This is a genomic window from Mycobacterium sp. E2327 (genome assembly GCF_001672675.1).
GTDB lineage: Bacteria > Actinomycetota > Actinomycetes > Mycobacteriales > Mycobacteriaceae > Mycobacterium.
Window position 1 is genome coordinate 1 of sequence record NZ_LZKE01000105.1, and the last position, 107,174, is coordinate 107,174.

97 protein-coding genes, 3 tRNA genes and 2 pseudogenes are annotated in these 107,174 nt (G+C 68.8%); 33 read left to right on the forward strand and 69 right to left on the reverse strand.

Annotated elements, in window-relative coordinates; all coding sequences use genetic code 11:
• The 7 genes from mftG to mftA all read right to left on the reverse strand — a co-directional run.
• Positions 1-1,078 (reverse strand): mycofactocin system GMC family oxidoreductase MftG (gene mftG / locus A5712_RS11455; protein ID WP_068104720.1); only part of this gene is annotated, 1,078 nt, incomplete at its 3' end.
• A gap of 15 nt (positions 1,079-1,093) precedes the next feature.
• Complete coding sequence (gene mftF / locus A5712_RS11460; protein ID WP_068104549.1) at positions 1,094-2,506, reverse strand: mycofactocin biosynthesis glycosyltransferase MftF; 1,413 nt, start codon at positions 2,504-2,506, stop codon at positions 1,094-1,096.
• Positions 2,503-3,234, reverse strand: coding sequence for a mycofactocin biosynthesis peptidyl-dipeptidase MftE (gene mftE, locus A5712_RS11465; RefSeq protein WP_068104552.1), 732 nt, complete (start codon positions 3,232-3,234; stop codon positions 2,503-2,505). Before mftE ends, mftF begins: the two co-directional genes overlap by 4 nt.
• Positions 3,235-3,452: 218 nt before the next feature.
• Complete coding sequence (mftD, locus tag A5712_RS11470) at positions 3,453-4,634, reverse strand: pre-mycofactocin synthase MftD (RefSeq protein ID WP_068104554.1); 1,182 nt, start codon at positions 4,632-4,634, stop codon at positions 3,453-3,455.
• 2 nt (positions 4,635-4,636) lie between these two features.
• The gene (mftC, locus tag A5712_RS11475) at positions 4,637-5,803 is read right to left on the reverse strand and encodes a mycofactocin radical SAM maturase (RefSeq protein WP_068104556.1); all 1,167 of its coding nucleotides are present in this window, start codon (positions 5,801-5,803) and stop codon (positions 4,637-4,639) included.
• On the reverse strand, positions 5,800-6,072 hold the full coding sequence (mftB, locus tag A5712_RS11480; RefSeq protein WP_231982107.1) for a mycofactocin biosynthesis chaperone MftB: 273 nt from the start codon (positions 6,070-6,072) through the stop codon (positions 5,800-5,802). The genes mftC and mftB overlap by 4 nt, the downstream gene beginning before the upstream one ends.
• A gap of 5 nt (positions 6,073-6,077) precedes the next feature.
• Positions 6,078-6,167 carry a mycofactocin precursor MftA gene (gene mftA, locus A5712_RS11485; protein ID WP_067158700.1) on the reverse strand — a complete coding sequence of 30 codons (90 nt, stop codon included), beginning with the start codon at positions 6,165-6,167 and terminating at the stop codon, positions 6,078-6,080.
• A gap of 90 nt (positions 6,168-6,257) precedes the next feature.
• Between mftA and mftR the strand changes: the two genes are divergently transcribed.
• Genes mftR through A5712_RS11505 form a run of 4 tightly spaced genes read left to right on the forward strand, consistent with a single transcriptional unit; the run spans position 6,258 to position 9,720 of the window.
• Positions 6,258-6,851, forward strand: a complete 594-nt coding sequence (gene mftR / locus A5712_RS11490) for a mycofactocin system transcriptional regulator (RefSeq protein ID WP_068104560.1) — start codon at positions 6,258-6,260, stop codon at positions 6,849-6,851.
• On the forward strand, positions 6,848-7,912 hold the full coding sequence (locus A5712_RS11495; protein ID WP_068104562.1) for a DUF2332 domain-containing protein: 1,065 nt from the start codon (positions 6,848-6,850) through the stop codon (positions 7,910-7,912). Before mftR ends, A5712_RS11495 begins: the two co-directional genes overlap by 4 nt.
• Positions 7,913-7,966: 54 nt before the next feature.
• Entirely contained in the window at positions 7,967-8,488 is a 522-nt protein-coding gene (locus A5712_RS11500) for an RNA polymerase sigma factor (RefSeq protein WP_068104564.1), read from the forward strand.
• Positions 8,485-9,720 carry a VOC family protein gene (locus A5712_RS11505; RefSeq protein WP_068104566.1) on the forward strand — a complete coding sequence of 412 codons (1,236 nt, stop codon included), beginning with the start codon at positions 8,485-8,487 and terminating at the stop codon, positions 9,718-9,720. Before A5712_RS11500 ends, A5712_RS11505 begins: the two co-directional genes overlap by 4 nt.
• Here the strand turns inward: A5712_RS11505 and A5712_RS11510 are convergent.
• From A5712_RS11510 to A5712_RS11560, 11 genes are all read right to left on the reverse strand, one after another.
• Positions 9,702-10,700: a D-2-hydroxyacid dehydrogenase family protein gene (locus A5712_RS11510; RefSeq protein ID WP_068104722.1), complete on the reverse strand. Its 999-nt coding sequence runs from the start codon at positions 10,698-10,700 to the stop codon at positions 9,702-9,704. The genes A5712_RS11505 and A5712_RS11510 overlap by 19 nt on opposite strands.
• On the reverse strand, positions 10,697-11,869 hold the full coding sequence (locus A5712_RS11515) for an NAD(P)/FAD-dependent oxidoreductase (protein WP_068104568.1): 1,173 nt from the start codon (positions 11,867-11,869) through the stop codon (positions 10,697-10,699). Before A5712_RS11515 ends, A5712_RS11510 begins: the two co-directional genes overlap by 4 nt.
• Before the next feature lie 25 nt (positions 11,870-11,894).
• Positions 11,895-12,722, reverse strand: coding sequence for a mycofactocin-coupled SDR family oxidoreductase (locus tag A5712_RS11520; RefSeq protein WP_068104571.1), 828 nt, complete (start codon positions 12,720-12,722; stop codon positions 11,895-11,897).
• A 50-nt stretch (positions 12,723-12,772) separates the two neighbouring features.
• Positions 12,773-13,603 carry an SHOCT domain-containing protein gene (locus A5712_RS11525; protein WP_068104573.1) on the reverse strand — a complete coding sequence of 277 codons (831 nt, stop codon included), beginning with the start codon at positions 13,601-13,603 and terminating at the stop codon, positions 12,773-12,775.
• An 85-nt stretch (positions 13,604-13,688) separates the two neighbouring features.
• Positions 13,689-14,489: a PE family protein gene (locus A5712_RS32470; protein WP_068104576.1), complete on the reverse strand. Its 801-nt coding sequence runs from the start codon at positions 14,487-14,489 to the stop codon at positions 13,689-13,691.
• Between the two features lie 133 nt (positions 14,490-14,622).
• The gene (locus tag A5712_RS32340) at positions 14,623-16,197 is read right to left on the reverse strand and encodes a PE family protein (RefSeq protein ID WP_068104578.1); all 1,575 of its coding nucleotides are present in this window, start codon (positions 16,195-16,197) and stop codon (positions 14,623-14,625) included.
• A gap of 157 nt (positions 16,198-16,354) precedes the next feature.
• Complete coding sequence (tuf, locus tag A5712_RS11540) at positions 16,355-17,545, reverse strand: elongation factor Tu (protein ID WP_066934798.1); 1,191 nt, start codon at positions 17,543-17,545, stop codon at positions 16,355-16,357.
• A gap of 155 nt (positions 17,546-17,700) precedes the next feature.
• Positions 17,701-19,806 (reverse strand): elongation factor G, encoded by a 2,106-nt coding sequence (fusA, locus tag A5712_RS11545; RefSeq protein ID WP_068104580.1) that lies wholly within the window; start codon positions 19,804-19,806, stop codon positions 17,701-17,703.
• A gap of 70 nt (positions 19,807-19,876) precedes the next feature.
• A complete protein-coding gene (gene rpsG / locus A5712_RS11550; protein WP_067012878.1) occupies positions 19,877-20,347 on the reverse strand; it encodes a 30S ribosomal protein S7 in 471 nt (156 codons plus the stop codon).
• Positions 20,347-20,721: a 30S ribosomal protein S12 gene (rpsL, locus tag A5712_RS11555; protein WP_003879423.1), complete on the reverse strand. Its 375-nt coding sequence runs from the start codon at positions 20,719-20,721 to the stop codon at positions 20,347-20,349. Before rpsL ends, rpsG begins: the two co-directional genes overlap by 1 nt.
• A 364-nt stretch (positions 20,722-21,085) precedes the next feature.
• Complete coding sequence (locus A5712_RS11560) at positions 21,086-21,739, reverse strand: TetR/AcrR family transcriptional regulator (RefSeq protein ID WP_068104583.1); 654 nt, start codon at positions 21,737-21,739, stop codon at positions 21,086-21,088.
• Between the two features lie 114 nt (positions 21,740-21,853).
• Between A5712_RS11560 and A5712_RS11565 the strand changes: the two genes are divergently transcribed.
• Positions 21,854-22,222, forward strand: a complete 369-nt coding sequence (locus A5712_RS11565) for a DUF3060 domain-containing protein (protein ID WP_068104585.1) — start codon at positions 21,854-21,856, stop codon at positions 22,220-22,222.
• A gap of 34 nt (positions 22,223-22,256) precedes the next feature.
• Entirely contained in the window at positions 22,257-22,739 is a 483-nt protein-coding gene (locus tag A5712_RS11570; RefSeq protein WP_068104588.1) for a DUF3060 domain-containing protein, read from the forward strand.
• Between the two features lie 10 nt (positions 22,740-22,749).
• On the opposite strand, the gene A5712_RS11575 is transcribed toward A5712_RS11570, so the two are convergent.
• The 10 genes from A5712_RS11575 to A5712_RS11620 all read right to left on the reverse strand — a co-directional run bounded on the left by A5712_RS11575 (position 22,750) and on the right by A5712_RS11620 (position 39,176).
• Positions 22,750-23,517 carry a crotonase/enoyl-CoA hydratase family protein gene (locus A5712_RS11575; RefSeq protein ID WP_068104590.1) on the reverse strand — a complete coding sequence of 256 codons (768 nt, stop codon included), beginning with the start codon at positions 23,515-23,517 and terminating at the stop codon, positions 22,750-22,752.
• A complete protein-coding gene (locus tag A5712_RS11580; protein ID WP_068104592.1) occupies positions 23,514-24,236 on the reverse strand; it encodes a PaaX family transcriptional regulator C-terminal domain-containing protein in 723 nt (240 codons plus the stop codon). Before A5712_RS11580 ends, A5712_RS11575 begins: the two co-directional genes overlap by 4 nt.
• A 3-nt stretch (positions 24,237-24,239) precedes the next feature.
• The gene (locus A5712_RS11585) at positions 24,240-25,178 is read right to left on the reverse strand and encodes a crotonase/enoyl-CoA hydratase family protein (RefSeq protein ID WP_068104595.1); all 939 of its coding nucleotides are present in this window, start codon (positions 25,176-25,178) and stop codon (positions 24,240-24,242) included.
• Positions 25,179-25,186: 8 nt separating this feature from the next.
• Positions 25,187-26,815 (reverse strand): acyl-CoA dehydrogenase family protein, encoded by a 1,629-nt coding sequence (locus tag A5712_RS11590; RefSeq protein ID WP_068104600.1) that lies wholly within the window; start codon positions 26,813-26,815, stop codon positions 25,187-25,189.
• A gap of 46 nt (positions 26,816-26,861) precedes the next feature.
• Entirely contained in the window at positions 26,862-27,698 is an 837-nt protein-coding gene (locus A5712_RS11595; RefSeq protein ID WP_068104602.1) for a PHB depolymerase family esterase, read from the reverse strand.
• A gap of 11 nt (positions 27,699-27,709) precedes the next feature.
• Entirely contained in the window at positions 27,710-28,465 is a 756-nt protein-coding gene (locus tag A5712_RS11600; RefSeq protein ID WP_068104604.1) for a deoxyribonuclease IV, read from the reverse strand.
• A gap of 139 nt (positions 28,466-28,604) precedes the next feature.
• Positions 28,605-32,552 (reverse strand): DNA-directed RNA polymerase subunit beta', encoded by a 3,948-nt coding sequence (locus A5712_RS11605; RefSeq protein ID WP_068104606.1) that lies wholly within the window; start codon positions 32,550-32,552, stop codon positions 28,605-28,607.
• A gap of 42 nt (positions 32,553-32,594) precedes the next feature.
• Positions 32,595-36,119, reverse strand: a complete 3,525-nt coding sequence (locus A5712_RS11610; protein WP_156766521.1) for a DNA-directed RNA polymerase subunit beta — start codon at positions 36,117-36,119, stop codon at positions 32,595-32,597.
• 401 nt (positions 36,120-36,520) lie between these two features.
• Positions 36,521-37,534 carry an ABC transporter ATP-binding protein gene (locus A5712_RS11615; protein WP_068104611.1) on the reverse strand — a complete coding sequence of 338 codons (1,014 nt, stop codon included), beginning with the start codon at positions 37,532-37,534 and terminating at the stop codon, positions 36,521-36,523.
• 160 nt (positions 37,535-37,694) lie between these two features.
• A complete protein-coding gene (locus A5712_RS11620) occupies positions 37,695-39,176 on the reverse strand; it encodes a carotenoid oxygenase family protein (RefSeq protein WP_068104613.1) in 1,482 nt (493 codons plus the stop codon).
• Positions 39,177-39,247: 71 nt separating this feature from the next.
• Here A5712_RS11620 and A5712_RS11625 point away from each other — a divergent pair, with 71 nt between their 5' ends.
• Entirely contained in the window at positions 39,248-39,934 is a 687-nt protein-coding gene (locus A5712_RS11625) for a TetR/AcrR family transcriptional regulator (protein WP_068104615.1), read from the forward strand.
• A gap of 50 nt (positions 39,935-39,984) precedes the next feature.
• On the opposite strand, the gene rplL is transcribed toward A5712_RS11625, so the two are convergent.
• The 5 genes from rplL to A5712_RS11650 form a co-directional block, all read right to left on the reverse strand.
• Positions 39,985-40,380, reverse strand: coding sequence for a 50S ribosomal protein L7/L12 (gene rplL, locus A5712_RS11630; RefSeq protein WP_067158746.1), 396 nt, complete (start codon positions 40,378-40,380; stop codon positions 39,985-39,987).
• Positions 40,381-40,422: 42 nt separating this feature from the next.
• Positions 40,423-41,046 carry a 50S ribosomal protein L10 gene (rplJ, locus tag A5712_RS11635; protein WP_068104617.1) on the reverse strand — a complete coding sequence of 208 codons (624 nt, stop codon included), beginning with the start codon at positions 41,044-41,046 and terminating at the stop codon, positions 40,423-40,425.
• 241 nt (positions 41,047-41,287) lie between these two features.
• Complete coding sequence (locus A5712_RS11640; RefSeq protein WP_068104619.1) at positions 41,288-42,202, reverse strand: ROK family protein; 915 nt, start codon at positions 42,200-42,202, stop codon at positions 41,288-41,290.
• A complete protein-coding gene (locus tag A5712_RS11645) occupies positions 42,202-42,819 on the reverse strand; it encodes a malonyl CoA-ACP transacylase (RefSeq protein ID WP_068104622.1) in 618 nt (205 codons plus the stop codon). The genes A5712_RS11640 and A5712_RS11645 overlap by 1 nt, the downstream gene beginning before the upstream one ends.
• On the reverse strand, positions 42,816-46,979 hold the full coding sequence (locus tag A5712_RS11650; RefSeq protein WP_068104624.1) for an NEW3 domain-containing protein: 4,164 nt from the start codon (positions 46,977-46,979) through the stop codon (positions 42,816-42,818). The genes A5712_RS11645 and A5712_RS11650 overlap by 4 nt, the downstream gene beginning before the upstream one ends.
• 58 nt (positions 46,980-47,037) lie before the next feature.
• On the opposite strand from A5712_RS11650, the gene A5712_RS11655 reads away from it, so the two are divergent.
• The 10 genes from A5712_RS11655 to A5712_RS11700 all read left to right on the forward strand — a co-directional run bounded on the left by A5712_RS11655 (position 47,038) and on the right by A5712_RS11700 (position 56,778).
• Complete coding sequence (locus tag A5712_RS11655) at positions 47,038-47,628, forward strand: DinB family protein (RefSeq protein WP_068104626.1); 591 nt, start codon at positions 47,038-47,040, stop codon at positions 47,626-47,628.
• Positions 47,604-48,605: an alpha/beta fold hydrolase gene (locus A5712_RS11660; protein WP_082973400.1), complete on the forward strand. Its 1,002-nt coding sequence runs from the start codon at positions 47,604-47,606 to the stop codon at positions 48,603-48,605. The genes A5712_RS11655 and A5712_RS11660 overlap by 25 nt, the downstream gene beginning before the upstream one ends.
• A gap of 52 nt (positions 48,606-48,657) precedes the next feature.
• Positions 48,658-50,004 (forward strand): AarF/ABC1/UbiB kinase family protein, encoded by a 1,347-nt coding sequence (locus A5712_RS11665; protein ID WP_197519367.1) that lies wholly within the window; start codon positions 48,658-48,660, stop codon positions 50,002-50,004.
• 10 nt (positions 50,005-50,014) lie between these two features.
• Positions 50,015-50,920: an alpha/beta fold hydrolase gene (locus A5712_RS11670; protein WP_068104627.1), complete on the forward strand. Its 906-nt coding sequence runs from the start codon at positions 50,015-50,017 to the stop codon at positions 50,918-50,920.
• 92 nt (positions 50,921-51,012) lie between these two features.
• On the forward strand, positions 51,013-51,873 hold the full coding sequence (locus tag A5712_RS11675) for a cyclopropane mycolic acid synthase family methyltransferase (protein WP_068104629.1): 861 nt from the start codon (positions 51,013-51,015) through the stop codon (positions 51,871-51,873).
• Positions 51,874-51,909: 36 nt separating this feature from the next.
• Positions 51,910-52,773 (forward strand): cyclopropane mycolic acid synthase MmaA2, encoded by an 864-nt coding sequence (gene mmaA2 / locus A5712_RS11680; protein ID WP_068104630.1) that lies wholly within the window; start codon positions 51,910-51,912, stop codon positions 52,771-52,773.
• A 115-nt stretch (positions 52,774-52,888) separates the two neighbouring features.
• Positions 52,889-53,770, forward strand: coding sequence for a cyclopropane mycolic acid synthase family methyltransferase (locus A5712_RS11685; protein ID WP_068104632.1), 882 nt, complete (start codon positions 52,889-52,891; stop codon positions 53,768-53,770).
• 87 nt (positions 53,771-53,857) lie between these two features.
• The gene (gene mmaA4 / locus A5712_RS11690) at positions 53,858-54,757 is read left to right on the forward strand and encodes a hydroxymycolate synthase MmaA4 (protein ID WP_068104634.1); all 900 of its coding nucleotides are present in this window, start codon (positions 53,858-53,860) and stop codon (positions 54,755-54,757) included.
• A gap of 96 nt (positions 54,758-54,853) precedes the next feature.
• Complete coding sequence (locus tag A5712_RS11695; RefSeq protein WP_068104726.1) at positions 54,854-55,552, forward strand: YciI family protein; 699 nt, start codon at positions 54,854-54,856, stop codon at positions 55,550-55,552.
• A gap of 8 nt (positions 55,553-55,560) precedes the next feature.
• Positions 55,561-56,778: an RNA polymerase sigma factor gene (locus tag A5712_RS11700; RefSeq protein ID WP_068104636.1), complete on the forward strand. Its 1,218-nt coding sequence runs from the start codon at positions 55,561-55,563 to the stop codon at positions 56,776-56,778.
• A gap of 68 nt (positions 56,779-56,846) precedes the next feature.
• Here A5712_RS11700 and rplA read toward each other — a convergent pair whose 3' ends face one another.
• The 12 genes from rplA to A5712_RS11760 all read right to left on the reverse strand — a co-directional run bounded on the left by rplA (position 56,847) and on the right by A5712_RS11760 (position 61,867).
• Positions 56,847-57,554 carry a 50S ribosomal protein L1 gene (gene rplA, locus A5712_RS11705; protein ID WP_068104638.1) on the reverse strand — a complete coding sequence of 236 codons (708 nt, stop codon included), beginning with the start codon at positions 57,552-57,554 and terminating at the stop codon, positions 56,847-56,849.
• Positions 57,555-57,629: 75 nt separating this feature from the next.
• Entirely contained in the window at positions 57,630-58,058 is a 429-nt protein-coding gene (gene rplK / locus A5712_RS11710; protein WP_066907205.1) for a 50S ribosomal protein L11, read from the reverse strand.
• A 23-nt stretch (positions 58,059-58,081) separates the two neighbouring features.
• Positions 58,082-58,867 (reverse strand): transcription termination/antitermination protein NusG, encoded by a 786-nt coding sequence (gene nusG, locus A5712_RS11715; RefSeq protein ID WP_068104641.1) that lies wholly within the window; start codon positions 58,865-58,867, stop codon positions 58,082-58,084.
• Between the two features lie 28 nt (positions 58,868-58,895).
• Entirely contained in the window at positions 58,896-59,360 is a 465-nt protein-coding gene (gene secE, locus A5712_RS11720; protein WP_068104642.1) for a preprotein translocase subunit SecE, read from the reverse strand.
• A gap of 98 nt (positions 59,361-59,458) precedes the next feature.
• A tRNA-Trp gene (locus A5712_RS11725) sits at positions 59,459-59,531 on the reverse strand.
• Positions 59,532-59,675: 144 nt separating this feature from the next.
• Positions 59,676-60,176: a (3R)-hydroxyacyl-ACP dehydratase subunit HadC gene (hadC, locus tag A5712_RS11730; RefSeq protein WP_068104644.1), complete on the reverse strand. Its 501-nt coding sequence runs from the start codon at positions 60,174-60,176 to the stop codon at positions 59,676-59,678.
• Between the two features lie 3 nt (positions 60,177-60,179).
• Complete coding sequence (hadB, locus tag A5712_RS11735) at positions 60,180-60,608, reverse strand: (3R)-hydroxyacyl-ACP dehydratase subunit HadB (protein WP_068104646.1); 429 nt, start codon at positions 60,606-60,608, stop codon at positions 60,180-60,182.
• Positions 60,595-61,074 (reverse strand): (3R)-hydroxyacyl-ACP dehydratase subunit HadA, encoded by a 480-nt coding sequence (hadA, locus tag A5712_RS11740; protein WP_068104648.1) that lies wholly within the window; start codon positions 61,072-61,074, stop codon positions 60,595-60,597. Before hadA ends, hadB begins: the two co-directional genes overlap by 14 nt.
• Before the next feature lie 43 nt (positions 61,075-61,117).
• Positions 61,118-61,285, reverse strand: coding sequence for a 50S ribosomal protein L33 (gene rpmG / locus A5712_RS11745; RefSeq protein WP_066907182.1), 168 nt, complete (start codon positions 61,283-61,285; stop codon positions 61,118-61,120).
• A gap of 50 nt (positions 61,286-61,335) precedes the next feature.
• Positions 61,336-61,409, reverse strand: a tRNA-Met gene (locus tag A5712_RS11750).
• A gap of 53 nt (positions 61,410-61,462) precedes the next feature.
• Positions 61,463-61,535: transfer RNA gene (locus A5712_RS11755), tRNA-Thr, on the reverse strand.
• A gap of 128 nt (positions 61,536-61,663) precedes the next feature.
• Positions 61,664-61,867, reverse strand: a complete 204-nt coding sequence (locus A5712_RS11760; protein ID WP_068104650.1) for a type II toxin-antitoxin system VapB family antitoxin — start codon at positions 61,865-61,867, stop codon at positions 61,664-61,666.
• 71 nt (positions 61,868-61,938) lie between these two features.
• Here A5712_RS11760 and A5712_RS11765 point away from each other — a divergent pair, with 71 nt between their 5' ends.
• From A5712_RS11765 to A5712_RS11775, 3 genes are all read left to right on the forward strand, one after another.
• Positions 61,939-62,652 (forward strand): MBL fold metallo-hydrolase, encoded by a 714-nt coding sequence (locus tag A5712_RS11765; protein ID WP_068104652.1) that lies wholly within the window; start codon positions 61,939-61,941, stop codon positions 62,650-62,652.
• A gap of 95 nt (positions 62,653-62,747) precedes the next feature.
• Positions 62,748-63,581 carry a hypothetical protein gene (locus tag A5712_RS11770; protein WP_068104654.1) on the forward strand — a complete coding sequence of 278 codons (834 nt, stop codon included), beginning with the start codon at positions 62,748-62,750 and terminating at the stop codon, positions 63,579-63,581.
• 22 nt (positions 63,582-63,603) lie between these two features.
• Positions 63,604-64,299, forward strand: a complete 696-nt coding sequence (locus A5712_RS11775) for a crotonase/enoyl-CoA hydratase family protein (RefSeq protein ID WP_068104656.1) — start codon at positions 63,604-63,606, stop codon at positions 64,297-64,299.
• Positions 64,300-64,425: 126 nt separating this feature from the next.
• Here the strand turns inward: A5712_RS11775 and cynS are convergent, their stop codons facing one another.
• From cynS to A5712_RS11790, 3 genes are all read right to left on the reverse strand, one after another.
• The gene (gene cynS / locus A5712_RS11780) at positions 64,426-64,893 is read right to left on the reverse strand and encodes a cyanase (RefSeq protein ID WP_068104729.1); all 468 of its coding nucleotides are present in this window, start codon (positions 64,891-64,893) and stop codon (positions 64,426-64,428) included.
• Positions 64,894-65,002: 109 nt separating this feature from the next.
• On the reverse strand, positions 65,003-65,752 hold the full coding sequence (locus A5712_RS11785; RefSeq protein WP_068104731.1) for a class I SAM-dependent methyltransferase: 750 nt from the start codon (positions 65,750-65,752) through the stop codon (positions 65,003-65,005).
• 28 nt (positions 65,753-65,780) lie between these two features.
• On the reverse strand, positions 65,781-66,296 hold the full coding sequence (locus tag A5712_RS11790; RefSeq protein ID WP_068104658.1) for a nitroreductase family protein: 516 nt from the start codon (positions 66,294-66,296) through the stop codon (positions 65,781-65,783).
• 72 nt (positions 66,297-66,368) lie between these two features.
• On the opposite strand from A5712_RS11790, the gene recC reads away from it, so the two are divergent.
• From recC to recD, 3 genes are read left to right on the forward strand one after another with little or no spacing between them, the layout of a single operon-like run.
• A complete protein-coding gene (gene recC, locus A5712_RS11795) occupies positions 66,369-69,656 on the forward strand; it encodes an exodeoxyribonuclease V subunit gamma (protein ID WP_068104660.1) in 3,288 nt (1,095 codons plus the stop codon).
• Positions 69,657-72,968 (forward strand): exodeoxyribonuclease V subunit beta, encoded by a 3,312-nt coding sequence (gene recB, locus A5712_RS11800; RefSeq protein ID WP_068104662.1) that lies wholly within the window; start codon positions 69,657-69,659, stop codon positions 72,966-72,968.
• The gene (gene recD / locus A5712_RS11805) at positions 72,965-74,677 is read left to right on the forward strand and encodes an exodeoxyribonuclease V subunit alpha (RefSeq protein ID WP_068104664.1); all 1,713 of its coding nucleotides are present in this window, start codon (positions 72,965-72,967) and stop codon (positions 74,675-74,677) included. The genes recB and recD overlap by 4 nt, the downstream gene beginning before the upstream one ends.
• A gap of 20 nt (positions 74,678-74,697) precedes the next feature.
• On the opposite strand, the pseudogene A5712_RS31925 reads toward recD, so the two are convergent.
• The 3 genes and pseudogenes from A5712_RS31925 to A5712_RS31930 form a co-directional block, all read right to left on the reverse strand.
• Positions 74,698-75,096, reverse strand: a pseudogene (locus A5712_RS31925) (TA system VapC family ribonuclease toxin); the annotation flags it as partial.
• The gene (locus A5712_RS11810; RefSeq protein ID WP_068104666.1) at positions 75,093-75,320 is read right to left on the reverse strand and encodes an antitoxin; all 228 of its coding nucleotides are present in this window, start codon (positions 75,318-75,320) and stop codon (positions 75,093-75,095) included. The pseudogene A5712_RS31925 and the gene A5712_RS11810, both read right to left, overlap by 4 nt.
• A 46-nt stretch (positions 75,321-75,366) precedes the next feature.
• A complete protein-coding gene (locus A5712_RS31930) occupies positions 75,367-76,356 on the reverse strand; it encodes a hypothetical protein (protein ID WP_231982108.1) in 990 nt (329 codons plus the stop codon).
• A 123-nt stretch (positions 76,357-76,479) separates the two neighbouring features.
• On the opposite strand from A5712_RS31930, the gene A5712_RS11820 reads away from it, so the two are divergent.
• The gene (locus A5712_RS11820; protein WP_068104668.1) at positions 76,480-77,187 is read left to right on the forward strand and encodes a TVP38/TMEM64 family protein; all 708 of its coding nucleotides are present in this window, start codon (positions 76,480-76,482) and stop codon (positions 77,185-77,187) included.
• A 5-nt stretch (positions 77,188-77,192) separates the two neighbouring features.
• Here A5712_RS11820 and A5712_RS11825 read toward each other — a convergent pair whose 3' ends face one another.
• The 11 genes from A5712_RS11825 to A5712_RS11875 form a co-directional block, all read right to left on the reverse strand.
• Positions 77,193-78,743 carry an MCE family protein gene (locus A5712_RS11825; protein WP_068104670.1) on the reverse strand — a complete coding sequence of 517 codons (1,551 nt, stop codon included), beginning with the start codon at positions 78,741-78,743 and terminating at the stop codon, positions 77,193-77,195.
• 3 nt (positions 78,744-78,746) lie between these two features.
• A complete protein-coding gene (locus tag A5712_RS11830) occupies positions 78,747-79,889 on the reverse strand; it encodes a virulence factor Mce family protein (RefSeq protein ID WP_082973401.1) in 1,143 nt (380 codons plus the stop codon).
• An 8-nt stretch (positions 79,890-79,897) separates the two neighbouring features.
• Positions 79,898-81,355: a virulence factor Mce family protein gene (locus A5712_RS11835; RefSeq protein WP_068104674.1), complete on the reverse strand. Its 1,458-nt coding sequence runs from the start codon at positions 81,353-81,355 to the stop codon at positions 79,898-79,900.
• Complete coding sequence (locus A5712_RS11840; RefSeq protein WP_068104676.1) at positions 81,352-82,776, reverse strand: virulence factor Mce family protein; 1,425 nt, start codon at positions 82,774-82,776, stop codon at positions 81,352-81,354. The genes A5712_RS11835 and A5712_RS11840 overlap by 4 nt, the downstream gene beginning before the upstream one ends.
• Positions 82,773-83,804, reverse strand: coding sequence for an MCE family protein (locus tag A5712_RS11845; protein ID WP_068104678.1), 1,032 nt, complete (start codon positions 83,802-83,804; stop codon positions 82,773-82,775). The genes A5712_RS11840 and A5712_RS11845 overlap by 4 nt, the downstream gene beginning before the upstream one ends.
• Positions 83,801-85,015 (reverse strand): MCE family protein, encoded by a 1,215-nt coding sequence (locus A5712_RS11850; RefSeq protein ID WP_068104680.1) that lies wholly within the window; start codon positions 85,013-85,015, stop codon positions 83,801-83,803. The genes A5712_RS11845 and A5712_RS11850 overlap by 4 nt, the downstream gene beginning before the upstream one ends.
• Before the next feature lie 5 nt (positions 85,016-85,020).
• Positions 85,021-85,890: an ABC transporter permease gene (locus A5712_RS11855; protein ID WP_068104683.1), complete on the reverse strand. Its 870-nt coding sequence runs from the start codon at positions 85,888-85,890 to the stop codon at positions 85,021-85,023.
• A 1-nt stretch (position 85,891) separates the two neighbouring features.
• Entirely contained in the window at positions 85,892-86,689 is a 798-nt protein-coding gene (locus A5712_RS11860) for an ABC transporter permease (protein WP_068104685.1), read from the reverse strand.
• Positions 86,686-87,408, reverse strand: coding sequence for a FadR/GntR family transcriptional regulator (locus A5712_RS11865; protein ID WP_068104687.1), 723 nt, complete (start codon positions 87,406-87,408; stop codon positions 86,686-86,688). The genes A5712_RS11860 and A5712_RS11865 overlap by 4 nt, the downstream gene beginning before the upstream one ends.
• A 91-nt stretch (positions 87,409-87,499) precedes the next feature.
• The gene (locus A5712_RS11870; protein WP_068104736.1) at positions 87,500-88,441 is read right to left on the reverse strand and encodes a class I SAM-dependent methyltransferase; all 942 of its coding nucleotides are present in this window, start codon (positions 88,439-88,441) and stop codon (positions 87,500-87,502) included.
• A 2-nt stretch (positions 88,442-88,443) separates the two neighbouring features.
• On the reverse strand, positions 88,444-89,394 hold the full coding sequence (locus A5712_RS11875; protein WP_068104689.1) for a class I SAM-dependent methyltransferase: 951 nt from the start codon (positions 89,392-89,394) through the stop codon (positions 88,444-88,446).
• Positions 89,395-89,524: 130 nt separating this feature from the next.
• On the opposite strand from A5712_RS11875, the gene A5712_RS11880 reads away from it, so the two are divergent.
• Complete coding sequence (locus A5712_RS11880) at positions 89,525-91,912, forward strand: lysylphosphatidylglycerol synthase transmembrane domain-containing protein (protein ID WP_068104691.1); 2,388 nt, start codon at positions 89,525-89,527, stop codon at positions 91,910-91,912.
• Positions 91,913-91,917: 5 nt separating this feature from the next.
• Here A5712_RS11880 and A5712_RS11885 read toward each other — a convergent pair whose 3' ends face one another.
• On the reverse strand, positions 91,918-94,548 hold the full coding sequence (locus A5712_RS11885; RefSeq protein ID WP_068104693.1) for a GH92 family glycosyl hydrolase: 2,631 nt from the start codon (positions 94,546-94,548) through the stop codon (positions 91,918-91,920).
• Between the two features lie 155 nt (positions 94,549-94,703).
• Between A5712_RS11885 and A5712_RS11890 the strand changes: the two genes are divergently transcribed.
• Both A5712_RS11890 and A5712_RS11895 read left to right on the forward strand, forming a co-directional pair.
• On the forward strand, positions 94,704-95,378 hold the full coding sequence (locus tag A5712_RS11890) for an LpqN/LpqT family lipoprotein (RefSeq protein ID WP_068104695.1): 675 nt from the start codon (positions 94,704-94,706) through the stop codon (positions 95,376-95,378).
• Between the two features lie 77 nt (positions 95,379-95,455).
• The gene (locus A5712_RS11895) at positions 95,456-95,941 is read left to right on the forward strand and encodes a hypothetical protein (protein WP_068104697.1); all 486 of its coding nucleotides are present in this window, start codon (positions 95,456-95,458) and stop codon (positions 95,939-95,941) included.
• Here the strand turns inward: A5712_RS11895 and A5712_RS11900 are convergent.
• The 4 genes from A5712_RS11900 to galT form a co-directional block, all read right to left on the reverse strand.
• The gene (locus A5712_RS11900) at positions 95,925-96,605 is read right to left on the reverse strand and encodes a PAS and ANTAR domain-containing protein (RefSeq protein ID WP_068104699.1); all 681 of its coding nucleotides are present in this window, start codon (positions 96,603-96,605) and stop codon (positions 95,925-95,927) included. The genes A5712_RS11895 and A5712_RS11900 overlap by 17 nt on opposite strands.
• 351 nt (positions 96,606-96,956) lie before the next feature.
• Complete coding sequence (locus tag A5712_RS11905) at positions 96,957-97,718, reverse strand: enoyl-CoA hydratase (RefSeq protein ID WP_068104701.1); 762 nt, start codon at positions 97,716-97,718, stop codon at positions 96,957-96,959.
• Positions 97,715-98,812 (reverse strand): galactokinase, encoded by a 1,098-nt coding sequence (locus tag A5712_RS11910; protein ID WP_068104704.1) that lies wholly within the window; start codon positions 98,810-98,812, stop codon positions 97,715-97,717. The genes A5712_RS11905 and A5712_RS11910 overlap by 4 nt, the downstream gene beginning before the upstream one ends.
• Positions 98,809-99,891, reverse strand: a complete 1,083-nt coding sequence (gene galT, locus A5712_RS11915; protein WP_369830387.1) for a galactose-1-phosphate uridylyltransferase — start codon at positions 99,889-99,891, stop codon at positions 98,809-98,811. Before galT ends, A5712_RS11910 begins: the two co-directional genes overlap by 4 nt.
• Positions 99,892-100,036: 145 nt before the next feature.
• On the opposite strand from galT, the gene A5712_RS11920 reads away from it, so the two are divergent.
• Positions 100,037-102,157 (forward strand): FUSC family protein, encoded by a 2,121-nt coding sequence (locus tag A5712_RS11920; RefSeq protein ID WP_068104708.1) that lies wholly within the window; start codon positions 100,037-100,039, stop codon positions 102,155-102,157.
• Positions 102,158-102,160: 3 nt separating this feature from the next.
• On the opposite strand, the gene A5712_RS11925 is transcribed toward A5712_RS11920, so the two are convergent.
• On the reverse strand, positions 102,161-102,514 hold the full coding sequence (locus tag A5712_RS11925; RefSeq protein WP_156766524.1) for a hypothetical protein: 354 nt from the start codon (positions 102,512-102,514) through the stop codon (positions 102,161-102,163).
• 45 nt (positions 102,515-102,559) lie between these two features.
• Entirely contained in the window at positions 102,560-102,940 is a 381-nt protein-coding gene (locus A5712_RS11930) for a hypothetical protein (protein ID WP_068104712.1), read from the reverse strand.
• An 84-nt stretch (positions 102,941-103,024) separates the two neighbouring features.
• On the opposite strand from A5712_RS11930, the gene A5712_RS11935 reads away from it, so the two are divergent.
• The 5 genes and pseudogenes from A5712_RS11935 to A5712_RS30785 all read left to right on the forward strand — a co-directional run.
• A complete protein-coding gene (locus A5712_RS11935; protein WP_068104714.1) occupies positions 103,025-104,275 on the forward strand; it encodes a cytochrome P450 in 1,251 nt (416 codons plus the stop codon).
• Positions 104,272-105,168: an NYN domain-containing protein gene (locus tag A5712_RS11940; protein ID WP_068104716.1), complete on the forward strand. Its 897-nt coding sequence runs from the start codon at positions 104,272-104,274 to the stop codon at positions 105,166-105,168. The genes A5712_RS11935 and A5712_RS11940 overlap by 4 nt, the downstream gene beginning before the upstream one ends.
• 23 nt (positions 105,169-105,191) lie before the next feature.
• The gene (locus A5712_RS11945) at positions 105,192-106,394 is read left to right on the forward strand and encodes an MFS transporter (RefSeq protein WP_231982109.1); all 1,203 of its coding nucleotides are present in this window, start codon (positions 105,192-105,194) and stop codon (positions 106,392-106,394) included.
• Between the two features lie 45 nt (positions 106,395-106,439).
• Complete coding sequence (locus tag A5712_RS11950; RefSeq protein ID WP_068104718.1) at positions 106,440-106,874, forward strand: nuclear transport factor 2 family protein; 435 nt, start codon at positions 106,440-106,442, stop codon at positions 106,872-106,874.
• A 147-nt stretch (positions 106,875-107,021) separates the two neighbouring features.
• Positions 107,022-107,174 (forward strand): annotated as a pseudogene (locus A5712_RS30785) (cytochrome P450); the annotation flags it as partial.

Genomic DNA, 107,174 nt, shown 5'->3' on the forward strand with positions numbered 1-107,174 from the left:
CCCGCGGCCGCATCAGCGCCACCCCGATGTGCGGCCAGTCGGGGTGTCCGGCGGTGCCGTCGCCGGTCATCGCGACGAATCCGCCCGTGTACGGCCGGATCTCGATCCCGTCGTCGGTGCTGAGCACGACCTCCACCACGGGCCGGCCGGGAGCCACGGCCCAGTTCGTCGGCAACACCCATTCGGGGTGATCGCTGCACGACGTCGCGACCGGCAGCGGCGCCACCACCGGGACGCCCGCGGCGCGCAGCATTGCTTCGTCGCCGATGCCGGAAAGCATCAGCAGGTGCGCCGACTCAATCGCCCCGGCGCACAACACTATTCGATCGGCGGAAACCGTCGCCCCGCCCTGCGGGCCGATCACCTCGACACCCACCGCCGTGGCGCCCGCGAAACGCAGTCGCACCGCGCGGGTCCGCTCCAGCAATGTCAGGTTGGGCCGCCCGAGCGCCGGCAGCAGGTACGCGGCACCCGATCCGGTGCGCACGCCATCGACGATATTGAGCGGGACCGCCCCCAGCCCCGAAACCAGTTCCGGCCCAGCATCGTTGAGATCGTCGATCCACCCAAACCCGGCGCGTTCCGCCTCCGCGATGAAAGCTTCCGTGGTACCGGTCATTTCGCGGGTTCGGCGCACCGGGATCGGCCCGGCCCGGCCGTGGGCGGGGCCGTCGAAATCGAGGTCGGTCTCGATGGCGCGGAAGTGCTCGAGCACGTCCGACCATGCCCAGCTGGGCACCCCGGCGCGGTCGAAGTCGCGCGGTAGCGCGCGGCAGAAGTAGCCGCCGTTGATCGCGCCCGAACCGCCGACGGTGGCGCCGCGCACGATCGGCAGCTTCAGGGCGTGCCGATCGGTCAGCGTGGTCAGGTAGCGCCGGGCCAGCGGGCTGCCGACCCCGATCGGCAGTTGCAACCCGTTGGCGGTCAGGGCCAGCAACTCCGGGTCGGCCAGCGCGGGGCCGGCCTCCAGCACGGTGACGGTGCGGGCGGGATCGGCGGAAAGGCGTTCGGCGACAACCGAACCAGCGCTGCCGGCGCCGACGATCAGCACATCGCTGTGCGGGGCGGCTGCGGTCAAGGGGCGTCGAAACCGCTATGTGCGAATCTGCGGCTTGAGCGCCCGCACGTTGCGTTCGCGGGCCACACCCCACCAGAGCCCGAGGCCGTAGGCCAGGTCGTCGACGCGCTTGAGCAACACGTAGGTCAGCAGGCCGATGGGTTCGGCCTCGTCGCCGGTGGCGTCCCGGCGGCGCAGCCAGTCCACCACGCCGTCCATGACGGCGGCCACCAGCACGACGCGTCTGCAGTGGCGCGACAGGATCGCAGCTACCAAGGCCAGCGGCCAGTAGTGCCGGCACAGGGCCGACGCCAGCTGCAGCGCCGCCGACCACAGGCCGCGGGTCGCGATCGTGAGGACGTCCACGAGCGAAGTCTCGGCGCCGCGCATCGCCTTGGCGATCCGCCGGCCGGTCACCAGGGCGACGACGATCGAGGCGAGCTGGCTGAGGCTCGTCCCCAGCGCCACCAGGATCCAGGCCATCAGCGCCCAGCCGGAGATCACCACCGGGGCCGTCTTGTCCGGGTGACGCACGGACAGCGGGGCCGCCGAGCCGCCGTAAAAAGCCTTGCGCGCGAGCCAATCCCGTAATTCGGTGCGGTGATCGTGGGCGACCTGGGCGATCGGCTCGTAGCGAAGCCGCGCGCCCGCCTCGATCAGCCGCCAGCACAGGTCGACGTCCTCGCCGGACTGCATCGTCTCGTCGAAGCCCCCGACGTCACGGATGGCCGAGCGGCGGCAGATGATCGCCGCGCTGGGAACGTAGGACACCGTGCTGTGGGGCAGCACCGGGGCCTCGCGCTCCCCGAGGTCCAGCGACGAGTGCACCGCCTCGTAGCGGGCGACCACGTTCTCGCTGTGCGACAGGCCGACGATGCGCGGCGCGACCAGCGCAACCGTCGGATCGCAGAAGTGGCCGAGCAGGGCCTCGAGCCAGCCGCGGCGCGGCGTGACGTCGGAGTCGAGAAACGCGACGAAGTCGGTCGTGCAGGCGGCCAGCCCGGTGTTGCGCGCCGCGGCCGGACCCCGGCTGCGGGGGTGGCGCAGCACCTGGACGTCGCAGTGCGCGCCGATGAAGTCTTCCGGCTCGATCGGCGGGAACGAACCGTCGTCGACCACGATGACGCGCAATCCGCGCAGACAGCTGACCAGGTGGCGCACCCCGGAAACGTTGTCCCGGACCGGAATTACCACGGTGACGTCGCGGTGCGACGGGCCGCCCGCGGGGCGCGGGTGCGCCACGGTGGCGTCGAGCAGGGTGCGGGCCAGCTGGGCGCTGACGTCGTCGCGGACCTTCAGCCGGCCGTCGGACAGCATGCTCTGGGCGGCGGGGGCCAACTTCAGCAGGCGCGTCGGTGAGCCACCCAGCAAGGCGGAACCGTCGCCGAGCACCCGCACGCGGCGGTCGACCTGAACGGCGAACCCGTCCGGCAATCGCGTTGCCGTCATGTCAGCTTCCCGTCGTGCCCGGGCGACCACCGGGCGACCCGACGGACACACTCGTCGACCATCTCGGCGAAAATGCGCTTGCCCTCGGCGGCCGTCGCGGTGGTGGGGTCCCCCAGCACCCCGACCCGGCTGACCGCCGCGACTCCCCCGCGGCGCATCGACGGGAGCAACTCCGCCAACGGCGCCCGGTTGCCGCTGAGCCACCGGTCGGTCAGCACGTCGGCCGGCGAGATATGGAGCAACACCGATGTTTCGGTATGGCCGGCGTGGGCGTCGCCGCCGGCGGCGACGCAGGGGCACCAGGCGGCGTCCCGGCCCTCGGCCCGCAGCGCGCTCACCGCGCCGCGCAAGGCGCCGACATTGCCGCCGTGCCCGTTGACGAACACGAACCGCGGGGCCCAGCAAGCCGCTGACCTGCCGTACTCCACCAGCAGCGTCGTCAGGGCCGCGGTGCCGATCGAGATCGTCCCGGCGAAGTCTTGGTGCTCGCCGCTGGCGCCGTAGGCGATGGCCGGCGCGACCAGCCAGTCCTGTTCCAGGCGGGCCCTGGCCCCCCGCGCGACCGCCGTCGCGATCTGGGTGTCGGTATCCAGCGGGAGGTGCGGACCGTGTTGTTCGGTCGATCCCACCGGGACCATTAATGACGGCGAGGTGCCGAATAGCTGGCTCGACGCCATCGTTGCTAATTCGCCGAGTACGGGCACTGGCTGATGGTAGGACGAATTCACCTGGCGTGCACCAATTGTTGACCCTACAAAATTATTTTTTTCCGGGCTGTTCACCAAGCGGTCGAATTTGATGGCTCGTTCGTCACGGTTGCCTCGCAAGTACCACAATTTTCGCCGCCGTCGATTCACGCTAGAGGGCCATTTCGCGGTGTTGGTGAAAACGGCCCATGCTCAAATCCTGGGAAAGGCACCCGACATACCCAGATTTAGGCCCAGATTTATGCGGGCGGCACCCCGAGCGCCCGCGCAAAGCCGTCCGGCACCAACAGGTCGTCCGGGGTGAGGTCGTGAACCGAGGAGCACCCCAGGCCCATCAAGGCCGAGTCGATGCCGCCGCGCAAGATGTCCAGGACGTTCTCCACCCCGGCCTGCCCGCCGGCCGCGAGGCCCCACAGGTACGCGCGGCCGATCATCACCGCCCGCGCCCCGAGCGCCACCGCCTTGACGACGTCGCTGCCGCGGCGGATGCCGCCGTCGAGCAGCACCTCGACCTGGTCCCCGACCGCCGCGACCACCGCGGGCAGGGCGCGGATCGAGGCCGGGGTGCCGTCCAGGTTGTTGCCACCGTGATTCGACACCGAGATCGCCGAAACACCCGCGTCCACAGCTCTTTTCGCGTCGTCGACACGCATCACGCCCTTGAGCATGAACGGTCCGCCCCACAGCTCGCGCAGCCAGGCGATGTCGTCCCAGGTCGGCGGCGGCGTGCCCATCCATTCGCCGTACGCGGCGAAGAAGGGCGGGCCGGGCTCGCCGCGGCGCGCCTGGTTCGGCACCCGCAGGTTCGGCGGGCGCAGGGTCTTGCCGTACTTCCACAACCAGCGGGGCTTGAAGACCGCCTCCGGAGACTGGCGCAGGATGGTGCGCAGGTTCATCTGTTCGGGGATCTTCGGGCTGCCCCAGTCGCGCCCGTGCGAGAACGACCAGTCGGTGGTGACGATCAGGCCGACCGCACCGGCCTGGCGCGCGCGTTCCACGCGCTCGGCGATGGCGTCGCGGCCGCCGAGCCAGTACACCTGGAAGAACAATTTGGGGTTGGCGGCGATGACCTCTTCGATCGGTTTACTGGCGAACGAGGAAAGCCCCATCGCCGTTCCCCGCGCCGCCGCCGCCCGTGCGACGGCCACCTCGCCGTCCGGGTCGACCGCCTGGACGCCGGTTGGCGAAATGACCACCGGCAACGAAATATCCTGCCCCATAACGGTAGTCGATTGGTCGCGCTTTTCCGGGGCGCCGACGACGTGGGGCGCGAATCCGAGTTCGCTGAACGCTTCGACGTTGCCCGCGACGGTGATGCCTTTTTCGCTGCCCGCAAGCAGCGCCGAATAAACGGATTTCGGTAACCGCCGCTTCGCGCGCTGCTGGGCGATGGCGACCGTTTCGAACCATTGGTCGGCCATGGCTAGACGGGGCTTTCGTTGCACAGCCGCGCCGGGGGGCGCGAGAGTTTCAGGAGCACCGGCCCGCTCGTCTTCCGGGAATGGTCGGCGCGGGGCCGCGGGGTGGTGCGGTCGCGCGCCAGGGCCTGCTCGCTATGGCCTTGCACGCATTCGGGATCGGGCCCGTCCATCGGCAGGCCGGTGAAGAACTTGGCCGCCATGCATCCGCCCCGGCAGCTGTCGTAGTGCCCGCAGCTGCTGCAGGCCCCGGCCGACTGCGGTTCGCGCAGCTCGCGAAACAGCGGTGCGTTCTTCCAGACGTTGTCAAATCCCCCGTCGGACAGGATGTTTCCGGCCAGGAAGCGGTCGTGGATGGCGAACGGGCAGGCGTAGACGTCGCCCACCGGGTCGATCAGGCACACGACCCGGCCGGCGCCGCACATGTTCAATCCGGCCAGGGCGCCGGAGGAGCCGAGCGGCGCGAGGTGGAAGAAGGAGTCGCCGGTGAGCACCCGCTCCCCCTTGGCGACCAGCCAGTCGTAGAGCTGGACCTGCTGCGCGGCGGTGGGGTGCAGCTCTTCCCACACGTCCGCGCCCCGACCGGAGGGCCGCAGCCGGGTGATCCGCAGGGTGGCGCCGTAACGGCTTGCCAGCGCGGCGAATTCGTCGAGTTGGTCGACGTTGTGCCGGGTCACGACGACCGAGATCTTCGCGTCTTTGAAGCCTGCACTGGCCAGGTTCTCCAGCGCGCGCACCGCCATCGCGAACGAGCCGGCGCCGCGCACGGCGTCGTTGACCTCCGCGGTGGCGCCGTCGAGCGAGATCTGGACGTCGACGTAGTCGCTGGCGGCCAGGCGGGCGGCGACCTGCGGGGTGATGCGGACGCCGTTGGTGGAGAACTTCACGCCGACGTGGTGCGCGGTCGCGTAGTCGACCAGCTCCCAGAAGTCGGGCCGCACGGTGGGTTCGCCGCCGCCGATGTTGACGTAGAACACCTGCATGCGTTCCAGCTCGTCGATGATGTCCATGCACTGGCGCGTGGACAACTCCCGCGGATCCCGTTTGCCCGACGAGGACAGGCAGTGCACGCACGCCAGGTTGCACGCGTAGGTCAGCTCCCACGTCAGGCAGATCGGGGCGTCCAGGCCGCGCTCGAACTGTTCGATGAGCCGCGGAACAGCGACAGTCATTCGGTCTCCTTGGCTACCAACATGTTTGACTCCGCCAGCACACCCAGCGCGTGCAGGTACGGTCCCTGCCCCGGGTCGTCCACGCCGGCGGCACGGCAGGCCGACCGGACGTCGGGATGGTCGGCCAGCGACCGCACCACCGTGAGGATGGTGCGGTTCTTCAGGAAGGACAGCTTGCGGGTCCCGAAGTGGTACAGCAGCGCGCCGAACGGCTCCGGCCGAACCGCCACCTGCGGGTGCAACCGCCAGCCGCGGTCGGGATCGAACACGCGGATCAGTAGACCCCGCACATCCCGTCGATGGACACCTCTTCCACGAGGGTCTCGGTGACGAGCTCGGTCTCGGTCTCGTTTTCGTGCTCCATGGAACTTTTCCTCCCGTTGGGACTCGACAAGGATGGATCGTTCTGGACACAATATGGCATCGAGTGCCGCAATGGAAGGGCGGGTCTGACATGCCGCAGCCGCGGGTGGGCCGACGCCGCTCGACGACGCCGGGGCAGATCACCGACGTGGCCCTCGAGTTGTTCGCGGCCCGGGGATTCGACGAGGTGAGCGTCGACGACGTCGCGCACGCGGCCGGCATCGCCCGCCGCACGCTGTTTCGCTATTACGCCTCCAAGAACGCGATCCTCTGGGGTGATTTCGACGCCCACCTCGCGCACCTGCGAGAGCTGCTCGACAACGTCGACGCGCGGGTGCCCCTCGACGAGGCGTTGCGCGGGGCGCTGTTGGCGTTCAACACCTTCGACGAGTGCGAGACGGTCCGGCACCGCCAGCGCATGCGGGTCATCCTGGAAACCGCGGAGCTGCAAGCGTATTCGATGACGATGTACGCCGGCTGGCGTGAGGTGATGGCGGGCTTCGTGGCCCACCGGTTGGGCGTCAAGACCACCGACCCACTGCCGCAGACCGTCGCCTGGACCATGCTCGGGGTCGCGCTGAGCGCCTACGAGCACTGGCTCTCCGACGAATCCGTCCCGCTGCCCACCGCGCTCGGCAACGCGTTCGACGTCGTCGGCGCCGGGCTGGAACGGCTGGACCGATGAGCGGGGGCACCGAGCACCTGCTGCACATGCTGCGCTCGCAGGGCCGATTCTGCGCGGGCTCCGGCTCCCCGATGTACGGGGAGCTCTTCGAGCTGGTGGCCGGCGATGTCGAGGCGGGCGGAGTCTTCGCGACCGTGCTGGCCGGCCACGAGGACGCGCCCTCGCGCCACGCGGTGCCGTTGCGGCTGCTCGGCGGGCTGCACCGGTTGGTGCTCGACGGCCGGGCGCCGCAATTGCGCCGCTGGTATCCCAGCACCGGCGGCGCCTGGGACGCGGCGAACGCGTGGCCCGAAATCCTGCGCACCGCGGCGGAGAACACCGACGCGTTGCGCGCCGCGCTGCAGCAGCCGCCGCAGACCAACGAGGTGGGCCGGTCCGCCGCGCTGATCGGTGGACTGCTGCGGCTCAATTGCGGATTCGATTTGCCGATAAGGCTTTTCGAGATCGGATCGAGTGCGGGCCTGAACATGCGCGCCGACCACTACCACTACCGCTACGGGTCCGGCCTCAGGGGCGGCCGATGGGGGCCGCCCGACTCGCCGGTCACCATCGACGACGCCTGGCGCGGCGCCCCGCCGCCCGACGGCGCCCTGCGCATCGTCGAGCGAAACGGCTACGACATCGCGCCCATCGACGTCACCGGCGCCGAGGGGGAAGTGACCGCGTTGAGCTACGTCTGGCCCGACCAGGACGCCCGGTTGCGCCGGCTGCGCGGCGCCATCGCCGTCGCCCGGACCGTCCCGGCGGCCCTCGAGCGCCGGACGGCGGCCGAGGCGGTGGCCGGCATTACCCTCGCCGCCGGCGCGCTGACGGTGCTGTGGCATTCGATCACCTGGCAGTACCTGTCCGACGACGAGCGCGCTGCGGTCCGCGCCGGGATCGAGGCGCTCGGGGGGCGGGCCGACGCCCGGTCGCCGTTCGCGCACCTGACGCTGGAGCCGGCGCGCGACGGGCCGGGCACGCCGATCCGGTTTTTGGTGCGGGCCCGCAGCTGGCCCGGCGGTGCGGCGGCCGTCCTCGCCGAATGCCATCCGCACGGCCCGCCGGTGAATTGGCAGTAAGTTTTTTTCCTCCGCCCCCGTCGGAGTTCGGCAGGCCGCGGCGACTATATAGGTGTGAGCGCCGAAGCGGATCCGAGGTCCGACGCTCGATGCGCGTTGCTCGAGCTGTACGACGAGGCGTTGCCCGTGGTGTACGGGTACTTCGTCCGCCGCTGCGGTGATCGCGTGACGGCGGAGGACCTGACGTCGGAGACGTTTCTCGCGGCCATGGACGCGGCGAGGAAGAGCGATCCGCCGCCGGTGTCGATTCCGTGGCTGCTCGGGGTGGCACGCCACAAGCTGGCCGACCACTATCGGCGCGGCGCGCACCGGCTGACCGTGCCGGTCGCCGAACCGCCAGAGCCGGCGGACGCGGTCGACGACTGGGACGCCGAGTTGGACCGCATGGTCGCCGAGGCGGTGCTGGCCCGGCTGGCCGAGCCGCACCGCGCCGTGCTGGTGCTGCGCTACATGGACGACTGCTCGGTCGGCGAGTGCGCCGAGCTGATTGGGCGCACCGTGCACGCCACCGAGGCGCTCCTGGTGCGGGCCCGCCGGGCCTTCAAAGAACAGTATCCGGAAGGAGGCACGCTATGAGTCGGCACGACGATCCGCTGGACGTGCTGCGCGCCGACGACCTTCCGGTGCAACCAGATCCGGGTTTCGCCGCGCGGCTGCGCCGGCGGCTGGAATCCGCGATGTCCCTACCGGAAGGAGTTGTCATGAGCGGCATTGCGACTCAGATCGCCCCGCACCCGGCGGCGCTGCCCTACCTGAGCGTCGCGAACGCGCGGGCGGCGATCGCCTGGTACGCCGACGCGTTCGGCGCCGTCGTCGTCGGTGAACCGATCGTGATGGACGACGGCCGAATCGGCCACGCGGAGATCGCGATCGGAGGCGGGGTACTCTACCTGGCCGACGAGTATCCCGAGCTCGGGCTGAAGGCCCCTGCGCCCGAAGCGGTTTCGGTGAGCCTGATGCTGCACGTCGCCGACACCGACGCCGCCCTGGCCAAGGCGCGCGAATACGGCGCCAGCGTCCAGCGCGAGAGCTACGAAAGCCACGGTAGCCGCAACGCGACCGTCATCGACCCGTTCGGCCACCGCTGGATGCTGTCCGGACCCGCTATGGCCCCCGTGGGCATCCGGCACGGCGACATCGGATACGTCTCGGTGTGCAGCCCCGACACCGATCGGGCGGCCGCCTTCTACGGCCACGTCCTGGGCTGGACGTACGACCCGGCATCCCACCGGGTCACCAATACCGATCTGCCGACCGGCATTTCGGCGCAACCCCGGAAGCCCACCCTGTTCTGCTGCTACGCCGTCACCGACGTGCGGGCCGCCCGCGCGGCGATAACCGGGGCGGGCGGGGTCGCGGGCGAAGTGCGCCAGACCGACTACGGCGTGGTCCTCGAGGCCACCGACCCGCAGGGGGCGACGTTCGCGGTGTTCGAACCGGCGGCCGGGCGAAAGCGCCCGGAGCTCAACGGGTCCGGGCCGGGCGAGCTGTCCTACGTCACCTACGAGGTGCCGGATTCCGCGGGCTTCCGCGACTTCTACGGCCGGGTGCTGGGCTGGAGCTTCGAGCCCGGCCGGGTGGCCGACGGCTGGCAGGTGGTGGGCACCCACCCGATGGCCGGCGCGGCCGGGGGCAGCGCCGTCCCGACGACCGTGCCGATGTGGACGGTGTCGGACATCGACGCGGCCGTCGCCCGGGTGCGCGAGGCCGGCGGCACGGTGCTCGCCGAGCCGGCCCGCCAGCCGTACGGCGTGACCGCCGAATGCGCCGACGATCAGGGGGCCCGGTTCTACCTCGGCGAGTTCTGAGCCTCGGGGTTGGCGATCCGGACGGGCGCCCCGTCCAGCCAGGCGACGACGGCCTCGATGGTGTCCGCATAGAAGGCGCCGAGCATTTCGCGGGTGACGTACCCCAGGTGCGGTGACAGCGTCACGTTCGGCAGCGCCCGCAGCGGATGGTCGGGCGGCGGCGGTTCGGTGTCGTAGACGTCGAGCCCGGCCCCGGCGATGCGTCCGGTTCGCAGCGCGTCGATCAGCGCGGCCTCGTCGACGATCGGGGCGCGCGACGTGTTGATCAGGTAGGCATGCGGCTGCATCAGGGCCAGCTCTGGTTGGCCGACCAGCCCGCGGGTGCGTTCGGAGAGCACCAGGTGGATCGAGACCACGTCGGCCTCGGCGAACAGGGCCGCCTTCTCGACCCGGCGGGCGCCGGCCGCCGCGGCCGTCTCCTCGGTGAGGTTCTGGCTCCACGCAATCACCTGCAGGCCAAACACTTTCGCGTATTCGGCCATGCGCTTGCCGGTTCGGCCCAGGCCGAGCAGCCCAACCGTCTTGCCGGACAACGTCATACCGGTGGTCGACTGCCATCCCCCATCGCGCATTCGCCGATGCTCCTCGGCCAGATTGCGCACCGTCGCGATCAACAGCCCCCAGGCTAGTTCGGGAGTCGCGTCGCGAACCGCGGCGAACCGCGGGTTGGCGAAGTCCGAGTGGGCGACCAGCACGCCGCGCTCGGTGGCCGCGGCCATATCCAGGTTGGGCAGGCTCCTGCCCACGATGGTGATCAGCTTGAGGTTCGGCAGCCGCTCGATGAGCGTGCGCGGCAACGCCATCCGTTCGCGCATGGTGCAGATCACGTCGAAGGGCCGCAACGCGTCGGCGGCCTCGGCCTCGGACAGGTGCCGGTCGAAAACCGTTACGTCCGAACGGGTCCGCACCGGCGACCAGTCGGCGAGGTCGAAGGCCACGCCGGCGTAATCGTCGAGTATCGCGACCTTGGGAAGCGTCAGCCCAGCACCTCGGCGATGGGCACCGCGGCGGCGATCTTCGCGCGGACCTTCATGACCTTGCCCGGCATCCCGCCGCCGACCACCCCGACCAGCACCCCGTCCCGCTCGTAATACGCCAGGAACTTGCGCCCGTCGTCCTCGACGAGGTGCACGGTGTCGGTGGCATCGGGCTCCCCCAGGCACTGGATCTTGACGTCGTACTGGTCGCTCCAGAAATACGGCACCACAACGGCCGACGGCACGTCCTGTCCGAGCATCGCGGGCACCACCACCCGGGCCTGGTCGGCGACGTTGCTCCAATGTTCCACGCGCGCTTGGTGTCCCGTCGTATCGCGCCAGGAGGCGACGTCGCCGAGCGCCCACACGTTCGGCGCGCTGGTGCGTCCGGCCTCGTCGCAGATGACGCCGTTATCGACGTCGACGCCGCTGCCCTCGAGCCACTCGGTCGCCGGTCGCGAGCCGATGCCGACCACGACGAGGTCGGCGGCGAGCTCCGTGCCGTCGGTCAGCACCACGGTGTCCACATGCCCCTCGCCGCGCACCTCCGCCACCCCGAGGCCGAGCCGGACATCGACGCCCTCGTCGCGATGCAGCCGCGCCACCAGGTGGCCGATCTGCTCGCCGAGTATCGCGGCCAGCGGCGTCGGCTGGGGCTCGACCAGCACCACGTCCACGCCCAGGCTGCGCAGGCTGGCCGCCACCTCGCAGCCGATGAAACCGGCGCCCACGACGACGGCGCGCTGCGCCTCGGACGCGTGCTCGCGCAATGCCATACTCTCGTCGAACGAGCGCAGCACCCGAATGCCGTCCAGGTCGGGAAACGCCGGGATGCGCCGCGGCACCAGCCCCGTTGCGATGACGAGCTCGTCGTAGCCGAGCGCCGTCCCGTCGGCCAGCGTCACCGTCTGCTTGGCCGTGTCCAGCGCGGTGGCCGCCGACCCCAGCCGCAGCGTGATGTCCTTTTCGTCGTACCACTCGCGCGGCTTGAGGGCCACGTCGTCGACCTCTTTGCGCAGCACCTCCTTGGACAGGGGCGGGCGGTCGTAGGGCAGGTGCACCTCGTCGCTGACGATCGTGATCCGGCCGGCGTATTCGGACCGGCGCAGTTGCTCGGCCGTGCGGGCGGCGGCCAATCCGCCACCGACGATCACGATGCCTTTTTCAGTCACGTGGAGTTCATACCACGATCGCCGGTCAGTACTTCAACGCGCCCTTGTCGACGGGGACCTGTGTGCCCGACAGTGTGCCCGACCCGTCGCCGGCCAACCAGACGACGACGTCGGACACCTCGTCGGGCGTCATGAATCCCTTGTACTGCATCGGCATTGGCGGGAAGCTGTGCACGTAACGGGGGTGCTTGGCAAAGATTTCCATCATCGCCTCGGGCTCGATCATCGGGGTTTCGACCGAGTAGGGGTGGATGGAGTTGACCCGGATGCCGTATTCGCCGAGTTCGATCGCCAGGGTGTTGGTCAGGCCCGTGAGGCCGAATTTGCTGGCGGCGTAGTGGCCGTTGCCGGGCGTGGCCTTCAGACCCGCCGCCGAGCTGACGACGACGATGGAACCGCCGTTGCCGGCCTCGATCATCGCCGGGATCGCCGCGCGCAGGGTGCGCCAGGTGCCGGTCAGGTTGATCCCGATCACGGTGTCCCACTGCTCGTCGGTGAGCTCCCACACCCGGCCCCAGCCCAGCACCCCGGCGTTGGCGACCAGGACGTCGAGCCGGCCGAATTGTTCGACGCCGTCGGCGACGAGTTGCCGCAGCGCCGCGTCGTCCCGGATGTCGACCTCCCGGGCCAGCACCTTGCGGCCCTCGGCTTCGACCAGCCGGACGGTCTCGCTGAGGTCCTCGGGCGTAGCCGGCGGGTAACTCAGGGTGTCCGAGGCCCGCGCGCAGATGTCGAGCGCGATGATGTCCGCGCCTTCCCGGGCGAGCCGCACTGCGTGCGACCGTCCCTGCGCCCGGGCGGCCCCGGTAACGAACGCCACCCGTCCTTGCAGTGATCCAACCTGTGCAGCCACGAGGACAGGCTAGCAGCGGAACTGAAACGTGTTCTAGTGCGGCTCGGAGTTCAGATTTCCGAGATGATCTGGGCCCGCCGGCTGTTGTACTCCTGGTCGGTCAGCGCGCCGCTGGCGCGCAGCGTCTCCAGCTCTTGGAGCCGCTGGGCGATCGACGGTTGCGCGGGCGTCCCGGCCGGCGCCGGACCGCCGGCCGCCGCGGGCTGCGGTGCCGGCGCCTGTTGTGCGGCCGCGCGGCGCACCACGGCCTGGATCTGCTGGCGCACCACCGGATTCGACCGGAGGTCGCCCGCCTGGTTCAGCGGGATGTTGTTGGCCTTCAGGATCTGCAGGATCTCCATCAGCGGGCCGGCCTGCCCGCTGAGGTCGTAGGTCCGGTTGTCTTCGGTCAGGGTGAACTGCGCGGGCACCAGCCCGTTGACCAAAGCGCTTCGCTCCCAGTCGATGCGGTATTCCTGGGTGGTGGGGTTGACCAGCACCACCACCTTGCGGGCGTTGAGGTTGCCGAGCCGGGTGAGGTGGGCGATGACCCGGTCCTCGCTGTCGAACGGCAGGAACCCGGGCCCGGAGATGTGCAGGTGCACCTTCACCACCTGCTGATTGTTGATCCACGTCCCGGTCTCGGTGAGCCCGGTGATCTGGGCGAGCGCCAGCACGCCGCTCTGCTCGAGCTCCGCGTTCTTGGCGGACGACTTCGCCCCGAAGTTGGCCAGCGCGATCGCGATCACCACGTCGGCGACGGTGATCAGCAGGCCGACGTAGAGCATCCACTGCAGCAGGTCGCCGAACCCCATGGTGAAGTAGACGACCAAAAAGATCGGCCCGACCAGGCCGCCGCACAGCAAAACGATCAGCTGTGCTTTCAGGTAGCGCGCCAACACGTGTCTCTCCTCGCCTCGCTGGGAAGTCCGTGTCAGATTAACGCCGTCGCCTGCGGGGCGCTCGCAAAGCGCGATCGAGCGCCGGTCACTCCTCGGCGGGTTCGGACGCCCCGGCCGGCGCGGGAGAGTACGCCGGTGTGCCGGGTCGGGCGGCCGCCGCGGGGGCGGCGGCTCCCGGCGTCGGCAGGCCCGCCAGGGGGGTGACCGCCGGGGCGGACGCCACCGGGGTCTCGCCGATGCCGAGGTCTTCGGCGGCGGCGGTCTCGACGGCACCGCCGGACTCGGCCAACGCGCCGCTGCCACCGGCCGCGGGAGCGGCGCCGAAGTTCTGGCCGGCGACCAGGCTGCCCGTGAGGCCGGCCCCGCCGGGGCTGAAGGTTCCGCCGGCTCCGGCGGCCGCCGCGGCGGGGTCGGCGCCGACGCTGCTGATCAGCTGGCCGGCCGCGCCACTACCGCCGGCACCGAACGCGCCGGGTCCGACACCGGCGGCGGCCGCCGGGGACCCGCCGGCGCCGGTGGCGGCCTGGATGGCCACCCCCGCCGCCTGGGCGGGCGCACTGAGCGCGCTCGTCGCCCCTTGCTCGAGGGTCTGCAGCGGCGACGCGTTGGTGGCCTCGGCGAGCGCATATTGCGCCCCGCCGCTGCTCATGAGGTCGACGAACTGCTGGTGGAACAGCGCCGCCTGGGCGCTGAGCGCCTGATAGACCTCCGCATGGGCGCCGAACAACGCGGCTATGCTCGCCGACACCTCGTCGGCGCCGGCGGCCAGGACCCCCGACGTGGGGCCTGACGCGGCGACGTTGGCGGAGCTGATGGTCGAACCGATGTTCGCCAGGTCGGATGCCGCCGCGGCCAGGTATTCGGGCGTCGCGAAGACGAACGACATCCGAACCTCCAGGGCAGGCCGCTCAATAAGGGCAATCGCCGGTCGTTAGACACGGACGCAATAGGCTGAATCTATAGTAACTCGCGCGACCCGCCTCCAGTTTCGGCAATCGAGGGAGCCGGATGCGCGGGATTTACGGCAGTACGGCGCCGGTCGGACCGTGCGCACCTAACAGCTTGCCGCCGGCGCCCCCGAAGCCGGCCGTCCCGGTGAATTGGGTGCCGTTGCCGCCCGCGCCGCCGTTGCCGATGTAGCCGGCGTTGCCGCCGTCTCCGCCGTTGCCGTCGAGGCCGGTCCCGGACCCGCCGTCGCCGCCGCTACCGATGACTCCGCCGCCACCACCGTTGCCGCCCACGCCATGGGCGCCGGTGGCCGCGCCGGCGGCACCGCCGTTGCCGATCAGAAAGCCACCGTTGCCGCCATATCCGCCGGAACCGAACGTGCCCGTGGCCACGCCGCCGTGGCCCCCGTTGCCGAAGATCCAGGCATTGCCGCCGTTGCCGCCGAATCCCGTCCCGGACGATCCGCCTTGGCCGCCGGTGCCGAACAGCAGCCCGCCGTTCCCGCCGTAACCGCCCAGCCCGTCGAGCCCGCCGCCGCCACCCAGGTAGGCGCCGGCCGCCCCGCCTGCGCCGCCATCGCCGAACAGCCCGGCGTAACCACCGAAGCCACCGAAGCCGCCGTCGAGTTGGTTCGCCACGTTCAATCCCTGGCTGATGCCGCCGTTTCCGCCGGCCCCGCCGACTCCGTACAACAGCCCACCGAAGCCGCCCTGCCCGCCGTCGCCGCCGGACCCGCCGTTGGCCCCGCCGAATTGCCCCGGGTTACCCGTGTTGTTCAGCCCGCCGTTTCCGCCGTTCCCGCCGTGCCCGCCGGCGCCAATCAGCCCCGCGATCCCACCGAGGCCGCCGTCGCCGCCGTCACCGCCGCCCGCCTGATGCGTCGCGTCGAAGAATCCGCTGCCGCCGCGCCCGGCATCTCCGCCGGCCCCGGCGACGCCGCCGAACAACCCCGCACGGCCCCCGTTGCCGCCGTTGCCGCCGTCACCGCCATGCTGCCCCAAGGCCTGTCCGTTTCCACCGACCCCGCCGGGCGCGCCGGCGCCCCCGTTGCCGTACAGCCACCCGCCGTGCCCCCCGGCTCCGCCATTTGTGCCGGCAGCATTGCCGAAAAGCTGCGCGAAGCCGGCGCCACCGGCCCCGCCATTGCCGATCAGCCCGGCCGGGCCGCCGTTACCGCCGTTCATTCCGGGGACGGTGCCGGCGCCGCCGTCACCGCCGTTGCCGAGGATCCACCCACCGGGCCCGCCGTTCTGGCCCGGGGCGCCGTTGGCGCCGTCACCGATGAGCGGGCGATTCGTCAGCGCCTCGCTTGGGGCGTTGATGATGTCCAGCACATCCTGCTCCAGCGTCTGCAGGGGCGAGGCGTTGGCCGCCTCCGCAAGGGCGTATTGCGTCGCGCCGCCCGTCATCAGCTGCACGAACTGCTGATGGAAGAACGCCGCTTGGGCGCTGATGGCCTGATAGGCCTGGGCGTGCGCGCCGAAGAGGGCGGCGATTTCCGCCGAGACCGCGTCGGCACCGGCCGCCAGCACCTGCGACGTCGGCGCCCAGGCGGTGGCGTTGGCCGCGCCGATCGTCGAGCCGATGTTCGCCAGATCTTTCGCCGCCGCCGCAACGTACTCGGGCGCCGCAACCACGAACGACACTTTCAACCTCCACGAACGGCGACTGCGGTCACAATCGACCGGTTATTCGACACGGACACAACAGACGCCGATGGTAACGCGATCCGAGGCGTTGCCGTGACCCGAATGCACGAAACCCGGACTCCCACATGGGAGCCCGGGCTTCGCTGAGCGAGATTTACTTGATGATCTTGACGACCCGGCCGGCGCCGACGGTGCGGCCGCCCTCGCGGATCGCGAACCGCAGGCCCTCGTCCATGGCGACGGGCTGGATCAGCTTCACCGAGATGTTGGTGTTGTCACCGGGCATCACCATCTCGGTGCCCTCCGGCAGCGTCACCACACCGGTCACGTCGGTGGTGCGGAAGTAGAACTGCGGACGGTAGTTGTTGAAGAACGGCGTGTGCCGGCCGCCCTCGTCCTTGGACAGGATGTAGACCTGGCCCTCGAACTCGGTGTGCGGCGTCGTGGTGCCGGGCTTGGTCACGACCTGGCCGCGCTCGACGTCCTCACGCTTGATGCCACGCAGCAGCAGCCCGACGTTGTCGCCGGCCTGGCCCTGGTCGAGCAGCTTGCGGAACATCTCCACACCGGTGACGGTCGTCTTGGTGCTGGTCGGGCGGATGCCGACGATCTCGACTTCCTCGTTCACGTTGATGACGCCGCGCTCCACACGACCGGTGACCACGGTGCCACGGCCGGTGATGGTGAAGACGTCCTCGACGGGCATCAGGAACGGCTTGTCGGTCTCGCGGACCGGGTCCGGAATCGACTCGTCGACCGCGTCCATGAGCTCCTCGACGGACGAAACCCACTTCGCGTCACCCTCGAGCGCCTTGAGCGCGGAAACCCGCACGACGGGGGCGTCCTCGTCGAACTCCTGGGCGGCCAGCAGTTCGCGGACCTCCAGCTCGACGAGCTCGAGCAGCTCCTCGTCGTCGACGGCGTCGGCCTTGTTCAGCGCGACCAGGATGTAGGGCACGCCGACCTGACGGGCGAGCAGCACGTGCTCACGCGTCTGCGGCATCGGGCCGTCGGTCGCGGCGACCACCAGGATCGCGCCGTCCATCTGGGCGGCGCCGGTGATCATGTTCTTGATGTAGTCGGCGTGGCCCGGGGCGTCGACGTGCGCGTAGTGGCGCTTGTCGGTCTGGTACTCGACGTGCGCGATGTTGATGGTGATACCGCGCTGACGCTCCTCGGGGGCGTTGTCGATCTGGTCGAACGCCTTCGACTCGTTCAGGTCCGGGTACTTGTCGTGCAGGACCTTGGTGATAGCCGCGGTCAGGGTCGTCTTGCCGTGGTCAACGTGACCAATGGTCCCGATGTTGACGTGGGGCTTGGTCCGCTGGAACTTCGCCTTCGCCACTGTTATGTCCTCCGACTTGTTGGTGCTTTGTTAAGCAGTGTTGATTTTCTGGGTTTCGGCCGCGGTGTTAACCGGGCCAGCTTACTCGTGCGCGCTAAAGCTGATTGCTCGGCTCCTCACTCGTGAGCTTCGCTCACTCGCCGTCGCCTTCGAACTCACTGGCCCGTCGCCTTCGCGATGATCTCCTTCGACACGTTCGCCGGAACCTCGGCGTACGAGTCGAACACCATGGAGTAGTTCGCCCGGCCTTGAGTCTTGGACCGCAGATCGCCGACGTAGCCGAACATCTCCGACAGCGGCACGTGCGCCTTCACGACGCGCGCACCCGCCCGCTCCTCCATGGCCTGGATCTGGCCACGGCGGGAGTTCAGGTCGCCGATCACGTCGCCCATGTAGTCCTCGGGCGTGGTGACCTCGACGGCCATGATCGGTTCCAGAATCACCGGCTGCGCTTGCGCGGCAGCCTTTTTCAGCACCTGCGAGCCGGCGATCTTGAACGCCATTTCCGACGAGTCGACCTCGTGGAAGGCGCCGTCAAGCAGGGTGACCTTGAGGTTCACCAGCGGGTAGCCGGCCAGCACGCCGTACTGCATGGCGTCCTGCGCGCCGGCGTCCACCGACGGGATGTACTCGCGCGGGATGCGCCCACCGGTGACCTTGTTCTCGAACTCGTAGGTGGCGCCGTCTTCGCCGTGGAACGGCTCGAGGTTGATCAGCACCTTCGCGAACTGGCCCGAGCCACCGGTCTGCTTCTTGTGGGTGTACTCGACCTTCTCCGCCACGCGGCGGATGGTCTCCTTGTACGCCACCTGCGGCTTGCCGACGTTGGCCTCGACCTTGAACTCGCGGCGCATGCGGTCCACGAGGATGTCCAGGTGCAGCTCGCCCATGCCGCCGATCACGGTCTGGCCGGTCTCGACGTCCTGATGCACCTTGAAGGTCGGGTCCTCCTCGGCGAGCTTCTGGATCGACAGGGAGAGCTTCTCCTGGTCGCTCTTGGTCTTGGGCTCGATGGCCACCTCGATCACCGGGTCGGGGAAGGTCATCGACTCCAGCACGATCTGGTGGTTCGGGTCGCTCAGGGTGTCGCCGGTGGTGGTGTCCTTCAGCCCGATCACGGCATAGATGTGGCCGGCCGAGGCCGTCTCCACCGGGTTCTCCTTGTTGGAGTGCATCTGGAACAGCTTGCCCAGCCGCTCCTTCTTGCCCTTGGTGGCGTTGATGACCTGGCTGCCGGAATCGACCTTGCCCGAGTAGACCCGGACGTAGGTCAGCTTGCCGAAGAACGGGTGCGTGGCGACCTTGAACGCCAGCGCCGAGAAGGGCTCGTCGGTCGACGGGTTGCGCACGACCTCCTCGTCCTCGTTGCCCGGCGCGTGCCCGACGGCCGGCGGCACGTCCAGGGGCGAGGGCAGGTAGTCGATCACGGCGTCGAGCATGGGCTGCACGCCCTTGTTCTTGAACGCGCTGCCGCACAGCACCAGGTAGGCCTCGGAGCTGATCGTCAGCTTGCGCAGCGCGGCCTTGATCTCCGCGACCGACAGCTCCTCGCCGCCGAGGTACTTCTCCAGCAGCGCCTCGTCGGTCTCGGCGACCGCCTCGAGCAGCTTGGTGCGGTACTCGTCGGCCTTCTCCGCCAGCTCGGCCGGGATGTCGATGGTGTCGTAGGTCTCGCCGAGCTTGGTCTCGCCGCGCCACACCTTGGCCTTCATCTCGACCAGGTCGACGACGCCCTCGAAGTCACCCTCCGAGCCGACGGGCAGCTGGATCGGGATGACGTTGGCGCCGAGGCGCTCCTCCATGGTGCGCACGGAGAAGTAGAAGTCGGCGCCGATCTTGTCCATCTTGTTGACGAAGCAGATGCGGGGGACGTCGTACTTGTCGGCCTGCCGCCAGACCTGCTCGGACTGCGGCTCGACGCCCTCCTTGCCGTCGAAGACGGCGACGGCGCCGTCGAGCACGCGCAGGCTGCGCTCGACCTCGACGGTGAAATCGACGTGGCCGGGCGTGTCGATGATGTTGATCTGGTTGCCGTTCCAGAAGCAGGTGGTGGCCGCGGAGGTGATGGTGATCCCCCGCTCCTGCTCCTGCTCCATCCAGTCCATGGTGGCGGCGCCGTCGTGCACCTCACCGATCTTGTAGCTGATGCCGGTGTAGTAGAGGATGCGCTCGGTCGTCGTCGTCTTGCCGGCGTCGATGTGCGCCATGATGCCGATGTTGCGGACCTTGGTGAGGTCGGTCAGCACGTCCTTCTGTGCCACAGAAGTCTTCCCACTCTTTCGATTGCTTGGTTGCTGTCTTTCTGGCCTCCCGCATCATCGCGGGCGGCGATCACCAGCGATAGTGCGCGAAGGCGCGGTTGGCCTCGGCCATCTTGTGGGTGTCCTCACGCCGCTTGACGGAGGCCCCGAGGCCGTTGCTGGCATCCAGGAGTTCGTTTGCCAGCCGCTCGATCATGGTCTTCTCCCGGCGTTGCCGCGAGAAGCTGACAAGCCAGCGCAGCGCCAGCGTGGTGGACCGGTCGGGACGCACCTCGACGGGCACCTGGTAGGTCGCACCACCGACGCGGCGGCTGCGCACCTCCAGGGCGGGCTTGACGTTGTCGAGAGCGCGCTTGAGCGTGATCACGGGGTCGGTGCCTGTCTTTTCCCGCGCTTGCTCGAGCGCTCCATAAACAATGCGCTCGGCGAGCGATTTCTTCCCCTTGAGCAGAACTTTGTTGACCAGCTGGGTGACCAGCTGCGACCCGTAGACCGGGTCGTTGACCAGCGGACGCTTGGGCGCGGGCCCCTTGCGCGGCATCAGCTCTTCTCCTTCTTGGCGCCGTAGCGGCTACGAGCCTGCTTGCGGTTCTTGACGCCCTGGGTGTCGAGCGAACCGCGGATTATCTTGTACCGAACACCGGGCAGGTCCTTAACCCGGCCACCACGCACCAGCACCATGGAGTGCTCCTGCAGGTTGTGCCCCTCGCCGGGGATGTACGCCGTGACCTCGACCTGACTCGTCAGCTTGACACGCGCGACCTTCCGAAGCGCCGAGTTCGGCTTCTTCGGGGTGGTGGTGTACACGCGGGTGCATACGCCACGGCGCTGCGGGCTGCCCTTCAGAGCCGCGGTCTTGACCTTTCCGATCTTGTCCCGACGACCCTTGCGGACCAGCTGCTGAATGGTTGGCATCTAGGAGGCTTTCTGTGTCGAAGTTTGCGTTCTGGCTCAGCTATTAAGTCTGTGTACTGCAGTTTTGCCCCGCCTCGGACTAACTCGTGTACCCCGCGGCCGGGTGTGTCGCAAGCGCTCAGCACGGAGTTTCGATCCGATGCGTCGTGGACATGCGAATTAGCCCGGCATCCGCTTCCTTACGTCAGGCGCCGTAAGCCGCCAGGCACGAGCTACCACGATACCCGCCGCCGGTCTCGCAGGTCAAAGCGGCCGTGGCGATCGCAAGCGCGGCGGAGCCGGGCGCCGCGGGTCGCCACCATCGGGGCCGTGGCGATCGCAAGCGCGGCGAAGCCGGGCGCCGCGGGTCGCCGCCGTCGGGGGCTCAGTCCGGTGCGGCCCGCTGGTGCGCGGAGCGCCTTTCCAGCCCCTCCAAACCACGAGCCAGCCGCAACACCATGTCGGAGAACAGGGCGTCGGTGTCGATGTCGTCCATGACGCCGGTCATTTCCAGCAACACGAAGCCGTGCATCGCGGACCAGAACTCCAGCGCGGCGTGGAACGCCTCGACGCCGTCCAGACCGTAGGACGCCAGCACGGCGATCACCGGCGCGGCCGCGCCCCTGGTGGCGGCCGCGTACTCGGGGTCGTCGCCGCCCAACGGCATCCGGGTGAAGGCCGAGTACCGACCGGGGTGGTGATGGGCGTAGCTGCGGTAGGCGGCGGCCATGACGAGCACCGCGTCGTCGCGGGCGCGCCCCTCCCCGACCCGGTTCAGCATCGTGATGATGTCGTCGATGACCCGGATCCGCACCGCCCGGCGCAGGTCCTCCAGGCTGTCCACGTGGTTGTACAGCGACGGCCCCTTGGTGCCCAGCTGGGTGGCCAGCGCGTTGATGGTCAGCGAGTCCCAGCCCTCCCGGTCCAGGAAGGTCAGCGCGCCGTCGACGATGCCGTCGCGGCTCAGTTTGGCCGGGCGGGACCCCGACTTCCCGGCGCGCTGGCGCCCAGCCGCCGACGGCGGTTCCGGAGCTGCCATGCGATCGCCCTTCGATTGATCCCGGGTGGGTTAACTAATGACTCTAGTTGACGGCGGCCGGGAAACTCGTAGGCTCATTCGAGCGGATTCACCCGTGTTAAGAGGGGGCGTGCAGTGAACTGGACAACCGTCGCCGGGCCGCTGGTCACCTGCGCCATCATCGTCGTCGCCGTCCCCGCGCCGGCCGCGGACGCCAAGAACGGCGACACGCACGTCACCGGGCAGGGCGTCGACCAGACGCTGGACTGCAACGACGCCACCCTGATCGTCAACGGCACCGGGAACACCGTCAACGCCAAGGGAAACTGCTGGGCCGTCACGGTGATGGGGTCGGGCAACACCGTCATCGCGGACTCGGTCACCCACGACATCACCGTGTACGGATACGACGAGACCGTCTTCTACCACGGCGGCTCGCCGATCCTGTGGGATCGCGGACGCGAACTGGGCATGACCAACCGGCTCCAGCAGGTGCCGGGCTGAGGCACGGCACCTTCAACTCCGGAATCGAGGATCCATGCGTGACCACATCACCGACCGCTCGGCCAGGCTGGCCGCGCTGGCTCTCGCGCCGGCCGCCGCGGCCTTAGTGCTGGCGGGCTGCAGCTCGACGGCCAATCCGCCCGGCGGCACCACGGCGACCACGACGAAGAGCACCGCCACCACGACGAGCGGCGCCGCGGCGCCGACGAGCTCGGGTGGGGCGAGCACGACCGCCTCTGTCGAGATCGGGAACTCGTTGAACTACGGGTCGATGGGGACCACGGCCACGCTTGATTGCGCGAACGGCAAGTCGCTCAACGTCGGTGGCTCTAACAACACGCTGACCGTCACCGGCACCTGTGTGACGGTGACCATCGGCGGTGCCAACAACAAGATCACGATCGATAAGGTCGACACGCGCATCAGCGTGGTGGGGCTGAACAACACCGTCACCTACAAGGACGGCGAGCCGAAGGTCGACAACCTCGGCTCGGGCAACACGATCAGCAAGGGCTAGGGCTGGCAGGCTAATTCGCTGCCGCCCCGTGGCGCCCGGCCCCCGCGGCGAACCTCCCGGCCCCTTCCGCCGCCTCCGCGGCGACGCGCGCGATGCTGGCGAATTCGAAATCGATCGCCTCCGACTCCGGCCTGCCCCACTGCGCCAGCGCCGAGAGCCGATCCGAGCGCAGGCACTGCTGCGGCAGGGCCGAGAGCTCTGCCGCCAGTTCTTCGGCCGCTTGGCGCGCTTGGCCTTTGGGCACGACGCGGTTGGCCAGCCCCATGGCCAGCGCCTCGTCGGCCTGGACGGCGCGGCCGGTGAGGATCATGTCCATGGCGCGGCTCTGCCCGATGAGCCGGGGCAGCCGCACGGTGCCGCCGTCGATCAGCGGGACTCCCCAGCGGCGGCAGAACACGCCGAACACGGCGTCCTCCTCGGCGACCCGCAGGTCGCACCACAGGGCCAGCTCCAGGCCGCCGGCGACCGCGTAGCCGCTCACCGCGGCGATCACGGGCTTGGACAGCACCATCCGCGTCGGCCCCATCGGCCCGGGGCCGGTGCGGTGCACGGCGTTGGCGTCGGGCGTGCCGAAGGACTTCAAATCGGCTCCGGCGCAAAAGGTTCCGCCGTCGCCCCACAGCACGGCCACCGATGCGGCGTCATCGCGGTCGAACTCGTCGAACGCCGCGAACAGCGCGGCCGCGGTGGGGCCGTTGACGGCGTTGCGCGCCGCCGGCCGATCGAGGATGACCGTGGTCACCGGACCGTTTCGCTCGATACGCACCGGGTCGCTCATTTTGCCTCCGCTAGTCGGGGTAGGTTGCGTCGCTGCGCCAGCTCGGTGGCGAAGTCGTGGTAAGCGTCGCGCAGCCGGTCGCCGGGCCAACCGGCGGGCAGCAGTTCGGCCGGCAACATCGGATCGGTGAGCAGGTGGCGCACGATCGCCGCGGCCGCCAGGAACCGGCCCGGAATGTCCGTCGCGGTCGCCATCTCACCGAGCAACCGATGGCCGGTTTCGGCCCACCCGGGCAGGTCCCACAGCTCGCCGGCCAGTTCGGCGGGTGCGTCGTCGCGGGCCCGGAGCGTCCGCACCCGGGCCGCGACATCCGGGTCCAGCTCCGAGGCCAGGTTGTCGGGCCGCATCCAGACGCCTTCGCGGAGTTCGCCGAAGCGGTTGTCGTGCATGGCAGTTCGCAACGCCGCCCGGGTGCGGGCGTCGCCGCCCACGCTGGTCACGATCAGCACCAGCCATTCCCCGCGCCACGGCCGGGTCTGGGGGCGCATGGCATCGTCCTGCCGGCGCTGGCGCGCCAGCAATCGATCCGAGAGCCGGTAGCCGTCGGCGGATCGGATCAGGTCGCCTGCGCCGACCATCCGGGTGAGCGCCACCCGAAGCGCGGTCTCCTTGATGCCGAAATCGGCAGTGAGACCGATTAATTCGCCGGCCGTGGCGCACGCGGGGTGGGCGCCGAGCAGCACGCTGAGCACCACCGAGCGGGCCGTCATGTCCGGCATGGCTTACACCTGTGACGCTTTCCGGCCGTGGTCGCCGAAAGGCTCGTCGCGATGCCGGACGGCCTCCCGGAAGCCGTGCTCGACGGCATCGGCCACGAAGGCGTGCCCCTCGGGGGTGTGCCGCGCGACGCCGTCGAACACCGTGCTGACCATCCTGCTGGTGGCCACTCCCTGTTGCAGCAGAGCAGAATTGAGCGCGAGCTTGACCATGATCAACTGGTTGACCGGCACGGCGGCGATCCTTTCGACCAGCCGCTCGGTCCGCTCGTCGAGGTCCTCGGGGGCCGGGGCCTCCACCGCCAGGCCCCACTCGGCGGCCTGCGCGCCGGTGATGCAATCGCCGGTGAGCAGCAGGCGTTTCGCGCGCTGGTCGCCGAGCCGGTGGGCCCACAGGCCGGCCGCCGGGACGCCCCACACCCGGGTCGGCGGGTAACCGATCTTGGCGTCGGCGGCGGCGATCACCTGGTCGGCGTGCAGCGCGATGTCGGTGCCGCCGGCCACGCAGTACCCGTGAATCTTGACCACCGTCGGCTTGTCGGCGTGCATCAGGCTGGAGAACCCGCGCACGAAGCGGCTCATCATCTGGTAGTCGATCATCGGGTCCCACGGCTGATTCGGCAGGTGGTTGACGGCCTGGGTCTTGCCGTCCAGCACGGTGCCCTGATAAGCGCCGGTCCCCCCGGCCGACCCGGTGCGATCGGCGTAGGCGGACAGGTCGAAGCCCGCGCAGAAGCCCTCGCCGCGCCCCGACACGAGGATGACGTGCACGCTCGGGTCGAGGTCGGCGCGCTCCACCAACGCCGAGAGCTCGAGCGGGGTGTCCGCGACGATCGCGTTGCCCTTTTCCGGCCGGTTGAAGGTGATGCGCGCAACCCGATCGGTGACCTCGTAGGTCATCGTCTTCAGGTTGTCGAAGTCGACCGGCCTGATCGCGTGAGTCACGTTGGGGCTCAGCCCTTTACGAGAGCACGCTCGAGAATCGGTGCGAGGTCGAGGCCCGTGGGCATCGTGCCGAACGCGCCGCCCCACCGGCCGTCGAGCCGGGTGGCCAGGAACGCCTCGGCGACGGCGGGGTGGCCGTGGCGCACCAGCAGCGAGCCCTGCAGCGCCAGGCAGATGTCCTCGGCGACCTTGCGGGCGCGGTAGGCGATGTTGTCCAGGTCGGCCAGGTGCTGCCGCAGCCTTTCGACGTGGCCGTCCAGCCGGCGATCCTGGCCCGCGGTTTTGCCCAGCTCGCCGAACAGCACCTCGACGCACTCGGGGCGAGTTGCCATGGCGCGCAACGTATCCAGCGCACTGACGTTGCCCGAGCCCTCCCAGATGCCCATCAACGGCGCCTCGCGGAACAGTCGCGGCATGCCGGAGTCCTCGACGTAGCCGTTGCCGCCCAGGCATTCCAGCGCCTCGGCGGCGTGCGGGGTGGCGCGCTTGCACACCCAGTACTTGCTGGCGGCCAGGCCGATGCGGCGCAGCAGGGCCTCGGTCGCATCGCCCCGGATCGCGTTGTCGGTGGCGCCGGCCATCCGCATCGCGACGATCGTGGCGGCCTCGGCCTCGACGGCCAGGTCGGCCAGGACGTTGCGCATCAGCGGCTGGTCGATCAGGTAGGCGCCGAACGCCTTTCGGTGCTGGGCGTGGTGGATGGCGCGGGTCAGGCCGGTGCGCATGCTGGTGGCAGAGCCGAGCGTGCAGTCCAGCCGGGTGAGGTTGACCATCTCGATGATGGTGGGGACGCCGCGGCCCTCCTCACCCACCAGCCACGCCACGGCGCCGTCGTACTCCACCTCGCTGGATGCGTTGGCATGGTTGCCGAGCTTGTCCTTGAGCCGCTGCAGGAACATGCGGTTGCGGGTGCCGTCGGGGAGGATCCGCGGCAGCAGGAAGCAGGACAGGCCGCCCGGCGCCTGCGCCAGCACCAGGAAGATGTCGCACATGGGCGCCGAGGTGAACCACTTGTGGCCGGTCAGGCTGTAGCTGCCGTCACCGTTCGGAGTCGCCTGGGTGGTGCCCGCGCGCACGTCGGAGCCGCCCTGCTTCTCGGTCATCGACATGCCCGCGGTGATGCCGGCCTTCGTGGTGGCCAGTTTCAGCTCGGGGTCGTACTCGCGACTGGTCAGCAACGGCTCGTACACGGCCGCCAGTTCGGGGTTGTAGCGCAGGGCCGGGACGACGGCGTACGTCATCGAGACGGGGCAGGTGTGTCCGGGCTCGACGTTCCAGACCGACATCTTGGCGGCCCGCACCACGTGCGCGCCCGGGCGCGCGTCCGCCCACGGCGCCGCGTGGATGCCGTGGCCGATCGCCGCGCGCATCAGCTCGTGATAGGCCGGGTCGTACTCGATCTCGTCGATGCGGTGCCCGTACTGATCGTGGGTGTGCAGCGCCGGCCGATTGCGGTCGGCGAGCTCGCCCCACCGCTGCGCCTCGCGGCTGCCGGCGAGCGCCCCGAGCTCGTGCACCTCTTCGGCACCCCACTGCCCGCCCTCGCGGATCAAGGCCTCGACGAGAACGGCGGACGTGGCCGGGTTGTAGTTCTCCAGGCGCGGAACCTGGTTGGTCACGACATGGGTATCAGGCATGCAATCATGTTACATTTTTCCGACAGTCGCACAAGAGCTGTAATGATCAGCGTGGGTGCGCCGCGAAGAATTGCCAAAGCGTCTGGGTCGCGAACGGCGGCCACTCGTGGCCGCCGCCGTCGACGGTGACGAGGACGACGCCACGGTTGTCCGCGCACGACGCCGCCGAGGTGGTGACGGGGCCGCTGGTGGTCGCGGTCGCGGCGCCGCATTGGTCGAGGTTGCGCCAGAACGCATTGACTTCGGGCACCGACGGGCCGTTGATGACGCTGAAGCCCTGCCCGCCCGCGTACGGGACGAGCCGATCGGCGGTGCCGTGAATGTGGAAGACCGATGTCGGGCGCGGGCTGCGGCACGCGTTCAGCTGGGTGCCGGCGACCGGGCCGATCGCCGCGAAGATGTCGGTGGTGCACGCCAGCGTGAAGGACATGATGGCGCCGTTGCTCATGCCGGTGGCGTAGACCTTGGCGTGGTCGATGCCGACGTTGCGGGCGATGTCGGCGACGACCGCGCTGATGAAGGCGACGTCGTCGACGCCTTCCCGCCCCGGCCGCCCGCAGCAACCCTCCCCGTCGACGTTCCAGGCCCTGTCGAACCCATCCGGATACGCGACGACGAACTTGGCCGAATCGGCCAAACCGTCCCAGTCGTAACCCCTTTCGGCTTGCGCGGCGCTGCCGGAATAGCCGTGCATGACGACGACCAGCGCGGCCGACGCGGGCGCTCCCGCTGGCTTGTAGAGCCGATAGTCGCGATCGTGGCCGCCGACGTTGAGGTGGTGCAGGCTGGTGCCGGTGACGAAGCCCGACGGGAGCTCGCGCCACGGCGCGCAACCGGCGACCAGCAGGACCACGCCGAGAAGCGCCGTGAGCCGACCGCGCATGGGCCCGGGGATCAGCCGCCGGTGTTTTCCCGCAGGAACGCGATGTCGTCCTTGCGGCCCTCGTCGGCGGTCTCGCAGATCACCGGCGCGTCGGCGGCCTTGACCACCGCGACCAGCAGGTCGGGGTCGATCTGACCGGTGCCGAAGTTGGCGTGCCGGTCGGCGCCCGAGCCCGCGGCGTCGCGCGAGTCGTTGCAGTGCACCAGGTCGATGCGGCCCGTCAGCGCCTTGATCCGGTCGACCGCGTCAATCAGCTCCTCACCCGCGGCCCACGCGTGGCAGGTGTCCAGGCAGAAGCCGATGCCCTTGTCCCCGATGTGATCCCAGAGCCTGCCGATGGTGTCGAAATAGCGAGCCATGGCGTGGTCGCCGCCCGCGGTGTTCTCCAGGTACACCTGCACATCGGATTCGAGGTAGTCCAGCGCCTTGACCCAGCGCTCGAACCCGGCCTCCATGTCGTCGTCGTCGGCGTGGCCGCCGTGCACGATCACCGCCGTCGCGCCGATCTCCGCCGCCGCGTCGCAGGTGTCTTGCAGGATCTTGCGCGAGGGGATGCGGATGCGGTTGTTGGCCGAGGCCACGTTGATTAGGTATGGAGCGTGGACGTACAGCGGGATGGTCGACGCCTTCAGCGCCTCGGCGTCGTCACGCGGCTTGGGCTTCTTCCAGCTCTGCGGGTTGCCGAGGAAGAACTGCACCGCGTCGGCGCCGTCGGCCTGCGCGGCGGCCAGGGGGTCGTCGGAGTGAACGTGCGAACCGATGAGCACGAGGGCCAGTGTAGTAAGCGCGGCCGACGCGAGCGTCACGCCAGCGTGACATTGGGACGCCAGAGCCACGCTGGCGTGACACTCGGCGGGTACGAAAAAGCCCCGGGCCGAAACCCGGGGCTTTTTCTTGAGTGAGTGACTAGCGGTAGTCGGAATACCCGTAGTCGTCCAGCGGGACCGCGGCTCCGGTGGCCTGGCCGAAGTCCGGGCTGTAGTAGTGATCCTCGTAGGACGGGATCGTGTACGCCGCGGCGCGGGCCTCCTCGGTGGGCTGCACCTGGATGTTGCGGTAGCGGTTGATGCCGGTACCGGCCGGGATCAGCTTGCCGATGATCACGTTTTCCTTCAGACCGTTGAGCTTGTCGCTGCGGCAGTTGATCGCCGCATCGGTCAGCACTCGCGTGGTCTCCTGGAACGACGCCGCGGACAGCCACGAGTCGGTGGCCAGCGACGCCTTCGTGATGCCCATCAGCACCGGACGGCCGGCGGCGGGCTCGCCGCCCTCGGCCACCACCCGGCGGTTCTCCGCCTCGAACTCCGCGCGGTCGATCAGCGAGCCGGGCAGGAACTCCGTCGAGCCCGAGTCGATGATGGTGACGCGGCGCAGCATCTGGCGAACGATCACCTCGATGTGCTTGTCGTGGATCGACACACCCTGGGCGCGGTAGACCTCCTGGACCTCGCGGACCAGGTGGATCTGCACCTCGCGCGGGCCCTGCACGCGCAGCACCTCGTGCGGGTCGGCCGAGCCCTCCATCAGCTGCTGGCCCACCTCGACGTGGTCGCCGTCGGACAGCACTCCCTCGGACCCGTCCTCGTGCTTGTACACACGCAGCCGCTGCCGCTTGGAGAGCTTGTCGTAGACGACTTCCTCGCCGCCGTCGTCGGGAACGATGGTGATCTTGTAGAACCGCTCACCGTCCTCGAGACGCACCCGGCCGGTGACGTCGGCGATCGGCGCCTTGCCGCGCGGCACGCGGGCCTCGAACAGCTCCTGAACCCGGGGCAGACCGCCGGTGATGTCCTCACCGACACCACCCTGGTGGAAGGTCCGCATCGTCAGCTGGGTGCCGGGCTCACCGATGGACTGCGCCGCGACGATGCCGACGGCCTCGCCGATGTCGACCAGCTTGCCGGTGGCCATCGAGCGTCCGTAGCACGTCGCGCAGACGCCGGTGCCGGTGGTGCAGGTAAGCACCGAGCGCACCTTGACCTGCGTGATGCCGGCCGCCAGCAGCGCGTCGATCTCCGGGTCACCCAGGTCCTCGCCGCGCGCGACGACGACGTTGCCCTTCTCGTCGACCGCGTCGGTGCCCAAAGTCCGCGCGTACGCCGAGGTTTCGATGTACGGGTCGCGGATCAGCGTGCCGTCGGGCTGGCGCTCGGCCAGCTCGACGACGATGCCGCGCTCGGTCTCGCAGTCGTGCTCGCGGACGATGACGTCCTGGCTCACGTCCACCAGACGACGGGTCAGGTACCCCGAGTCGGCGGTACGCAACGCGGTGTCCGCCAAGCCCTTTCGAGCGCCGTGGGTGTTGATGAAGTACTCCAACACCGTCAGGCCCTCACGGAACGAGGACTTGACCGGACGCGGTATGAACTCACCCTTCGGGTTGGTCACCAGGCCCTTCATGCCGGCCAGCGTTCGGGTCTGGGTGAAGTTACCCGTGGCACCCGAGTCGACGATCGTGATGATCGGGTTGTCGGCCGGGTAGTGCTCGCGCAGCGCCTGACCGACCTCGTCGGTGGCTTCCTTCCAGATCTCCACCAGCGCCTCGTTGCGCTCGTCGTGGTTCAAAGCGCCACGCTGGAACTGCTTTTCGACCTTGTCGGCGCGCTCCTCGTACTGGTCGAGGATCTCCTTCTTGCGCGGCGGCACCAGCACGTCGGCCATCGAGACCGTGACACCGCTGCGGGTCGCCCAGTAGAACCCGGCGTCCTTGAGCTTGTCCACGGTCTGCGCGACCACGATCATCGGGTAGCGCTCGGCCAGGTCGTTGATGATCGCGGCCTGCACCTTCTTGTGCATCTGCTTGTTCACGAACGGGTAGGCCACCGGCAGCAGCTCGTTGAACAGCACCCGGCCCAGCGTGGTCTCGGCCATCCAGGAGTCGCCCGGCTGCCAGCCGTTGGGGAACAGCTCCGCCTCGATCTCGGCGGGCGGACGCAGCTGGGTCAGCCGCACCTTGATCTTGGCCCGCACCGACAGCACACCGCGGTCCGACGCCATGATCGCCTCCGCCGGCGAGGAGTACACCCCGACCTCCGGCTGGTCCTTGGCGGCGGGCCGGTATTCGCCGGTGTCGCCGTCGACCTCGGTGGTCAGGTAGTACAGGCCGGTCACCATGTCCAGTCGGGGCATGGCCAACGGGCGGCCGGATGCCGGCGACAGGATGTTGTTGGAGGACAGCATCAGGATGCGGGCCTCGGCCTGCGCCTCGGCGCTCAAAGGCAGGTGCACCGCCATCTGGTCACCGTCGAAGTCGGCGTTGAACGCCTCACACACCAGCGGGTGCAGCTGAATCGCCTTGCCCTCCACCAGCATCGGCTCGAAGGCCTGGATGCCCAGCCGGTGCAGGGTGGGCGCGCGGTTCAGCAGCACCGGGTGCTCGGCGATGACCTCTTCGAGCACGTCCCAGACCTGGGGACGCTGCCGCTCGACCATCCGCTTGGCGCTCTTGATGTTCTGCGCGTGGTTGAGGTCGACGAGCCGCTTCATCACGAACGGCTTGAAGAGCTCCAGCGCCATCAGCTTGGGCAGGCCGCACTGGTGCAGCTTGAGCTGCGGGCCGACCACGATGACCGAACGGCCGGAGTAGTCGACACGCTTACCGAGCAGGTTCTGGCGGAACCGGCCCTGCTTGCCCTTCAGCAGATCCGACAGCGACTTCAGCGGACGGTTGCCCGGCCCGGTGACCGGGCGGCCGCGACGGCCGTTGTCGAACAGCGCGTCCACGGACTCCTGCAGCATCCGCTTCTCGTTGTTGACGATGATCTCGGGCGCGCCGAGGTCGATCAGCCTCTTGAGGCGGTTGTTGCGGTTGATCACGCGGCGGTACAGGTCGTTGAGGTCGCTGGTGGCGAACCGGCCACCGTCGAGCTGGACCATGGGGCGCAGCTCCGGCGGGATCACCGGCACCGCGTCGAGCACCATGCCCATCGGCGAGTTGCCCGACTGCTGGAAGGCGGCGACCACCTTGAGGCGCTTCAGGGCGCGAAGCTTCTTCTGCCCCTTGCCGTTTCGGATGACGTCACGCAGCGAGTCGGCTTCGGCGTCGATGTCGAAGTTCTCGATCAGCTTCTGGATCGACTCCGCGCCCATCGCACCGGTGAAGTACTCGCCGTAACGGTCGACGAGCTCGCGGTAGAGGTTCTCGTCGACGATCAGCTGCTTGGGGGCCAGCTTGGTGAAGGTGCTCCAGATGTCCTCCAGCCGGTCCAGCTCGCGCTGGGCGCGGTCGCGGATCTGGCGCATCTCGCGCTCGCCGCCGTCGCGAACCTTGCGCCGCGCGTCGGCCTTGGCGCCCTCGGCCTCCAGCTCGGCCAGGTCCGCCTCGAGCTTTTGCGCACGCGCCTCGAGTTCGGCGTCACGCTGGTCCTCAACTCCCTTGCGCTCCACCATCATTTCGGCCTCGAGCGTGGACAGCTCGTTGTGGCGCATCTCGTCGTCGACGGACGTGATCACGTACGCGGCGAAGTAGATGATCTTCTCGAGGTCCTTCGGCGCCAGGTCGAGCAGGTAGCCCAGGCGCGACGGCACACCCTTGAAGTACCAGATGTGCGTGACGGGCGCCGCCAGCTCGATGTGGCCCATCCGCTCGCGGCGCACCTTGGCGCGGGTCACCTCGACGCCGCAGCGCTCACAGATGATGCCCTTGAAGCGGACGCGCTTGTACTTGCCGCAGTAGCACTCCCAGTCCCGAGTCGGTCCGAAGATCTTCTCGCAGAACAGGCCGTCCTTCTCCGGCTTCAGCGTGCGGTAGTTGATCGTCTCCGGCTTCTTGACCTCGCCGTAAGACCATTGCCTGATGTCCTCCGCGGTGGCCAGGCCGATACGGAGTTCATCGAAGAAGTTGACGTCGAGCACGTAACTCCCTTTCCCCTTGCGGGTTTAGATACCTAAAAGTGATTAAGCCAGGTCCTCGACGGACGCGGATTCGTTGCGAGACAAGTTGATTCCCAGGTTGGCGGCGGCCCGCTCAAGGTCCTCGTCCTCGCCCTCGCGCAGCTCGATGGCCGCGCCGTCGGAGGACAGCACCTCGACGTTGAGGCACAGCGACTGCAGCTCCTTGAGCAGCACCTTGAACGACTCGGGGATGCCCGGCTCGGGAATGTTCTCGCCCTTGACGATCGCCTCGTACACCTTGACCCGGCCGACGGTGTCGTCGGACTTGATGGTCAACAGCTCCTGCAGCGTGTACGCGGCTCCGTAGGCCTGCATGGCCCAGCACTCCATCTCACCGAACCGCTGGCCACCGAACTGCGCCTTACCGCCCAGCGGCTGCTGGGTGATCATCGAGTACGGGCCGGTGGAGCGGGCGTGGATCTTGTCGTCCACCAGGTGGTGCAGCTTCATGATGTACATGAAGCCGACGGTCACCGGGTACGGGAACGGCTCGCCGCTGCGGCCGTCGAACAGCACCGCCTTGCCGTCAGCGTTGACGAGCACCTCACCGTCGCGGTTGGGCAGCGTGGCCGACAGCAGCCCCTGCAGCTCGGCCTCCTGCGCGCCGTCGAACACCGGCGTGGACACGATAGCGTTCGGCTCGGCGTGCAACAGGTCCTCGGGCAGGTTGGCGGCCCAGTCGGGAACGCCCTTGCCGGTGTCGACCTTCCAGCCGCTGTGCGCGCACCAGCCGAGGTGCGTTTCCAGGATCTGGCCGATGTTCATCCGTCGCGGCACACCGTGTGTGTTCAGGATGATGTCCACCGGGGTGCCGTCCGGGAGGAACGGCATGTCCTCGACCGGCAGGATCTTGCCGATCACGCCCTTGTTGCCGTGCCGGCCGGCGAGCTTGTCGCCATCGGAGATCTTGCGCTTCTGGGCCACGTACACGCGGACCAGCTCGTTGACCCCGGCCGGCAACTCGTCGTCGTCCTCGCGGGAGAACACCCGGATGCCGATGACCTTGCCGGACTCGCCGTGCGGCACCTTCAGCGAGGTGTCGCGGACCTCGCGGGCCTTCTCACCGAAGATCGCCCGCAGCAGCCGCTCCTCCGGGGTCAGCTCGGTCTCACCCTTCGGGGTGACCTTGCCGACCAGGATGTCGCCGTCGCGCACCTCGGCCCCGATCCGCACGATGCCGCGCTCGTCCAGGTCGGCGAGGACCTCGTCGGAGACATTGGGGATGTCCCGGGTGATCTCCTCGGCGCCCAGCTTGGTGTCGCGGGCATCGATCTCGTGCTCCTCGATGTGGATCGAGGTCAGCACGTCCTCTTCGACCAGGCGGTTGGAGAGGATGATCGCGTCCTCGTAGTTGTGGCCCTCCCACGGCATGATCGCCACCAGCAGGTTCTTGCCCAGCGCCATCTCACCGTTTTCGGTGCAGGGGCCGTCGGCGATCACCTGGCCGGCCTCGACGCGGTCGCCCGCGTCGACGATCGGCGACTGGTTGGCGCACGTGCCGTGGTTGGAACGGGCGAACTTGCGCATCCGGTAGGTGTGCCGGGTGCCGTCGTCGGCCATCACGGTGATGTAGTCCGCGGAGACCTCCTCGATCACCCCGGCCTTCTCCGCGACGACGACGTCGCCGGCGTCGATCGCGGCACGCAACTCCATGCCGGTGCCCACCAGCGGCGCCTCGCTGCGCACCAGCGGAACCGCCTGGCGCTGCATGTTGGCACCCATCAGGGCGCGGTTGGCGTCGTCGTGCTCGAGGAACGGGATCATGGCGGTGGCCACCGACACCATCTGGCGCGGCGACACGTCCATGTAGTCGACCTCGGACGACGGCACGTACTCGACCTCGCCCGCCTTGCGGCGGACCAGGACGCGCGGCTCGACGAACCGGCCGCTCGCGTCGATCGGCGAGTTGGCCTGCGCCACCACGTGGCGGTCCTCCTCGTCGGCGGTCAGGTACACGATCTCGTCGGTAACGACCCCGTCCACGACCTTCCGATAAGGCGTCTCGATGAACCCGAACGGGTTGACCCGCGCGTACACCGAAAGCGAGCCGATTAGACCGATGTTCGGACCCTCCGGGGTCTCGATCGGGCACATGCGGCCGTAGTGCGACGGGTGCACGTCACGGACCTCCAGACCGGCGCGCTCACGGGACAGACCGCCGGGGCCCAGCGCCGACAGGCGGCGCTTGTGGGTCAGACCGGACAGCGGGTTGTTCTGGTCCATGAACTGCGACAGCTGGCTGGTGCCGAAGAACTCCTTGATCGCGGCGACCACCGGCCGGATGTTGATCAGCGTCTGCGGCGTGATGGCCTCGACGTCCTGGGTGGTCATCCGCTCGCGGACGACGCGCTCCATCCGGGACATGCCGACCCGGATCTGGTTCTGGATGAGCTCGCCGACCGTGCGCAGCCGCCGGTTGCCGAAGTGGTCGATGTCGTCGGTCTCCACCGGCACCTCGACGCCGCCGGGGACGGTCATCACCGACTGCCCCTCGTGCAGGCGAACCAGGTACTCGATGGTCGCGACAACGTCCTCTTCGGTCAGCGTGGTCGTCGTGATCGGGTGCTCGGTGTTCAGGCCGAGCTTCTTGTTGACCTTGTAGCGGCCCACGCGGGCCAGGTCGTAGCGCTTCTCCTTGAAGAACAGGTTCTCCAGCAGGGTCTGCGCGGACTCCTTGGTCGGCGGCTCGCCCGGGCGCAGCTTGCGGTAGATGTCCAGCAGCGCCTCGTCGGTGCCGGCGGTGTTGTCCTTCTCCAGCGTCGACATCATGATCTCGGAGAAGCCGAACCGCTCGGTGATCCGCTCGGTGGTCCAGCCCAGCGCCTTGAGCAGCACGGTGACCGGCTGGCGGCGCTTGCGGTCGATGCGCACGCCGACGGTGTCGCGCTTGTCGACGTCGAACTCGAGCCAGGCCCCGCGGCTGGGGATCACCTTGACGCTGTGCAGCGTCTTCTCCGTGGACTTGTCGATGGTCTCGTCGAAGTAGACGCCGGGCGAGCGCACCAGCTGGCTGACGACGACGCGCTCGGTCCCGTTGATGATGAAGGTGCCCTTCTCGGTCATCATCGGGAAGTCGCCCATGAACACCGTCTGGCTCTTGATCTCGCCGGTGTTGTTGTTGATGAACTCGGCCGTGACGAACAGCGGGGCCGCGTAGGTCATGTCCTTGTCTTTGCACTCGTCGACCGGCGCCTTGACCTCGTCAAAGCGGGGGTCGGAGAAAGACAGCGACATCGAGCCCGAGAAGTCCTCGATCGGCGAGAGCTCGTAGAGCACCTCTTCGAGGCCGCCCACCGGGTTGGCCCCTGCCGTGCTTCCCGCGCGGGCCATTGCGCTCTCGCGCCAGCGCGGCGACCCGATCAGCCACTCAAAGGAGTCCGTCTGCACGTCGAGTAGCCCCGGAACCTCAAGCGGTTCGCGGAGCTTGGCGAAGGAAACTCGGTTGGGTGCTCCGGGCACGGAGCCGTTGGTGGAATTTGAGTTTTTGGAACTCTGGTGGCGACCTTTGCTCTGGCGGGAATCTGCCAAGATGCGTCCTTCCAGCACCTCGTGCGACTCACGGCCCCGGGGAAACCGGCTGCCTTCGCCGCATCAATTTGTCGGTACGGCTGGCGAACGATCTGCCCGGATCTCACGCGCGCAACTAAATAGCTAAGCCGCGGGAGGGGGCTCAGGCTAAGACCACAGTGTCGTTAGCGGTCAAGTGGCGATTGTGAGGTGGGCAGGAGGTAGCCAGCGCAACGTCCAACAATAGCGCAGGACCGCGCATTCCTCAACTACCCACAACAATCAGCCCAGGGACATCGGCGCTGGCTCGCGATCTCGACTTCCCGTGGGTACATGCTGCCCAACAGACTGACCCGTTTAGGCCCGGTCGTCAAGAGGGCGGGGCGGCAAGTTGCACCGTGTTATCGCGTTATTCCAAATTTTTACGACCCGCCGAACTCGTTGGCCTTGAACCGGTGGGTGCCTTCGAGGTCGTCGAGGATCGCTGCCTGGGCATTCTTGGGCAGAGTGTGCAGGATCTCGCGCACCCGGGCCTGGCGCCGCGCGACGGCCTTGCGCTCCGGCATGCCCGGCGTCGCGGTGATCTGCGGCGGCACCCCCTCGATCTCCTCGACGCCGCCGGCGTGGTGGCCGGCATCGAGCAGGGCCTGCTCCTCGGCCATGGTGGCCTCGTCCTTCTCCTCGGACATGCCGATCGGCCCGATGCGCCGGCCGTTGAGGAACTGGCGCACGACGGGCTCGTCGCTGGTCAGCAGCACCTCCCGCGGCCCGAACATGACCAGCTTGCGGCGGAACAGCATGCCCATGTTGTCCGGCACGGTCCGGGCGATGTTGATGTTGTGCGTCACGATCAGGACGGTGGCGTCGATCTGGGCGTTGATGTCGAGGATCAGCTGGCTTAGGTAGGCGGTACGAACCGGGTCCAGACCGGAGTCGGGCTCGTCGCACAGGATGATCTGCGGGTCCATCACCAGCGCCCGGGCCAGGCTGGCGCGCTTGCGCATACCGCCGGAGATCTCACCGGGGAACTTCTTCTCATCCCCGCCGAGGCCCACCAGGGTCAGCTTCTCCATGACGATGTCACGGATCTCGCTTTCCTTCTTCTTAGTGTGCTCGCGCAACGGGAACGCCGCGTTGTCGAACAGGTTCATCGAACCGAACAGCGCGCCGTCCTGGAACATGACACCGAACAGCGTGCGGATCTCGTAGAGCTCCTTGGCCGAGCACTCGAGGATGTCGGTGCCGTCGATCATGATCGAGCCGCGCTCCGGGCGCAGCAGACCGATCAGCGACTTCAGGAACACCGATTTGCCGGTACCCGACGGCCCGAGCAAGACGCTGACCTCCCCGGCGGGGATATCCAGCGTCACGTCTTCCCAAATTCTCGAGGGACCGAACGACTTCGTGAGTCCCCTCACCTCAATTGCGACGCCCATGGGGAATCCTTCCGTCGACGCTCGTGCCCGCCACCTGCCCTTTTGTGTGGCATCAGTCACTGTAGCGCACGTCAGGCACCCCGCATCAGGCTTGGATCGGACCGCTGACAAAAATTGCCCGACCTGAGACTCGGCGGCTCGCCCCTATTCGACGCGAGTGTTAGCCGGAGGGCGCCCAGTTGCCGTGGAAGCCCATCGGGACCCGCTGCGGCAGGTGCACGGTAGCCACCGATTCGAGGGTCTGCGCATCCAGCAGCACCAGCTGCCCTTCGTCGCGGCCGCGGTGGTAGCCGTAGCCCATCAGGATGCCGTCGTCCTCCGTGGCCGCCGCGGGGTTCGGCACGAATGACATCTCGCCGAGCAAAAGCTCGGGATCGAGTGGGGCCACCGTGGCCGACCCCGTGACGTAGTCGTGCTTGTACAGCGGTGCCTCGGCGCCCTGGAAGGACGCGCCGACGGTGTAGCCGTAGCGGTGCCGCCCGCCGAGGCGGGTCTCGTTGATCCGCGGGAATTCCTGGGGCCGGTCGTCGCGGCATTCGGTGGCCACCGCGCCGGTCGCCAGGTTGATGGTCCAGCGGTCCAGCCTTGGCGCGGTGTCGCCGGGGCCGCGCCGGTCGCGGTCGAACATCCGCGCGTAGCGCACCACGTCGAGCACCAAAACCTCTGCGCCGTCGCGCATTTCGGAGTAGGCGTTGAGCGGGTGGTAGACGTAGCAGGGTTCGATGTCGAACCAGCGGACGTCGGAGTTGGTGCCCTCGCGGGGCATTACGCCGACGCGCGCCGGGTAGCCGGGGTTCCAGGCGTACGGCATCCGGTCGTCGTGCTTCGGGTTGCGGTTCATCATCGCGGTGATCGGGCCCGGCACCCGGACCCGCCCGATCAGCGACTGCAGCGCCAGCCGGGCCGGCACGCCCAGCCAGCGCGGGACGCTGGCGGGCAGCACCTGCACCGGGTCGAACGTCACCGGCAGGTCATAGAGCACGACGAAGTTGTCGGTCAGCGAGAAGTCGTGCATCATCGGCGACCCGGACACCTCGATGTCGACCGTGCGGCGGGCCCGCCCGCGGTTGTCGATCACCGAGTACTGCACGGTGCGACCGCGCGCGAAAGAGTAAGACACGGCGTGCAATTCGCCGGTGTGCGGGTCGCGGTGCGGATGGGCGGCGTACCCGCCCTCCAGGGTGCCGTCGAAGTCGCACGTTCCGACGGTGTCGAGCTCGTCGGTCAGCTCGTAGTTGGCGGCCCCGCCCTCGACCAGCGCCAGGGTGCGGCCGGCGTGTGTCAGCACGTTGGTGTTGGCGCCGAAGGACAGCATGCCCGCCCGCGGGTTGAGGCGGTCCGGCGCCGGCTCGCCGAGGGTGGCGCACACCGAGAGGCTGCGCACCCAGCGGTTGCGGTACCACTGGGCCTTGCCGTCGCGCAGCGCGACCCCGTGCACCATGCCGTCGCCACTGAACCAGTGATAGGTGGCCGGGTCGACCTCTTCGGCCGGGTTCGGCCCGTTGCGCAGGTAGCGCCCGTCGAGGTGCTCCGGGATGTGCCCGGTGACCTCCAGGTCGGTCGCGGTCACCTCGGCGCCCACCGGCGCCAACAGGCCCTCCAGATAGGGATTCGCGGACGTGACGGTTTCGGTCGTCGTCATTGCTGAGCTCCTATAACATTGTTATTTCAGCGTTATTGTCACCGTACGCGCCCGATGAGAAGATGGCAAGGATGACTTCAGAGCTTGAGCCGGCCGTACGCGGCGTTCGCGACGAGTTGCTCGACGCCGCCGTCAGGCTGCTCGACGAAAACGGGCCCGACGCGCTGCAGACCCGCAGGGTGGCCGGCGCGGCGGGGACCTCGACGATGGCGGTCTACACCCATTTCGGCGGGATGCGCGGGCTGATTGCCGCGGTCGCCGAGGAGAGCCTGCGCCAGTTCGACGCCGCGCTGGCGGTGCCCGAGACCGACGACCCGGTCGCCGATCTGTTCGCCCTGCAAGCCGCGTACCGGCGCTACGCCATCGAGCGGCCGCACATGTATCGGCTGATGTTCGGCAGCACCAGCGCGCATGGAATCAACGCGCCGGCGGGCAACATGTTGACGCTGACGGTCGCCGAAATCGAACGGGACATTCCCAGCTTCGCGCATTTGGTGCGCGTGGTTCAGCGGTCCGTGGGCGGTGGGCGGATCACCGTTGGTTCCACAGCCGACGACGCGGTCATCATTGCCACGGCCGCCCAGTTCTGGGCGTTGGTACACGGGTTCGTGATGCTCGAGTTGGGCGGTTTCTACGGCGACGACGGCGCGGCCGTCGCGGCGGTGCTTCGCTCGATGACGTCGAAATTGTTTGTCGCGCTGGGGGATTCACCCGAGCGAGTGGCCCAGTCACAACGCGCGGCGTTCGGCGCGGGGTGAGCGCACGAAACCCCCGGGACCGCAGTCCCGGGGGTTGTCGCGACGCAGAACTACTTGACGGTGACGGTGGCGCCGGCGGCCTCGAGCTTGGTCTTGGCCTCGTCGGCGGCCTCCTTGGCCACCTTCTCGAGCAGCGGCTTGGGCGCGCCGTCGACGAGGTCCTTGGCCTCCTTGAGGCCCAGCCCGGAGACGATCTCGCGGACCACCTTGATGACGCCGATCTTCTTGTCACCGGCGGCCTCGAGGATGACGTCGAACTCCGACTGCTCCTCGGCGGCCTCGGCGGGCGCGCCACCCGCGGCCGGACCACCGGCGGCGGCGACGGCGACCGGGGCGGCCGCGGTGACCTCGAAGGTTTCCTCGAACTTCTTCACGAAGTCCGAGAGCTCCAGCAGGGTCATTTCCTTGAAGGCGTCGAGCAGGTCGTCGCTAGAGATTTTGGCCATGGTGTGGGTCCTTCCTTGTTTTCCTAAGTTGCGGGTTGGTTGTTATTCGGCTTCGGCCGGTGCTTCGGGGGTTTCCTCGGCGGGTGCCGCGGCTTCCGCGGGTTCCGCGGGAGCCTCGGCGGCCGCTGCGGCAGGCTCCGGCGCAGCGGCTTCGGCGGGCTTCTTCTCCTGCAGGGCGGCCAGCAGCCGGGCCATCTGGGAGGCCGGGGCGGCGAACAGGCCGGCCGCCTTGGCCAGGTTGCCCTTCATCGCGCCGGCCAGCTTGGCCAGCAGCACCTCGCGGGACTCCAGGTCCGCGATGCGCTCGACTTCGGAGACGCTCAGCGGGTGGCCATCCATGTAGCCGCCCTTGATGACCAGCGCCTTGTTCTCCTTGGCGAAGGTCTTGATCGCCTTGGCGGCGTCGACCGGCTCGCCGCTGACGAACGCGATGGCCGTCGGGCCGGCGAACAGCTCGTCGAGGCCCTCGATCCCGGCGTCGGCGGCGGCCCGCTTGATCAGCGTGTTCTTGGCCACGGTGTAGGTGGCCGATCCCGCCAGCGAGCGGCGCAGCTCGGCCAGGTTGGCCACCGTCAAACCGCGGTACTCGGTGATCAGGGTGGCCGTCGAGTCCTTGAACTGCTCCGCGATGTCTGCAACGGCGGTGGCCTTGTCAGCCCGGGCCATGCATGCCTCCTGAGGTCAAAGTTGTCGGTGATTCACCGGCGAACGCCGCAAAACGAAGTACGCCCCGGCGCAGGAAGCGGCCGGGGCGTGAATATGCACCGGCGTGCGCCGGTGTGCTGCCTCGTCCTCCTGCGTGGGCCGCCGGGATGTACCCGGACCTTCAACCGATTGCTCGGTGACCGACGGTCTTCGGTGGATCGGCAACCAGGATAGCCCGACGCCCCGCGGTCAGCCAAAACGGCTACCCGAGCCCGGCCAGCCGGGCGGCGCCGATCAGGCCGGCCTCGCCGCCCAGCGCCGCGGGCACCACCCGCAGGCTTGCCAGGAACTGCAGCCCGGCGTACTCGGTCAGCGCGGCCCGCAGCGGGCCGAAGAGCAGGTTCCCGGACTTGGCGACACCGCCGCCGATGACGACGAGGTCGAGGTCGCAGACGGCTCCCACGGACGCGATCATCGCCGCGAGCGCGGTGGTGCCCCGGCGAAACGCCCGCTGCGCCACCGGGTCCCCGGCCGCTGCCGCGGCGGCCAGGTCCCGGGCGCCGGCGCCGGGCGGCGCGGCCCACCCGTTTTCCCGCGCCCAGCGCACCATCCACGGTCCGGACGCGACGGTCTCGACGCAGCCGCGCCCGCCGCACGCGCACGGTTGGCCGTCATCCTCGACCACCACGTGACCGACGTGGCCGGCGTTGCCGGTGCGCCCGGTGTACGGAACGCCGTCGAGCACCAGTCCCCCGCCCACGCCGGTGGACACCACCATGCCGAGCATGAAGCGGGCGCCGCGGCCCGCCCCGAGCCAGTGCTCGCCGAGCGCCATGCACACGCCGTCGCCGCCGAGGCGCACGGGCACGCCGGGGACCTCGGCCGCGACGCGGTCGCGCAGCGGGAAGCCGCGCCAGGCCCGGATGTTCACCGGGCTGACGGTTCCGGCGGGCAGGTCGATGGGGCCCGCCGAGGCGATGCCCACCGCGGTGACGGCGCCGCCGGCGACGCGCAGCGTGTCGGCGACGCTCGCGGCGACCTCGGCCCACACCTCCTCCGCGGAGCCGCCGGGCGGGGTGGGCCGGATGGCGGTGTGCACCAGCGCGCCGCCCGGATCGACCAGGCCGGCGGCGATCTTGGTGCCGCCGATGTCGAGGCAGAGCGTGAGGGCGGCCATCAGTGGCGGTGGGTGTTGTCGGGTTGGCGTGGGTCGCCCGGGTGCTCGTAGCCGGGGGCGAGGCGGACCAGCTCGGCGCGTCGCGCGTCCAGCCACACCCGGAAGGCGCGCCGGCGCGCGGCGCCCCGCAGGTGCTCGGCGATCGCCGAGCGCACCTCCGCCAGCGGCGGCGCGGCCTGCGCGGGGGCCCGCCAACCGTGGGGTCCGGGGCGTGGCGCGGCGAAGCGCAGCGGGTGGCGGGCGTGGTAGCCGGCCACCTCGTCGTCGCCGACCCCGACCGCGGCGGTGACGTCGGCGAACAGCGCACGCGCCAACGGGTTCGCCAGCGCGGCGGCGGCCACGCTGCCGAGCTCCAGCCGCGCGGTCGCGTCGGGCAGCAGCTCGGCCTCGGCGGGCGCGCCGGCGGCGGTGAGGCCGCGGGCGGCGGCCTCGGCGGCGACCACCCGCTCGGTCACGATCAGTTGGGTGAGCCAGCGCCGCAGCTGTCTGCCCTCCGCGGTGCCTCTCGCGGGCAGCGCGTCCGCCCCGCGCCCGCGGCGCAGCCGTGCCTCGGCCGCGTCGACCTCGTCGACGGGCACCGGGTCGCCGGCCACGGTCGCCACCGGACCGGTGCTCATGTCACCGTCACCCGCACCGCCGGCGAGTACACCAGCCGGCCCGCGGAGCCCACCCGGACCAGCGCCCACCACTGGCCGGGATCCGTCCACGGCGGCGGGCTCAGCTCGAAGCCGAGCTCGACCGCGCCGCGGGCGGGCAGCACCGCGCCGCGCGCGGCGGGGCCCGTCCATTCCCAGGTGCCCCAGGGGCTGATCAGGTGCGCCTCCAGCGCCAGCGCGGCGCGGGCGTGCGTGCCGACGGTCACGGTCAGCCGGGCGGTCGTGCCCGCCGCGAGCTCGACGTCGCGCGGCCCGTCGACGAGGTACACCAGCTCGCGCCCATGGGTGTCGGCGTGCGCGCCGACCTGCACCACGCACACGTCCTCGACCTCCTGTCGCCACGCCGCCGGGACGTCCCCGGTCAGGCACAGCCGGGCGCGCAGCGGGTAGAGCCCGGGCTGCGCGCGCGCCGGGATCCGCACCGCCACGTCGGCCTCGCGGTGATCGCCCGCGTGCAGCGTGAACGGCAGCTCCGCCGGGGTGGCCGACCAGCCGTCCGGGCACAGCACCGTCACCTCGCCGTCCAGCGTGGCGTCGGTGCAGTCGCCGGCCACCGTGAGCCGCAACGCCACCTCGCCGCCCGGTTCGGCGGTAACGCGCTGCGGGTGCAGGTGCGCGACGGCCGGCAGCCCACCGAGCGGCGCGGGTCCGCGGTTGTGCAGCCAGTAGCGCGCATAAAGCGGCTGCGCGGCCTCGGCGTCCGGCGCCAGCCGCGCGAAACCAGTTGCTGCGCTTCGCGTTTGGAGCTGGGCCAGCACGGTGGCCACCTGATAGCCGTGCAGGTCGACCGGTTCCGCGCGTCGGTGTCGCTCCTCCAGCAGGTCGGCGTGGGCGAGCCCGCGCACCGCGGCCACCTCGGAGGTCAGTTCGACGCGGGTGCGCTGCCCGGTCGTCTGCACCAACCTCAGGGCCACCGCGCTCGGGTCGACGGGCCGGCCACTGCCTGCGGCCAGCGGGTTGCCTGCCGCCTTGAGGGCGGCCAGCTGGACCGAGCCGGCGGGCTCAACGCTCAGCAGCGACCCGGTCGACGGCAGCACACCCTCCCCTTCGCCGGGGACGACGGCGAGCAGCGGATGGCCGAATTCCGCACTGCGCGCCGGGATCTCGGCTTCGCGCCAGTCGCCGTCGCCGCAGGCCAGCGCGTAGTCGAAGACGTGGGTCCAATGCTGGAGCTGGAAGTTCGAGCCGTCGGGCGCGGTGCGGCGCGGATCGTCGATCCAGGTGCCCGACGGCCAGCCGGTGCAGGACCGCATCAGCGCGGTGTGCAGCGTGCCGTCGGTCTCGACGGCGAAGCTGGGCACCCCGCGGTTGAGCAGCGCGACGGTACGGGATTCGAAGGGTTCCACGCCCGACGGCGGGCGCTGGTTGACCGCGATCTCGGCATCCTCGAGGTCGTCGACCAGCGCCGCGATCGCGGCGGCCAAGCCGTCCTCGTCAGCCGCGTCGACCACCAGGACCGGCAGCGCGCGGGGCGCGCGCAGGTCCGCACCGGGCACCCAGGCCGCGGCCAACGGCGTGGCGGCTGGCACCCAGACCCTGCCCCGCCCCGTCGCCGCCAGCTGGCGCTCGAGTTCGGCCGAGTATTCCGGGTCCGCTTGCGCCAGAACGGCTTTGGCAAAAGCGTTGCGGTCCGGCCCGCCCAGCGCGATCCGGACGTCGGGCAGGTTCGAGTCGACGTCGAGGCAGCCGTAGCGCGGCTTGTCGGCGCCGCTGCAGGTGGCCGTGACGCCGGCGCGCACCAGCGCCACCATCAGCTCGCGCGCCAGCGGCCCGGACACCGCCTCCGCCGGCGACACCACCTCGGCCACCGACACCGCCCGAATCTCGGCGCCGACCCGAATCCGGATCGCCGACGACAGGCCGAACCAGCCGTAGGCCGGGTTGTCCAGCGTCCACAGGTGCCGCGCGGTGTCCACCGAGCGCGCCCCGTCATGCAGCAGCGCGAAGCCCCGCCCGACGACGGCGTCGCCCACCTCGCTGACCGGCATGGCGCCCGGCACCGGGCACGGCCAGCGCAGCCGCAACAAGCGGTCCTCGCCGGTGAATTCGTCGATGGCCGTGCGGCAGTCGAGCCGCGCCAGCCCGTTCCACAGCGTCAGGGTTTGCGTGTAGCGCAGCTGATCACCGATGCGGCCGCGCACCACCAGGCGCTGACCGAGCGGGCCCCAGTAGGCCCGCACCCGCGCCGGCGACTCCGACGAGCACAACACCGGCCCCTTGGGCAGCAGGTGCCAAGGACCCTCCCCCTGCCTGGGATGCGACGGGTATTCCTCGTAGAGGGCCAGCTCGTTGCCCAGGCGGCCCGCCGCGATCAGCTGCCGGTCGCCGGAAATCAGTGACACGATCCCGCCACCGCGCGCCGGGTCGGCCCGAAGCCGCGAGTGCTCGTTGCCGATCTCGTAGCCGGGCATCGGTTCCCAGCCGGCGGCTTCGCCCACCGGCACCAGTCGATAGGCCCGCCAGCCCAGCGACGGCACGTCGCGCGCCAACCAGGTGACCGATCGCCCGTCGTCCTCCACGTGCGCCGGCAGCTCGGTGCCGTCGGAATCGAGCACGCGCATCCCGGGGCCGAGCGGCGCGCCGAGCCGGGCGGTGACGATGTCGGTACGCTTGTGCGCCAACGGGTTCCACACGACCACATCTCTCCCGGCCCGACCGTCCACCAAGGCCGACAGCAGCGCCAGCGAGTTGTCGCGGGCGGTGCGGCCCAGCTCCCACGCGTCGCGCCAGCCGGTCAGCAGGTCGAGGTAGACCTGGTCGGACTCCGAACCGGTGATGGCGTCGTGGTGCGCGCCGTAGGCCAGCTGCACCCACGCCTTGGCCAGCGCGGCCTGCGGGTACTCGGCGCCCGTCAGCAGCGCGGCGAACACGGCGAAACGCTCGGCGGCAAGCACGGCGTTCTCGGCGGCCCGATTGGCCTGTTTGGTGTCGATGTAGGACACGTCCTTGCCGGTGTAGATCGGGTTCATGTCCCGGGTTTGCGGCGACGGCTCGCAACCGCGCTGCGCGAGTTCGGTGCGCACCGCCGCGAAAAAGTCCCGCGGGATCGCGCACACGAACCGCGGCCAGGTGTAGCGGGCCGCCCAATCGCGATGGATTGCGGTGACCCACTTGTTGGGCGGCGTGTAGTCCGTCCCGACGGGAAGCAGCACGTTGCGCGTCAGGGCGACCTTCTTGAGCCGACGAAACAGCGCGAGCGTGGCGCCCTCCGCCTCGGCGAGCGAGGCCGACTCGTCCATCCCCCAGCCCGCCCCGTAGTGCGCGGGCATGTAGTGCGTGAGCAGCCCGCGGCCCGACGGCGCGATCCACTCGAACTCGCTGCAGAACTGCATGGCTTCGACGTCGCCGCCCGGGCCCCATTGGTGGTGTGGTCCGCGCGCCCACGAACTGGACGTCAGCCCGGCGTCGGCGGCCAGCCCGGGGAATTGCGGATCGTGGCCGAACACGTCGAGCTGCCACGCGGTGGCCGGGTCGGCGCCGAGGACACCGCGCTGAAAACCCATGCCGTGCACCAGGTTCCGAATCGTCGTCTCCGGGCTGGTGAGGTTGGTGTTGGGTTCGTTGTAGGTGCCGCCCATCACCTCGACGCGCCCCTGCGCGATGAACCGGCGCAGGTCGGCGCGGTCCTCGGGGTGGGTGTCCCAGTACGGCTTGAGGTAGTCCACCTCGGCCAGCACGAACTTGTACTCGGGCTCGCGGCGCGCCATCTCGAGGTGCGCTCGGACCAGCGCGAAGCCGTTGGCCTGCCGCCCCGGCGGGTCTTCGGCCCATTCGCTGGTGTAGGCGCCCTGGGTGTTCCACCAGACCGGGTCGTAGTGAAAGTGACTGACCATGAACATGGTCCAGCCGGGCTCGGCGATGTCGAACTCGAATGGCCTGCTGGCGCGCCCGGCGCGCGCCCGCGCGGCCCGGCGCTCGCCGACGACCGGGCGTTCGACCGCGACCGGGACCTCGACCACGTCGCTCCCGGGCCGGGCGATGGCCTTCCCGCTCAGGCCGTCGCCATCGATGCGGATCGGTGTCGGCTCGGCGCAGCCCGCGACGCCGATGCGCGCGAGCTGCAGCGGCGCGTCCGGCGGCCCCACGAACAGCTCGGTCGAGCCCGCCGAAATCACCTGCATCCCCGCACCTTACGGCGCAACCGGCCGACGTGTCGGCATCTCGACCTAGGATCGGGCCATGCCCGCACTCGCCCCGCCCGTCACCGACGAACGCAACGCCCTGCGTGAATTCCTGGCGTTCCACCAAAGCGCCTATTTCGCCGTCTCGTACGGTCTCACCGACGAGCAGGCCCGCTCCACGCCGTCGGTAAGCGCGCTGTCGGTCGGCGGGCTGGTCAAGCACGCCACGGCCATGCAACGCAACTGGATGGCCCGCGTCGCGGCCGCGCCGGACCTGCCGCCGAAGGATCCCCGGCCGTTCGAGCAGATCGCCAAGGAGTTCGGCGACCAGCACGTGATGCGGGCCGACGAGACCCTGGCCGGGCTGCTGCGGGCGTTCGAAACGCAGAACGCGGAGTCGCTGCGGCTGGTCGAAACCGCCGACCTCGACGCCACGGTGCCCGTGCCGCAGGACATCCCCTGGTTCCCGAAGGACCAGAAGGCCTGGTCGGTGCGCTGGGTGATCCTGCACGTGATCAACGAGCTGGCCCGCCACGCCGGGCACGCCGACATCGTCCGGGAATCCATCGACGGCGCCACCATGTACGAGCTGATCGCCGGGCTGGAGAATTGGCAGATCGAGGGATGGGTCCAGCCCTGGCGCAAATAGGTCAAATCCGTAGCGGCATCGCGCGCCGCGAGACGCCGCACGGCCCGGTCGAGCTCTACTACGAGGATCTCGGCGACCCGGCGGCGCCGCCTGCGCTGCTCATCATGGGCCTGGGCGCCCAGCTGCCCATGTGGCCCGACGGGTTCTGTGCGCTGCTTCTCGACGCGGGTTACCGCGTCATCCGCTTCGACCACCGCGACACCGGGCTTTCGGCCAAGATGCACGGGCTGCGGGCCGCCGGCTCGGTGTACCGGCGCGTCGGGCGCTACCTGCTGGGCCGGCCCAGCCCGGTGCCCTACACGCTGATGGACATGGCCGGCGACGTGGTGGCCTTGCTGGACCATCTGGACGTCGGGCGGGCGCACGTGGTGGGCGCCTCGCTGGGCGGCATGATCGCGCAGATCCTGGCCGCCACCGAGCCGCCCCGGGTGGCGTCGCTGGGCATCATCATGTCGAGCACCGGCAAGCCGTTCGCCGCGTTGCCGGCCTGGCGCGTCATCAGGCTGGCCTTCGATCCGCCGGCCAAGGACGCCTCGCCCGAGGAGAAATTGGCCTTCGAGGTGCGCAACGTGGCGGTGTTCAACGGCCCCAACTTCCTGCCGCCCGAGGCCGAGCTGCGCGACCGGGTGCGCCGACTCGCCGACCGCTGCAGCTACCCGCCGGGCATGCTGCGCCAATTCGACGCCGTGCTGGGCACCGGTAGCCTGCTGGGTTACAGCAAGGCGATCACCGCGCCGACCGTCGTGTTGCACGGTTCGGCGGACCCGATGGTGCGGCCGCGCAACGGGCGCGCCGTCGCCGCGGCCATCCCCGGGGCGCGGTTCGTGGTGATCGACGGGATGGGACACGACCTCCCCAAACAGGTCTGGCGGCCGATCATCGAAACGCTCACCGAGAACTTCGCCCTCGGCGACTGCGCTGATAGTGGCGACCCGCTTCGCCCGGCTGCGCCGCGCTCGCGATCGCCACGCCGGTGAGCGCGCTCACAGGAATTGGGACTTGACAGTCTCGATTTGGCAGACTGCACAGATGACTACTACCAAGCACCGCGAGGTGGCCAAGCTCGACCGGGTGCCGTTGCCGGTCGAAGCGGCCCGGGTAGCAGCCACCGGCTGGCAGGTCACCCGCGCCGCCGCAAACATCCTCACCAAGCTGCCCAGCAAGGGGCCGTGGCAACAGAAGGTGATCAAGCAGCTTCCCAACACGTTCGCCGACCTGGGTCCCACGTACGTGAAGTTCGGGCAGATCATCGCGTCCAGCCCCGGCGCGTTCGGCGAGTCGCTGTCGCGCGAATTCCGCGGCCTGCTCGACCGGGTGCCGCCCGCCGACGCCAAAGAGGTGCACAAGCTCTTCGTCGAGGAGCTGGGCGCGGACCCCGCCGAGCTGTTCGCCAAGTGGGACGAAACGCCGTTCGCGTCGGCATCGATCGCGCAGGTGCACTACGCCACCCTGCACACCGGCGAGGAGGTCGTCGTCAAGATCCAGCGGCCGGGCATCCGCCGCCGGGTCGCCGCCGACCTGCAGATCCTCAAGCGCTTCGCCCAGGCGGTCGAGCTGGCCAAGCTCGGCCGTCGGCTCTCGGCCCAGGACGTGGTCGCCGACTTCTCCGACAACCTGGCCGAGGAGCTGAACTTCCGCCTCGAGGCGCAGTCGATGGAGGCCTGGGTGTCGCACCTGCACGCCTCCCCGCTGGGCAAGAACATCCGGGTGCCCCAGGTGCACTGGGACTTCACCAGCGACCGGGTGCTGACCATGGAACGCGTGCACGGCATCCGCATCGACGACGTCGCCGCCATCCGCAAGGCCGGGTTCGACGGCACCGAACTGGTGAAGGCGCTGTTGTTCTCCCTCTTCGAGGGCGGGCTGCGGCACGGGCTGTTCCACGGCGACCTGCACGCCGGCAACCTCTACGTCGACGATCAGGGCCGCATCGTGTTCTTCGACTTCGGCATCATGGGCCGCATCGACCCCCGCACCCGCTGGCTGCTGCGCGAGCTGGTGTACGCGCTGCTGGTGAAGAAGGACCACGCCTCGGCCGGCAAGATCGTGGTGCTGATGGGCGCCGTCGGCACCGTGAAGCCCGAGGCCCAGGCCGCCAAGGACCTCGAAAAGTTCGCCACCCCGCTGACCATGCAGACGCTGGGCGACATGTCCTATGCCGACATCGGCCGGCAGCTGTCGACGCTGGCCGACGCCTACGACGTCAAGCTGCCCCGGGAGCTGGTGCTCATCGGCAAGCAGTTCCTCTACGTCGAGCGGTACATGAAGCTGCTCGCCCCGAAGTGGCAGATGATGTCGGACCCGCAGCTGACCGGTTACTTCGCCAACTTCATGGTCGAGGTCAGCCGCGAGCACCAGACCGACGTGGAGGTCTAGGGCTATCCCGATGGAAATCCGCACCGGCGCCGCGATATCCGGGGACCTCAAGCTCTACTACGAGGACATGGGTGACGTCGACGACCCACCCGTGCTGCTGATCATGGGGCTGGGCGCGCAGCTGCTGCTGTGGCGGACCGCGTTCTGCGAGAAGCTCGTCGCCCAGGGCCTGCGGGTCATCCGGTACGACAATCGCGACGTCGGCCTGTCCAGCAAGACGCCGAAGGCCGGCGCCGGCCAGCCCCTGGTCCCGCGGCTGCTGCGCTTCTGGTTCGGCCTGCGCGGTGAGGCCGCCTACGCGCTGGAAGACCTGGCGGACGACGCGGCCGCCGTGCTGGATCACCTGGGCATCGAGCGCGCCCACATCGTCGGGGCGTCGATGGGCGGCATGATCGCGCAGGTCTTCGCGGCGCGATTCGCCGAGCGGACCAAGAGCCTGGCGGTTATCTTCTCCAGCAACAATCGCCCGTTCCTTCCGCCGCCCGACCCGCGCGCCCTGCTTGCGGTGCTCAAGGGGCCGCCGCCCGGCTCGCCGCTCGACGTGATCGTCGACAACGTCGTGCGCGTCACCAAGATCACCGGCAGCCCGCGCTACCGCGCGCCCGAGGAGCAGGTCCGCGCCGAGGCCGTCGAGGGCTACGAGCGCAGCTACTACCCCTGGGGCGTCGCCCGGCATTTCAGCGCGATCATGGCCAGCGGCAGCCTGCTGCGCTACAACCGGCGCACGGTCGCGCCGACCGTGGTGATACACGGCCGCGCCGACAAGCTGATGCCACCCTCCGGCGGCCGCGCCGTCGCGCGCGCCATCGACGGCGCTCGACTAGTCTTATTCGACGGCATGGGCCACGACCTGCCTCAGCAGTTGTGGGATCGGCTGATCGGCGTGCTGACTAGCAACTTCGCCGACGCCAGCTAGAGGCCAGGCTCGGCCGGTTTCCGGAGCGCTTTTGTGATTTCACGGACGCTCTTACCCCGTTGTACGGTATGGCGTTGGGAGGATGTCGAATAATGGCGGAGTTGGAACCGTATTACGCAGACTCGCAAGCGGCGTACGACATTTCGGACGACTTCTTCGGTCTGTTCCTTGACCCGACCTGGGTCTACACCTGCGCATACTTCGAGCGCGACGACATGACGCTGGAAGAGGCGCAACTCGCCAAATTGGATCTGGCGCTGGACAAGCTGCAGCTACAGCCGGGCATGACGCTGCTCGACGTCGGGTGCGGCTGGGGCGGGGCGCTGGTCCGCGCCGTGGAGAAGTACGACGTCAACGTCATCGGACTTACCTTGTCCCGCAACCACTACGAACGCAGCAAGGCCCGGCTGGCCGCCATCCCGACGACACGACACGCCGAGGCGCGGTTGCAGGGCTGGGAGGAGTTCGACGAGCGGGTCGACCGGATCATCACCATCGAGGCCTTCGACGCCTTCCACAAGGAGCGCTACGGCACGTTCTTCGAGCGCTCGTACGACATCCTCCCCGACGACGGTCGCATGCTGTTGCACAGCATCTTCACCCATCCGCAGACGTACTGGCGCGAGCACGGGATCAAGGTGACGATGAGCGACCTGCGATTCTTTCGCTTTCTCGGGACGGAGATCTTTCCCGGCGGCGGGATGTGCAGTGAGGCCGACATCGTCGACAATTCACAAGCCGCCGGGTTCACGGTCGAACAGATCGAATACCTGCATCCGCACTATGCGCGGACGCTCGACATGTGGGCGGCCAATCTGCGGGCCAATCGGGAACGCGCGATCGCCATCCAGTCCGAAGAGGTCTACGACCGCTACATGCGCTATCTCACCGGCTGCGCGAACCTCTTCCGCAAAGGCATCTCCAACGTGGGCCAGTACACCCTGACGAAGTGAGGTGGCCGGCCGGCACCGAGGGAGGAACATAGAGCCATGGCCAAGGATCTGACGCCGCACTTCGACGACGTGCAGGCGCACTACGACCTATCCGACGACTTCTTTCGCCTGTTCCTCGACCCGACGCAGACGTACAGCTGCGCCTACTTCGAGCGCGACGACATGACGCTGGAAGAGGCGCAGCTCGCCAAGATCGACCTGGCCCTGGGCAAGTTGGGCCTGCGGGCGGGCATGACGCTGCTCGACGTCGGCTGCGGCTGGGGCGCCACCATGCGCCGGGCGATCGAGAAATACGACGTCAACGTCGTGGGACTGACGTTGTCGAAAAACCAAGCGGCCCACGTGCAGAAGTCATTCGACGCCATGGACAGCCCGCGCAGCAAGCGGGTGTTGCTGGCCGGCTGGGAGCAGTTCGACGAGCCCGTCGACCGCATCGTCTCGATCGGCGCGTTCGAGCACTTCGGCCACGACCGCTACGACGATTTCTTCAAGCTCGCGCACAGAGTCCTCCCCACCGACGGGGTGATGCTGCTGCACACGATCACCGGGCTGACGGGCCCGCAGTGCGCCGAGCGCGGCATCCCGCTGACGTTCGAGACGGCGCGGTTCATCAAGTTCATCGTCACCGAGATCTTCCCGGGCGGGCGGTTGCCGTCGATCGAGATGGTCCAGGAGCGTTCGGCGCAGGCGGGGTTCACGTTGACCCGCCGGCAGTCGCTGCAGCCGCATTACGCCCGGACCCTCGACCTGTGGGCCGCGGGCCTGGAGGCGCACCGGGACGAGGCCATCGCGATCCAGTCCGAAGAGGTCTACGAGCGGTACATGAAGTACCTAACGGGCTGCGCCGACGCGTTCCGGATCGGCTACATCGATGTCAACCAGTTCACTCTGGAGAAATAGCGGTACTGCCAGAAACCCGGGGCACGCGGTCTTAAATACAAATTATGCGCTCCGCCCGGTGTAGGGTCCCCGGGGATGGCCACCTGGCCAAGGTGTGCGTCCATCGGGAGGGCACATGTCTGACAAATCATCGGTCCCCACGCGCACGCAATCTAATCTCGACAACGTCCAGGCACATTACGACCTTTCGGACGAATTCTTTGCACTGTTTGTCGACCCGACCCGCACCTACAGCTGCGCTTACTTCGCGCGCGAGGACATGACCCTGCAGGAAGCGCAGGTCGCCAAGCTAGACATGACGCTGGACAAGCTGGGCCTCGAGCCCGGCATGACGCTGCTCGACATCGGCTGCGGCTGGGGATCGACGATGAAACGCGCCATAGAGCGCTACGACGTCAACGTCGTCGGGCTGACCCTGTCCAAGAACCAGCATGCGTACTGCCAACGACTGCTCGATGGAGTCGACAGCACGCGTTCGCGACGGGTGCTGCTGCGGGATTGGGCAGAGTTCGGCGAGTCGGTCGACCGCATCGTCGTCATCGAAGCATTGGAGCACTTTGGCTTTGACCGCTACGACGATTTCTTCAAGTACGCCTACGCGGCTCTGCCGGCCGACGGTGCGATGCTGCTGCACACGATCACGGGGCTGCACGGACGGCAGCTCATTGAGCGCGGCATACCAGTGACGATGGAATTGGCCAAGTTCATCAGGTTCATCGTGACCGACATCTTCCCGGGCGGCCGGCTGCCGACGATCGAGAAAGTCGAGGAACACTCGGAGCGGGCCGGATTCAAAATAACCCGCATGCAGTCACTGCAGCCGGACTTCGCCCGGACCCTGGATTTCTGGGCCGCGGCGCTCGAGGCGCACCGGGACGAGGCCATCGCGATCCAGTCCGAAGAGGTGTACGAGCGGTACATGAAATATCTGACCGGCTGCGCCAAGGGGTTCAGGACCGGCTACGTCGACTGCAACCAATTCACGCTCACGAAGTGACCTTGGGTATCGTTGCACGCCAGACCCCGCCACGCGGCATACCCGCACTTCAGGCGGCGAACGTGATGTCAGGAGAGCAAGACGAGAATGGCTGAGCAACCGAGCCCGACGAAGACGCGGACGCGCTTCGAAGACATTCAGGCGCACTACGACGTCTCCGACGATTTCTTCGCCCTGTTCCAGGACCCGACCCGGACCTACAGCTGCGCCTACTTCGAGCCGCCGGATCTGACGCTTGAGGAAGCCCAGCTGGCCAAGATCGACCTCAACCTGGACAAGCTCGACCTCAAGCCGGGCATGACGCTGCTTGACATCGGCTGCGGCTGGGGAACCACCATGAAGCGCGCGGTCGAGAAGTACGACGTCAACGTAATCGGCCTGACGCTGTCCAAGAACCAGCACGCCCGCAGCGAAAAGGTGCTCGAGGCGCTCGACACCGGCCGCTCGCGCCAGGTTCGCCTGCACGGCTGGGAGGACTTCACCGACCCCGTCGACCGGATCGTGTCGATCGAGGCATTCGAGCACTTCGGGCATGAGAACTACCCCGACTTTTTCAAGCGGTGTTTCGACATCATGCCCGACGACGGCCGGATGACCATTCAAAGCAGCGTGAGCTACCACCCCTACGACATGGCCGCCCGCGGCAAGAAGATCACTTTCGAGACGGTGCGGTTCATCAAGTTCATCGTCACCGAGATATTTCCGGGCGGCCGATTGCCGTCCACCGAGATGATGGTCGAGCATGGCGAGAAGGCCGGTTTCGTTGTTCCCGAACCGCTTTCGCTGCGGCCGCACTACATCAGAACGCTTCACATGTGGGGCGACGCGCTCGAAGCCAACCGGGACAAAGCCATCGAAATCACCTCCGAAGAGGTCTACGAGCGGTACATGAAGTACCTGCGCGGCTGCGAGCACTACTTCGACTACGAGTTGCTCGACTGCAGCCTGGTGACCTACCTCAAGCCGGGTGCCGTCTCCGCCTCCTAAGTTTTTTGCGGCGACTGTCGGATCGGGGCTGCGCCGTTCGTCGAGTAGGTAGAGAGTGGAGCACGAGGCTTCGCTCACTACCCGGAGGTGACGAACATGCAGTACTTCGCCCTGTTGATCGGCCAGGAGCAAGACCGCTCACCCGACGACGCGGCCGCCGCGATGGCGGAATGGGAGAGCTTCCACGCCAAGGCCGGCTCCGCGATCAAGTCCGGCGACGCGCTGGCTCCCGCCGGCGCGGCCGCGACCATCACCGGCGGCCCGGACGCGCCGATGGTGACCGACGGGCCCTTCGCCGAGGGCGCGGAGGTGGCCTGCGGCTACTACGTGTTCGAGGCGGAAAACCTCGATGAGGCGCTGGCGCTGGCGCGCGACGTCCCGATCGCCAAGTGGGGGGCCGTGGAACTCTGGCCGACCGTCCACTCGGTTGAGCTGTCCCGCAAGCTCACCGGCAACGACTGGCTCGCGCTGCTGCTGGAACCGGCCGAATCCGCGCACACCCCAGGCACGCCGGAGTGGGAGGCGGTGGCCGCCAAGCACGCCGATCTGCATGCGGCCGCCGGCGATCGCATCATCGGCGGTGCCGCGTTGCACGACCGGTCCACGGCGACGACCGTGCGGGTGCGCAACGGCGAGGTCCTGATCACCGACGGGCCGTATGTCGAGGGAGCCGAAATCGCTACGGGCATCTACCTGCTTGGCGCCACGGATCGCGACGAGGCCGTCAAGGTCGCGTCGATGATCCCCGCCTCGACCGTGCAGTTGCGGCAGCTGGCCGGGATCTCCGCGCTCTAGCTCAGTCGATGACAGGCCTGGACGGCGTCTTCCGCCGGGAGTGGGGTCCGGCCGTCGCCGCGCTCGCGCGGTGGTCCGGCGACCTCACGGTTGCGGAGGACGCCGTCCAGGAGGCCTGCGCCGAAGCGCTGCACACCTGGTCTCGCGACGGCGTGCCGGACAGCCCCGGCGGCTGGCTGGTGACCGTCGCCCGCAACCGCGCGCGGGACCGGCTGCGCCGCGAATCGGTGCGTCCCGGAAAGGAATTGGCGGCTGTGGTGGACGAGATTCGGGCGCGCACCGATCACACCGACCCGCACCCTGTCGTCGACGACGAGCTGCGGATGATGTTCACCTGCGCGCACCCGGCGCTGGACCGGCCGTCGCAGCTGGCGCTCACGCTGCGGTTGGTGTCCGGGCTAACCGTCGCCGAGATCGCCCGCGCGCTGCTGCAGAGCGAGGCGGCCGTCGGGCAGCGAATCACGCGCGCCAAGAACAAGGTTCGGCACGCCAACATCCCGCTGCGGGTGCCGCCCGCCGAGCTGCTGCCCGAGCGCACACCGCATGTGCTCGGCTGCATCTACTCGGTGTTCACCGAGGGCTATTGGTCGACCGCCGGCCCGTCGGCGATCCGCGACGAACTATGTGACGAAGGGGTCCGGCTGGCGCAGGAGCTGTGCGGGCTGATGCCGCACGAGCCGGAGGCGCACGCCCTGGCCGCCCTTGTGCTGCTGCACGATTCGCGGCGCGCGACCCGGGTGGACGCCGACGGGCTGCTGGTGCCGCTCGAGGAGCAGGACCGCCGCCGCTGGGACCGCGGCCGCATCGCCCGCGGGCTGGACCGGTTACGGCGGGCCGAGGGATCGACCGGGTCCTACCTGCCGCAGGCGGTGATCGCCGCGCTGCACGCGACGGCGCCGTCCTGGGAGCAAACGGATTGGGTCACCATCTGCGCGGCCTACGACCGGCTGCTGTCGATGACGGACTCCCCGGTGGCCCGCGCCAACCGCGCGATCGCGATCGGCTTCCGCGACGGCCCCGACGCGGGCCTGGCGGCGCTGGACCGGGCGGCGGACGATCCCCGGCTGGGCCGGTCGAATCTCGTGGCGACGCTGCGCGCCGATCTGCTTCGGCGCGCGGGACGGCCCGTCGAAGCCGTGCGGTGGTACCGAACGGCGTTGCAGTCCAACGGCTCCGAGCCGGGCCGCGAATTCCTGCGGCGCCGCATCGCCGAGTGCGGCGGCTAGGCCTCCGCGAAGTTGGCCTCGCGATCGATAGTCGGCTGCGTTCGTAGGCGCCCTGAGGCGCCGACTCACTACGCCTCCGCGAAGTTGCGGGTGACGGACGGGTCCACCGGGATGCCCGGGCCCGTGGTCGTCGACACCGTGATCTTCTTCAGGTAGCGACCCTTCGACGACGACGGCTTGAGCCGCAGCACCTCGTCGATCGCGGCGCCGTAGTTCTCCGCGAGGCTCTTCTCGTCGAACGACGCCTTGCCGATGACGAAGTGCAGGTTGGCCTGCTTGTCCACGCGGAAGTTGATCTTGCCGCCCTTGATGTCGGCGACGGCCTTGGCGACGTCGGGCGTGACGGTGCCGGTCTTGGGGTTCGGCATCAGCCCGCGCGGACCCAGGATCCGGGCGATCCGGCCGACCTTGGCCATCTGGTCGGGGGTGGCGATCGCGGCGTCGAAGTCGAGGAACCCGCCCTGGATCTTCTCGATCAGGTCGTCGCTGCCGACGATGTCCGCCCCGGCGGCCTGCGCCTGCTCGGCCTTGTCGCCGACAGCGAAGACCGCGACCCGGGCCGTCTTACCTGTGCCGTGCGGCAGGTTGACGGTGCCGCGGACCATCTGGTCGGCCTTGCGCGGGTCGACGCCGAGCCGGATCGCCACCTCGACGGTCGCGTCCTGCTTGGCCGACGACGTCTCCTTGGCGAGCTTGGCCGCCTGAAGCGGGGTGTACAGGTTGTCGCGGTCCACCTTCTCGGCGGCGGCGCGGTATGCCTTGCTGTTCTTGCTCATTGATTCATCCAATCTGGTGTTGGGTCGTGGTTAGCGGGCCGAAGCTGGCCCTCCCACGCTTTCTTCTAACGCCGATTACTCGACGGTGATGCCCATCGACCGGGCGGTACCGGCGATGATCTTGGCGGCGGCGTCGATGTCGTTGGCGTTGAGGTCCGCCTTCTTGGTTTCGGCGATCTCTTTGACCTGATCCCAGCTGACCTTGGCGACCTTGGTCTTGTGCGGCTCGGCCGAGCCCTTGCCCACGCCGGCGGCCTTGAGCAGCAGCTTGGCGGCCGGCGGCGTCTTGAGCGCGAAGGTGAAGCTGCGGTCCTCGTAGACGGTGATCTCCACCGGGATGACGTTGCCGCGCTGGTTTTCTGTCGCGGCGTTGTACGCCTTGCAGAACTCCATGATGTTGACGCCGTGCTGGCCGAGCGCGGGCCCGACCGGCGGGGCAGGGTTGGCCTGTCCGGCCTGGATCTGCAGCTTGATCAGCCCAACGACTTTCTTCTTCGGGGCCATGAGATGTTGTGGTTCCTTTCCTGCTAAATCTTCGAGACTTGGCTGAACGTCAATTCGACGGGGGTTTCGCGGCCGAAGATCGATACCAGCACCTTGAGCTTCTGCTGTTCGCCGTTGACCTCGCTGATGGTGGCCGGCAACGTCGCGAACGGTCCGTCCATCACCGTCACCGATTCGCCGACCTCGTAGTCGACCTCGACGGTCGGACGCTCCAGGCCACCGGCCTCGGCGACCGTGGCGGTGCTGGCCGCGCCCTTGGCGGCCTTCTTCGCCGCCCCCCGCGGCAGCAGGAACTTCACCACGTCGTCGAGCGCCAGGGCCGACGGGCGCGATGTCGCGCCGACGAAACCGGTGACGCCCGGGGTGTTGCGTACCGCGGCCCACGAGTCGTCGGTCAGATCCATCCGCACCAGGATGTAGCCCGGCAGCACCTTGCGGTTGACCTGCTTGCGCTGGCCGTTCTTGATCTCGGTGACCTCTTCGGTGGGCACCTCGACCTGGAAGATGTAGTCGCCGACGTCCAGGTTCTGCACGCGGGTTTCCAGGTTGGCTTTCACCTTGTTCTCGTAACCCGCGTAGGAGTGGATGACGTACCAGTCGCCGGGCTTGCTGCGCAGATCCGCCTTGAGCGCGGCGGCGGGGTCGTCCTCGACCTCCTCGCTCGGCTCGGCCTGCGCCTGTTCACCGGGGGTGTCGGTGGTCTCGAGGGTCTCGGGGGCCTCGCTGGTCTCGGCGGCCTCGGTGGTCTCGGCGACGTCTTGCACGTCGACCGCTTCACCCGCGGACGTGTCACCGTCGAAGGTAGTCACGGTTTTCGGTCCTTCCTATAACTCAAGCTCAGCCGAACACCAGCAGCACCAGTTTGGCCAGGCCGAAATCAGCCAGGCCGACCAGCGCCACCATGAACGCCAGGAACGCCAGCACCACGGAGGTGTAGGTGAGCATCTGCCGGCGGTTGGGCCAGATCACCTTCCGCATCTCCGCAACGACCTGCTTGAGGTAGTTGTAGACGAATGCGATCGGGTTGACCGAACGGGCGCCGGGCTTCTTCGCGGTCTTGGCCTTGGTCGTCCGAGCCGTCCGGCCCTTCTTGGCCTTGCCCTCCTTGGCGACCTCGACCTCGTCCGGCGACTCCGCGTCGACGGACGAACCCGAGTCGTCGGCCACGCGTTGCCGCGTCCGCTTGCCGGTCGGCCGTTGGGGCCGGGTCACCACGGCCGTCCGACCGCCGCTGTCGCGGCTCTCGTCAGTGTCGCCGCCGTCGCGTGCGGCGTCGTTGGCAGCGTCGCCCTCGTCGCTCACCGCATGCTCCTTTGTTTGCTAGTTTCCTGCGAGCCGTCCCGCATGATGGGGCACTTCTTCCAGTGTCCACCATGGCACGGTCCGCATGTGTCCGTCAGCAGGGGCGACAGGACTTGAACCTGCAACCTGCGGTTTTGGAGACCGCTGCTCTGCCAGTTGAGCTACGCCCCTTCGCGGTTGGCAGGCCAACCTGCGCTTACCTGCCGGGGCTTACATGACAGGCGCGCTCCCCGATTACTCGAATCCCGGAAAGCGCGCTGATGCTGGGAAAACCCCGAGGTCCGAGTGTACATCGGCGTGGGAGTCAGATACTAATTACGCGGTTCTGACGACCTGGCCGGTTTCCTTGTCCCATCTGAGCTGGATGGAATTGTCGCCCTCGTGGCCCATCAGGGTGGTGTAGGCGAGCAGCAGCACCTCGCCATTCTCGTTTGTGCAGGTGTTCTTGGTGACGACGATGTCGGCGCCGAAACGCTCGTCCACCGATTCGATGTCCATACGACCGAAGAGCTTGTGGCCGACCAGCAAGGGCGTGTGGTATTGGAATCGCTGGTCGACCTGGACGATCTGCATGGTCTCCATGCCCACATCGACATTCCGGAAGAAATCGTCCTGGATGATCTTCGCGAAGATCGACACGAAGGTGAGCGGTACGACCAAGGCGTCGTACCCCAACTCGGCGGCCGCTTGCTCGTCGAAGCAGGCCCGGTCGGTGCACTTGATCGCCCGGGCAAAGGCGCGATTCTGCTCCCGGCCGATCTCGAAGTAGTCCGGGTATATCCACGTCATCCCTCGGACGTCGGTTTTGAGAGCCATGGATTACGCCAGCTTGGCCGACGCGATCGCCCGACCGAAGATCTTCTTGCCGCCGGTGGTGGCCGTGAGGGCGATGGTGACCGACTTGCTGTCCGGATCCACCGATTTCACCCTGCCGCTGAAGACCAGCTCGGCGCCCTTGCCGTCGTTGGGCACCGGGACCACAGCCGTGAACCGCACGTTGTACTCCGTGACGGCGCCGGGGTCGCCGACCCACGACGTCACGTAACCGCCGCCGATGCCCATCGTCAGCATGCCGTGCGCGATCACCGTGTCCAGCCCGACGACCTTGGCGATCTCGTCGTCCCAGTGGATCGGGTTCAAGTCGCCGGAGACCCCCGCGTAGTTCACCAGGTCCTGACGGGTCAGTGGGTAGGTCTTCTCCGGCAGCCGGTCCCCGACCTTCACCGAACTGAACTCACGCAGCGCCATCAGAAAATCCCGCCTCCCCATTTTCGCCGGCACGGCCCGCCAGGGTCGTGTAGGTCTCCTGCACGATGTCACCTGCCTCATCGGTGATGATGTTCTTGGTCACGATGATCTGGGTGCCGTGCGCCTCGCGCATCGAGTCCAACCACACATCGCAGTAGAGCTTGTCACCCGCCACGATCGGCTTCGCGAACTTCAGCACCTGGTCGACCTGGACGATCTGCGCTTCCTCGACCGAAATGTTGGCGTATTGGAAGAACGCCGACTGGGCCTTATAGCCGAAAACGCAAATGAAGGTCAGCGGGGCCACCAGGGCCTTATAGCCGAGCTCGGCGGCGGCGTCCTCCTCGTAGAACGACTTGTCGTCGTTTTGCACCGCCACCGCGTACTCGCGGATCTTCTCCCGCTCCACGACGTAGTAGTCGGGGTAGCGGTAGTGCATCCCGACGATGTCTGCGCTCAATGACACAGGTCTAGAACCTACCTAGCCAATCTCGATGAATGCCTCGGGGCTACCGCGTCTCCCGGTGGGGCTGGTGCTTGCCGCAGTTCGGGCAGAACTTCTTCAGCTCCATGCGGTCGGGGTCGTTGCGGCGATTCTTCTTGGTGATGTAGTTGCGGTGCTTGCACACCTCGCATGCCAAGGTGATCTTGGGCCGCACGTCGGTACTGGAAGCCATGTCCGTTCTCTCTCAAATCTCTCGCGTCGCACTGTTGTGCTGTTGCCTTGTAGCGATGGCCGGACTCGAACCGGCGACCTAACGATTATGAGTCGTTCGCTCTAACCGACTGAGCTACATCGCCTCTGGTCCACCCCGCTTCGGGGTGTTGGCCGCCTGCCTGCTCGGCGTCCGCCGAGCCCCCTAACGGAATCGAACCGTTGACCTTTTCCTTACCATGGAAACGCTCTACCGACTGAGCTAAGGGGGCCGTTCACCCAAGCGACAGTCCAGTCGCGGGCCAAAAAGAGGGTACAGCCTGGCACGCAACGTCACCAAACCACCCGACGTTGCCCTGGTCGGCTTCCGAGACGAGTTGGCGGCCGGTGCGGTGATCGATCACCCGCCCTCGCCGTGACGGGGTTGCCACGCGCTGAGATCGCTGAACTCGTCGTACTCCTCGCCGTCCTTCTCTTCCGGGTCCGACTCACCGAGCAAGGTCCGCAATGCGAGATGAACGGCCTCGCGCGTGTCGGCCAGATGGAACCGACGTATCGCCTCTTGGACCAGCTCGTCGTCGATTTCGATCTCGACCTTCCTCATGGGCCAACAATACCCATTTAGGGTGACCGGAACCGAGCGGCAAGTCGCGGACGAGCCACTAGTCTGGTCGGGTGTCAGAGGACCGGCTGTACTTTCGCCAACTGCTCTCGGGTCGCGATTTCGCCGCCGGTGACATGTTCGCGACGCAGATGCGCAACTTTGCCTACCTGATCGGGGACCGCCAGACCGGCGACTGCGTCGTGGTCGATCCCGCGTATGCGGCCGGTGACCTCGTCGACGCGCTCGAGGCCGACGGCATGCACCTGTCCGGCGTGCTGGTGACGCACCATCACCCCGACCACGTGGGTGGCTCGATGATGGGCTTCCAGATGGAGGGCCTGGCCGAGCTGCTGGAGCGGGCGGCCGTGCCGGTGCATGTGAATACGCATGAAGCCGTGTGGGTTTCGCGGGTCACCGGGATCGGCCTCGGTGACCTCACCACCCACGAGAGCCACGACAAGGTCAGCATCGGCGATATCGAGATCGAACTGCTGCACACGCCGGGGCACACCCCCGGCAGCCAGTGCTTCCTGCTCGGCGACCGCCTGGTCGCCGGTGACACGCTGTTCCTCGACGGCTGCGGGCGCACCGACTTCCCCGGCGGGGACTCCGACGAGATGTACCGCAGCCTGCAGCGGCTCGCCGCGCTGCCGGGCGACCCGACCGTCTTTCCGGGACACTGGTATTCGGCCGAGCCGAGCGCTTCGCTGTCTGATGTCAAGCGCACCAACTACGTGTATCGCGCCGCCGACCTCGATCAGTGGCGAATGTTGATGGGCGGGTAATTGACGTGGGGCAATTTCATGAGCCGAATGCCTCTACGATCGGTTGAGCGAAATTTCCCGCCAGATCACTGTGATATAAGCGGAGGGTGGATTCAATGGGGTGGATCCAGGGCGGCTGGCACGGGGTGGCAAATGTGGGGTCCAGCACCTGGTTGGCGTGGGCGGCGTGGGCCGCGATCTTGCTGGGTGTCGTCGCGCTGATCTTCACAAACCGCCAGCTCAGACTCAACCGGCGGGTGGCCGCGGAACGCATCCGACCACACGTCGCAATGTTCATGGAACCGCATCCCGCCGACTGGCACGTAATCGAACTCGTGGTCCGGAATTTTGGCCAGACGGCGGCCTACAACATCCGTTTTTCATTTCCGAATCCGCCGACGGTGGCCGAATACGAAAACGCCGCCGACGGCTACGCCGACGTCGCAGAACTGCAGCTTCCGAGCGAGTTGCCGGTGCTCGCGCCCGGGCAGGAATGGCGCATGGTGTGGGACTCGGCGCTCGACCGCGCCGAAATCGGAACCGGCATCGAATCCCGCTTCAGCGGGACCCTGATCTATTACGACCGCCCCGACAAACCGCGCGGGTGGCGGTTCTGGCAGGGCGAGCGACCCGCCCTGCAGACGAACGTGGTGCTGGACTGGGATGCCCTGCCGCCGGTCCAGCGCATCGAGTTGATGACGACGCACGACCTGGCGAAACGGGAAAAGCAGAAGCTGGAGCTGTTGCGCGGGCTGCTGACCTACTTCCACTACGCGAGCAAGGAGACGCGCCCCGAGGTGTTCCGCAGCGAGATCGAGCGGATCAACGGCGCCGTGCAGGAGACGCAGGAGCGCTGGCGCACCCGGCTGCTCGACCAGCCCACCGACGTCAGCGTGCGCTGGGGCAACGCCGAAGCGGATCTGGCCAAACACCGCAGCCAGCACGTCTGACGCGGGATAAAAGGAGCAACTTATGAGCGGCCCGGTCCACTACAGCAAGCAGGACTCCATCGCGGTCATCAGAATGGACGACGGCAAAGTCAACGCGCTGGGCCCAACCATGCAGCAGGCGCTCAACGAGGCGATCGACCGGGCCGACAGCGACAACGCCGGGGCGCTGGTGATCACCGGGAACGACCGGGTGTTCAGCGGCGGCTTCGACCTGAAGATCCTGACCTCGGGCCAGGCGCAGCCCGCGATCGACATGCTCCGGGGCGGCTTCGAGCTGGCCTACCGGCTGCTGTCCTACCCCAAGCCGGTGGTGATGGCCTGCACCGGCCATGCCATCGCGATGGGCGCGTTCCTGCTGTCGTCCGGCGACCACCGGGTGGCCGCCCACGCCTACAACATCCAGGCCAACGAAGTCGCGATCGGCATGGTCATCCCGTACGCGGCCCTGGAGATCATGAAACTGCGGCTGACGCAGTCCGCCTACCAGCAGGCCGCCGGGCTGGCCAAGACGTTCTTCGGCGAAACCGCCCTCGCAGCGGGCTTTGTCGACGAAATCGTGCTGCCCGAGATCGTGGTCAGCCGCGCCGAGGAGGCCGCGCGTGAATTCGCCGGCCTGCACCAGCACGCCCATGCCGCAACCAAATTGCGCGCCCGCGCCGAGGCGCTCAAAGCCATTCGCGCCGGAATCGACGGAATTGAGGCCGAGTTCGGGCTCTGAGGCGCGGGCGCTGATGAACTGAGGATGCGAACGCGGTGGCAGGTAAAAGACCTGGCCACCGCGTTGCTCGCCTCCTCGTCGCCAGTGTGACACGTACGCCGCGCGCCGTCACTTCACCTTCGTGGGTCAGTCGTCCGCCGACGTCCACTGGTAGGGAAGGAATTTCCCGTCGAATGTCACCACCACCCGATCACCGGAGGCGTGCGGCCGCTTCTGCAGGTCGACGCTGAAGTTGATCGCGCTCATGATGCCGTCGCCGAACTGCTCGTGGATGAGCTCCTTGATCGCGCCGCCGTACACCTGGAGGGCTTCATAGAAGCGGTAGATGGTGGGATCGGTCGGCACGGCGGTGGGCAGGCCGCCGCGCATGGGCGGGGCCGCCAGCACCGGCACCGCCGACTCGTCGAGGCCGAGCATTTCGACGAGGACCTTGCCGAGCTCGGCGGGTATCGGGTGCTGGCCCAGCAGCGCCGACGTGGTCCATAGCACCGGCCTGTCGATCGCGTCGGCCAGCTCCTGCCAGGTCAGCCCCCTCGCCAACCGTGCGACGACGACCTGTTCGGTGAGTTCGTTTCTCGTCATGCGTATCAGCATTGCACTGGTTTGGTACAGGCTCATGTCGGCGGACAACCACGCTCTGCGAATCTGATATCGCCCGCGATATCGACTTCTGCGGCGACCTATATCCCCTACCTGCCGAGCCTCACCCCGGTTTGGTGGCGGTGACGAGGCGAGTCGAAAACCACGGACCGCCGTACCACATGCGCCATCCCAGGTTGCGCCGCTTGACGTTTCGCCAGCCCAGCTCGCGCAGCCGGTCCGCGTGGTTGCGGGTCTCCCACAGGTCCGCGATGGCGAGCCGACCGCCCGGGCGCAGCACGCGAACCGCTTCGTCGAGGGCCTTGCGCCGGCCGGCGCGACTCGGGATGTTGTGGATCGCCAGGTTGCTCACGATGACGTCCACGCTTTCGTCACCCAGTGGCAGGGCGGTCATGTCGCCGGTGCGCACCTCGATACGGTCGGCGACCCCTTCCAGGGCAGCGTTGGCCAGCGTGGCCTGCTGCGAGTTGTCGGTCTGGTCCGCCCGCCAGAGGTCAACACCGATTGCTCGGCCTCGCGGCAGCCGCTTGGCCGCGGCCATCAACACCGCGCCGCGTCCGCACCCCAGGTCGAGCACCGTCTCGTCGCCGCGCAACCGCAGCTCGTCGAGCACCCGGTCCCAGACGACGAACTTGCCCGAGCGCGTCGCGTAGAGGTACCAGAACATCGCCGCGAGCATGGCCGCGGCCGATGCCCCCGCCAGCGCCGCCCTCGCCCGCCTGCCGTGCGCCCAGCTGAGCCCGGCCCACCCGGCCAGGGCGGCGGCCTGCGCGACGACGGCCATGCCCTGGGCGCGCGCCGAGAGGGTCTTGAACGATCCGTCGATTCCGTAGTCGCCGCGGTGATCATGCACGAGCACAAGCGTATTCGGCCGCCTGCGCTCACCACCGCCCGTGGTGAACGACCTCCGCGAACGGGCGCCGATTCGGCTTGCGGATCGGGGTGAGCGGACGGTCGGCGGGATACCCGACGCCGAGCAGGAAGGCCACCTGGTGGTCGTCGGGCACGCCCAGGATGGCGCGCGCCTTGTCCTGATCGCCCACCGACGAATGGCCCGTCCCGATGCCCAGGTCGGTGGCCGCGATCATCATCGCCATCGTGGCCTGGCCGATGTCGTAGGTGTCGGTGACCAGCCTGCGCTGGTCCGGCGGTTCGGGCACGACGATGGCGATCGCGGCCGGGGCCGCCGCGATGTGACCGGCGCCCTGCCACACCGTGGACAGCTGCTGCAGCTGATCACGGTCGGTGACGATGACGAAGTCCCACGGCTGCCGGTTCTTCGCCGAGGGCGCCCGCCAGCCGGCCTCGGCGATGCGGTTCAGGTCTTCTTCCGACACCGGCTCCGGTTTGTACTGCCGCACATTGCGCCGCGCGCTGATCGCGTCCCAAGCTTCCATAACCGTTTCGAACGGCATGTCGGCGCAGAATCATCCCCGCCCGTCGGTGCGGCGTTCTATGGTGGCAGCGCAATGGCCCTCCATCTCCACCGCGCCGAACGCACCGACCTGCTCGCCGACGCTCTCGGCGCCCTGCTGGCCAACCCCCAGGCCGACCCGTTCGCCGAGGAGCTGGTGCTGGTGCCCGCGCGCGGCGTGGAGCGCTGGCTTTCTCAGCGGTTGTCGCACGTGCTGGGGGCCGGGCCCGGCGGCGGCGACGGGGTGTGCGCGGGGGTGGCGTTCCGCAGTCCGGCATCGTTGATAGCGGAAATCACCGGCACCGTCGACGACGACCCGTGGGCGCCGGAGGCGATGACGTGGCCGCTGCTGGAGGTCATCGACTGCAGCCTCGACGAGCCGTGGTGCGTAACGCTGGCAACGCATTTGGGCCACTTCCACACCGGCGAGGAGTCGGAGCTGCGCCAAGCCCGACGGTATGCGACGGCGCGCCGGCTGGCGGGACTGTTCGCGTCGTACGCCCGGCAACGGCCGCAATTGCTCGCCGACTGGCTGGCGGGCGACGCGGAAAACCTGGACGAGGACCTGCGCTGGCAGCCGGAACTGTGGCGGGCGCTGGTCGGGCGCGTGCAAGCGGACCCCCCGCACGTGCGCCACGAAAAGACCGTCGGGCGGCTGCGGGAGGGGCCGAGTGACCTGCCGGCGCGGCTGTCGCTGTTCGGGCACACCCGCCTGGCGTGCACCGACGTGCAGTTGCTCGACGCGCTGGCGACCCACCACGACCTGCACCTGTGGCTGCCGCATCCCAGCGACGAACTATGGCGGGCGCTGCCCGGCGCCCACGGCGCGATTCCCCGCCGCGCCGACGTCAGCCACCGCGAGGTGCGACATCCGCTGCTGGCGACGCTCGGGAGAGACCTGCGCGAGCTGCAACGCAGCCTGCCGACGGATCCGCGGACCGACGAACATCTTCCCGGCCCGGGGCGCCCCGCCACGCTGCTCGGCTGGCTGCAATCCGACATCGCGGCCAATGCCGTTCGGCCCCAAGGGCGCAAGCTCGCCGCCGACGACCGCTCCGTCCAGATACACAGCTGCCACGGCCCGGCCCGCCAGGTCGATGTGCTGCGCGAGGTGCTGCTCGGCCTCCTGCAGGACGACCCGACGCTTCAGCCGCGCGACATCCTGGTGATGTGCCCGGACATCGAGACCTACGCGGCGCTGATCGTCGCCGACTTTGGCCTCGGCGACGTGGTGCACGGCGCGCATCCCGCCCACCGCCTGCGGGTGCGGCTTGCCGACCGCTCGCCGATCCAGACCAATCCGCTGCTCGGCGTGGCCGCGCAGCTGCTGGCGCTGGCGGGCAGCCGCGTGACCGCCAGCGAGGTGCTCGACTTCGCCGAGGCCGCACCGGTGCGCGCCTGCTTCGCCTTCACCGACGACGACCTGGAGGCCATCGCCCGCTGGGTCCGGCAGGCGAACATCCGGTGGGGCTTCGACCAGGAGCACCGGCGGCCGTATCACGTCGACTTCGTGCACAACACTTGGCGTTTCGGCATCGACCGGGTGCTGACCGGGGTCGCGATGTCGGACGACTCGCACGCCTGGATCGACGCCACCCTTCCCCTCGACGACGTCAGCAGCAACCGCGTCCAGTTGGCCGGGCAGTTGGCCGAATTCGTCTGCCGGCTGCAACACGTCGTCGACTCGCTCACCGGGGCGCGGCCGCTGCGCGAGTGGCTGGCCGCCCTCACCGAGGGCATCACCCTGCTGGCCCGCGTCGACGATTCGGACCTCTGGCAGACCAGCCAGCTGCAGCGTGAGTTCGCCCAGGTGCTGGCCGACGCCGGCACGCGCGCGAACACCGTGTTGCGGCTGCCCGACGTCCGCGCCCTGCTCGACCGGCACCTCTCCGGACGCCCGACTCGGGCCAACTTCCGCACCGGCACGCTGACGGTGTGCACGATGGTGCCGATGCGCTCGGTGCCGCACCGGGTGGTGTGCCTCGTCGGCCTCGACGACGGGGTTTTCCCGCGCCTGGGCGTGGTCGACGGCGACGACGTGCTGGCGCGCAACCCGATGACCGGTGAACGCGACATCCGTTCGGAGGACCGGCAATTGCTGCTCGACGCCATCGGGGCGGCCACCGAGAAGCTGGTGATCACCTACACCGGCGCCAACGAATACTCCGGCCAGCCGCGCCCGCCGGCGGTGCCACTGGCCGAATTGCTGGACACCCTCGACATGACCGTGCCGGGCGGCGTTCGCGAGGGCGTCCTCGTCGAGCATCCGTTGCAGCCGTTCGACATTGACAACGTCAAGCCCGGCGCGCTGGTGCCAAAGGTGCCGTTCAGCTTCGACAAGACCGTGCTGCGCGCGGCGCGGGTGGCCGGCGGCCAACGGGGCGAGCGGCCCCCGTTCATCTCCGGGCCGTTGCCGCCACCGCCGCCCGACGACGTGATCCTCGCCGACCTCGTCGACTTCTTCAAGGATCCGGTGAAGGGCTTCTTCCGCGCCCTGGAGTTCACGTTGCCCCGCGACGTCGACGGGGTGCAGGACGCCATGCCCGTGGACCTCAACGCACTCGAGGAGTGGACGGTCGGCGACCGGATGCTCGGCGACATCCTGCGCGGCATGACGCCCGACGACGCGCGCCAGGCCGAGTGGCGCCGGGGCACGCTGCCGCCGGGCCAGCTGGGCTGGCGCAAGGCGGCCGAGATTCGCGATCAGGCCGCCCTGCTCGCGACCGCAGCGCGGCGGCAGCGGCGGGCGGACGCACGGGCCTACGACGTCGACGTCGAGCTCGGCCCCGGGCGCCGCCTCACCGGCACGGTGTCGCCCGTGTACGGCGATCGCCTGGTGTCGGTCACCTATTCCAGGCTGGACGGCAAGCACCTGCTCGAGTCGTGGATCCCGTTGCTGGCGTTGATCGCTCACGACCCAGGCCGCGACTGGACGGCGGTGTGCCTCGGCCGCGCCCGGCGGGGCACCACGCCGCGGGAGGAGGGGCTGGGGCGGCCGGCGGGCGATCCCGTCGATGTCTTGCGCGACCTGGTGGCGATCTACGACGCCGGGCGTCGGGAGCCGATTCCCTTGCCCGTCAAGACATCCTATGCCTGGGCGGCCGCCCGGCACTGCGGTGACGACCCCGTCCGCGAGGCCGAATATCGCTGGAAATCCGGTAACTATCCGGGCGAGAACGAGGCCCCCGCGCACGTGCGGGCCTGGGGCCGCAACGCGCGGCTGGAGGACCTGATGCAGGCGCCGCGGCCCGGTGAGGAGCACGACGGCGAAGACACCCGGCTCGGCGCCTACGCCGCCCGCCTCTGGCTGCCGATGCTGCGCGCCGAGCGGAGGCCGACCTAGATGGAGCGCTTCGACCTGCTCGGCCCGTTGCCCGCCGACCGCTCGACCACGGTGCTGGAGGCCAGCGCGGGAACCGGCAAGACCTTCGCGCTGGCCGGGCTGGTGACCCGCTACCTCGCCGACGGCGCGGCGACGCTCGACCAGATGCTGCTCATCACCTTCGGCCGGGCCGCCAGCCAGGAACTGCGCGAGCGGGTGCGGTGTCAGATCGTCGCCGCCGTAACGGCATTCGAGGACCCGCGCTTGGCCGGCGACAACGAGTTGGTCGCCCACCTGCTGGACGGCACCGACGACGAGCGCGCGGCGCGCAGGCAGCGGCTCCGAGACGCGCTGGCCGGATTCGATGCGGCGACCATCGCGACCACCCACCAGTTCTGCCAGCTGGTGTTGCGCTCGCTCGGCGTGGCCGGCGACACCACCGCGAACGTGACCCTGATCGAGAGCCTCGACGAGCTCGTCACCGAGATCGTCGACGATCTGTACCTGTCCCACTTCGGCCAGCAGCGCGAGGATCCGCCGCTGGCCTACCGCGACGCGCTGCGCCTCGCGCGCGAGGTGGCCAACAACCCGTCGGCGCAGCTGCGGCCGCTAAACCCCGAACCCGGCTCGCGGGCGGCGGTGCGCGTCGCATTCGCGAAAGATGTTCTCGCCGAGTTGGATACCCGCAAGCGGCAGTTGGGCGTTCTGAGCTACGACGACCTGCTGAGCCGGCTGGCGGACGCGCTGGCCACCGACGATTCGCCCGCCCGCGTGCGGATGCATCAACGGTGGCCGATCGTGATGGTCGACGAGTTCCAGGACACCGACCCGGTGCAGTGGCAGGTCATCGATCGTGCATTCAGCGGGCGCTCCACCGTCGTGCTGATCGGTGACCCGAAGCAGGCCATCTACGCGTTCCGCGGCGGCGACATCGACACCTACCTGCGGGCGGCCGAGACCGCGGGCGAGAAGAAGACGCTGGGCACCAACTGGCGCAGCGACGCGGCGCTGGTGCAACGCCTGCAGGTGGTGCTCCGCGGCGCCCAGCTCGGCGACCCCGCGATCGTGGTCGGCGAAGTCGAGGCGCACCATGAGGGTCACCGCCTTGCCGGTGCCCCCCACAACAATCCGTTCCGGTTGCGGGTGGTGCCGCGAACGGCGTTGGGCCGCAGGGGTTTGGCGAACATGCCGATCGAGGATTTGCGGCGGCACATCGGCGCCGACCTGGCCGCCGACATCCACGCCCTGCTCGCGGCCGGGGCGACATTCGACGGTGAGCCGCTGCAGGCCCGCGACATCGCCGTGATCGTGGAAAGGCACAAGGATGCCGCCGCCTGCTTTCGGGCGCTGTGCGATGCAGGCATTCCGGCGGTGTACACCGGCGACTCCGACGTCTTCACGTCGGACGCCGCCGAGGATTGGCTGTGCCTCCTGGAGGCGTTCGATCAGCCGCACCGTCCCGGCATGGTCCGCGCCGCGGCGGCAACGATGTTCTTCGGCGAGACCGCGGAATCGCTGGCGGCCGGCGGTGATGCGCTGACCGACCGCGTCGCGGAAACGTTGCGGGAGTGGGCGGGGCATGCCCGCGAACGCGGTGTCGCCGCGATTTTCGAGGCCGCGCAGCTGCTGGGCATGGGTGATCGCGTCCTGTCCTGGCAGGACGGCGAGCGCCACCTGACCGACCTGGCACACATCACGCAGTTGCTGGGAGACGTCGCGCACCGCGAGCACTACAGCCTGCCCGCGCTGCGCGACTGGCTGCGCCGCCAGCGCGACGAACGCAGCGGCTCGACCGAACGCAACCGGCGGCTCGACAGCGACGCGGCCGCCGTGCAGATCATGACCGTCTACGTGAGCAAGGGGCTGCAGTACCCGATCGTGTACCTGCCGTTCGCATTCAACCGCAGTGTGCCGAAACGCGACATCGTGCTGTTCCACGACGAGAGGGTGCGCTGCCTGCACGTCGGGGGCAGCGACACTCCCGACTTCCCGAGGGTCGAGACGCTCGGGCGCCAGGAGGACGCCGGCGACGCGAGCCGGCTCACCTACGTCGCGATGACCCGGGCGCAGTCGCAGGTGGTCGCGTGGTGGTCGCCGGCCTACGACGAGCCCAACGGCGGCTTGTCACGACTGCTGCGCGGCCGCCGGCCGGGCGAGTCGTTCGTCCCGGACCGCTGTGAGCCCGCCAAGATCTCCGACGACGACGCGCTGGCGCGGCTGCGGGAATGGGAGGCGGCGGGCGGCCCGGTGATCGAGGAGTCGGTGGTGGCCCGGGCCCTGCCGTCGATGCCGCCCGAGCCGGTGTCGTCGGACCTGGACTACCGCCACTTCCACCGCACCATCGACACCGACTGGCGGCGCACGTCCTACTCGGGTCTCATCCGGGTGACGGAAACCTCAGTCTCGGCCGGGGTGAGCAGCGAGCCCGAGATCACCGAGCTCGACGACGAATCCGGCGCAGTTCCGTTGTCGGAGAACGCCTCCGGGCTGCAGCTGCCCTCGCCGATGGCAGACCTGCCGACGGGCGCGAGGTTCGGCACCCTGGTGCACGCGGTGCTGGAGACCGCCGACCCGCTGGCCGCCGATCTGGCGACCGAGTTGGAGGCCCAGATTCGGAAGCACTCGGTGTGGTGGCCGGTCGACGTGGCGCCCGAGGTGCTGGCCGGTGCGCTGGTGCCGATGCACGACACCCCGTTGGGCCCGCTGGCCGGCGGTTTGACGCTGCGGCAGATCGGCCTGCGGGATCGGTTGCGGGAGTTGGATTTTGAGTTTCCGCTAGCCGGCGGCGACCTGCGGGTGGCGGCGCCGGAGATTCTGCTGGCGGATGTGGGGGCGTTGTTGCGCGAGCAGTTGCCCGCCGGCGATGCGCTGGCCTCCTACGCCGATCGGTTGACGGGCCCGGTGCTGGGCGGCCAGTCGTTGCGCGGCTACCTCACCGGCTCGGTCGATGCCGTGTTGCGCATTCCCGACGGCGCGGGGCATCGCTATGTGGTGGTGGATTACAAGACCAACTGGCTCGGTGATCTGGAGCGGCCGCTGACGTCCGCGGACTACGACCGGCCGCGGCTCGCCGAAGCGATGCTGCACTCCGACTACCCGCTGCAGGCGCTGCTGTACAGCGTTGTGCTGCACCGGTTCCTGCGGTGGCGGGTGGCCGACTACGATCCCGTCCGGCATCTCGGGGGTGTCCTCTACCTCTTTGTGCGCGGGATGTGCGGGGCGGACACGCCTCTCGTCGACGGTCATCCGTCCGGGGTGTTCAGCTGGCGCCCGCCCTCGTCCCTGGTTGCGGGGTTGTCGGATCTGCTCGACGCGGGGAGGGCGGCCGCGTGACGGTGCAGGCGATCGATGGATTGCTGCGGCCATTCGGCGATGCCGGCGTCTTCGAGGCGGCGGATGTCCATGTGGCGCAGCGCCTTACCGCGCTCGCCGGCGAGCCCGACGAGCGGGTGGCGTTGGCGATCGCCCTAGTGGTGCGCGCGCTGCGGGGCGGTTCGGTGTGTGTGGACCTGCGGGCGGTGGCGGCGCAGCTCGGCATGGCCGAGCTGCCGTGGCCTGGCGCCGACGATTGGCTGACCGCGGTGCGGGCCAGCCCGCTGCTCGGATCGCCGCCCGCGCTGCGGCTGTTCGGTGACCTGCTCTACCTGGATCGGTACTGGCTCGAGGAGGAGCAGGTGTGCGCCGACCTGTTGGCGCTCTCGGTATCCGGGTCGGTGGGCGGCGTGCCCGCCTTGGAGCGGCTGTTCCCGTCGCCACGGTACGACGAGCAACGAACGGCGGCCGAAATCGCGCTGTCGCAGGCGGTTACGGTGCTGACCGGCGGCCCCGGCACCGGCAAGACCACCACGGTGGCGCGGCTGCTGGCGCTGCTGGTCGGCCAGGCCGAGCTCGCCGGAGTTCCGCGGCCCCGGATCGCGCTGGCCGCGCCGACCGGCAAGGCCGCGGCGCGGCTGGCGGAGGCGGTGGCCGCCGAGGTCGAGAATCTCGACGACGCGGCGGACCGGGCGCGGCTGGCCGGCCTGCGGGCCACCACGCTGCACCGGCTGCTCGGCGCGCGGCCGGATACGTCGGTGCGGTTCAAGCACAATCGCGGCAACCGGCTGCCGCACGACGTGATCGTCGTCGACGAGACGTCGATGGTGTCGTTGACCATGATGGCCCGGCTGCTGGAGGCCGTGCGCCCGGACACCCGACTGATCCTGGTGGGCGATCCCGACCAGCTCGCCTCGGTGGAGGCCGGCGCCGTGCTCGCGGACCTGGTGGAGGGGCTGGCCGCCCGCCGCGACATCCGGGTGGCCGCCCTGCGCACGCCCCACCGATTCGGCGAGTCGATCGGCGCGCTGGCCGAGGCGATCCGGACCGGCGACGACGACCGGGTGGTGGCGCTGCTGCGTGCCGGCGGGGAGCACGTCGAGTGGATCGACTCCGACCACCCGGCCGACCGGATGCGCGACGTGCTGGTCTCCCACGCGCTGCGGGTGCGGGAGGCCGCGGTGCTCGGCGCCGCCGGGGCGGCGTTGGCGACGCTCGACGAGCACCGGCTGTTGTGCGCGCACCGGCGCGGTCCGTACGGGGTGTCGCACTGGAACCGGCAAGTGGAGCGCTGGCTCACCGAGGAGACCGGCCAGCCCGCGTTCTCGGCGTGGTACGCCGGCCGGCCACTGTTGGTGACCGCCAACGACTACGGGCTCAAGGTCTACAACGGCGACACCGGGGTGGTGGTGGCCGGCCCCGACGGGCTGCGGGCCGTCATCGCCGGCGCCACCGGACCCCTGGACTTCGCCCCCAGCCGGCTGTCGGACATCGAGACCATGCACGCCATGACGATCCACAAGAGCCAGGGCAGCCAGGTCGCCGAGGTGACGGTCCTGATGCCGCCCGAGGATTCGCGGTTGCTGACTCGGGAGCTGTTCTACACCGCGGTGACCCGCGCCAAGTCGAAGGTCCGGGTGGTCGGTTCGGAGCCGTCGGTGCGCGCCGCGATCGGACGGCGGGCGGTGCGGGCGAGCGGGCTGGCGCGCCGGCTGCAGACCGCTCGCTGACCTTTCCGCCGCAGGAGGTCAGTTGCCGTCGGAATGAGCATCGCGACGTCGCTGTGCAGGTGCGCCAGGCCACTGTCAAGGGTCGCCAACTGACCTTTGTGACTGCGCGCCAGTTGGGCGAGGTAAGCGTCGGTCACCTGTCGGTGGCCGACCACACCACCGACCGTCACATCAGCGAAAGAGACACTGTCGGGCCAGAATTCGTGGTTTTTTGCGTTCGCGACGGCGTGGACGACGTCGCGTGCCGTCGCCGCGGGTTGGCCCATCCGCACCAGGAACCGGACGAGACTTCCCTGTGTGATCGGACAGGTAGCGAAGCTCGCGTCGGACGACGCCAGCCAATCCGTTGCGGCGTCATGATGCACGTGTTCGGTGACGACCAGCGCGATCAGGACGTTCGCATCGAGCAGCGCCGTCACTCCTCATCCTCCAACGAGCGCACGTCCTCAGAGGTGACAACCGTGCCGACGCTCACCAACGGCAGTCCGGTCCTCGAATCCGTGGCGACCGTGGCGGTGCCGCCCGCTCCCAGGCCGCGTCGGATGAGGTCGGCAACGGTCTGGCTCAGTGTGCGGTGGGTGTCTCGCGCGATCGCCAGCGCCTGCCGATGCAGGTCGTCCGGCAAATCGACGGTTGTGCGCACAATTAATCCTAGCATCAGTGCATCATGACGCACTGATGCAGTCTGTTCAGGCCGATTCAGCGTGGCCCCTCCCGTACAAGTCACATGCCTCGACGAAGCGCGCCCACTCGGAGTCGCGCGGAAGGGCTCCGGACTTGGCGAGCGCATCGTCGCTCACCACGAGACCGGGCCCGATGGGTGCGAGCAGCTTCGACAATTCGAGCACCTGCCCTGCCGGACTGTCCGTGAATCTCTGATACACCCGACTGCGGATCCGCGCCCGAGCTCTGTCGATCCCGTCGGCAAGATCCAATTCCGGAAGCCGCAAGGCGCTTCCGCATCGAGCCGCCTGTTCCTCGAAACCGTCCTCCCAGCATTCAGTCCGCCATCCACTCCATAGCTCCGGCAGGGCCTGAAAAATCCCCATGGTGTCGGCGGTGTGCCACGCTCCCAGCGTCTTTCGCGGAACGTCGATATGTACGCCGCCCTCCGGGATCTCGCCGAGCGCCAAGCTCTGAACGCCGCGGCCCGGTAGCCTGCCCAGCAATGCGGGTCCGTGCCACGCCATGCTCAGGTCCCACCACAGCGGCCACATGCGGAGCTGTCCCGTGCCATCGAGCACAGAAACAAGATGACACAGCGCGTTTCGATCGTCGGCAATCCGGAGATTTGGTTGGCTGTCCAAGCTGTGCGGCGGCAATTCGGCGCCCACATATTCCGCGAGTTCGGCTGTTCCGTCGTATGCCCAACCGATGGAATAACCCGGCCATACCGCGGCCAGCACGCCCATCAGTGCCCGGCGTTCGTTCATTTCCACCATCAGCTCTTCGCCGAAGAACAACACCCGGCCATGATCGAGATCCACAACCGCGCCGCCATCAGCCCACAGCGGATCGACCCACTCGTCCTTGCGGCAACGCCGCAGTGATTGCGCATACCGCAGCGCCAGCTCAGGGCCGCCGATCAGCGCATCGAGTATGCGACAGCCCGCCCAATGTGAGTAATACAGCTGCCAATTCCGATCCCGCACGACGACGAAGTTCGCCCTGTTTCCCATAGCATCCTGTCCCCTCTGACGCGATCTCCGGCATCGCGTCGACCGAACCGAGTGTCCCGCCGGGGACCGACAAGCAAGGAACGCGCCTTGGTCACTGCCGGGTGCGGAAGAATTGCCAACAGCATGGTCGACAACGAGGAATTCCCACCTGTATCCCGGCGCCGCCACATCATCCGGCTCGCGGTGTTCGCCGCGTTCCTGGCCACGATGTTCTACCTGGTGGCCATCGCGCGAGTCATCGACATCGAGGCGATACGGCGCGCGGTCTCGGCGACGGGACCGGCGGCGCCGCTGGCCTACGCCGTGGTGTCGGCGGTCCTCGGCGCGCTGTTCGTGCCGGGCTCGATCCTGGCGGCGGGCAGCGGAATGCTGTTCGGTCCGCTGCTGGGGGTCTTCGTAACGCTGGGCGCGGCAGTCGGCACCGCGGTGGTCGCGAGCCGCGTCGGCCGCCGGGCCGGCCGGGACAGCGCGCGGTCCCTGCTTGGGCAGCAACGCGCCGAGCGCATCGACGCGGTGATCGAACGCGGCGGGCTGTGGGCGGTCGTGGGTCAGCGCTTCGTCCCGGGCATCTCCGACGCCCTCGCGTCCTACACGTTCGGGGCGTTCGGGGTTCCGTTGTGGCAGATGGCGGTCGGGTCGCTGATCGGTTCGGCGCCAAGGGCTTTCGCTTACACCGCGCTGGGCGCATCCATCAGGCACCTGTCGTCGCCGCTGGCGTATGCGGCGATCGCGGTGTGGTGCGTGAGCGCCATCGTCGGCGCGTTCGCGGCGCGGCACGGGTTTCGGAAATGGCGGGCACATGCCCGGGGCGACGCCGACGAAAAGGCGTAGGCGTTTCAGCCCGCCGGTCCGAGCATCTGCTGCCAGCCCTCGTCGCCGATATGGGTCGAATTCGCAACGGAATACACGACACCGTCGGGCCCGACGACCTTGCCGCTCCGCACGTCGTACAGCGCGGTGGGCAGCGCGCTCGGGGTGTAGAAGCACGGGTTGGGCTGCTGGCCGTTGCATTGGACCGTGCCCGAGCCCGGCCGCTGCAGCGGATCGCTGACCGGCGGCGGGGTGCCCGGCAGCCGGTCAGCGGGTAGCGGGTTCTGGCCGTTGTCGACCGACGGCGCCGGGATCACCTGACCCGGTTTCACCGGTTGGTCGCAGCGCGCGGCCGCCGCCGGGCAGGTGAGGATCTGGTCGGGGTCGCCGTACCAGGGGTTGGTGCCCAGCGGCACATACGGCTCGGTGCTGCGGCACTCGCGCGGGGTCGCCGCCCGCTTGCCGGGCACGTCGACGCACGGGTAATTCCGCGCTCCGCGAACCCCATTCGTCGCGTCCATGGGGATCTTGCAGTAGGTCCCGGCCGGGAGCGGCGCGCCGCTGGTGTCGGCCGGGGCGCGCCACTCCGACGCGGGCAGGAAGCCGGTCAGGCACGGCGGTGGCTGGTTGAGCGCGATGGCGCCGACGCCGAGCGCCGCCTGCCCGGGGGAGTTCGCGGTCACCGACTGGGCGATGGCGCCCGACTGCGGCAAGAACACCAGCGCCTGCTCGACGCCGTTGTGATAGCGCTTGAGCATGTCGATCACGACCTCCAGGTTGGCCAGCGTCTGCGGCAGCGCCTCGCGCACGTCGCTGAACGTGGCGTTCACCTGCTCGGCGGTCGGCGGCGCATTGGCCAGGATGCTGCGCAGCGCCTGATCCTGCTGCGCGGCTTGCGCGGTCAACGTGTTCAGGTTGGCCGCCCAACGCCTGATCGTGTCGGCGGAATCGACCTGGCTGTCGATGACGGGCGCCGAACGCGCGATGATGTCGTCGACGTCGCCGATGCTGCCCCGGAAGTCGTGGGCGATCGCCTGGGTGGCGTCCACCAACCGCTGCAGCGCGGGCCCCAGCCCGCCCAGGGCCTGTGACGCCTCGTACAGGACCGACTGCACCTTTTCTTTGGGCAACACCGCCAACGCGCGGTTGGCGGCGTCGAGCGCCGGGCCGATCTGGCTGGGCACCGTGCTTTTGGTGATGGTCTGCCCGTTTCGCAGGAACGGACCGCGGTTGGCGGTCGACACCAGGTCGATGTATTGCTCGCCGATCGCCGAGACGGAGTGCACATTCGCCGATGCATCGGCCGGTATCTGGTAACGGTTGTCGACGCTCATGGTCGCGCGCGCCCCCCGCGCGGTCGGCTCGACACCGGTGACCTTGCCGATGGTGATGCCCCGGTACGTGACGTTGGCCGTGCGGTAAAGGCCGCCGGACTGCGGCAATTCGGCATACACGATGTAACGGCCGACGCCGGCGAGGCTGGGCAGCCGCAGGTAGTACAAGCCCAAGACGAGGACGGCGGCCACCGCCACCCCGGCCAACACCACCAGCTGCGTTCTGACGATGCGGGGCAACATCTTTCATTCACCCCTTTCCACCAGCGGCCCGCCCGGGGCGTCGTTGGGGTTGGGCGTGTAGCGCACGTCCGGGATCATGGTGTTCGGGTCGCGACCCCACGCCTGCTCGAGCGCCCGCAGGGCCCCGGAAAATCCCGTTCCGCTGAGCATCGCGTTGTCGAGGCTGGACAGCGTCAGGTCGAGTACGGGCGACAGGTTGACGTAGTCCCCGCGGATCACCTGCGTGATGTGGTCGATGTTGAACGGCGCCGTGAGGCCCAGTTTCAGCGCGCCGACCACGTACGGCGAAGCCAGGCCGAGCTGGCTGAGCGGCCGCTGCAGCGATTGCAGGCTCCGGTTCAGGTTGGGCCGGGTATCGGCCAGCGCCCGGTTGGCGACGTCGCTGAACCGTCCCAGGGATTCGGTGGCGTCGGCGAACAGATTGCGGGTGTCGGCGAAATGCTGGATCAAGGGCGGGATTTCGGTGAGCACCTTTTCCAGGGTGTCGTCCCGGTTCGCGACGATCGTCAGCAGCTCGTTGGTCGAATCGATGGCGCGGATGAGGTCGTCGCGCTGGCGGTTCAGCTCGGCGACGAATGTGTCCAGCCGGGTGAGCAATTCGCGGACCTGGCCGGCGTGACCGTCGAGGATGTTGACGACCTCGGTTTGGATCGCGTCGAGGTTCGCCAGGCCGCCGCCATTGAGGATCACCGCGACGCTCGCCAAGGTCCGTTCGACGGTGGGGTAGGCCGACGAGTTCTTCAGGGCGATGGTGTCGCCGCTCCGCAACGGTTGCGCCGACGGGTTTTTCGGCGCGGCCAGCTCGACGTGCTGGGTGCCCAGCAGGCTCGTCTGGCCGATCTTGGCGGTCGCGTTGGCCGGCAGCCGTACGTCCGGATTGAGGTCGAGCGTCAGGGTGGCGATCCAGTTCTTCAGGGCGATTGCGCGCACCGTGCCGACCCACACGTCGGCGACTCGTACCCGGCTGTTGGTGTTGAGCGCCAGCGTGTCTGGCATTTGCACGTAGATGGTCATCCGGTGGGCCCCCGTGCCGCGCCCGACCGGCAGCGGCACGTTGGCGATGCCCTGCCAGGTGCATGAGGTCAGCACCACCGGGACCAGCAGGAGGGCCAACACCAGCACCAGCCCGCGGCGAACGGCGCTCACGCCGCGCCTCACCGGCCCGCCCCCGACTCGTCATAGGCGTTCGGCGGTCCGGGCAGGTTGGTTCCCGGCGGCGGGGGCCCGGCGTCGGGACCGCCCATCAGCTCGGCCAGCGAGTCGGGCGTCAGCATGTCGGCCGTGAACGGCTGAACCTGCGTGCCCTGCATCCCGGGCGCGACGACCCAACCCGGTTCGTGGTTGCCGTGCGAAAACGGGGTGTCGCGCGAGAAGATCCCCGGGACGGTGGTGTCCTTGTATCCCGGCGGCGGATGCAGCCGCTCCTCGGAGTACGCCACCTCCTTGGGCAGGGTGGCCGCCGAGTTGAACGGGTTCAGGCCGAACGGCAGGTAGTTGAACTTGATGGCGTCCAGCACCGGCGCCAGATACTGCGCGCACAGCTCCGCCGAGTCCTGGTAGCCCAGGCGACTGCCGGCCTGAATCGCACTGCAGATGAACTGAATCGGGTTGGCGAAGTTGGTGAACTCGAACAAGCCCACCAGCGAGCTGTGCAGGGGGTGGTAGAGGTTGTTGAAGTTGCCGGCGAAGGTGGGCAGTACGTGCAACGCGGTCTCCAGGCCGTCCCGCGCCTCGGGTTGCAGGAGGGTCGTGGTCGCGTCGGCGAGGTTGCCGACGTCGTGGGTCAGCGCGGACCTGTTGTCGCTCAAGAACTTTCGGGCGGCCGTCAGCACGTCGTCGAGGTGGGTGACGGTATCGGCCACGTCGTGGTCGGACTTGGTGAACCAGCCGGTGAACTCGGCGAGGTCGTCGTTGAGCGCGACGAACTGCCGATCGTTCTGGTACAGCGCGGTGACGAACTGGGCGAGGCTTCGGGTGATCGCGACGAAGTCGCCCCGGCCCTCGTTGAGCGCGGTCAGCGCCCGCGACAGGCTGTTCAGGGTTTCGTTGACCTGCTTGCCCTTTCCGGCCAGGTTGTCCGCGGCCGATTCGATGATGTCGCCGAACGGACCCCGCGGTTGCTGGGGTGTCGGGCCGAGCTGACGCAAGATGCCGTTTATGGAATCGCGCAGCTGGTCCCACTCGACGGGCACCCGGGTGCGTTCGATCGGGATCACGTCGCCGTCGCGCAGCACCGGCCCACCGGTGTAGGGCGGCGACAGCTGGATGGTGCGCGAGGCGACCAGGCTGGGGTTGAGGATCGCCGCGGTGGCCTGGGCGGGCACCGTGTATTCGTTGCTGTAGTGCAACGTGACTCGCATCTTGTCGCCGTCCGGCTCGATCTTGTCGATCGCGCCGACCCGCACCCCCATGATCTGAACTTTGTCGCCCGGGTACAGCGCGAGGGTCTCGGGGAAATACGCGACGACGGTGTTGTTGGTCAGTCGGCGGTACAGCTGCGCTCCGGCGACGGCCGCGATGAAGACGAAAATCGCCGCCAGCGACGCGACCACCATGACCCGGCCGGACACTTTCGGCAGTCGCAGGTTGCGGATGTCGAAGATGGTGCTCATCGGGTGCCCATCCCTTCGGTGCGAGCCCCCGGTGGTGCGTGCACCGGAAGCGGCGCCTGCGTGCCCGGAACGACCGGCGGCGCCTCCCCCGGCCGGCCCGCGCTCGGGATGCCGGGTGCAGGCGCTGGGCCGCCGGGGTTCGGCTGCGACGTCTGAACGTCCAGCGGCGCCGGGAAGCCGCCGAGGACCGGGCCGAACGGTCCTTGATCGGAAAGCGCGCACGGCAATGGATTTCCGGGCCGCGGTGGGCTGTCGGCGGCCGGCGCGTACGAGCACGGCGATCCCGGCGGGACGGCCGGTTGCGGATGATCCGGCGTGCCCTCCAGCACCGGCGGCGCGGGCGGCGGTGCACCGTTGGGGAACCGGCCGCCGTTGGGGTCGGGCCAGCGGAACTCCGGCAGCCCGGCACCACGCCAGAAGTTCTCCGGGTCGATGCCCCGCTTCTTGAACGCGGCGTCGACCCAGGGCTGAAGGATCTGATAGGGCAGCAGATTGGCGACGATCGCCTTGAAGTACGGACCGGAGGCGACGGCCTCGGTCAGGGATGCGGTGTATCGGCTGAGCAGCACCAGCACGTCGGCCAATTCCGTTTTGCGCTTGACCAATTCGTCACTGACGGTGCCCAACTGCTGCAACACGCGATTGGCATTGGGGTTTTCGTTGATCAGCGCCGACACCTGCGTCGACACGGCCGACACGTTGCTCAGCAGAACGCTCAGCGCCTGGCTGCGCTGCCGGAACGCGGCCAACAGCGTCTTGGCATTCACCAACAACCCGTCGACCTGCTGGCTGCGGTCGCCCAGTACGCGAACGACCTTGTCGGCGTTGGCCAGCAGCCGCTTGATCTGCTCGTCCCGCCCGCCGAGGGTGTCGGAGAACTTGGCGATGCCGTCGAGGGCGGCGCTCAGGTGCGGCGCGGTCTGATCGAACGTCTCGGACAAGACGTTCAGCGACCGTTTGACGGCGTCGATGTCCCAATCGGTCGCGGCCTTCGTGACGTCGACGAACGCGTCGTAGATCTGGTAGGGCGTGGTCGTCTGCCCCGACGGGATAACCCCGTTGGGCGGCAACGCATCCGCGCCGCGGTTTTCGATCGCCATGTTCTTGCGGCCGAGCAGGGTGTCGGTGCGGATCGCGGCGCGGCTCTGCTTCCCGATCGTCCTGCCGGGCATCGAGAAGCCGATCAGGACGCGGTCGCCGTGGATGGCGAGCGAGCGCACCAGTCCGACGTTCACCCCGGCGATCTCGACCTTGTCGCCCGAGCTGATGCCGCCGGTGTCGGCGAATTGCGCGTAGTAGGTGGGGGTGGCGAACAGCATCGGCACGCTGGTGAAGCTCTGGCCGACACCGACGACGAGCAGCGTGACCAGCGCGCCCATCAGACCGACGCGGGTGCGGTTGAACTCCGTCAGCGTCCTCATTGCGGCGTGCACCTCCCGGTGGGCTGCCCGAAGAGCTTGATGGTGCGCACCGGACCGCCAGGCTGTAATCCGTTGACCTTGATCGAGATATCGCACAGGTAGAAGTTGTAGAAGTCGCCGTAGATGCCGCCGGCACGGCCGATGACGCGGAACGCGTTCGGCAGCTTGGCCAGCACGCCGTCCAGGGTGGGCAGGTCGTTGATGAGCGGCTGGGCAATGCCCTCGAGGCGCTCGAGGGTGCCGTGCAGCAGTGGCCGGTCCTCACCCAGCAGGTCGGCCAGGGTGCCGGCGGCGTCGCTGATGTGTGCCGCCGCCGCGGCCAGCGGATCGGCCCGGTTCTTCAGTCCGGTGATCAGCAGGTCGAGGTTGTCGACCGTCCGGTCGAAGTCCTTTTGATGCTTGACGGTGGTGGCCAGCACGGTGTTGAGGTTGGTGACGACCTCCCCGATCGCCTTGTCGCGGTCGGCCAGCGCCGCGGTCAGTGCGGCGGTCTGGTCGAGGATGTCGTTGATGGTGGCGCCCTGCCCCTGGAACACGGTGATGATCGACTGGGCGATGCTGTTGACCTTGTTCGGGTCCAGCGCCTTGAACAGCGGGCGGAACCCGCCGATCAGGGCGTCGAGATCCAACGCCGGCCGGGTGTGCTCGAGCGGGATCGTGCCCCCCGGCGCCAGCCGCTGTCCGCTGTCGCCGTGTTTGAGCTCCAGGTAGCGGTCACCGATCAGGTTGAGGTAGCGGATCGACGCGGTCGTGGCCCGATCGAGCGGCAGCGAGCGATCCACGTTGAACTCCACCAACACTCGGGCGTCCCGGTCGATCAGCGTCACCTTGGAGACCTTGCCGACCTCCACCCCCGACGCCCGGACGAACTGCCCGGCCCGCAGCCCGCTCGCGTCGGTGAACACCGCGGAGTACCCGGTGGTGTGGCCGAACCGGACCTGGCCGAAGACGATGATGATCATCACGGTGAACATCAGCAGCACCAACCAGAAGATGCCGAGTTTGACAGCGGTGCCGGTGGTTCTCATGGGTTGATCGTGTTCTCCCCGTATTGGCGGCCCCAGACGTACTCGGTCGCCAGTGGCTGGCCTAGCTCGAGGTGGTTGTACGGCACGAGGCTGGCGCCGGTGTCCATCACCAGATACGGGGCCGGCCACAACTCCCGGGTGATCTTCTGCCAGCAGCCCGGCCGGCCCCCGGGCCCGCCGCGGGCGTTCACCCGCGGCAGATTGTCCGGATAGACATAGGGATTCGGCGCCCCGATGAGCGACCCGGCGGCCGACAGCGAATAACCGTTGCCGCCGGCCGCTTTGGCGACCTCGGGCGCTGCGTCGTGGAAATTCCGGATGGTGCAGAACATTTCGGGGCTGTAGGTGTCGAGCAGTTCGGCGGTGGGCACCAGGTCTGCGGCGCCCCGCGCCAGGTACGGCCCGCCCTTGGCGAAGAGCTCCTCGCCGGTGTGGCCGACGCCCACCGCCGCCAACAGCGCGGCGTCCAGGTCGCCCTGCTGCCGGGTCAGCGTGCGCGCGATGGTCACCGCATTCCGCAGGAAGTCCCACAAATCGGGTGAGGCGCTGGTGTAAACGTCGGCCAGGTCCGCCAGCCGCCGCACGTCGTAGCGGATCTGCGGCATCCGCGGATTGAGTTGTGCGAGAATCTCGTTCCCGTTGACGATCGACTCACCGAACTTGACCCCGAGGCCGTCCAGCGCCTGCGCCAGCGCGGACAGCGTTGCGTTCAGTTCGATCGGGTCCACCTTCTCGGATATCGAGGTGACCGTCTCGAACAGCGTGTTGAATTCGGTGGTCACCGAGCGCACGTCGATCACGTCGTGCGACGAGATGCGCCGCGGTGCCGGATCTTCCGGCGAGATCAGCGACACGTATTTGTTCCCGAACAGGGTGGCCGCCTCGATGTTCGCCACGACGTTGGCCGGAATCAGGTTGAGGTAGCGGGGATTCACGTCCAACACCAGCTTGGCCGCCGGCCGCCCGTCGCGCTCGATCTCCGAGATGCCGGACACCCGGCCGATTTCCACGCCGTTGTAGGTGACCTTCGATCCCTGCTCCATCACCAGCCCGGCCCGCGAGGCCACCATCGTCAGTTGTGTCTTCGGCGTGAAGTCGCCCCGAAACTGCAGGTACACCAGCGCGAGTACCAGCCCGCAGGCCAGCAGCAGGATCACACCCTCGACGTACACCCACGCGCGTCGGTCCTTCCGCGTCGCCGGCGTCGTCATGGGCGTTACACCGTGAGATTGAAGTTCGGGTCGACGCCGTAGAGCGCCAACTGGGCCAGCAGGACGACTACCACCACCGAGACCAGCGAGAATCGCATCGAGCGGCCCACCGCCTGGCCGACGCCCACCGGGCCGCCGCTGGCGGTGTAGCCGTAGTAGCAATGGGTGATCATCACGACCATCGCGATGATGACGACCTCGAGAACCGACCAGCCGACGTCCTCGGGCCGCAGGAAGGTGCGGAAGTAGTGCTCGTAGGTGCCGTTGGACTGGCCGTAGAACACCGTCGTGACGACCTGGCCCGAGGTGAACGCCATGTCGAGCGCCAGCGCGTAAAGCGGGACGATCACCGCCAGCCCGCCCAGGATCCGGGTGGAGACCAGAAACGAGATCGATTTGATGCCCATGACTTCCAGGGCGTCGATCTCCTCGCTGATCCGCATGGCGCCCAGCTGGGCGGTCGCGCCGGCGCCCACCGTGGCGGCCAGCGTGACCCCGGCGACGATGGGCGCGGCGATGCGGGTGTTCGCCAGCGCGGCAAAGAATCCGGTGAACGCCTCGACGCCGATGTTGCCCAGCGACGCGAAGCCCTGGATGGCGATCAGCGAACCGCCGGACAGGGTGACGAAGCCGATGATCGCGACCGTCCCGCCGACCACGGCCATCGCGCCGGTGCCCATGCCTATCTCGGCGATCAGCCGCAGTGTCTCCCGACGATAATGGCGCAACGCCCACCCGATCTCGCCGACGCTGATCCGGGTGAACCTCGCGAAAATCCCTATCTGCCAGAGCCTTCGGGTCGCGCCGCCGCCATAGCGGTTGAGGTTGGCGGCGGTCCTGGGGTAACGGGACCGGAACACGGCTGCGCTCGACACGTCAGCGCCCCGTCCCGAACCGCACGCCGATCGTGGTCAGCACCACGTTGACCGCGAACAGCGCGATCACGCAAAGCACCAGCGTCTCGTTGACCGCGGTTCCGACGCCCTTGGGGCCGCCCTTCGTGGTCAGCCCGCGATAGCAGCCGACCAGGCCGGCGATGGTGCCGAACGTGGCCGACTTGACCACCGAGATGACCACCTCGGGCAGGCCGGTGATCAGGGTGAGGGTGCCGACGTAGGCGCCGGCCGAAATGTGTTGGATGTAAACGCCGAAAATGAAACCGCCGACCAGCCCGATGGTGATCACCGCGCCGTTGAGTAGGGTGGCGACGATGGTCGCGGCGACGACGCGGGGCACCACCAGCCGGTGGATGGGGTCGATGCCCAGCACCTCCATCGCGTCGATCTCCTCGCGGATGGTGCGGGCCCCCAGGTCGGCGCAGATCGCGGTGGACCCGGCACCCGCGATCACCAGCACGGTGGTCAGCGGACCCAGCTGCGTGACCGCACCCAGCGCCGCGCCCGCGCCGGAGATGTCGGCGGCGCCGAACTCCGCCAGCAGGATGTTGAGCGTGAAGATGATGAGCACGGTCAGCGGGATGGCGACCGCCAGCGTGGGCAGCAACGAGACGCTGGTGATGAACCAGCCCTGCTCGATCGTCTCCCGCCACTGAAAGGGCCTGCGAAACAGTGCCTTTCCAGTCAGCACGCAGGTGCGGAAGAAGCCGCCGATCGCGTCGATGCCGGGCTGAACCTGGCCCCGCAGGTACGCGGCGATCACGGTGTGGGTGCTCATCGACGCTTCCCCCGGCGATCGAGCGCGCCCGTCATCGAGCTGTTGGCGAGTTCGAGTAGGTCCTGGGCGGCCTTCTTCGCCGCGGCGGGATCGCCGGCACGGATCGCGTCGGCCAATTTCCGGTAGGCGTCCGGCCGCCTGACGTCGGTTGTCACCGCGCCGGCCAAGGCGTCGAGTGCCGGCTCGTACGCGGCGCGAAAGGCGTTGTACATCAACCGGAAAACGATCGAACCGGCTCCGTCGACCACGTGATCCCAGAACGCGAGCGTGCCGCGTTGCCACTCGACCGGCTCTTTTTCGCGCTCGAGGACGCCCAACGCTTCCTCGAGCGATCCGGCCAGTTCGGGTCCGCGTTGTTCGGCCGCCAGCTCCGCGACCTTCGGGCCGATGCGCAGCCGGGCCTCCAGCATGCTGTGGAACACGGCGAGGTCGAGCTCGCCGTTGCGAAACAGCAAGCGGGGCAGCAGGTCGAGGCCGGCGTGCCGGCGGAAATCACGCACCGTCGTGACGCCGCCCTGGCGCACCTCGACCAGGCTTGCCGCCGAAAGCCGCTTGAGCGCCTCGCGCACGGCCGGCCGCGATACCCCGAAAACCTCGGCCAACCGGCGCTCGCTGGGCAAGGCCTCACCCGGCTGCATCTCGCCGCTGAGCACATCCGTGGCGATCTGCTCGAACACCTCTTCCGGCACCGATCGGCGAATCACCGGCTGCAGCGCCATGGGTGAAAGTGTGGCCGGACAGAGGTCAGACGTCAAGTGGTCAGACCAGTATGTCGCGAAAGCATTCCGCTTCGCGCGCGGCGCAAAGCCGCTACGCGCGTTGCGCGGACACGAACAAGTTCCCGGGCACCTGGTCGGCGACCTCGGCGGGGGCCTTGCGGCCGTAGGACGCCATCAGCTCGTCGGCCGGCCTCACCGTCACGGCCCAGCCGTGGCGGGCGAACCAGTCGCCGACCTCTTCGCGCTCCTCGAAGTAGAACAGTTCCTCGTTGTTGGGGATCTGGCGCTGCGGGTCCAGCTTGGTGACCAGTGCGCGGATGCGCTCCATCCGCGCGCGACGGTTCGCGCGGAACTCGGGGTCGAGGAACTTCGGCCCCAGCGCTTCCACGGCGACCCGGCTGCCGTCGGCGGCGAGCGCGTCGACGCGTTCGAAGAGGAGGTCCTGGGCCGCGGCGGGCAGATACGGCATCAGGCCCTCGGCCGACCAGGCGCTGGGCGCCGAGGCGTCAAAACCGGCCTGCCGCAAGGCCGTCGGCCAGTCCTGACGCAGATCCACCGGGACGGCGACGCGGTGGCAGGCGGGCTGCGCCCCGTGCTCGTCCAACGTCGACGACTTGAATTCCAGCACCCGCGGCTGGTCGAGCTCGTACACCGTGACGCCGTCCGGCCAGGGCAGCCGCCACGCCCGCGAGTCCAAACCCGCCGCCAGGATAACCGCCTGGCGGATGCCCGCCTCGCTCGCGTCGACGAAGAACCGGTCGAAAAACGCCGTGCGGCAAGCCATGTAGCCGACCATCGCCTTCATCTGCAACTGCAGACTCGGTTCGGCCGCAAGGACCTCGGCGGGCAGCTGGGACGCGGAATACCAGTTCCACAGGCCGTCGCCGGCGGCGTCGAGGAAAACCCGCGCGAACGGATCGCTGATCAACGGGTTCTCGCTCTCGGTTTCCATCGCGCGCGCCGACGCCACGCCCAACGCCGTCGCCCCCACGCTTTCGGTGATCTCCCAGCTGTCGTTGTCGGTCCTTGCCACGCTCACTTCCTCTCGCTGCGCTCGGCGGCCACGAAAAGCGTCTTCGGGGCGGCGTCTTCGACGTCCTGCGGGGGCCGGCGGTCGTAGCGGGCCATCAGCTCCTCAGCGGGCGTGACCGTGACGTCCCAGCCATGCCGGCGCAGCCAGTCCCCCACGTCCTCGCGCTCCTCGAAGTACCACAGGTCCTGGACGTCGGGGATTTCGCGGTCAGGCTCCAGCTTGGCCATCAGGTCGCGGATCCGCTGCATCGTCTCGCGTTGCTTCGCGTGCGCGGCCTCGTCGAGGAAGTCCGGACCATGCGCCTCCACAGCGATCCGGCTACCGGCGGCGCCCAGCGCGTGGACGCGCTCGAAGAGCAGCTCCTCGGCGGCCGCCGGCAAGAACGGCAGCAGCCCCTCGGCCGACCATGCGCTCGGCACCGACGAGTCAAACCCCGCCTGCCGCAACGCGGCCGGCCAGTCGTGGCGCAGGTCGATCGGGACGTGCACCAGGCTGCACGTGGGCTCGGCGCCGCGCTCCCGCAGCGTCGAGGACTTGAACTCCAGCACCCCGGGCTGATCGAGCTCGTACACCGTGACGCCGTCGGGCCAGGGCAGCCGCCACGCCCGCGAGTCCAGCCCGGCGGCGAGGATCACCACCTGCGACACACCCGCGCGGGTCGCGTCGAGGAAGAACTGATCGAAAAACGCCGTCCGGGCGGCCATGTAGTCGACCATTCGCTTCATCTGGGGCACCAGGTCCGGTTCGGCCTCGGCGATCTCGGCGGGCAGGTCGGGCGCCGCGAACCAGTTCCACATGCCGTCGCCGACGGCGTCCAGGAAGACCCGCGCGAACGGGTCGCTGATCAGCGGATTTTCGCTCTCGGTTTCCGCCGCGCGGGCCGCCGCGACGCCCAGCGCCGTGGCGCCGACGCTCTCGGTGATCTCCCAGGTGTCGTTGTCGGTTCTGGTCACCCTCGTGTCCCCCAATTCGACTAGCTCAACTACCTATATACCTTCGCCGACCCTACGCGCGTCTCATGTGAACAAGCTGTCCGCGAGGTTCATCCACGCTGTCGCCCAGGTATCCGGTTAAGGTCTCGACATGCGGGTTGACGGGCGCGAAATCAGCGTTTCGGGCAACCTGCTGCAACCGATCACCCGGCGAACCAACGACATCCTTCGGCTCGCCGCGACCGTGGTGTTCTTCGCGATCGTGATCGCCGGCTCGCTGATCACCCGGCCGCAATGGGTGGCGCTGGAGAAGTCCATCTCGGAGATCGTCGGGGTGCTGACGCCAACCCAATCCGATCTCGTGTACCTGGTATACGGCATCGCGATCCTGGCTCTGCCGTTCGCGATCATGATTGGTTTGATCGCCGCGCGGCAATGGAAAATGCTCGGCGCCTACGCGGCCGCGGCTCTGCTTGCGGTACTCCCGCTCTCGATAAGCGGCACCGGGATCTCCGCGCCGCGTTGGCATTTCGACCTCACGGACCGGCCCCAAACCGCGCTGGCCCAGATCCTCGATGACCCGCGGTGGATCGCGATGCTCGCGGCCGTCCTGACCGTCTCGGGTCCCTGGCTGCCCGCGCGCTGGCGGCACTGGTGGTGGACGCTGCTGCTGGCCTTCGTGCCGATCCACCTGTTCATCAGCGCCATCGTCCCGGCGCGCTCGTTGCTCGGGCTGGCGGTCGGGTGGTTCGTCGGCGCGCTGGTGGTGCTGGTCGTCGGCACCCCCGCCCTCGAGGTGCCCCTGGAGGCCACGGTGCGCGCGCTGGCCAAACGCGGATGCGTCGTCTCCGAGCTTCGGGTGGTCCGGCCCGCCGGGCCGGGGCCGCTCGTGTTGTCGGCGGTCTGCATGGATTCCGATTCGGCCCGCGACGAGGCGTTGATCGAGTTGTACGGCCCGCACCAGCGCAGCGGCGGCGCGTTGGTTCAGCTGTGGCGCAAGCTGCGGCTGCGGGCCCGGGAGACCGCGCCGCTGGTGGCGTCGATGCGCCGCGCCGTCGAGCATCGCGCGCTGATGGCCATCGCCGTCGGGGACCTGGGCCTGGCGAACACGTCGACAATCGCCGTGGCCCCCCTCGATCGGGGCTGGATGTTGTACTCCCACAAGCCCATCCGGGGGACGATGCTCGACCACTGCGCCATGACGACCCCGGTCGAGCGCTCGTGGAAATCGCTGCGCACCCTCAACGACCACCAGATCTCCCATGGCGACCTGCGGGCGACCACGATCACCGTCGACGACGGCACGGTGCTCTTCGGCGGCTTCGGCAACGCCGAGTACGGGGCCACCGAGACCCAGCTCCAGTCCGACATCGCACAACTGTTGGTGACGACGTCGGCGCTGTACGACGCGGAGTCCGCGGTGGGCGCGGCGATCGACGCGTTCGGCAAGGACACCGTGCTCGCCGCTTCGCGCCGGCTCACCAAAACGGCTATGCCCAAACAGATCCGGCGATCGATCGTCGATGCCGGCGCCGTCATCTCCGGTGCCCGCGCCGAGGTGAAGCGTCAAACCGGCGCGGACCAGATCAAGACCGAAACGATCACCCGGTTCACCCGCAGGCAGGTCATTCAGCTGGTGTTGCTGGTCGCGCTGGTCTACGTCGCGTACCCGTTCATCAGTACCGTGCCGACGTTCATTTCCCAGGTGAGTAAGGCGAACTGGTGGTGGGCTCTGCTGGGCCTGGTGATATCGGCGCTGACATACGTGGGCGCGGCCGCCGCCTTGTGGGCGAGCGCCGACGAATCGGTGGTCTTCTGGAAGCTGTCGGTAGCCCAGGTGGCCAACACTTTTGCCGCGACCACTACACCGGCCGGCGTCGGCGGCCTCGCCCTCAGCACGCGGTATTTACAGAAGGGCGGCGGGCTGTCCGCGGTGCGGGCCACCACCGCGGTGGCGATGCAGCAAGCGGTGCAGGTGATCATGCACCTGGTGCTGTTGATCTTGTTCAGCACCGTCGCGGGCGCGTCGATGGACCTTGGGCACTACGTCCCGAGCGCCACGGTGCTGTACCTGATCGCGGGTGTGGCGCTGGGCATCGTCGGCACCTTTCTGTTAGTGCCGAGGCTGCGGCGGTGGCTGGCGACCGACTTGCGTCCGAGGGTGAAGGAGGTGGCCGGCGACCTCGCCGAGGTTGCCCGGGAGCCGAAGCGCCTAGGTTTGATCGTGCTCGGGTGCGCCGGTACGACTCTCGGTGCGGCGCTGGCGCTTTGGACCAGCGTCCAAGCATTCGGCGGCGGCGCCTCGTTCGTCACCTGCACGGTGGTGACGATGGTCGGCGGAACGCTCGCCTCGGCCGCCCCGACACCCGGCGGCGTCGGCGCCGTCGAGGCCGCCCTGATCGGTGGCCTGGCCGCGTTCGGCATCCCCGCCGCCGTCGGCGTGCCGTCGGTACTGCTCTATCGGGTGTTGACCTGCTGGCTGCCCGTATTCGCCGGGTGGCCGGTGATGCGGTGGCTGACCGAGAACGAAATGATCTGACTAGGTCAGGGCTCGTCAGGACTGCTCCGAACGAGCACGGAAACGACTGACCCCCTGACGGTTTCGCCGGCCGCGGTGCTGAGGAACACCGCGTAGTACTGGTCGGGCACCGACTGCGCCACCGCGATCTGAACATCCGCGGTGGCCGACCCGTCGGCGCCGAATTGACCGGACGAGGGCGCCACCGTGACCCCCGCGTCGGAGGACGTGCCGGTGATGCGGTAGCGGTCGGCGCCGTCGACCATCCGTTGCAGGTCGACCTTGACGTTGCCGGTATGCCCGGGCGCGATCGCGACGACGGGTCGCGAGACGTTGACGGTCACCGCCGAGCTTCCCGCACCGAACGACGGCGGTGCGGAGGACTCGGCGGTGCCCCACGACTTGTTCGGGTAGGCGGCCAACGAAAACTTCAGCTCTCCCCCGTCGCGGGCGACGCGTTCCGGGATCCACGTGCGATCGGTGGCCTCCCCGTCGACGGACAGGCCGCCGATGTATTTCAGGCGGTGCGGTCCGGATGCGCCCGGGGCGGAGATCCGGATGAAACCGCCTTGCGGAAGGGCGATTACGGCGCGGTCGAACAGCGGTGTGGCAACGGTGAGGATCGGCGTCCCCGGGGTGCTCGGGTACAGGCCGAGCGCGGCCCAGACGTACCAGCTGGACAGCGCGCCGAGGTCGTCGTTGCCGGGTGCGCCGTCGGGCGTCGGGCCGAACAATCCGCGGACCCGGTCGACCGTGAGCTGAGTCTTCCAGGGCTGGCCGACGTAGTTGTACAGCCAGGGCACCCCGAAGCCCGGTTCGTTGCCGGCCCACAGATACGGCTCCTTGGGGCCCACGTTCAGCTCTTCGGTGAGCCGGTCGAGCCGGCCGGCGACGGTGCTTCGGCCGCCGAGAGCGGTCACCAGGCCGGCGACGTTGTGCGGCACCCACCAGACGTACTGCTCGGCGTTGCCCTCGTCGAACCCCTCCTGGCCGAAACCCGAACCGGACTCTACGAATCCCGGGCCGGGGGGGAAGAATCCCATCGCGTTGCGGGGCGAGATGTACCGGGTGCTGGGGTTGAACAGGTTCTGCCAGTACTGCGCCCGGTACTGAAATTCGGTGGCTGTCGCCGCGTCGCCGAGCGATTCGGCGAAGCGGGAAATGGCGAAGTCGTCGACGGACCATTCGAGCGTGATCGAAGCGCCCGCGCCGAACCCCGCCGTGTCCGGTAGGTAACCCAACCGCAGATAGGTGGCGATGCCCGGTCGCTCCACGTAGCCGTCCAACCCGATGCCGCCCTCGGTCGCCGCGCGCACCATGTAGCGCAATGCCGTACGGGCGTCAAAATCCTTGGCGCCGAAGGCGTATAGGTTCGCGATGAGCGGTACCACGCTGTCCCCGGTCATCTCGCCGGTTGCCGAATTCGCCAGCGCCCAACGGGGAAACGAACCGCTCTGCTCGGCGTCGTTGACCAGCGACTGGGCCATGTCACTGGCCTGCTTCGGGAAGAGCAGCCCCTGCAGGGCGGCCAGGCCCCGGTAGGTGTCCCAGTCGGAGAAGTTGGCGTACTGGGTGCGCCCCTTTTCCACGGTGTGGATGAGGTCGTCGAAGCCGATGTAACGCCCGTCGGCGTCGTTGAAGGTGTTGGGGTGCAGCAGCGAGTGGTACAGGGCGGTGTAGAAGGTGTCCAGATTGCCAATGTTGCGCCCGGCCACCGCGATACACGACAGCGTGGCATTCCATTCGGACGCCGCGGCCGCGCGCACCTGGTCGAAGCCGGCCCCGCCCTCGGCCGCGAGGTTCGCGCGCGCGCCGTCGATGCCGACGTAGGAGATCGCGGTCCGCACCTCGATCGCCGAGCCGGGCGGGAACTCCACGTAGCCCCCGCTGTAGGGCGACGCCGCGGTGCGGGCGCCGGCGACCACCGAATAGCCGTCCCAGGCGCCGTAGGAGATGAACGGCCGGCTGAACTTCATCGCGAAGTACACCGTGTAGGTGTTCCTCTTGCCGCAGAACCCGCCGCTGGTCGCCCATCCGGTGATCGTGGTGTTGTCCTCGCCGATCTCGATGGTGGCGCGCGAGTTGCCCGCCAGCGACGCGCCGGAACGCACGTGGAACAAGGCGGGCCGGCCGTTGCGCGGGTAGCGGAAGCGGCCGACGCCGGTGCGGGTGGTGGCGGTGAGTTCCGCGGTCACGCCGGTGCCGGGGAACCGAACCGTGTAATACCCGGGTTGCCCCTGCTCGGTGTCGTCATGGGCGATGCGTTCCCAGGCGTTCCACGGCTGCGCGCCGATCGGCGTGGTGGTCGGCAGCATCGAGATGTCGCCGAACGCGGCGCAACCCACCGAAGCGTGCGTCATGCTGAACCCGGAGGAGCGCGAGTTGTCGTAGTTGTAGCCGGCGTAGTTGCCGACGGTGTCCGGCGAATACTGCACCATTCCGAACGGCGCGGAGGCGCCGGGAAAGTTGTTGATCTCCCCCACGGTCTCGCCGCCCGTCCCGGTGCCGATCAGGGTGTCGACGTGGTCGACGGGATCGGTCACGAGCGGCGGTTCGCCGTCGTAGGCGATCGGCGGGGCCGCCGCGACGAACGTCAGGAACACGGCGCCCGCCGCGACCAACGCGATGAGGGCCCGATAGCGGGCGCGTGACCGCATAGCTGTTCTCTTACTGCATGACCGGCGCTTCGCGGGTTATTTCGGCGATGCCGGGAGTCCGGAGAATTTCACTAGCAACGATTGCCACCTTCGTCGGCTAGTCTCATTCCGCGTGGCTGGCGCTGGTACCGGCCCCATCTTCGGGAGGTTTGCTTATGAAACACTTGACCGCAGCAACCATTACCGTGGCGCTGAGTCTGGCGCTCGTGGCGTGCGGCTCTAGCAACAAGTCAGCGCCGTCGACGTCGACATCCACTTCGACGTCGACGTCGACTTCAACGACCACCACGAAAACCTCGGCGACGCCGAGCGCGCAGGGCGGCCCGACGATCGCCGACTACATTCGCGACGCCCACATCACCGAGACCCCGGTGCACCACGGGGATCCCGGGCCCAACGTCGACCTGCCGGTGCCCGCGGGCTGGCAGATCAACCAGAACGCCGGCACGTCGTACGGCGGCATTGTTTTGGCGCAGCCGTCCAATCCGTCCGATCCGCCCACCATCTCGGCGCTCTACTCGAAACTGACCGGTGACGTCGACACGGCGAAGATCATCCAGTACGCCCCCAACGAGCTACTCGGGCTTCCCGGCTATCAGGGCACCGGCAACGGCGTGGCATCCACGCTCGGGGGTTTTCAGGCCTGGCAGCTCAAGGGCTCCTACCAGAGGGACGGCAAGACGCGGGCCGTCGCACAGAAGACGGTGGTCATCCCCAGCCAGGGCGCGGTTTACGTGCTGCAGCTCAACGCCGACGCGCTGCAGGCCGACGAGGCGCCGTTGATGGACGCCGCCAACATCATCGACGACCAGACGACCATCACCCCCTGATCGTCGGCCGCCTTTCGGGGCGCCGCGGCGGTGAAACTTCCTACGCCGCGGCGCCCGATCGGCCTTACGGTGTTGGCATGCCAGAACAGTCGCACGCGATAGACGCCGGGCACCCCCCGTCGGCGCTACTGCGTCTCGTCAACCCCGTACTCGGCTTCCTGCTCCGCACCCCGCTTGCCGGACCGGCACGCAAGCAGCTGATGGTGTTGAGCTTCACGGGGCGAAAGACGGGGCGGGAGTTCACAATTCCGGTGAGCGCCCACGTAATCGACCATGAGCTGTATGCGCTGACCGGCGCCGCGTGGAAGCAGAACTTCCGCGGCGGCGCGACCGCCGACGTCGTCTACGACGGCAAGACGACGGCCATGCGCGGCGAGCTCATCCGCGACCGCACCATCGTCTCGGACCTTTTCCACCGCTGCGCCGAGTCCTACGGCGTGCAGCGCGCGCAGCGAATGATCGGGCTGAAATTCCGCGATGAGCGCATCCCGACCCGCGAAGAGTTCGCCGAAGCCGTCGACCGGATGCACCTGGGGGCGGTCCGCTTCACTCCGGCCGGCTAGTCGCGCGCAGGTGGGCGGTGAGCAGCTGCTGATCGAATCGCGAGCGCGAGCTGATGGCCTCCCTGCCCAGCGCGGCGAAGTCCTCGGCGATCTGCCGCGCCAGCGGCCATAGCTTCATATTGCGCGCCTGGGAAAGCGATTTGAGCAGATTGAAAGCCGCGTCCTCGTCGACGCCGTAGACCAACATCAGCATGCCCTTGGCCTGGTCGATCACGCCGCGACGCTCGGCGATCGCGGCGACTTTCGCCGTGATGGCGTCCTCGGATTTTCTGGTGCGCGCCGGCGTGACGTCGATGTAGAAGCCGTGGGTGCCGATCACCTCGCCGGCGTCGTCGCAGAATTGATCGCCCACCACGACCACATGGTGCACCGCGCCGCGGGTGTCGACGATGCGGTGCCGCGCGCTGAACGGCTGACGGTTCTTGACCATGTCGTCGATGGTCGCGGCCACGTGGCGACGATCCTCGGGGTGCTTGTGCGACAACACCAAGTCGGTGGTCGGAGTCACCGTTCCCGGTTCATAGCCGTGCATGCGCTGCACCTGTTCGGACCATTCCCAGCGTCGGTCCTCGAAATAGAAGCGGAACCAGCCGGCGCACTGCGGTGTACCGCCCGCCAGCGCCTGTTCGACGGCCGCCGCTTGGCCGTCTAATTCCCAGGCCATGACATCCGCTTCCGCAAGAGGGCGTCACTTTCCCGCAGACGACGCTCCGACGTGCGACACAGTTCGCGGGATCGATCGACCTGATCCCGCGCGCGCTGCAAGGACGTGGCGACGGAAAGCCGCAGCGACCTGCTCTCCTCCGCGTCGGCCCGGGTCGGCGCGAAGCTTCGCCGGAGCCTTTCGCGCAGCACGGCGGTGCGCTGGGCCGTTCGCGCCCGGTGAGCCTTCTGCCGGCACGCCGACGAACAGTAGATCGCGTCCGAGCGGCCGGAGAAACCGGCGCCGCACATCGAGCACGCACCCCTGGTCATAGCCGTTACGTTACAGCTATCGCTGTCCTAACGGCTAGATTCACCGCTGTCGGCGGTTGCGCTCGGCCACCATGCGGTAGGCCTGGTCGAGATCTGCCGCGGGGGCCTGCGAGCCGGCGATGCTCTGTTCGGCGGCGAGTGCGGGTTCGACGACCGCCGCCGATCCCCGCCGATAGATCTCCTTGAGCCCCCGCATGGTGATCGTCGGCACGGCCGCAATCTGGGCGGCCAGCTCGAGCGCGCGGGGCAACAGCTCGGCGTGGGCGACGACCTCGGTGACCAACCCGATTTGTTCGGCCCGCCGGGCGTCGACGATTTCCCCCGTCATCGACATGCGCCGCGCCATCGCCGCGCCGACGAGTTGCGGCAGCCGAGCGGTCATGCCCCCGCCGGGCAGGATGCCGACGTGCACGTGGGTGTCGCCGAAGATGGCGCGCTCGGAGGCGATCAGAAAGTCGCAGCCGAGCGCGATTTCGAGGCCGCCGGTAAACGCCGGGCCGTTGATGGCGCCGATGACGGGCGTGCGCATCTCGCCGACGCGGGTGACGCAGTTGTGTGATTCGTACACCGCGAAGTAGTCCCCGCCCCTGGCCGCCGCCTCCTTCAGATCGACTCCCGCGCAGAAGGCGGGGTCGGCACCCGTCAGCACGACGACGGCCACACCCTCGTCGTCGTCGGCGGCGCACAGCGCGTCGAACAGCGCCTCGACGAGGTTGCAGCTCAACGCGTTACGCGCGTCGGGCCGGTTGAGGGTCAGCACTCGGATGCCGCCGTGGTCGGCCGATGCCAGCGGCTGCGTCACGACTCCCCCTCGAGCCCCGCGCCCGCGCCCGCGCGGGTCCGGGTGATGATCGGCCGTGGGTGACCCGCGGCGAGCGCCGTCCGTCGCACCGAATCGGCGACCGCGTCCGCGCGGCGCTCCGGCACCAGCGCGATCACGCAGCCGCCGAATCCGCCGCCGGTCATCCGGGCACCGAGCGCGCCGGCGCCCACCGCGGTGTCGGCGATCAGATCGATGTGTTCGGTGGTGATCTGGAAGTCGTCGCGCATGGAGACGTGCGACGAGCTCAAGATGTGGCCGGCTTCGACGTAATCCGATTCACCCAATGCCGCAACGAAATCCAACACCCTGCCGTTCTCGGTGAGGACGTGGCGCGCGCGGCGGGCATCGATCGGGTTGCCGACGGCGCTCAACTCCGCGCGCCCGCGATCCCAGACTTCGCGCAACGACGACGCCCGCAAGTCGGCGGCCGCGCGCTCGCAGGACTTGCGGCGGGCGGCGTATTCGCCGCCGGCGTGGCTGTGCCGGGCCCTGGAGTCGATCAGCAGCAGCGCGACCCCGGACGCTTCGGGGTCGAACGCCACCGGCGTGAGGCTGAGGTCGTGAAAGTCGATCAGCAGCGCCGTCGACGGCTGCCCGAACAGCGAGGCCAGCTGGTCGAGCAAACCGGTTGGGGCGCCGACGTAGTCGTTCTCCGCGCGCTGGGCCAGCCGCGCCTGCTCCTTTTCGTCGATGCGCATGCCGGCGGCCGCCGCGATGGCGCCCAGGACCGCGCATTCCAGCGCCGCCGAGGAGGACAGGCCCGAACCCATCTCCACGTCGCTGGTGATCCACATCGTGCCGCCGGGTATCGGCTGGCCGGTCTGACGCAGGGCCCACACCACCCCGGCGACGTAGGCGGCCCAGTCGGTCACCTGGCCGGGAAAGGTGTCGAGCGGAAATCGCACCGCGCCCTGCGCGCGCTGGCTGTGCACGGTGATTCCATCGGTGCGGTCGGGCGTGAAGGTCACCACGGTGCGCTGCGGCAGCGCGATCGGCAGCGCGAAGCCGAGGTTGTAGTCGGTGTGCTCGCCGATCAGGTTGACCCGCCCGGGGGCGGCGTAGCGGACCGTCATCCGAGCTCCCGCAGCCGCGCGGCGACGGCCTCGGGCGTGACGTCGCTGATGAACGCGTCCATCGCCGATTCGGAGGCCGCCAGGTACTTCAGCTTGGTCGCGCTGCGCCGGATCGACATCAGCTCGACGTGGAAGTAGCCGTCGTCCTGGGCGTCGGTGGCGGCGAACTGGTGCAGGGCCGAGATGTAGGGCAGCGGGGTCGTATACATCCGGTCGAACCGCCCGAGCACGTCGAGGTAGATGTGCGCGAACGCATCGAGTTCGTCCTCGCGGAGCTCGAGAAGGTTGTGCACGAACCTGTTCGGGTACAGGTGCACCTCGACCGGCCAGCGCGCCGCGAACGGCACGAACGCCGTGAACAGCTCGGTGCGCGCGACGATGCGAGAGCCATCGGCCACCTCGCGCGCCAGCAGGTCGGCAAAGAGGTTGGAGCCGTGGCGCATTCGATGCTCGCGCGCCTGGGCCAGCATGGCGGCGGTTCGCGGCGTCGGGAAGGGGTAGCCGTAGATCTGGCCGTGCGGGTGGCTCAGCGTCACCCCGATTTCTTCGCCGCGGTTTTCGAAACAGAACACCTGCTCGATGCCCGGTGTGGCCATCAGGTCCGCGGTGCGGTGCCGCCACGCCTCGATCACCAGCCGGGCGTGCGCCGGTTCCAACTGGGCGAACGACCCGGCGTGGTCGCTGGAAAAGCAGATCACCTCGCAGCGGCCGTGGCCCGGGGCGCAGACGAAGCCGTCACCCGCGGGCACACCGACGGGCTGCCCGCCGCCGGACAGGCTCGGGAACCGGTTTTCGAAAACCACGACGTCGTAGTCGGGGGCGGGCACCTCGCTGGTCAGGCCGCTCGGTCCCGGGCACAGCGGGCACTGGTCGGCGGGCGGCTTGTAGGTGCGGTCCTGGCGCAGCGCGGCGACGATCACCCACTGCCCGGTCGAGCGGTCGAACCGCAGCTGCGAGGAGTCCGGGGCCCGCGGTGGCAACGGCCTGCGGTCTTCGACCGGCGCCGGGCGGTGCCCGGGCAGCGCGAAGAACAGGAGGTCCCGGCCGTCGGCCAGCGTTGCCCGCGTAGGCGCCGTCACGACGTCGAACACTAGCCTGGGCCGCCCGGCGCGGTTCGGGTAACCATGGGGTGTCCGGTCGACGAGGGGGTATCGCATCACTGTTCTCTACCAACGGGCCCGAGACTGGTGGATCGGCTCGGATCCCGGCCTGCTGCGGCTCCGGATGGCGACGCGGACCACCGCCGCCCTCGGTTGTTCGCTGCTGATCATGTACCTGGTGACCAAGGCGGCGGGCCAGCCGTTGACGGTCGCCCTGCTCGGTGTCGTCATCACCATGGTCGCGGCGCGATCGGTCAACGAGCCCGACCCCGGTCGGCAGCGGGTCACCATGGCGCTGCTGCCGCTGCCCGCCGCGGCGTCCATCACCGCCGCCGCGGCGCTCGCGCCGCACCCGGTCGCCAGCGACGCCGCGTTCGTGGCCGTGGTGTTCGCCGCCGTGTACGTCCGCCGATTCGGGCCTCGCGGCAGGGCGTTGGGCATGGTCGCGTTCATGTCCTATTTCTTCACTCTGTATCTGCGGGCCCGCATTTCGGAGTTGCCCTGGTTGATCGGCGCTGTGCTGGTCGGGACGCTGTGCACGTACGTCATGAGCGCGTACGTCCTGCCCGACCGCCCCGAACGCGTGCTGAGTGCCACCGTTCGGGCGTTGCGGGCGCGGATGGCGATCGTCGTCGACACCACCGCCGACGCGGTGCGCACCGGCCGGTTCGACGAACGCCGCCGCCGCCGCATGCGTGCCCGCACCATCCGGCTCAACGAGACGGCGCTGATGGTGCAGGGCCAGATCGAGGACAAGGCAGATCCCGCCGTGCTCTGGCCCGGGGTCACCAGCGAACAATTGGCCCCGTGGCTGTTCGACGCCGAGCTGGCCATCGAATGGGTCGCCACGGCGGGTCGACGGGCGGCCGCGCTCTCCGCCGACATCCCCATCAGCACCCGCGTCGAGCTGGTCGGGGCGCTAACGCAGCTGGCGCGGGCGATCCGCACGCCGCAGGCCGACGGCCTGCACCGGGCCGCGAGCCAGGCGCAGCGGATCCTCGACGAGTACGCCGACGCGGCCGAGGTACGCCGGCTGGCGCTGGCGATCATCAACGCGGCCAGGGCGACGGCCGAGGTCCGGGCCGTCGTCGAAGGCGCCGCCGTCGCGAGGGCGGATGCGCTGCAGCGCGCCGAGGACGTGCCGCCCCCGGCGCCGGGGGGCGCCGACCTGGGCGGCGCCGCCGAGCGGGGCCTGCGCCCGACCACCCGGCAAGCGATCCAGGTGTCGGTCGCCGCGTCGCTGGCCATCGTCACCGGGGAGCTGGTGTCACCCGCACGCTGGTACTGGGCGGTGATCGCGGCGTTCGTGATCTTCGCCGGCACGAACTCCTGGGGCGAAACCCTGACCAAGGGTTGGCAGCGACTGCTCGGCACCCTGCTGGGCGTGCCCTGCGGCGTGCTGGTGGCCACGCTGTTCACCGGGAACACCACCGCCTCGCTGGTCGCAATCTTCGTCTGCCTGTTCTGCGCCTTCTATTTCATGACCGTCACGTACAGCCTGATGACCTTCTGGATCACCACGACGCTGGCACTGCTGTATGGCCTGCTGGGCCAATTCTCCTTCGGCGTGCTGATGCTGCGGATCGAAGAGACCGCGATCGGGGCCGTCATCGGCGTGGCGGTCGCCATCCTGGTGCTGCCCACCCACACCCGGACGACGATCCGCACGGACAGCCGCGCGTTCTTGACGGCCTTGTCCGCGCTGATCGAGATTTCCACGGCGACGATGTTCGGCGGCGACGAGACGGTGAGCCCGACCGAGCAGGCGCGCCAACTCGACCGGGCGCTGCAGCAATTCCGGGTCAGCGCCAAGCCGCTGCTGGCCGGGGTGGCCGGGCTGGCCGGCCGGCGAAGCATCCGGCGGGCCTTGCGGATATTCGCCGCGTGCGATCGGCACGGGCGCAGCCTGGCGCGCAGCGCCGAGCAGTACCAGGATCCGATCGGATCAGAAAGCCTGGCAACGGATTTCATGGCGGCGGCGACGCAAACCCGAAGCAATATCGATGCACTGTGCGCCGTGATCGACGGCGCCGAGGGCGTCACCGTCAACTCCGCGACCGACGATCTGGACGCCGCCGAAACCGCGGCCCGGCATCAGGACGGCGACGGCGAGCTCGGCACCGATGCCCGGCGGTTTCTCACCGCCGTGCACGCGCTTCGCCAAATCGATCGGGCGATCATCACGGGGGCCACCAACCTCGGCGCGCGCGAGGGTTACCAGGTTCCGAGCCCCGCGGCGGGCTGAAGCTCACGACGCCGCGCGCATCTTCCCCATGATGTCGGCCAGCCTGAGCACTGCGAGGCCCAGCATTCCTTCCACCTCCGGCTGCTGATCGGGAGGCAGATTCCGCGTTTCCCGGTCGACGGTGGTGGCCTGCTGCTGCAACGCCGCGAGCCGCTGATTTCGCTGCGCCGGGGGCAGACTGTTCCATTGGTCGTCCAGCTCGGAGACCTGGCGCAGCAACTCCTGCACCTCCCCCTTGGGGTCGGGCGGGGGTGGCTGCAACGGGTGAGAGCGGCTGAGCGCGGGTGGTGCCGTCACGTCGGCCCGGGCCGGGCCGCTCGCCGCCAGCGTCCCGGCCACCGCGCTCGCGACAAACATTGCGGTCAATTTCTTTGAGTCGAAACGCATTTGGGGCCCTTCCAGCTACGGCGCGAACGCGCAGATCAATCCGAGCACCCGCTCGCACTCCTCGCGGGTCCGGAAGACGGGAGGGGGCGGCGGCGGCGGAGGTCCCTCGACGATGTTGTCGGGGCAGCCGCCGTAGTACCCGGGCGGGCACTGCTCGTGATAGACGTGACAGACGTTCAGGTCCCACCCGGTGGCCCGCAAACCGGGCCACACGTAGTCGCCCGGACACCAGCGCATCCCCGGCCCGTGGTAGCACCCCGTCCTCGACGAGCAGTGGTCGTCGTCGGCGCGGGCGGTGCCCGCGGGCGCCCCCGCTGCGGCCACCGCCACCACGCCCGAGATCAGGACGCCAAGGACTTTCTGGAAGACCCACTTCCAACCGTGGGTGGTGTACATGCACCGAGGTTGCGGCACATCGCTTGCCGAATTTTCGCCGATTTCTTGCGAAATTCTTGCGTTTGAGGCGACTACCATCGCCCCATGGCCACACCGAGCCTCCCGCCGGGGTTCGACTTCACCGATCCCGACATCTACGCCCACCGGCTGCCGGTGCGGGAGTTGGCCGAGCTGCGCGCGACGGCACCGGTCTGGTGGAACGAACAGCCGCCCGGCCACGGCGGGTTCGGCGATGGCGGCTACTGGGTGGTGACCAAGCACCGCGACGTCCGCGAGGTCTCGCTGCGCAGCGACGTCTTCTCTTCGGCCAATAAGTCGATCGTGCCGCGGTACCGGGAAGACTTGGCGCAGGGCCAGATTGAGGCCGGGCGGACGTCGATGATCATGATGGACGACCCGGAACACAGCCGGCTCCGCAAGATCGTCTCACGCGCCTTCACCCCGCGCGCGGTCGAGCGGCTGCGCGCCGACCTCGCCGAGCGGGCGCGGCGCATCGTCACCGAGGCCGCCGCGGCGGGGTCGGGCGACTTCGTCCTGCAGGTGGCGTGCGAGTTGCCGCTGCAGGCCATCGCCGCCCTGCTCGGGGTGCCGCCAGAAGACCGTGGCAAGTTGTTCGACTGGTCGAACAAGATGATCGGAAGCGACGACCCCGAGTTCGCCGAGCATGACGCGCTGGCCTCGGCGGGCGAATTAATGTGGTACGCAATGCAATTGGCCGCGCGCAAAGCCGAGGAACCAGGTGACGACATCGTCACGACGCTGGTCCGGGCCGACGCGGACGGCGAGCGCCTATCGGACGCCGAGTTCGGCATGTTCGTCGTCACGCTGGGCATTGCGGGCAACGAGACGACCCGGAATTCGATCACGCAGGGGATGATGGCGTTCACGGACTACCCGGATCAGTGGGAGCTCTTCAAGGCGCAGCGCCCGAAGACCGCGGCCGACGAGATCATCCGGTGGGCGACGCCGATCACGGCGTTTCAGCGCACCGCCATGGAAGACACCGAGCTCGGCGGTGTGCGGATCAAGAAGGGCCAGCGGGTGGTCCTGTTCTACCGCTCGGCCAACTTCGACGAAGAGGTCTTTGACGACCCGTATGCCTTCGACATCTTGCGCAGCCCCAACCCGCACGTCGGATTCGGCGGCACCGGCGCGCATTACTGCATCGGCGCCAACCTGGCGCGCACGACCATCGACGTGATGTTCAACGCGATCGCCGACCACCTGCCCGACCTGACCCCGGTCGGTGAGCCCGAGCGGCTGCGGTCGTCGTTCATCAACGGCATCAAGCACTGGCAGGTCGACTACCGGCATCGGGCAAGATTGCGGGCATGACCGAACCGGCGATGGCCCGCGTGGCGGTCTACCTCGACTTCGACAACATCGTGATCTCGCGCTACGACCAGGTGAACGGACGCAACTCGTTCCAGCGCGACAAGGCCGGCGGGCTCGAGCAGCATGCCGATCGGCTGGCCCGGGCCACCGTCGACGTCGGCGCGATCATCGACTTCTCGTCGTCGTTCGGGACGCTGGTGCTCACCCGCGCGTACGCGGACTGGTCGGCCGACGTCAACGCCGGATACCGCGGACAGCTGGTAGCCCGCGCGGTCGATCTGGTCCAACTGTTCCCGGCGGCGGCCTACGGCAAGAACGGCGCCGACATCCGGCTGGCCGTCGACGCGGTCGAGGACATGTTCCGGCTGCCCGACCTGACCCACGTGGTGATCGTGGCCGGCGACTCCGACTACATCCCACTGGCGCAGCGCTGCAAGCGGCTCGGGCGGTACGTGGTCGGCATCGGGGTGGCCGGCGCGTCGAGCCGGGCGCTGGCGGCCGCCTGCGACGAATTCGTCATCTACGATGCGCTGCCCGGGGTTCCGGTGTTCGAGCCCGAGCCGGCCGGCGCCGGCACCCAGGCCGCCAAACCGAAGAAGGCAAGCGGCCGCGGCAAGGCGGACAAGCGCGAGGAACCCGAGGAGCCACCCGACCCACAGGCCGCCGCCACCGCGCTGCTGACGCGCGCGCTGCAAATCGGGCTGGAAAAAGACGACGCCGACTGGCTGCACAACTCGGCCGTCAAAGCGCAAATGAAACGGATGGACCCGTCGTTCAGCGAGAAGTCTTTGGGATTCCGGTCATTCAGTGATTTCCTGCGTTCGCGGTCCGACGTCGTCGAGTTGGACGAGAGCTCGACGACCCGGATGGTGCGGTTGCGCGGTAAGGACTGAGCGCCTCCCCTACGCTGACGACCGTGACACGGGAAGCGATCCGACCGCGACGCTCATGGCCCGCCTGGCTCACCCGCAACGTCCGGGTGCTCTCCGGGGTGTCGTTCCTGCAGGACGCCGCCAGCGAACTGCTGTATCCGCTGCTGCCGATCTACCTCACGGCCGTGCTCGGTGCGCCGCCGTCGGTGGTGGGAGCCGTCGAAGGCGTCGCCGAGGGCGCGTCGTCGCTCACGAAGCTGGCGGCGGGCCCGCTGGGCGACCGGTTTGCGCGGCGCCCGCTGATCGCCACCGGCTACGGGATGGCGGCGCTGGGCAAGATCATCATCGCGGTGGCCGGGGCGTGGCCGGGCGTGCTGGCGGGTCGCGTCGTCGACCGGCTCGGCAAGGGCATTCGCGGCGCGCCGCGGGATGCGCTGCTGGTCGACGGCGTGGACGAGGCGCAGCGCGGCCGAGTTTTCGGCTTCCACCGCGCGATGGACACCTTGGGCGCCGTCGTCGGTCCGCTGCTCGGGTTGGTGGGCTACGAGCTGCTCGACCACCGGATTCCGCCGTTGCTGTATGTCGCCATCGTGCCCGCCGTCCTCAGCGTGGCACTCGTCTTCCTCGCCCGAGAGCGCAGCCGTCCCGCCCCGCGACCGCAGCGGAAGTCCATGTGGGCCGGCGTGCGCACGTTGCCGCGGCCCTACTGGCGGGTCACGGCACTGCTCATCGGCTTCAGCTTGGTGAATTTCCCCGACGCCCTGTTGTTGTTGCGGCTCAACGAGATTGGTTTCTCGGTGATCGAGGTGATCCTCGCCTACGTCGGATACAACGCGGTGTACGCACTGGCCAGCTACCCGGCCGGGTCGCTCGCCGACCGCATCGGCAAGCCGGCGTTGTTCGGGATCGGTCTGGCGTTCTTCGCGATCGGCTATACCGGGCTGGGGCTGACCACCGACCTGGTGACGGCATGGCTGCTGATCGGCGCCTACGGCGTGTTCACCGGGTGCACCGATGGCGTTGGGAAGGCCTGGATTTCGGGCCTCGCCGGCAAGGAGCATCAGGCGAGCGCCCAGGGCGTGTTCCAGGGCGCCACCGGTCTGGCCGTGCTCGTGGCCGGGTTGTGGGCGGGCTTTTTGTGGGGTTCGAACGGGCAACTGCCGTTGCTCATTTCGGGAGTCGCGGGCGGTGTGTTCGCGGTCGTGCTGCTGGGCGGCCAGCTGGCCCGCGCAACGAAACAGGGGTAGGAGCCGGTGGCCAACTTGCGGCGTCCGGTTGCGGACAGCGTAGAGGTGAGAGCGCCCGGCCTGGCCGCGCTCGCCGTGATGGCCGTGTCCCGGCTTCCCGTCCCGCTCCGCCGGCGCGTGCTCCGGGGCACGTTCGAGCGCGCCCGCGACGCAGTCAATCGCGGTGACCTGGAGGCCGTATTCGGCCTATTCGCCAAAGACGTCGAGTATGGTCCGCCGCCCCCTCTGTGTTCCGAGGGCCTGCTGCATGGCCGCGCGGCCGTACTCGACTTCTGGCGTGCGGTCTTCGATCGCTACGACGAGAACACCATCGAGAACCTGTCCTTGGACGAGGCGGCGCCGGGGTCGTTCGTGCGCCGGGCGCGATTGCACCACCGCGAAAACGCGACCGGTGCATCGCTGGACTACGTGGTCATACAGACCACCTACCTCAAGCGCGGTCGGGTGGTGCGGCAAGTCAACGTCCTGGAAGAGCGCTAGGCAGCCCACGCGGCAATACACAAACCGCGTCCGTGTATGGCGGGCGACCTGCGGCCGCAGCACAAAGTTCATGCCGGGCAACCGATATCGTTGACAGCCGCGCGGCGTGGCCATACATTCTGAGAAACTCGTCGCGAGGAGGCCGTCATGACCGTCGGTGCCGCTGCCCCAAGCGTTTTCGATGCCGGCCTGCCGACGCTGGAATACGACGCCGAGGAATCTCCCGCCGACGTCTATCCCCGCCTGCAGGCCGCGCAGTGGCAGGCGCCGGTCGCGCTGGGGCCGCACGGGCCCGAGGTG

Excerpts from the sequence above, each read along its gene's own strand:
- mftF (WP_068104549.1), bottom strand. The coding sequence starts at position 2,506 with ATGACGGCAACGCGATTGCCGGACGGGTTCGCCGTTCAGGTCGACCGC.
- mftD (WP_068104554.1), bottom strand. The coding sequence starts at position 4,634 with ATGGCCGACCAATGGTTCGAAACGGTCGCCATCGCCCAGCAGCGCGCG.
- mftC (WP_068104556.1), bottom strand. The coding sequence starts at position 5,803 with ATGACTGTCGCTGTTCCGCGGCTCATCGAACAGTTCGAGCGCGGCCTG.
- mftA (WP_067158700.1), bottom strand. The coding sequence starts at position 6,167 with ATGGAGCACGAAAACGAGACCGAGACCGAGCTCGTCACCGAGACCCTC.
- mftR (WP_068104560.1), top strand. The coding sequence starts at position 6,258 with ATGCCGCAGCCGCGGGTGGGCCGACGCCGCTCGACGACGCCGGGGCAG.
- A5712_RS11495 (WP_068104562.1), top strand. The coding sequence starts at position 6,848 with ATGAGCGGGGGCACCGAGCACCTGCTGCACATGCTGCGCTCGCAGGGC.
- A5712_RS11505 (WP_068104566.1), top strand. The coding sequence starts at position 8,485 with ATGAGTCGGCACGACGATCCGCTGGACGTGCTGCGCGCCGACGACCTT.
- A5712_RS32470 (WP_068104576.1), bottom strand. The coding sequence starts at position 14,489 with ATGTCGTTCGTCTTCGCGACGCCCGAATACCTGGCCGCGGCGGCATCC.
- rpsG (WP_067012878.1), bottom strand. The coding sequence starts at position 20,347 with ATGCCGCGCAAGGGGCCCGCGCCCAAGCGTCCGCTGGTCAACGACCCG.
- rpsL (WP_003879423.1), bottom strand. The coding sequence starts at position 20,721 with ATGCCAACCATTCAGCAGCTGGTCCGCAAGGGTCGTCGGGACAAGATC.
- A5712_RS11560 (WP_068104583.1), bottom strand. The coding sequence starts at position 21,739 with ATGGCAGCTCCGGAACCGCCGTCGGCGGCTGGGCGCCAGCGCGCCGGG.
- A5712_RS11570 (WP_068104588.1), top strand. The coding sequence starts at position 22,257 with ATGCGTGACCACATCACCGACCGCTCGGCCAGGCTGGCCGCGCTGGCT.
- A5712_RS11575 (WP_068104590.1), bottom strand. The coding sequence starts at position 23,517 with ATGAGCGACCCGGTGCGTATCGAGCGAAACGGTCCGGTGACCACGGTC.
- A5712_RS11580 (WP_068104592.1), bottom strand. The coding sequence starts at position 24,236 with ATGCCGGACATGACGGCCCGCTCGGTGGTGCTCAGCGTGCTGCTCGGC.
- A5712_RS11590 (WP_068104600.1), bottom strand. The coding sequence starts at position 26,815 with ATGCCTGATACCCATGTCGTGACCAACCAGGTTCCGCGCCTGGAGAAC.
- A5712_RS11595 (WP_068104602.1), bottom strand. The coding sequence starts at position 27,698 with ATGCGCGGTCGGCTCACGGCGCTTCTCGGCGTGGTCCTGCTGGTCGCC.
- A5712_RS11615 (WP_068104611.1), bottom strand. The coding sequence starts at position 37,534 with ATGGGCGTCGCAATTGAGGTGAGGGGACTCACGAAGTCGTTCGGTCCC.
- A5712_RS11620 (WP_068104613.1), bottom strand. The coding sequence starts at position 39,176 with ATGACGACGACCGAAACCGTCACGTCCGCGAATCCCTATCTGGAGGGC.
- A5712_RS11625 (WP_068104615.1), top strand. The coding sequence starts at position 39,248 with ATGACTTCAGAGCTTGAGCCGGCCGTACGCGGCGTTCGCGACGAGTTG.
- rplL (WP_067158746.1), bottom strand. The coding sequence starts at position 40,380 with ATGGCCAAAATCTCTAGCGACGACCTGCTCGACGCCTTCAAGGAAATG.
- rplJ (WP_068104617.1), bottom strand. The coding sequence starts at position 41,046 with ATGGCCCGGGCTGACAAGGCCACCGCCGTTGCAGACATCGCGGAGCAG.
- A5712_RS11640 (WP_068104619.1), bottom strand. The coding sequence starts at position 42,202 with ATGGCCGCCCTCACGCTCTGCCTCGACATCGGCGGCACCAAGATCGCC.
- A5712_RS11645 (WP_068104622.1), bottom strand. The coding sequence starts at position 42,819 with ATGAGCACCGGTCCGGTGGCGACCGTGGCCGGCGACCCGGTGCCCGTC.
- A5712_RS11650 (WP_068104624.1), bottom strand. The coding sequence starts at position 46,979 with ATGCAGGTGATTTCGGCGGGCTCGACCGAGCTGTTCGTGGGGCCGCCG.
- A5712_RS11655 (WP_068104626.1), top strand. The coding sequence starts at position 47,038 with ATGCCCGCACTCGCCCCGCCCGTCACCGACGAACGCAACGCCCTGCGT.
- A5712_RS11660 (WP_082973400.1), top strand. The coding sequence starts at position 47,604 with ATGGGTCCAGCCCTGGCGCAAATAGGTCAAATCCGTAGCGGCATCGCG.
- A5712_RS11665 (WP_197519367.1), top strand. The coding sequence starts at position 48,658 with ATGACTACTACCAAGCACCGCGAGGTGGCCAAGCTCGACCGGGTGCCG.
- A5712_RS11670 (WP_068104627.1), top strand. The coding sequence starts at position 50,015 with ATGGAAATCCGCACCGGCGCCGCGATATCCGGGGACCTCAAGCTCTAC.
- A5712_RS11675 (WP_068104629.1), top strand. The coding sequence starts at position 51,013 with ATGGCGGAGTTGGAACCGTATTACGCAGACTCGCAAGCGGCGTACGAC.
- mmaA2 (WP_068104630.1), top strand. The coding sequence starts at position 51,910 with ATGGCCAAGGATCTGACGCCGCACTTCGACGACGTGCAGGCGCACTAC.
- A5712_RS11685 (WP_068104632.1), top strand. The coding sequence starts at position 52,889 with ATGTCTGACAAATCATCGGTCCCCACGCGCACGCAATCTAATCTCGAC.
- mmaA4 (WP_068104634.1), top strand. The coding sequence starts at position 53,858 with ATGGCTGAGCAACCGAGCCCGACGAAGACGCGGACGCGCTTCGAAGAC.
- A5712_RS11695 (WP_068104726.1), top strand. The coding sequence starts at position 54,854 with ATGCAGTACTTCGCCCTGTTGATCGGCCAGGAGCAAGACCGCTCACCC.
- A5712_RS11700 (WP_068104636.1), top strand. The coding sequence starts at position 55,561 with ATGACAGGCCTGGACGGCGTCTTCCGCCGGGAGTGGGGTCCGGCCGTC.
- rplA (WP_068104638.1), bottom strand. The coding sequence starts at position 57,554 with ATGAGCAAGAACAGCAAGGCATACCGCGCCGCCGCCGAGAAGGTGGAC.
- rplK (WP_066907205.1), bottom strand. The coding sequence starts at position 58,058 with ATGGCCCCGAAGAAGAAAGTCGTTGGGCTGATCAAGCTGCAGATCCAG.
- hadC (WP_068104644.1), bottom strand. The coding sequence starts at position 60,176 with ATGGCTCTCAAAACCGACGTCCGAGGGATGACGTGGATATACCCGGAC.
- hadB (WP_068104646.1), bottom strand. The coding sequence starts at position 60,608 with ATGGCGCTGCGTGAGTTCAGTTCGGTGAAGGTCGGGGACCGGCTGCCG.
- rpmG (WP_066907182.1), bottom strand. The coding sequence starts at position 61,285 with ATGGCTTCCAGTACCGACGTGCGGCCCAAGATCACCTTGGCATGCGAG.
- A5712_RS11760 (WP_068104650.1), bottom strand. The coding sequence starts at position 61,867 with ATGAGGAAGGTCGAGATCGAAATCGACGACGAGCTGGTCCAAGAGGCG.
- A5712_RS11770 (WP_068104654.1), top strand. The coding sequence starts at position 62,748 with ATGGGGTGGATCCAGGGCGGCTGGCACGGGGTGGCAAATGTGGGGTCC.
- A5712_RS11775 (WP_068104656.1), top strand. The coding sequence starts at position 63,604 with ATGAGCGGCCCGGTCCACTACAGCAAGCAGGACTCCATCGCGGTCATC.
- cynS (WP_068104729.1), bottom strand. The coding sequence starts at position 64,893 with ATGCTGATACGCATGACGAGAAACGAACTCACCGAACAGGTCGTCGTC.
- A5712_RS11790 (WP_068104658.1), bottom strand. The coding sequence starts at position 66,296 with ATGGAAGCTTGGGACGCGATCAGCGCGCGGCGCAATGTGCGGCAGTAC.
- recC (WP_068104660.1), top strand. The coding sequence starts at position 66,369 with ATGGCCCTCCATCTCCACCGCGCCGAACGCACCGACCTGCTCGCCGAC.
- recB (WP_068104662.1), top strand. The coding sequence starts at position 69,657 with ATGGAGCGCTTCGACCTGCTCGGCCCGTTGCCCGCCGACCGCTCGACC.
- A5712_RS31930 (WP_231982108.1), bottom strand. The coding sequence starts at position 76,356 with ATGGGAAACAGGGCGAACTTCGTCGTCGTGCGGGATCGGAATTGGCAG.
- A5712_RS11820 (WP_068104668.1), top strand. The coding sequence starts at position 76,480 with ATGGTCGACAACGAGGAATTCCCACCTGTATCCCGGCGCCGCCACATC.
- A5712_RS11825 (WP_068104670.1), bottom strand. The coding sequence starts at position 78,743 with ATGTTGCCCCGCATCGTCAGAACGCAGCTGGTGGTGTTGGCCGGGGTG.
- A5712_RS11835 (WP_068104674.1), bottom strand. The coding sequence starts at position 81,355 with ATGAGCACCATCTTCGACATCCGCAACCTGCGACTGCCGAAAGTGTCC.
- A5712_RS11840 (WP_068104676.1), bottom strand. The coding sequence starts at position 82,776 with ATGAGGACGCTGACGGAGTTCAACCGCACCCGCGTCGGTCTGATGGGC.
- A5712_RS11845 (WP_068104678.1), bottom strand. The coding sequence starts at position 83,804 with ATGAGAACCACCGGCACCGCTGTCAAACTCGGCATCTTCTGGTTGGTG.
- A5712_RS11850 (WP_068104680.1), bottom strand. The coding sequence starts at position 85,015 with ATGACGACGCCGGCGACGCGGAAGGACCGACGCGCGTGGGTGTACGTC.
- A5712_RS11860 (WP_068104685.1), bottom strand. The coding sequence starts at position 86,689 with ATGAGCACCCACACCGTGATCGCCGCGTACCTGCGGGGCCAGGTTCAG.
- A5712_RS11865 (WP_068104687.1), bottom strand. The coding sequence starts at position 87,408 with ATGGCGCTGCAGCCGGTGATTCGCCGATCGGTGCCGGAAGAGGTGTTC.
- A5712_RS11880 (WP_068104691.1), top strand. The coding sequence starts at position 89,525 with ATGCGGGTTGACGGGCGCGAAATCAGCGTTTCGGGCAACCTGCTGCAA.
- A5712_RS11885 (WP_068104693.1), bottom strand. The coding sequence starts at position 94,548 with ATGCGGTCACGCGCCCGCTATCGGGCCCTCATCGCGTTGGTCGCGGCG.
- A5712_RS11890 (WP_068104695.1), top strand. The coding sequence starts at position 94,704 with ATGAAACACTTGACCGCAGCAACCATTACCGTGGCGCTGAGTCTGGCG.
- A5712_RS11895 (WP_068104697.1), top strand. The coding sequence starts at position 95,456 with ATGCCAGAACAGTCGCACGCGATAGACGCCGGGCACCCCCCGTCGGCG.
- A5712_RS11900 (WP_068104699.1), bottom strand. The coding sequence starts at position 96,605 with ATGGCCTGGGAATTAGACGGCCAAGCGGCGGCCGTCGAACAGGCGCTG.
- A5712_RS11910 (WP_068104704.1), bottom strand. The coding sequence starts at position 98,812 with ATGACGGTCCGCTACGCCGCCCCCGGGCGGGTCAACCTGATCGGCGAG.
- A5712_RS11920 (WP_068104708.1), top strand. The coding sequence starts at position 100,037 with ATGGCGACGCGGACCACCGCCGCCCTCGGTTGTTCGCTGCTGATCATG.
- A5712_RS11925 (WP_156766524.1), bottom strand. The coding sequence starts at position 102,514 with ATGTTTGTCGCGAGCGCGGTGGCCGGGACGCTGGCGGCGAGCGGCCCG.
- A5712_RS11930 (WP_068104712.1), bottom strand. The coding sequence starts at position 102,940 with ATGTACACCACCCACGGTTGGAAGTGGGTCTTCCAGAAAGTCCTTGGC.
- A5712_RS11935 (WP_068104714.1), top strand. The coding sequence starts at position 103,025 with ATGGCCACACCGAGCCTCCCGCCGGGGTTCGACTTCACCGATCCCGAC.
- A5712_RS11940 (WP_068104716.1), top strand. The coding sequence starts at position 104,272 with ATGACCGAACCGGCGATGGCCCGCGTGGCGGTCTACCTCGACTTCGAC.